The organism is Herbiconiux gentiana, assembly GCF_024978135.1.
In the GTDB taxonomy this organism is placed as follows: domain Bacteria; phylum Actinomycetota; class Actinomycetes; order Actinomycetales; family Microbacteriaceae; genus Herbiconiux; species Herbiconiux gentiana.
Genome location: NZ_JANTEZ010000004.1, coordinates 396,585 through 509,329, shown reverse-complemented (window position 1 = coordinate 509,329; position 112,745 = coordinate 396,585). Strand labels below are relative to the sequence as shown.

The 112,745-nt window shown below is 71.5% G+C and carries 107 protein-coding genes and 1 tRNA gene (2 of these 108 cut by a window edge); 71 read left to right on the top strand and 37 right to left on the bottom strand.

Translation table 11 applies throughout. The features are described from left to right. The 6 genes in view from leuC to NVV95_RS12765 are tightly spaced (at most 23 nt apart) and all read left to right on the top strand, a layout consistent with a single transcriptional unit that may run on beyond the window. A protein-coding gene (leuC, locus tag NVV95_RS12790; protein ID WP_259486914.1) for a 3-isopropylmalate dehydratase large subunit crosses the window boundary here: on the top strand, positions 1 to 294 show its 3' end. Its footprint begins 1,161 nt before the window's first position; only the last 294 of its 1,455 coding nucleotides appear in the window; its start codon lies beyond the left edge, outside the window; its stop codon occupies positions 292 to 294. A gap of 2 nt (positions 295 to 296) precedes the next feature. Then, positions 297 to 893 (top strand): 3-isopropylmalate dehydratase small subunit, encoded by a 597-nt coding sequence (leuD, locus tag NVV95_RS12785; protein ID WP_259486913.1) that lies wholly within the window; start codon positions 297 to 299, stop codon positions 891 to 893. A 23-nt stretch (positions 894 to 916) separates the two neighbouring features. Continuing rightward, positions 917 to 2,287, top strand: a complete 1,371-nt coding sequence (gene murA, locus NVV95_RS12780; protein ID WP_259486912.1) for a UDP-N-acetylglucosamine 1-carboxyvinyltransferase — start codon at positions 917 to 919, stop codon at positions 2,285 to 2,287. Positions 2,288 to 2,298: 11 nt separating this feature from the next. After that, entirely contained in the window at positions 2,299 to 3,150 is an 852-nt protein-coding gene (locus NVV95_RS12775; RefSeq protein ID WP_259486911.1) for a lysophospholipid acyltransferase family protein, read from the top strand. Next, entirely contained in the window at positions 3,147 to 4,280 is a 1,134-nt protein-coding gene (locus NVV95_RS12770; RefSeq protein WP_259486910.1) for an NAD(P)H-dependent glycerol-3-phosphate dehydrogenase, read from the top strand. The genes NVV95_RS12775 and NVV95_RS12770 overlap by 4 nt, the downstream gene beginning before the upstream one ends. Beyond that, the gene (locus NVV95_RS12765; RefSeq protein WP_259486909.1) at positions 4,192 to 5,283 is read left to right on the top strand and encodes a D-alanine--D-alanine ligase family protein; all 1,092 of its coding nucleotides are present in this window, start codon (positions 4,192 to 4,194) and stop codon (positions 5,281 to 5,283) included. The genes NVV95_RS12770 and NVV95_RS12765 overlap by 89 nt, the downstream gene beginning before the upstream one ends. A gap of 75 nt (positions 5,284 to 5,358) precedes the next feature. Here NVV95_RS12765 and NVV95_RS12760 read toward each other — a convergent pair whose 3' ends face one another. Further along, positions 5,359 to 5,937 carry a DUF3515 family protein gene (locus NVV95_RS12760; protein ID WP_259486908.1) on the bottom strand — a complete coding sequence of 193 codons (579 nt, stop codon included), beginning with the start codon at positions 5,935 to 5,937 and terminating at the stop codon, positions 5,359 to 5,361. An 84-nt stretch (positions 5,938 to 6,021) separates the two neighbouring features. Between NVV95_RS12760 and NVV95_RS12755 the strand changes: the two genes are divergently transcribed. Continuing rightward, positions 6,022 to 7,050: a thiamine-phosphate kinase gene (locus NVV95_RS12755; RefSeq protein WP_259486959.1), complete on the top strand. Its 1,029-nt coding sequence runs from the start codon at positions 6,022 to 6,024 to the stop codon at positions 7,048 to 7,050. 10 nt (positions 7,051 to 7,060) lie between these two features. On the opposite strand, the gene rsmD is transcribed toward NVV95_RS12755, so the two are convergent. Continuing rightward, positions 7,061 to 7,639 carry a 16S rRNA (guanine(966)-N(2))-methyltransferase RsmD gene (rsmD, locus tag NVV95_RS12750; protein ID WP_259486907.1) on the bottom strand — a complete coding sequence of 193 codons (579 nt, stop codon included), beginning with the start codon at positions 7,637 to 7,639 and terminating at the stop codon, positions 7,061 to 7,063. A gap of 50 nt (positions 7,640 to 7,689) precedes the next feature. Here rsmD and NVV95_RS12745 point away from each other — a divergent pair, with 50 nt between their 5' ends. From NVV95_RS12745 to NVV95_RS12720, 6 genes are all read left to right on the top strand, one after another. Further along, positions 7,690 to 10,272: an ATP-dependent DNA helicase RecG gene (locus NVV95_RS12745; RefSeq protein WP_259486906.1), complete on the top strand. Its 2,583-nt coding sequence runs from the start codon at positions 7,690 to 7,692 to the stop codon at positions 10,270 to 10,272. 73 nt (positions 10,273 to 10,345) lie between these two features. Next, the gene (locus NVV95_RS12740) at positions 10,346 to 11,116 is read left to right on the top strand and encodes a hypothetical protein (protein WP_259486905.1); all 771 of its coding nucleotides are present in this window, start codon (positions 10,346 to 10,348) and stop codon (positions 11,114 to 11,116) included. Between the two features lie 147 nt (positions 11,117 to 11,263). Beyond that, positions 11,264 to 11,755: a pantetheine-phosphate adenylyltransferase gene (coaD, locus tag NVV95_RS12735; protein WP_259486904.1), complete on the top strand. Its 492-nt coding sequence runs from the start codon at positions 11,264 to 11,266 to the stop codon at positions 11,753 to 11,755. A 121-nt stretch (positions 11,756 to 11,876) separates the two neighbouring features. Next, on the top strand, positions 11,877 to 12,881 hold the full coding sequence (locus tag NVV95_RS12730; RefSeq protein ID WP_259486958.1) for a TIGR03557 family F420-dependent LLM class oxidoreductase: 1,005 nt from the start codon (positions 11,877 to 11,879) through the stop codon (positions 12,879 to 12,881). Next, the gene (cofE, locus tag NVV95_RS12725) at positions 12,878 to 13,774 is read left to right on the top strand and encodes a coenzyme F420-0:L-glutamate ligase (protein WP_375163823.1); all 897 of its coding nucleotides are present in this window, start codon (positions 12,878 to 12,880) and stop codon (positions 13,772 to 13,774) included. The genes NVV95_RS12730 and cofE overlap by 4 nt, the downstream gene beginning before the upstream one ends. Positions 13,775 to 13,835: 61 nt before the next feature. Then, a complete protein-coding gene (locus tag NVV95_RS12720; protein ID WP_259486903.1) occupies positions 13,836 to 14,939 on the top strand; it encodes a DNA alkylation repair protein in 1,104 nt (367 codons plus the stop codon). A gap of 56 nt (positions 14,940 to 14,995) precedes the next feature. Here the strand turns inward: NVV95_RS12720 and NVV95_RS12715 are convergent, their stop codons facing one another. Further along, complete coding sequence (locus NVV95_RS12715; protein WP_259486902.1) at positions 14,996 to 15,415, bottom strand: transferase; 420 nt, start codon at positions 15,413 to 15,415, stop codon at positions 14,996 to 14,998. 86 nt (positions 15,416 to 15,501) lie between these two features. Between NVV95_RS12715 and cofC the strand changes: the two genes are divergently transcribed. After that, positions 15,502 to 16,158: a 2-phospho-L-lactate guanylyltransferase gene (cofC, locus tag NVV95_RS12710; RefSeq protein WP_259486901.1), complete on the top strand. Its 657-nt coding sequence runs from the start codon at positions 15,502 to 15,504 to the stop codon at positions 16,156 to 16,158. On the opposite strand, the gene NVV95_RS12705 is transcribed toward cofC, so the two are convergent. After that, the gene (locus tag NVV95_RS12705; RefSeq protein WP_259486900.1) at positions 16,118 to 17,080 is read right to left on the bottom strand and encodes a sugar-binding transcriptional regulator; all 963 of its coding nucleotides are present in this window, start codon (positions 17,078 to 17,080) and stop codon (positions 16,118 to 16,120) included. The two genes, cofC and NVV95_RS12705, sit on opposite strands and share 41 nt — an antisense overlap. Positions 17,081 to 17,184: 104 nt before the next feature. On the opposite strand from NVV95_RS12705, the gene NVV95_RS12700 reads away from it, so the two are divergent. The 3 genes from NVV95_RS12700 to glpK are packed head-to-tail and all read left to right on the top strand — an operon-like array spanning position 17,185 to position 21,313. Then, on the top strand, positions 17,185 to 18,927 hold the full coding sequence (locus NVV95_RS12700; protein WP_259486899.1) for a glycerol-3-phosphate dehydrogenase/oxidase: 1,743 nt from the start codon (positions 17,185 to 17,187) through the stop codon (positions 18,925 to 18,927). 41 nt (positions 18,928 to 18,968) lie between these two features. Next, complete coding sequence (locus NVV95_RS12695) at positions 18,969 to 19,739, top strand: MIP/aquaporin family protein (RefSeq protein WP_259486898.1); 771 nt, start codon at positions 18,969 to 18,971, stop codon at positions 19,737 to 19,739. 50 nt (positions 19,740 to 19,789) lie between these two features. Further along, positions 19,790 to 21,313 carry a glycerol kinase GlpK gene (gene glpK / locus NVV95_RS12690; RefSeq protein ID WP_259486897.1) on the top strand — a complete coding sequence of 508 codons (1,524 nt, stop codon included), beginning with the start codon at positions 19,790 to 19,792 and terminating at the stop codon, positions 21,311 to 21,313. A gap of 84 nt (positions 21,314 to 21,397) precedes the next feature. On the opposite strand, the gene NVV95_RS12685 is transcribed toward glpK, so the two are convergent. Further along, entirely contained in the window at positions 21,398 to 24,067 is a 2,670-nt protein-coding gene (locus NVV95_RS12685) for a bifunctional FO biosynthesis protein CofGH (protein ID WP_259486896.1), read from the bottom strand. 206 nt (positions 24,068 to 24,273) lie between these two features. Between NVV95_RS12685 and guaD the strand changes: the two genes are divergently transcribed. Continuing rightward, positions 24,274 to 25,668 (top strand): guanine deaminase, encoded by a 1,395-nt coding sequence (gene guaD, locus NVV95_RS12680; RefSeq protein WP_259486895.1) that lies wholly within the window; start codon positions 24,274 to 24,276, stop codon positions 25,666 to 25,668. A 2-nt stretch (positions 25,669 to 25,670) separates the two neighbouring features. Further along, the gene (locus tag NVV95_RS12675) at positions 25,671 to 26,663 is read left to right on the top strand and encodes an antibiotic biosynthesis monooxygenase (RefSeq protein ID WP_259486894.1); all 993 of its coding nucleotides are present in this window, start codon (positions 25,671 to 25,673) and stop codon (positions 26,661 to 26,663) included. A 32-nt stretch (positions 26,664 to 26,695) separates the two neighbouring features. Here NVV95_RS12675 and cofD read toward each other — a convergent pair whose 3' ends face one another. The 4 genes from cofD to NVV95_RS12655 all read right to left on the bottom strand — a co-directional run bounded on the left by cofD (position 26,696) and on the right by NVV95_RS12655 (position 29,823). Then, positions 26,696 to 27,703 (bottom strand): 2-phospho-L-lactate transferase, encoded by a 1,008-nt coding sequence (gene cofD / locus NVV95_RS12670; protein WP_259486893.1) that lies wholly within the window; start codon positions 27,701 to 27,703, stop codon positions 26,696 to 26,698. Positions 27,704 to 27,738: 35 nt separating this feature from the next. Beyond that, positions 27,739 to 28,158 (bottom strand): type II toxin-antitoxin system VapC family toxin, encoded by a 420-nt coding sequence (locus NVV95_RS12665; protein ID WP_259486892.1) that lies wholly within the window; start codon positions 28,156 to 28,158, stop codon positions 27,739 to 27,741. Continuing rightward, positions 28,155 to 28,412, bottom strand: a complete 258-nt coding sequence (locus NVV95_RS12660; protein ID WP_259486891.1) for a FitA-like ribbon-helix-helix domain-containing protein — start codon at positions 28,410 to 28,412, stop codon at positions 28,155 to 28,157. The genes NVV95_RS12665 and NVV95_RS12660 overlap by 4 nt, the downstream gene beginning before the upstream one ends. A gap of 61 nt (positions 28,413 to 28,473) precedes the next feature. Next, entirely contained in the window at positions 28,474 to 29,823 is a 1,350-nt protein-coding gene (locus NVV95_RS12655; protein WP_259486890.1) for an aminotransferase class I/II-fold pyridoxal phosphate-dependent enzyme, read from the bottom strand. A 152-nt stretch (positions 29,824 to 29,975) separates the two neighbouring features. On the opposite strand from NVV95_RS12655, the gene NVV95_RS12650 reads away from it, so the two are divergent. The 13 genes from NVV95_RS12650 (at position 29,976) to mutM (ending at position 42,185) form a co-directional block, all read left to right on the top strand. Further along, positions 29,976 to 30,824, top strand: a complete 849-nt coding sequence (locus NVV95_RS12650) for a nitrilase-related carbon-nitrogen hydrolase (protein ID WP_259486889.1) — start codon at positions 29,976 to 29,978, stop codon at positions 30,822 to 30,824. A 19-nt stretch (positions 30,825 to 30,843) separates the two neighbouring features. After that, positions 30,844 to 32,277 (top strand): dihydropyrimidinase, encoded by a 1,434-nt coding sequence (hydA, locus tag NVV95_RS12645; RefSeq protein WP_259486888.1) that lies wholly within the window; start codon positions 30,844 to 30,846, stop codon positions 32,275 to 32,277. Between the two features lie 18 nt (positions 32,278 to 32,295). Next, positions 32,296 to 33,312 carry a TIGR03842 family LLM class F420-dependent oxidoreductase gene (locus NVV95_RS12640; protein WP_259486887.1) on the top strand — a complete coding sequence of 339 codons (1,017 nt, stop codon included), beginning with the start codon at positions 32,296 to 32,298 and terminating at the stop codon, positions 33,310 to 33,312. Then, positions 33,309 to 34,235 (top strand): ABC transporter permease, encoded by a 927-nt coding sequence (locus NVV95_RS12635; RefSeq protein ID WP_259486886.1) that lies wholly within the window; start codon positions 33,309 to 33,311, stop codon positions 34,233 to 34,235. The genes NVV95_RS12640 and NVV95_RS12635 overlap by 4 nt, the downstream gene beginning before the upstream one ends. Next, positions 34,232 to 35,068 (top strand): ABC transporter ATP-binding protein, encoded by an 837-nt coding sequence (locus NVV95_RS12630; protein ID WP_259486885.1) that lies wholly within the window; start codon positions 34,232 to 34,234, stop codon positions 35,066 to 35,068. Before NVV95_RS12635 ends, NVV95_RS12630 begins: the two co-directional genes overlap by 4 nt. Beyond that, positions 35,065 to 35,838, top strand: coding sequence for an ABC transporter permease (locus tag NVV95_RS12625; RefSeq protein ID WP_259486884.1), 774 nt, complete (start codon positions 35,065 to 35,067; stop codon positions 35,836 to 35,838). Before NVV95_RS12630 ends, NVV95_RS12625 begins: the two co-directional genes overlap by 4 nt. 85 nt (positions 35,839 to 35,923) lie before the next feature. Continuing rightward, on the top strand, positions 35,924 to 37,087 hold the full coding sequence (locus NVV95_RS12620) for an ABC transporter substrate-binding protein (RefSeq protein WP_259486883.1): 1,164 nt from the start codon (positions 35,924 to 35,926) through the stop codon (positions 37,085 to 37,087). Between the two features lie 75 nt (positions 37,088 to 37,162). Further along, positions 37,163 to 38,500: an aspartate aminotransferase family protein gene (locus NVV95_RS12615; protein ID WP_259486882.1), complete on the top strand. Its 1,338-nt coding sequence runs from the start codon at positions 37,163 to 37,165 to the stop codon at positions 38,498 to 38,500. Positions 38,501 to 38,570: 70 nt separating this feature from the next. Further along, complete coding sequence (locus tag NVV95_RS12610; RefSeq protein ID WP_259486881.1) at positions 38,571 to 39,515, top strand: LysR family transcriptional regulator; 945 nt, start codon at positions 38,571 to 38,573, stop codon at positions 39,513 to 39,515. Between the two features lie 143 nt (positions 39,516 to 39,658). Beyond that, complete coding sequence (locus NVV95_RS12605; protein WP_259486956.1) at positions 39,659 to 40,153, top strand: YceD family protein; 495 nt, start codon at positions 39,659 to 39,661, stop codon at positions 40,151 to 40,153. A 68-nt stretch (positions 40,154 to 40,221) separates the two neighbouring features. Next, positions 40,222 to 40,425: a 50S ribosomal protein L32 gene (gene rpmF / locus NVV95_RS12600; RefSeq protein WP_259486880.1), complete on the top strand. Its 204-nt coding sequence runs from the start codon at positions 40,222 to 40,224 to the stop codon at positions 40,423 to 40,425. Positions 40,426 to 40,448: 23 nt separating this feature from the next. Further along, on the top strand, positions 40,449 to 41,165 hold the full coding sequence (gene rnc, locus NVV95_RS12595) for a ribonuclease III (RefSeq protein ID WP_259486879.1): 717 nt from the start codon (positions 40,449 to 40,451) through the stop codon (positions 41,163 to 41,165). 3 nt (positions 41,166 to 41,168) lie between these two features. Continuing rightward, positions 41,169 to 42,185, top strand: coding sequence for a bifunctional DNA-formamidopyrimidine glycosylase/DNA-(apurinic or apyrimidinic site) lyase (gene mutM, locus NVV95_RS12590; RefSeq protein WP_259486878.1), 1,017 nt, complete (start codon positions 41,169 to 41,171; stop codon positions 42,183 to 42,185). Here mutM and NVV95_RS12585 read toward each other — a convergent pair. After that, the gene (locus NVV95_RS12585; RefSeq protein ID WP_259486877.1) at positions 42,182 to 42,922 is read right to left on the bottom strand and encodes a YoaK family protein; all 741 of its coding nucleotides are present in this window, start codon (positions 42,920 to 42,922) and stop codon (positions 42,182 to 42,184) included. The genes mutM and NVV95_RS12585 overlap by 4 nt on opposite strands. A 235-nt stretch (positions 42,923 to 43,157) precedes the next feature. Between NVV95_RS12585 and NVV95_RS12580 the strand changes: the two genes are divergently transcribed. The 5 genes from NVV95_RS12580 (at position 43,158) to NVV95_RS12560 (ending at position 49,520) form a co-directional block, all read left to right on the top strand. Beyond that, complete coding sequence (locus NVV95_RS12580) at positions 43,158 to 44,255, top strand: acetamidase/formamidase family protein (protein ID WP_259486876.1); 1,098 nt, start codon at positions 43,158 to 43,160, stop codon at positions 44,253 to 44,255. Then, complete coding sequence (locus NVV95_RS12575; RefSeq protein WP_259486875.1) at positions 44,248 to 45,978, top strand: AtzH-like domain-containing protein; 1,731 nt, start codon at positions 44,248 to 44,250, stop codon at positions 45,976 to 45,978. The genes NVV95_RS12580 and NVV95_RS12575 overlap by 8 nt, the downstream gene beginning before the upstream one ends. 88 nt (positions 45,979 to 46,066) lie before the next feature. Continuing rightward, complete coding sequence (pucG, locus tag NVV95_RS12570) at positions 46,067 to 47,305, top strand: (S)-ureidoglycine--glyoxylate transaminase (RefSeq protein WP_259486874.1); 1,239 nt, start codon at positions 46,067 to 46,069, stop codon at positions 47,303 to 47,305. Next, entirely contained in the window at positions 47,302 to 48,663 is a 1,362-nt protein-coding gene (locus NVV95_RS12565) for an allantoate amidohydrolase (protein ID WP_259486873.1), read from the top strand. The genes pucG and NVV95_RS12565 overlap by 4 nt, the downstream gene beginning before the upstream one ends. A gap of 11 nt (positions 48,664 to 48,674) precedes the next feature. Next, positions 48,675 to 49,520: a MurR/RpiR family transcriptional regulator gene (locus NVV95_RS12560; protein WP_259486872.1), complete on the top strand. Its 846-nt coding sequence runs from the start codon at positions 48,675 to 48,677 to the stop codon at positions 49,518 to 49,520. 25 nt (positions 49,521 to 49,545) lie between these two features. Here NVV95_RS12560 and NVV95_RS12555 read toward each other — a convergent pair whose 3' ends face one another. The 4 genes from NVV95_RS12555 to NVV95_RS12540 form a co-directional block, all read right to left on the bottom strand. Further along, positions 49,546 to 49,794, bottom strand: a complete 249-nt coding sequence (locus NVV95_RS12555) for a hypothetical protein (protein ID WP_259486871.1) — start codon at positions 49,792 to 49,794, stop codon at positions 49,546 to 49,548. Between the two features lie 149 nt (positions 49,795 to 49,943). Beyond that, positions 49,944 to 50,294, bottom strand: coding sequence for a hypothetical protein (locus NVV95_RS12550; RefSeq protein ID WP_259486870.1), 351 nt, complete (start codon positions 50,292 to 50,294; stop codon positions 49,944 to 49,946). A 289-nt stretch (positions 50,295 to 50,583) separates the two neighbouring features. Beyond that, the gene (locus NVV95_RS12545) at positions 50,584 to 51,240 is read right to left on the bottom strand and encodes an NADPH-dependent F420 reductase (RefSeq protein WP_259486869.1); all 657 of its coding nucleotides are present in this window, start codon (positions 51,238 to 51,240) and stop codon (positions 50,584 to 50,586) included. Positions 51,241 to 51,268: 28 nt separating this feature from the next. Next, positions 51,269 to 51,889 carry a nucleotidyltransferase family protein gene (locus NVV95_RS12540; RefSeq protein ID WP_259486868.1) on the bottom strand — a complete coding sequence of 207 codons (621 nt, stop codon included), beginning with the start codon at positions 51,887 to 51,889 and terminating at the stop codon, positions 51,269 to 51,271. Positions 51,890 to 51,912: 23 nt separating this feature from the next. Here NVV95_RS12540 and NVV95_RS12535 point away from each other — a divergent pair, with 23 nt between their 5' ends. Together NVV95_RS12535 and uraH are read left to right on the top strand one after the other, a co-directional pair. Next, positions 51,913 to 52,422: a 2-oxo-4-hydroxy-4-carboxy-5-ureidoimidazoline decarboxylase gene (locus NVV95_RS12535; protein WP_259486867.1), complete on the top strand. Its 510-nt coding sequence runs from the start codon at positions 51,913 to 51,915 to the stop codon at positions 52,420 to 52,422. A 46-nt stretch (positions 52,423 to 52,468) separates the two neighbouring features. Continuing rightward, entirely contained in the window at positions 52,469 to 52,813 is a 345-nt protein-coding gene (uraH, locus tag NVV95_RS12530) for a hydroxyisourate hydrolase (protein WP_259486866.1), read from the top strand. A 73-nt stretch (positions 52,814 to 52,886) separates the two neighbouring features. Here uraH and pucL read toward each other — a convergent pair whose 3' ends face one another. Further along, on the bottom strand, positions 52,887 to 53,810 hold the full coding sequence (pucL, locus tag NVV95_RS12525) for a factor-independent urate hydroxylase (protein ID WP_259486865.1): 924 nt from the start codon (positions 53,808 to 53,810) through the stop codon (positions 52,887 to 52,889). A 125-nt stretch (positions 53,811 to 53,935) separates the two neighbouring features. Next, positions 53,936 to 55,414: an amidohydrolase family protein gene (locus NVV95_RS12520; RefSeq protein WP_259486864.1), complete on the bottom strand. Its 1,479-nt coding sequence runs from the start codon at positions 55,412 to 55,414 to the stop codon at positions 53,936 to 53,938. 62 nt (positions 55,415 to 55,476) lie between these two features. Here NVV95_RS12520 and NVV95_RS12515 point away from each other — a divergent pair, with 62 nt between their 5' ends. Both NVV95_RS12515 and NVV95_RS12510 read left to right on the top strand, forming a co-directional pair. Further along, complete coding sequence (locus tag NVV95_RS12515) at positions 55,477 to 56,526, top strand: methylenetetrahydrofolate reductase C-terminal domain-containing protein (RefSeq protein ID WP_259486863.1); 1,050 nt, start codon at positions 55,477 to 55,479, stop codon at positions 56,524 to 56,526. A gap of 3 nt (positions 56,527 to 56,529) precedes the next feature. Then, positions 56,530 to 58,284, top strand: coding sequence for an alpha-keto acid decarboxylase family protein (locus tag NVV95_RS12510; RefSeq protein ID WP_259486862.1), 1,755 nt, complete (start codon positions 56,530 to 56,532; stop codon positions 58,282 to 58,284). An 18-nt stretch (positions 58,285 to 58,302) separates the two neighbouring features. Here NVV95_RS12510 and NVV95_RS12505 read toward each other — a convergent pair whose 3' ends face one another. The 8 genes from NVV95_RS12505 to NVV95_RS12470 form a co-directional block, all read right to left on the bottom strand. Further along, positions 58,303 to 58,893, bottom strand: coding sequence for a pyridoxine/pyridoxamine 5'-phosphate oxidase (locus tag NVV95_RS12505; protein WP_259486861.1), 591 nt, complete (start codon positions 58,891 to 58,893; stop codon positions 58,303 to 58,305). After that, complete coding sequence (locus NVV95_RS12500) at positions 58,890 to 59,729, bottom strand: creatininase family protein (protein WP_259486860.1); 840 nt, start codon at positions 59,727 to 59,729, stop codon at positions 58,890 to 58,892. Before NVV95_RS12500 ends, NVV95_RS12505 begins: the two co-directional genes overlap by 4 nt. Then, positions 59,726 to 61,075, bottom strand: a complete 1,350-nt coding sequence (locus NVV95_RS12495) for an FAD-binding oxidoreductase (protein WP_259486859.1) — start codon at positions 61,073 to 61,075, stop codon at positions 59,726 to 59,728. The genes NVV95_RS12500 and NVV95_RS12495 overlap by 4 nt, the downstream gene beginning before the upstream one ends. A gap of 127 nt (positions 61,076 to 61,202) precedes the next feature. Further along, entirely contained in the window at positions 61,203 to 62,006 is an 804-nt protein-coding gene (locus tag NVV95_RS12490; RefSeq protein ID WP_259486858.1) for an SDR family NAD(P)-dependent oxidoreductase, read from the bottom strand. A gap of 2 nt (positions 62,007 to 62,008) precedes the next feature. Continuing rightward, complete coding sequence (locus NVV95_RS12485) at positions 62,009 to 63,184, bottom strand: ABC transporter substrate-binding protein (RefSeq protein WP_259486857.1); 1,176 nt, start codon at positions 63,182 to 63,184, stop codon at positions 62,009 to 62,011. Positions 63,185 to 63,273: 89 nt separating this feature from the next. After that, positions 63,274 to 64,119: an ABC transporter permease gene (locus NVV95_RS12480; protein WP_259486856.1), complete on the bottom strand. Its 846-nt coding sequence runs from the start codon at positions 64,117 to 64,119 to the stop codon at positions 63,274 to 63,276. Beyond that, entirely contained in the window at positions 64,119 to 64,892 is a 774-nt protein-coding gene (locus NVV95_RS12475; RefSeq protein ID WP_259486855.1) for an ABC transporter ATP-binding protein, read from the bottom strand. The genes NVV95_RS12480 and NVV95_RS12475 overlap by 1 nt, the downstream gene beginning before the upstream one ends. 8 nt (positions 64,893 to 64,900) lie before the next feature. Continuing rightward, entirely contained in the window at positions 64,901 to 66,193 is a 1,293-nt protein-coding gene (locus NVV95_RS12470; protein WP_259486854.1) for an amidohydrolase family protein, read from the bottom strand. A gap of 92 nt (positions 66,194 to 66,285) precedes the next feature. Between NVV95_RS12470 and NVV95_RS12465 the strand changes: the two genes are divergently transcribed. Together NVV95_RS12465 and NVV95_RS12460 are read left to right on the top strand one after the other, a co-directional pair. After that, a complete protein-coding gene (locus tag NVV95_RS12465) occupies positions 66,286 to 66,960 on the top strand; it encodes a helix-turn-helix domain-containing protein (protein ID WP_259486853.1) in 675 nt (224 codons plus the stop codon). Further along, a complete protein-coding gene (locus tag NVV95_RS12460) occupies positions 66,957 to 67,934 on the top strand; it encodes a PDR/VanB family oxidoreductase (RefSeq protein ID WP_259486852.1) in 978 nt (325 codons plus the stop codon). The genes NVV95_RS12465 and NVV95_RS12460 overlap by 4 nt, the downstream gene beginning before the upstream one ends. Positions 67,935 to 67,974: 40 nt before the next feature. Here NVV95_RS12460 and NVV95_RS12455 read toward each other — a convergent pair whose 3' ends face one another. After that, positions 67,975 to 69,363, bottom strand: a complete 1,389-nt coding sequence (locus NVV95_RS12455) for an amidohydrolase family protein (protein WP_259486851.1) — start codon at positions 69,361 to 69,363, stop codon at positions 67,975 to 67,977. A gap of 20 nt (positions 69,364 to 69,383) precedes the next feature. On the opposite strand from NVV95_RS12455, the gene NVV95_RS12450 reads away from it, so the two are divergent. Then, the gene (locus NVV95_RS12450; RefSeq protein ID WP_259486850.1) at positions 69,384 to 70,532 is read left to right on the top strand and encodes an XdhC family protein; all 1,149 of its coding nucleotides are present in this window, start codon (positions 69,384 to 69,386) and stop codon (positions 70,530 to 70,532) included. Then, positions 70,529 to 71,920, top strand: a complete 1,392-nt coding sequence (locus tag NVV95_RS12445) for an 8-oxoguanine deaminase (RefSeq protein ID WP_259486849.1) — start codon at positions 70,529 to 70,531, stop codon at positions 71,918 to 71,920. The genes NVV95_RS12450 and NVV95_RS12445 overlap by 4 nt, the downstream gene beginning before the upstream one ends. A gap of 42 nt (positions 71,921 to 71,962) precedes the next feature. Here the strand turns inward: NVV95_RS12445 and NVV95_RS12440 are convergent, their stop codons facing one another. Further along, a complete protein-coding gene (locus tag NVV95_RS12440) occupies positions 71,963 to 72,574 on the bottom strand; it encodes a LysE/ArgO family amino acid transporter (protein ID WP_259486848.1) in 612 nt (203 codons plus the stop codon). A gap of 71 nt (positions 72,575 to 72,645) precedes the next feature. Here NVV95_RS12440 and NVV95_RS12435 point away from each other — a divergent pair, with 71 nt between their 5' ends. After that, positions 72,646 to 73,596, top strand: coding sequence for a LysR family transcriptional regulator ArgP (locus tag NVV95_RS12435; protein ID WP_259486847.1), 951 nt, complete (start codon positions 72,646 to 72,648; stop codon positions 73,594 to 73,596). A 105-nt stretch (positions 73,597 to 73,701) separates the two neighbouring features. Here NVV95_RS12435 and NVV95_RS12430 read toward each other — a convergent pair whose 3' ends face one another. Next, entirely contained in the window at positions 73,702 to 74,115 is a 414-nt protein-coding gene (locus NVV95_RS12430) for a winged helix-turn-helix transcriptional regulator (protein ID WP_259486846.1), read from the bottom strand. 80 nt (positions 74,116 to 74,195) lie between these two features. Here NVV95_RS12430 and NVV95_RS12425 point away from each other — a divergent pair, with 80 nt between their 5' ends. Continuing rightward, a complete protein-coding gene (locus NVV95_RS12425; RefSeq protein WP_259486845.1) occupies positions 74,196 to 75,047 on the top strand; it encodes a Rossmann-fold NAD(P)-binding domain-containing protein in 852 nt (283 codons plus the stop codon). A gap of 236 nt (positions 75,048 to 75,283) precedes the next feature. Here NVV95_RS12425 and NVV95_RS12420 read toward each other — a convergent pair whose 3' ends face one another. Both NVV95_RS12420 and NVV95_RS12415 read right to left on the bottom strand, forming a co-directional pair. Beyond that, positions 75,284 to 75,595: a transcriptional regulator gene (locus NVV95_RS12420; RefSeq protein ID WP_259486844.1), complete on the bottom strand. Its 312-nt coding sequence runs from the start codon at positions 75,593 to 75,595 to the stop codon at positions 75,284 to 75,286. Beyond that, positions 75,585 to 76,070: a hypothetical protein gene (locus NVV95_RS12415; RefSeq protein ID WP_259486843.1), complete on the bottom strand. Its 486-nt coding sequence runs from the start codon at positions 76,068 to 76,070 to the stop codon at positions 75,585 to 75,587. Before NVV95_RS12415 ends, NVV95_RS12420 begins: the two co-directional genes overlap by 11 nt. 65 nt (positions 76,071 to 76,135) lie before the next feature. Between NVV95_RS12415 and NVV95_RS12410 the strand changes: the two genes are divergently transcribed. After that, positions 76,136 to 76,573, top strand: coding sequence for a MerR family transcriptional regulator (locus tag NVV95_RS12410; RefSeq protein ID WP_259486842.1), 438 nt, complete (start codon positions 76,136 to 76,138; stop codon positions 76,571 to 76,573). Next, positions 76,545 to 76,997 (top strand): VOC family protein, encoded by a 453-nt coding sequence (locus NVV95_RS12405; protein WP_259486841.1) that lies wholly within the window; start codon positions 76,545 to 76,547, stop codon positions 76,995 to 76,997. The genes NVV95_RS12410 and NVV95_RS12405 overlap by 29 nt, the downstream gene beginning before the upstream one ends. A 150-nt stretch (positions 76,998 to 77,147) precedes the next feature. On the opposite strand, the gene NVV95_RS12400 is transcribed toward NVV95_RS12405, so the two are convergent. The 6 genes from NVV95_RS12400 to NVV95_RS12375 form a co-directional block, all read right to left on the bottom strand. Beyond that, complete coding sequence (locus NVV95_RS12400) at positions 77,148 to 80,213, bottom strand: molybdopterin-dependent oxidoreductase (protein ID WP_259486840.1); 3,066 nt, start codon at positions 80,211 to 80,213, stop codon at positions 77,148 to 77,150. Next, the gene (locus NVV95_RS12395) at positions 80,210 to 81,181 is read right to left on the bottom strand and encodes an FAD binding domain-containing protein (RefSeq protein ID WP_259486839.1); all 972 of its coding nucleotides are present in this window, start codon (positions 81,179 to 81,181) and stop codon (positions 80,210 to 80,212) included. Before NVV95_RS12395 ends, NVV95_RS12400 begins: the two co-directional genes overlap by 4 nt. Before the next feature lie 134 nt (positions 81,182 to 81,315). Then, positions 81,316 to 81,786, bottom strand: coding sequence for a molybdenum cofactor biosynthesis protein MoaE (locus NVV95_RS12390; protein WP_259486838.1), 471 nt, complete (start codon positions 81,784 to 81,786; stop codon positions 81,316 to 81,318). Continuing rightward, positions 81,770 to 82,324 carry a MogA/MoaB family molybdenum cofactor biosynthesis protein gene (locus NVV95_RS12385; RefSeq protein ID WP_259486837.1) on the bottom strand — a complete coding sequence of 185 codons (555 nt, stop codon included), beginning with the start codon at positions 82,322 to 82,324 and terminating at the stop codon, positions 81,770 to 81,772. Before NVV95_RS12385 ends, NVV95_RS12390 begins: the two co-directional genes overlap by 17 nt. Then, the gene (moaC, locus tag NVV95_RS12380) at positions 82,321 to 82,800 is read right to left on the bottom strand and encodes a cyclic pyranopterin monophosphate synthase MoaC (protein WP_259486836.1); all 480 of its coding nucleotides are present in this window, start codon (positions 82,798 to 82,800) and stop codon (positions 82,321 to 82,323) included. The genes NVV95_RS12385 and moaC overlap by 4 nt, the downstream gene beginning before the upstream one ends. Next, on the bottom strand, positions 82,793 to 84,196 hold the full coding sequence (locus NVV95_RS12375; protein WP_259486835.1) for a molybdopterin molybdotransferase MoeA: 1,404 nt from the start codon (positions 84,194 to 84,196) through the stop codon (positions 82,793 to 82,795). Before NVV95_RS12375 ends, moaC begins: the two co-directional genes overlap by 8 nt. Positions 84,197 to 84,456: 260 nt before the next feature. Between NVV95_RS12375 and moaA the strand changes: the two genes are divergently transcribed. Continuing rightward, a complete protein-coding gene (gene moaA, locus NVV95_RS12370; RefSeq protein WP_375163822.1) occupies positions 84,457 to 85,659 on the top strand; it encodes a GTP 3',8-cyclase MoaA in 1,203 nt (400 codons plus the stop codon). 1 nt (position 85,660) lies between these two features. After that, a complete protein-coding gene (locus NVV95_RS12365; protein ID WP_259486834.1) occupies positions 85,661 to 85,915 on the top strand; it encodes a MoaD/ThiS family protein in 255 nt (84 codons plus the stop codon). A 376-nt stretch (positions 85,916 to 86,291) separates the two neighbouring features. On the opposite strand, the gene moeB is transcribed toward NVV95_RS12365, so the two are convergent. Then, complete coding sequence (gene moeB / locus NVV95_RS12360) at positions 86,292 to 87,533, bottom strand: molybdopterin-synthase adenylyltransferase MoeB (RefSeq protein WP_259486833.1); 1,242 nt, start codon at positions 87,531 to 87,533, stop codon at positions 86,292 to 86,294. A gap of 70 nt (positions 87,534 to 87,603) precedes the next feature. Here moeB and NVV95_RS12355 point away from each other — a divergent pair, with 70 nt between their 5' ends. The 3 genes from NVV95_RS12355 to smc are packed head-to-tail and all read left to right on the top strand — an operon-like array spanning position 87,604 to position 92,340. Beyond that, positions 87,604 to 88,152: a GNAT family N-acetyltransferase gene (locus NVV95_RS12355; protein WP_259486832.1), complete on the top strand. Its 549-nt coding sequence runs from the start codon at positions 87,604 to 87,606 to the stop codon at positions 88,150 to 88,152. 10 nt (positions 88,153 to 88,162) lie between these two features. After that, positions 88,163 to 88,576, top strand: coding sequence for a VOC family protein (locus NVV95_RS12350; protein ID WP_259486831.1), 414 nt, complete (start codon positions 88,163 to 88,165; stop codon positions 88,574 to 88,576). A gap of 50 nt (positions 88,577 to 88,626) precedes the next feature. Then, on the top strand, positions 88,627 to 92,340 hold the full coding sequence (gene smc, locus NVV95_RS12345) for a chromosome segregation protein SMC (protein ID WP_259486830.1): 3,714 nt from the start codon (positions 88,627 to 88,629) through the stop codon (positions 92,338 to 92,340). A 6-nt stretch (positions 92,341 to 92,346) separates the two neighbouring features. Here the strand turns inward: smc and gnd are convergent, their stop codons facing one another. Then, positions 92,347 to 93,801: an NADP-dependent phosphogluconate dehydrogenase gene (gnd, locus tag NVV95_RS12340; RefSeq protein WP_259486829.1), complete on the bottom strand. Its 1,455-nt coding sequence runs from the start codon at positions 93,799 to 93,801 to the stop codon at positions 92,347 to 92,349. Positions 93,802 to 94,018: 217 nt separating this feature from the next. Between gnd and NVV95_RS12335 the strand changes: the two genes are divergently transcribed. The 17 genes from NVV95_RS12335 to NVV95_RS12255 form a co-directional block, all read left to right on the top strand. Further along, entirely contained in the window at positions 94,019 to 94,633 is a 615-nt protein-coding gene (locus NVV95_RS12335; protein ID WP_259486828.1) for a 50S ribosomal protein L25/general stress protein Ctc, read from the top strand. 25 nt (positions 94,634 to 94,658) lie between these two features. Continuing rightward, positions 94,659 to 95,243 carry an aminoacyl-tRNA hydrolase gene (gene pth / locus NVV95_RS12330; RefSeq protein WP_259486827.1) on the top strand — a complete coding sequence of 195 codons (585 nt, stop codon included), beginning with the start codon at positions 94,659 to 94,661 and terminating at the stop codon, positions 95,241 to 95,243. A gap of 51 nt (positions 95,244 to 95,294) precedes the next feature. After that, positions 95,295 to 98,894: a transcription-repair coupling factor gene (mfd, locus tag NVV95_RS12325; RefSeq protein ID WP_259486826.1), complete on the top strand. Its 3,600-nt coding sequence runs from the start codon at positions 95,295 to 95,297 to the stop codon at positions 98,892 to 98,894. A 23-nt stretch (positions 98,895 to 98,917) separates the two neighbouring features. Next, complete coding sequence (locus NVV95_RS12320; protein WP_259486825.1) at positions 98,918 to 99,613, top strand: nucleoside triphosphate pyrophosphohydrolase; 696 nt, start codon at positions 98,918 to 98,920, stop codon at positions 99,611 to 99,613. Positions 99,614 to 99,639: 26 nt separating this feature from the next. Beyond that, on the top strand, positions 99,640 to 100,890 hold the full coding sequence (gene hisS / locus NVV95_RS12315; RefSeq protein WP_259486824.1) for a histidine--tRNA ligase: 1,251 nt from the start codon (positions 99,640 to 99,642) through the stop codon (positions 100,888 to 100,890). A gap of 53 nt (positions 100,891 to 100,943) precedes the next feature. Then, complete coding sequence (locus tag NVV95_RS12310; protein ID WP_259486823.1) at positions 100,944 to 101,408, top strand: MarR family winged helix-turn-helix transcriptional regulator; 465 nt, start codon at positions 100,944 to 100,946, stop codon at positions 101,406 to 101,408. An 83-nt stretch (positions 101,409 to 101,491) separates the two neighbouring features. Then, positions 101,492 to 102,688 carry an MFS transporter gene (locus NVV95_RS12305; RefSeq protein WP_259486954.1) on the top strand — a complete coding sequence of 399 codons (1,197 nt, stop codon included), beginning with the start codon at positions 101,492 to 101,494 and terminating at the stop codon, positions 102,686 to 102,688. Positions 102,689 to 102,792: 104 nt separating this feature from the next. Further along, entirely contained in the window at positions 102,793 to 104,496 is a 1,704-nt protein-coding gene (locus tag NVV95_RS12300; RefSeq protein WP_259486822.1) for an MDR family MFS transporter, read from the top strand. Positions 104,497 to 104,519: 23 nt separating this feature from the next. Next, complete coding sequence (locus NVV95_RS12295) at positions 104,520 to 104,981, top strand: MarR family winged helix-turn-helix transcriptional regulator (RefSeq protein WP_259486821.1); 462 nt, start codon at positions 104,520 to 104,522, stop codon at positions 104,979 to 104,981. Further along, positions 104,978 to 105,586: a TetR/AcrR family transcriptional regulator gene (locus NVV95_RS12290; protein ID WP_259486820.1), complete on the top strand. Its 609-nt coding sequence runs from the start codon at positions 104,978 to 104,980 to the stop codon at positions 105,584 to 105,586. The genes NVV95_RS12295 and NVV95_RS12290 overlap by 4 nt, the downstream gene beginning before the upstream one ends. Positions 105,587 to 105,636: 50 nt before the next feature. Then, complete coding sequence (gene eno, locus NVV95_RS12285) at positions 105,637 to 106,917, top strand: phosphopyruvate hydratase (RefSeq protein WP_259486819.1); 1,281 nt, start codon at positions 105,637 to 105,639, stop codon at positions 106,915 to 106,917. Between the two features lie 78 nt (positions 106,918 to 106,995). Then, positions 106,996 to 107,469 (top strand): FtsB family cell division protein, encoded by a 474-nt coding sequence (locus NVV95_RS12280; protein WP_259486818.1) that lies wholly within the window; start codon positions 106,996 to 106,998, stop codon positions 107,467 to 107,469. Continuing rightward, entirely contained in the window at positions 107,466 to 107,981 is a 516-nt protein-coding gene (locus tag NVV95_RS12275) for a DUF501 domain-containing protein (protein ID WP_259486817.1), read from the top strand. Before NVV95_RS12280 ends, NVV95_RS12275 begins: the two co-directional genes overlap by 4 nt. Before the next feature lie 23 nt (positions 107,982 to 108,004). Beyond that, on the top strand, positions 108,005 to 109,234 hold the full coding sequence (locus tag NVV95_RS12270) for a S8 family serine peptidase (protein ID WP_259486816.1): 1,230 nt from the start codon (positions 108,005 to 108,007) through the stop codon (positions 109,232 to 109,234). A 42-nt stretch (positions 109,235 to 109,276) separates the two neighbouring features. Beyond that, positions 109,277 to 110,809: an NAD(P)/FAD-dependent oxidoreductase gene (locus NVV95_RS12265; protein ID WP_259486815.1), complete on the top strand. Its 1,533-nt coding sequence runs from the start codon at positions 109,277 to 109,279 to the stop codon at positions 110,807 to 110,809. Positions 110,810 to 110,933: 124 nt separating this feature from the next. Then, positions 110,934 to 111,007, top strand: a tRNA-Leu gene (locus NVV95_RS12260). 208 nt (positions 111,008 to 111,215) lie between these two features. Next, positions 111,216 to 112,745, top strand: partial view of a DUF7933 domain-containing protein gene (locus NVV95_RS12255; RefSeq protein ID WP_259486814.1) — the start only. It continues 2,973 nt past the right edge of the window; only the first 1,530 of its 4,503 coding nucleotides appear in the window; the start codon lies at positions 111,216 to 111,218; its stop codon lies beyond the right edge, outside the window.

Sequence of the window (112,745 nt, the reverse complement as noted above, 5' to 3'; positions counted from 1 at the left end):
GCCCGCGTGCGCATCGAGGCCGAGGCCGAGGGCATCGACAAGATCGTCGAGGAGTTCGGCGCCGAGTGGCGCTTCGCCGGCTGCTCGATGTGCCTCGGCATGAACCCCGACCAGCTCGCTCCGGGGGAGCGCTGCGCCAGCACCTCCAACCGCAACTTCGAGGGCCGGCAGGGCAAGGGCGGGCGCACCCACCTAGTCTCGCCGCTGGTGGCCGCCGCCACCGCCATCCGGGGCACGCTCTCCAGCGTCTCCGACCTGTCCGAATTCGCCGCCCGCGAGACCGTGGAGGTCTGACCATGGACAAGATCGACATCCTGACGGGGGTAGCCGTGCCCCTGAAGCGCGGCAACGTCGACACCGACCAGATCATCCCGGCGGTCTACCTCAAGCGCGTCACCAAGACCGGTTTCGAAGACGCTCTGTTCGCCGGCTGGCGGAACGATCCCGAGTTCGTGCTGAACCAGCCCGCGTACCAGAACCCCCGGGTGCTGGTGGCCGGGCCCGACTTCGGCACCGGCTCCAGCCGCGAGCACGCCGTCTGGGCGCTCCGCGACTTCGGCTTCACCGCCGTGCTGTCCTCGCGCTTCGGCGACATCTTCCGGGGCAACTCGGGCAAGCAGGGCCTGCTCACCGGGCAGGTCGACGAGGCCGACATCGAGCGGCTCTGGGCCGCCATCGAGGCGCAGCCCGGCGTCGAGATCACCGTCGACCTGATCGAGCGAACCGCCGCCATCGGCGACCTCACAGTCAGCTTCGCGATCGACGATTACACTCGGTGGAGGCTGCTCGAAGGTCTGGACGACATCGGACTGACGCTTCGCGACGAAGAGGCGATCACGGAATTCGAGAGCCGCCGAGAGGGTTGGAGACCTCGAACACTCCCGGTCAAATAGCTTCAAGCAGTCAGGTGATTCACGTGAACTCTCTCGTACAGGATGGTCGCAAGGCGGCCGAGCGCGTCGGACTGATGTCCGACACGATCGTCATCAACGGCGGTCGTCCGCTCCGCGGCACCATCGACGTGCGGGGGGCGAAGAACCTCGTCACCAAGGCGATGGTGGCGTCGCTGCTCGGCGACACGACCTCCACGCTCCGCGACGTGCCCGACATCAGCGACGTGCACGTGGTCTCGAGCCTGCTCGAGATCCACGGTGTCAAGATCACCGGTTCGGCCGCCACCGGCGTGCTGCAGCTCGACCCCACGAACGTGGCCACGGCCACGAGCGCCGAGATCGACGCGCTCTCGGGGTCCAGCCGCATCCCGATCCTGTTCTGCGGCCCGCTGCTGCACCGTCTGGGCCACGCGTTCATCCCCGACCTCGGCGGCTGCCGCATCGGCGACCGACCGATCGACTTCCACCTCGACGCGCTGCGCGCCTTCGGGGCCGTCGTCGACAAGCTGCCGAGCGGCATCAACATCACGGCACCCAACGGCCTGCGCGGCGCCAACATCGAGCTGCCCTACCCGAGCGTCGGCGCGACCGAGCAGGTGCTGCTCACCGGCGTGCGCGCCAAGGGCACCACCGAGCTGAAGAACGCGGCCATCGAGCCCGAGATCATGGATCTCATCGCCGTGCTGCAGAAGATGGGCGCGATCATCTCGGTCGAGCCCAACCGCACCATCTTCATCGAGGGTGTCGACTCGCTCGACGGCTACAACCACCGCGCCCTGTTCGACCGCAACGAGGCCGCCTCGTGGGCGTCGGCGGCGCTGGCCACCGGCGGCTCCATCTTCACCACGGGCGCCAAGCAGTCCGAGATGATGACCTTCCTCAACGTCTTCCGCAAGATCGGCGGCGCGTTCGACATCGAGGAGGAGGGCATCCGCTTCTACCACCCCGGTGGCGAGCTGAAGCCCGTGGTCATCGAGACCGACGTGCACCCCGGCTTCATGACCGACTGGCAGCAGCCGCTCATCGTGGCGCTCACCCAGGCCCAGGGCACTTCGATCGTGCACGAGACGGTGTACGAGAACCGTTTCGGCTTCGTCGACGCCCTGGTCAAGATGGGCGCCAACATCGAGGTGCACAAAGACGGCCTGGCCGACCCGAACCGCCGCGTGCCGCGCCGCGCGCTCGAGCAGGCGGCGGTCATCACGGGCCCCACGAAGCTGCACGGCGCCGAGCTCGAGGTTCCCGACCTGCGCGGTGGCTTCAGTCACCTGATCGCCGCTCTCGTGGCCCAGGGTCAGTCGTCGGTGAGCAACGTGGGTCTGATCGCCCGCGGCTACGGCGACTTCGTGGGCAAGCTCGAGAAGCTCGGGGCCGACTTCTACTTCGCCGAGTAGAACTCGACCGCATGGCCGACGCCCCCGCTCGCACCGACGCCCGCACCTTCTCCGAGAAGACCCCTGCCTTCCGGGCAGTGGAGGCGCTCGTCGCACCCGCCATCGCCGCGAGCGTGAAGCTCGACCAGCGCGGCACCGAGAACCTCCCGGCGGAGGGGCCGTTCGTGCTGAGCCCCAACCACTACTCCAACTTCGACCCGGTGGTCGTGGCGTGGGCGGTGTGGAAGCTCAAGCGGGCTCCGCGGTTCCTCGCGAAGGCGTCGCTGTTCTCGGTGCCGGTCGTCGGCGCTCTGCTGCGCGCCATCGGGCAGATCCCCGTCGAACGGGCGAGGCCCGGCCGGGGCAACGCGTCGATCTCGGCCGCGACGGCGCTCATCGAAGACCGGAAGGGCGTCATCGTGTACCCCGAGGGAACCCTCACCCGCGACCCAGGGCTCTGGCCCATGCGCGGCAAGACCGGGGCCGTGCGCCTCGCGCTCGAGCACGGCATCCCGCTCATCCCCTCGGCGCACTGGGGGGTGCAGGCGATCATGCCGCGCTACTCGAAGAAGCTGCGGCTGTTCGGGCGCAAGCCGGTGAAGGTGGCCTACGGGCCGCCGGTCGATCTCGACGACCTGCGCGGGCATCCGCTCGACCAGAAGACCCTTGCCGAGGCGACCGACCGCCTGATGGCGGCGATCACCGGGCTGCTCGAGGAGCTGCGGGGCGAGACGGCGCCGGCCGAGCGGTGGAACCCGAAGGCGCACAACCAGAGCGAGTTCGGGCGGCTCGGCGACGGCCGTGCGCGCTCGGCGGGCCCGGCGGGCGACTCCTCGGCCGGTTCCGCCGCCGACTCCTCGGCCGATTCGGGGGCCCGCGAGTGAGCCGCGCCTCGAAGGTCGTGGTGCCGCCGCGCCCGCGCGTCACCGTGCTGGGCGCCGGCAGCTGGGGCACGACGTTCTCGAAGGTGCTGGCCGACGGCGGGGCCGACGTCACCGTCTGGGCCCGTCGCCCCGAGCTCGCCAAGGAGATCCGCGAGGCCAAGCGCAACAGCGACTACCTCCCCGGCGTCAACCTGCCTCCCACCGTCACGGCCACCTCCGACGTCGGCCGCGCCCTCGCCGACGCGCAGTTCGTCTTCGTGTCGATCCCGAGCCAGTCCCTGCGGGGCAACCTCGTCGAGCTGAAGACGCTCATCCCCGAGGGGGTGCCGATCACGAGCCTGATGAAGGGTGTCGAGAAGGGCACCGGGCTCCGGATGAGCGAGGTGCTCGAATCCGTGCTCGAGATCGATCCCGACCGCATCGCCGTCGCCTCCGGGCCGAACCTCGCCCTCGAGATCGCGAAGGAGCAGCCGACCGCTGCCGTCGTCTCCTCCGCCAGCCTCGAGACCGCCGAGCGGGTGGCGATGGTGGCGACCAACCGGTACTTCCGCTCGTTCGTCAACACCGACGTCATCGGCACCGAGTTCGGCGGCGTGCTGAAGAACTTGATCGCCGTGGCGATCGGCATCGTCGACGGCGTGGGCTACGGCGAGAACACGAAGGCCTCGATCATCACCCGCGGGCTGGTCGAGATGACCGACTTCGCCGTGGCGTACGGCGGGCATCCGGAGACCCTGTCGGGGCTCGCGGGCCTCGGCGACCTGATCGCCACGAGCGGCTCGTCGCTCTCGCGCAACAACACCGCCGGGCGCCTGCTCGGCCAGGGCTACAGCTTCGCCGACGTGGTGAAGTCGATGCAGCAGACCGCGGAGGGGCTCGCCTCGGTGGCCCCCGTGCTCACCCTGGCCGAGGCCAAGGGTGTGGACATGCCGATCTGCCGTCAGGTGAGCCAGGTGCTCGCCGGTACGCTCGATCCTCGGGACATCGCGCCGCATCTGACGACGGACGACGACAGCGGCCCCCAGGGCGAAAGGACACTCGATGCCAAGCAAGACCACGGTGGCGGTGCTGTTCGGCGGGCGCTCCAGCGAGCACTCGATCAGCTGCGCCACGGCCGGCGGGGTGCTTGAGGCGATCGACCGCACGCGCTTCGACGTGATCCCGGTGGGGATCACCGCCGAGGGCGCCTTCGTGCTCGAGGACGACGACCCCGCGAAGTTCCGGCTCGACCCCTCGGCGCTGCCCGTCGTGTCCGACAACGGCACGCGCATCCTGTGGCCCGCGTCGACCGCCTCGCGGTCGCTCTCGGTGCAGCGGGCCGACGGCACGGTCTCGGTGCTCGGCGACGTCGACGTGGTGTTCCCCATCCTGCACGGGCCGTTCGGCGAGGACGGCACGGTGCAGGGCCTGCTCGAGCTCGTCGGGCTGCCGTACGTCGGCTCGGGTGTGCTCGCCTCGGCGCTCGGCATGGACAAGCACTTCACCAAGACGGTGCTGCAGGCCGCGGGCATCGCGGTGGCGCCGTGGCAGACCGTCACCGCGCACCAGTGGGCGGCGTCGCCGTCGTCGGTGCTGTCGGCGGCCGAGTCGCTCGGGCTGCCGCTGTTCGTGAAGCCGGCTCGTGCCGGGTCGTCGGTGGGGGTGTCGAAGGTCAGCTCGTCGTCGGCCTCCGAGCTGTCGGATGCCATCGAGACCGCGCTGCGGGAGGACTCCCGGGTGCTGATCGAGTCGGCCGTCGTGGGCCGCGAGGTCGAGTGCGGGGTGCTCGGCGGGCGGGCCGGCGCTGCCCCGCGGGTGTCGGTCGCGGGGGAGATCGTGATGACGGGCCGCGAGTTCTACGACTTCGACGCGAAGTACCTCGACGCGCCCGGGGTCGACCTGGTCTGCCCGGCCGAGCTGTCGCCGGTGGAGCTGGCGACGATGCAGGAGCTGGCCGCGCGCGCCTTCACCGCGATCGACGGGGCGGGGCTCGCGCGGGTCGACTTCTTCCTCACGCCCGAGGGGTTCGTGGTGAACGAGGTGAATACGATGCCGGGGTTCACGCCCATCTCGATGTTCCCGAAGTGCTGGATCGCGTCAGGTGTGAGCTACCCGGAGATCATCGACGAGCTGATCGCGCTGGCGCTGGAGTAGGCGGCGCGGCGGCTGGCTGGTGCCTGGGCCTGGGCCTGAGGCCTCGAGCCTGAGGCCGGTGTCGGTCGACGTCGACTAGGGCGCAGGGGTCGGCGTGGGGGTGCCGAGCACGTCGTCGGCGTCGAGGCACTGCGCCTCCTGCGGGATGGACTGCACCGCGGTGCGCAGGTCGTCGAGCGCGCTCGTGCCGCCGACCACGTCGTAGTCGAGCACGACCTCCACGGCGGGGGTGCGGCCGTAGGTGGTGAACACGTAGGTGGGGGCGTTCGAGTCGTCGACGATCCAGTCGACGCCGTTGACGTTGCCGCACGGCAGTGTGGTGGGGCCGTAGGGCGGCACCCCGCAGTGCAGCAGAACGGATGCCGGGTCGCCCCACGCGCCGGTCGCCTGCGCGTCGGTGGTGCGCTTGGACTCGCCCGCGACGGTGTCGGGCAGCCGCACGATCACGTCGGCGCACGCCGGGTCGGTCGCGTCGGGGGCCGCCTCGAGGCTCACCGTGGGGGCGCAGCCGGTGAGCAGGGTCGCGGTGGCGAGCGTCGCGGTCGCGAGGGCCAGCGCGCGGCGGCGGCGGCCGGCCGGGAGCGGGGCGGCCGCGCCCGGGACGGTGGCGGCGTGGCGGCGGGGGCTGACGAGGGTTCGGGCGGCGTGGGGCATCGAGGTTCAGGCTACCGTTGGCACGTGATCCCCGACTCCGGTTTCCCTGCGAACGAGCATCCTGAGGCCGGCTTCGGCGCCGTCATGGGCCCCACCCTCGCCGAGGTGGGGGAGGGCGAGACGCTGAAGCGCATCTTCCCGCGGCTGCCGCACGCCGACGCCGAGCTGCTCGGACCGGGCGACGACAGCGCGGTCGTGGCCGCCCCCGACGGGCGCTTCGCGGTGACCACCGATCTCATGGTGCACGGGCCCGACTTCCGCTCGGCGTGGTCGAGCGCGCACGACCTCGGCGTCAAGGCCGCCATGACGAACCTCGCCGACGTCGCCGCGATGGGCGCCCGGCCGACCGCCCTCGTGGTCGCCCTCGCCGCCCCGCTCGACACCCCCGTCGACGTGCTGCTCGGCATCGCCGACGGGCTGCGCGACGGCTGCGGGCTCGCGGCACCGGGCTGTGGCGTGGTGGGCGGAGACCTCTCGGCCTCGCCCGCGCTGATGATCGCCGTCACGGCCTTCGGCGACCTCGAGGGTCGCGCCCCCGTCACGCGCTCCGGCGCGCGGCCGGGCGATCAGCTCGCCGTCGCGGGAGACCTCGGGCGGGCCGGTGCCGGCCTGTGGCTGCTGTTCCGGGACGGCGTCGCGGCCGACGGCACGCCAGACGCGGCCCGGGCGGGCGAGGTGCGGGCCGCGCATCCGGAGCTCGTCGCGGCGCAGCTGGCGCCGGTCGTGCCGATCGCGCTCGGGGTGCCGGCGGCCCTGGGCGGGGCGACCGCCATGCTCGACGTCTCCGACGGGCTGGTGCTCGACGCCCGACGTCTCGCGGTGGCGAGCGGATGCTCGGTCGAGCTCGACCCCGCCGCCGTCGACCTCGAGGCGCGGGCGCTCGTCGCGCTCGACCCGGCGGTGGGCGACCGAGCGGCGTCCTTCGTGCTGGCGGGCGGCGAGGACCATGCCCTCCTGGCGACGTTCCCACCCGGCCCGCTGCCGGAGGGCTTCCGCCGCATCGGCGCCGTGCTCGATCGCAGCGCGGCCCCCGAGGTGCTCGTCGGCGCCACCCCCTACGCCGAGCTCGGCGGCTGGGACCCGTACGCGGGCTGGACGGGCGCGGCCGGCTGACGCCAGCGGGTCAGGCGGGGGTGGCCCACCAGAGGGCGGTCTCGCCGTAGGCGCGGGTGCGGTCGAGTGTCAGGCCCGCGGGCCACATGGGCTCGGCCGAGCGGGTGCTGCGCTCCACCAGCACCGTCGCGTCGGGGGCGAGCAGCGGCACGAGGGCCGCGAGGGTCTCGGTGAGCTCCGCGTCGCCGAGGTCGTACGGCGGGTCGAGGAACACCACGTCGTAGCCCGCACCCGCCACGGCGGCGGACGCCCTCAGCCGGGGGAGCACCGCCTGCGTGACGACCTCGACGCGGGGACGGGCATCCGTCGGCGCCGCAGCGACCACCCGGGCGGCGTTCTTCTTCGCGATGCCGGCGGCCCCGGCGTTCTTCTCGACCAGCAGAGCGGATGCGGCACCGCGGCTGATCGCCTCGAGCGCCAGCGCACCCGAACCGGCGTAGAGGTCGAGCACCGTCAGCCCGTCGAGGCCGCCCCGGGACTCGAGCGCCGAGAAGATCGCCTCGCGCACCCGGTCGCTCGTGGGTCGGGTGCCCGAGCGGGGCACGGCCAGGGTGAGCGAGCCGGCGAATCCGGCGATGATGCGAGTCACGCCCTGCACCCTATCGCGGCGGTGTCGGGCGTGCCGCCTAGACTTCTCGCATGAGCGGCGGCACCACGGGAACCGGCGCGCCCGGGGCCCCGGTCGCGCCGATCGCCGTGCCGCCGGGGGCCGATGCGCTCGACGCGAAGCTGTCGGGCGTGCTCGGCGGGCGCACGGCGAGTGCGTTCGAGAAGGCGTTCGGCATCCGAACCGTGGGCGACCTGCTCAGCCACTACCCGCGCCGCTACGCCAAGCGCGGCGAGCTCACCGCCATCGACAAGCTCCCGCTCGACGAGAACGTCACCATCGTCGCCGAGGTGCGCGACGTGCGCGAGCGGCCCATGCGGGCCCGGCGCGGCAGTCTGCTCGAGGTGTCGATCTCCGACGGCCAGGGCTTCATCTCGCTGACCTTCTTCAACCAGTCCTGGCGCGCGCGCGAGCTGCGGCCGGGGGTTCGCGGAATCTTCGCGGGCAAGGTGTCCGACTACCGGGGGGCGCTGCAGCTCGCGCATCCGAACTACGAGCTGTTCGGCGACGCCCGAGGGCTCGGGGCCGACGCGCTCGACGCCCTGGGGGAGGGGCTCGCCGACCCGAGCGCGCTCGACGACGCCGAGGCCAAGCGCTGGGCCGAGATGCCGATCCCGATCTACCCGGCCACCGCCTCGGTGGCCAGCTGGCAGATCGCCAACTCGGTGGCCATCGTGCTCGACGCCGTGAAAGGGCAGATCGCCGACCCGGTGCCCGACGCCGTGCGCGAGGAGCGGCGGCTGCTCACCGCCCAGCGCGCCTACGAGCTCATGCACCGGCCCCAGAAAGACGCCGACTACATGCGGGCGCGCGAGACCCTGCGCTTCCACGAGGCGTTCGTGCTGCAGACGGCGCTGGTCAGCCAGCGGCGGGCCGCGCACGCGCAGAAGACCGCCGCCCGCCGGCCGAAACCGGGCGGCTACCTCGAGCGCTTCGACGCGAGCCTGCCGTTCCGGCTGACGGCCGACCAGCAGCTCGTCGGTTCCGAGATCGCCCGCGACCTGGGCGGCGACATCCCGATGATGCGGCTGCTGCAGGGCGAGGTCGGCTCGGGCAAGACGCTCGTGGCCGTGCGGGCGATGCTCGCGGTGGCCGACTCGGGCGGCCAGTCGGCGATGCTCGCCCCCACCGAGGTGCTCGCGGCGCAGCACCTGCGCTCGATCGTGAAGGTGCTGGGCCCCGATCTCGCGGCCGAGCTCGTGCCCACGCTGCACACCGGGCAGCTCAGCACCGCAGAGCGCAAGAAGGCGCTGCTGCGCATGGTGTCGGGGCAGGCCAAGCTCGTCGTGGGCACGCATGCGCTGCTGAGCGACGTGGTGCAGTTCTACGACCTGGGGCTCGTGGTGGTCGACGAGCAGCACCGCTTCGGGGTCGAGCAGCGCGATCTGCTGCGGCAGAAGGGGGCGACACCCCCGCACGTGCTCGTGATGACGGCGACGCCGATCCCGCGCACGGTGGCGATGACGGTGTTCGGCGACCTCGACGTGTCGACCATCACCGAGCTGCCCGCGGGGCGCAAGGGCATCGAGAGCTTCAGCGTGCCGCTCGCCGAGAAGCCCGGCTGGGCGGGGCGCATCTGGGCCCGCGTCGCGGAGGAGCTGGCCCAGGGGCGGCAGGCGTTCGTGGTGTGCCCGGCGATCGACCCGGCCGATCCGGTGGAGCCGGCCGACGCGCCGGGCGGCGACGACGACGCCGCGAGCGCGAAACGGGCCGGCCAGCTCGACGGAGACTTCGGGGTCGACGAGCTGGCCGAGGCGCGGGCGCGCCGGGCGGCGCGGGCCGCGGCTGCCGCCGGTGCGGCGCCGACGGCGGCGACGCCGTCGTCGCCCGCCGGGGGTGCGGTGGTGTCGGCCCTGCCGGCGGGTTCGGCTCGGGCCTCGGCCTCGGCGCGAGCCTCTGCGGTGAAAGCACCCGCGGCGAAGGCCCCCGCGAAAGCCGCCACCGCCCCCGCGAAAGCCGCTACCGCCCCGGCCGGCACCGCCCCCGCCGCCCCGCGCCCCCCGAAGGCCACCGTCGTCGAGACCCTCGCCCACCTCCGCGCCCTGCCCGCGCTCGCCGGCTACCGCATCGAGTCGCTGCACGGCCGCATGCCGAGCGAGGAGAAGGACGCCATCATGCGCGCCTTCGCCGCTCGGGAGATCGACGTGCTGGTGGCGACCACCGTCATCGAGGTCGGTGTCGACGTGCCGAACGCGTCCACCATGGTCGTGCTCGACGCCGACCGCTTCGGCGTCAGCCAGCTGCACCAGCTCCGCGGTCGTGTCGGCCGAGGTGGCGTGCCCGGCCTGTGCCTGCTCGTCACCACCGCCGAGGCCGAGTCGCTCGCCCGCGAGCGCGTCGACGCGGTCGCGTCCACCCTCGACGGCTTCGAGCTCGCCGAGATCGACCTCGAGCTCCGGCGCGAGGGCGACGTGCTCGGCAGCATCCAGTCGGGGGGCCGCTCGTCGCTCCGGCTGCTGCGCGTGGTGAAAGACGCCGACGTGATCCAGGATGCGCGGGCGGTCGCCTTCGAGATCGTCGACGCCGATCCCGAGCTCGCCGCGCATCCGGCCATCAAGGGCGCGCTCGAGCGGCGGCTGCGGGAGAGCGAGCGGGAGTTCCTCGCGAAGAACTGACGAGCATCCGCCAGCCCATTGATAAATCGCGGGCGCAGGCGCATTGTGGTAGCCACTGGAGACGAGGTGGCCCATGCACATCACGAAGTCGATCCGACACACCGGCCGAGGCGCCCAGCTGCGCCCCGACATCATGCCCGTGCTCTCAGCCGGCAGACACCGTTCGCCCCGCTCGGGGGCCTGCTTCATGGAGTTCGCGTCGTTCCTCGCGGGCGAGAAGTGGAGCGACCATCCGGCCTGCACGCACGCGGGCCTCGCGCAGATGGCCCGCGCCGTCAACGACATGAGCTCGAACGAGGGGCGGGGGCGGCTGTCGTCGCTCATCCCGTCGGTGATCGGGCTCACGAGCGACGACCCGCGGCTCGAGCTGGTGCTCGCGGTCACCGCGGTCACCGCCGCCCTGCCCGACGCCCCGCTCGACCGGCAGCACTCGCTCGCCGTCGGCGGACTGGTCTGCCAGGACGCCCTGCGCCGTCTCGGCGGCGGGCCGATCGAGGTCGACGAGCCGTTCGCGACCGCCCTCGCCTCGGCGCCCGAGGCCGAGCGCTGGGCCCGCAGGTTCCTCGAGCGCAACCAGCGCTGGGGGCACGCCGAGATCACCGAGCGGCAGACCCACACCACCATCGCCATGGCCGTCGACGGGGTGCGCTCGGCGTGCGTGCCGCGGCCCGACGACCGGCTGTACGCGATGCTCGCCGACGCGATCGCACTGTGCGAGCGGTTCGTGGCGGCGACCGCCGAGGTGCCGACGGCCCCTCACACCGTGTCGGCCCCGTCCGCGCCCGTGTCGGGTGCCGCCGCCGACTCCCCTGCTGCCGAGACGCGCCGGGCCGTGCAGGTCTGACGGGCGAGCGGATGCGCGGCGGCGGCCTCGGGTTGCCGCCGCCGCGCATCCGTGGCCTGCAGGGGTCGTGGCCCCCGTGGTCTGGGGTGCGCCTGCCGGGCGGGCCGCGAAACGCCGCCGAAATGCGTGGTTGATAGCCTGGACGGCATGAGCAGTGTCGCGGTGGTCCCCGGTTCGTTCGACCCGATCACGCTGGGGCACCTCGACGTGATCGAGCGTGCCGCGTCGATCTTCGACGAGGTGCATGTCGTGGTCGTGCACAACCCCGACAAGCAGGCGCTGATCCCGATCGCGCACCGGGTGTCGCTGATCGAGAAGTCGCTCGAGGAGCGCGGGCTCGGCGGCGCGAACGTGACCGTGACCTCGTGGGCGATGGGGCTGCTCGTCGACTACTGCACCGACGTGGGGGCGACGGCGATCGTGAAGGGCATCCGTTCGCAGGTCGACGTGGCGTACGAGACGCCGATGGCGATCGTGAACCGCGATCTCGCGGGGGTCGAGACGATCTTCCTGCTGCCCGACCCGGCGCACGCGCACGTGTCGAGCTCGCTCGTGCGGCAGGTGTCGGCGCTCGGGGGAGACGTGGCGCCGTACGTGCCGGGTGTGGTGGCGCGGTTCCTCGAGCGCACCGCCGACTGATGGGGCCGCGTTCCAAGCGCCTCGACCGCGGGGTGCGGCCGTGACCGCCGTGCCGGGCGAGCCCGGCGTGCCGGTGGTGCCGGGCGTGCCCGCGGCGCCGAGCGTGACGGTGCCGCCGGCCGTGCCGCCGACCGTGCCCGTCGGCTACGCCGCCGAGCTCGAGCAGTTCCACCCCCGCGACGCGATCGACCACGCGGTGCACGCCGAGGCCCGCGGCTTCCAGGGCGTGATGGCGGCCGACCACTTCCAGCCCTACGTGCCCCGCCAGGGCCAGTCGTCGTTCGTCTGGAACGTGCTCGCCGCGCTCGGCGAACGCACCCGCGGCGACCTCGGCCCCGGCGTCACCGCGCCGAGCTACCGCTATCACCCCGCCGTGGTCGCCCAGGCGTCCGCGACCCTCGAAGCGATGTACCCGGGACGCCACTGGCTCGGCATCGGCGCCGGAGAGGCCCTCGACGAGCACATCGTGGGCGGCTACTGGCCCGAGGCCCCCGAGCGCATCAACCGCATGTTCGAGGCCATCGACGTCATCTCGAAGCTGTTCACCGCGTCGGCCGCGGGCCGCGACGTCAAGCACTCCGGCACCTTCTTCAAGCTCGAGTCGACCCGCCTCTGGACGATGCCCCCGACCCCTCCGCCCATCTACGTCGCGACCGCCGGCCCGGTCACGGCCAGACGCGCCGGCCGCACCGCCGACGGCCTGATCACGGTCGGCGCCCCGCTCGAGAAGATCGCCGGCCTGTTCGCCCGGTTCGACGAGGGCGCCAGAGAGGCCGGCAAAGACCCGTCGCGGATGCCGCGCATCCTGCAGCTGCACCTGTCGTGGGCCGCGACCGACGAGGAGGCCATGACGAACGCGCTCACTGAGTGGCCGAACGGGGGCATGCGCTTCCCGAAGGCCGACATCCGCTCGCCGTTCGAGTTCGAGCAGATCGCGAAGATGGTGCGCCCCGGCGATTTCGAGGGCCGGATGATCGTCTCGTCCGACCCGGACGCCCACCTCGCCCACCTGCAGCGCTACGCCGACCTCGGCTTCGACCGCATCTACCTGCACAACGTGGGCCGCAATCAGCGCGAGTGGATCGACGTCTTCGCCCGCGACGTGCTGCCGAAGCTGAGGCGGTGAGCGTGGAGACGAGGGAGCTGCGGGTGGTCGCGTTCGGCGGCCTGCCCGAGATCGAGGAGGGCGCCGACCTGGTCGCCCTGATCGGTGACGCGCTCGAGGGGGCGGGGCTGGTGCCTCTCGACGGGGACGTCCTCGTCGTGACGTCGAAGATCGTGTCGAAGGCCGAGGGGCGGCGCATCGCCGCGGCCGACCGCGAGGACGCGATCACCGCCGAGACCGTGCGTGTCGTGGCGAGCCGGGCGCATCCGGGCGGGGTGACGCGCATCGTCGAGAACCGGCAGGGCATCGTGCAGGCCGCGGCCGGGGTCGACGCGAGCAACACCCCGTCGGGCACCGTGCTGCTGCTGCCGGTCGACCCCGACGCCTCGGCACGCGGGCTCGCCGCCGGGCTGCGGGCGCGGTTCGGCGTCGAGCTCGGCGTCGTGCTCTCCGACACGCTCGGCCGCGCCTGGCGCGAGGGCCAGATCGACCAGGCGATCGGCGCGGCCGGTGTGCGCGTGCTCGACGACCTGCGCGGCTCGCGCGACAGCTTCGGGCACGAGCTCGCCGTCACGCAGGCCGCGCTGGCCGACGAGCTGGCGTCGGCCGGCGACCTGGTGAAGGGCAAGGCGAGCGGGATGCCCGTGGCCCTCGTGCGCGGAGCCGGGCACGCGGTCACAGCCTCCCTCGACACCCCCGCGCGGGCGCTGTCGCGCACGGGGCCGGGGGACATGTTCCGGCTCGGCACCGACGAGGCGCTCGCGGAGGGCCGCGCCGCCGGTCTCGCGGAGGGCCGCGCGGAGGGCCGCGCGGAGGGCCGCGCCGCCGGCCTCGCGGAGGGCCGCGCCGAGGCCGCCGCCACGATCGCCCGGCTCGAGGAGGAGCTCGCCGCCCTGCGTGCCCGCTTCAACTAAGGGGACTCTGTCCGTGGGGGCAGTATCCGACAGCAGAAAGGTCGGTCCGATCATGGGAGCCATGGACGAGCTCATCAGCCCGCACGTCGTCGTGCGTCTGCGCGACTCGCTCGAGGCGGTCGCCCCGGGCCTCGAGCTCACCGGCCTGCACGAGGCCGAGCGCACGGTCGCGGGGCGACGGCTGCGCGACCGCGTCGACCTCGTCCGCGAGGCGCTGCTCGGCGATGTCCCGCCCGGCTTCCCGGCCGCGGAGAGGACGGTGCAGGACGTCATCGCGACGCCGGGGTTCTCCGGCTGGATGGTCTGGCCGGTGACCGAGTTCGTGGCCGCGCGAGCCATCGACGACGGCTCGCCGTCGGCGTTCGACGCCGGGATGGACCTGCTGGCGGTGCTCACGTCGATGCTGAGCAGCGAGTTCGCGGTGCGCGACATGCTGAACGCGCATCCGGAACGCGCCGTCTACACGATGCGCGGCTGGACCGGCCACCCCGACGAACACGTGCGACGCCTCGCGAGCGAGGGATCACGGTCGTACCTCCCGTGGGCGAAGCGCGTCCCGTGGCTGATCGCGCATCCGGACGCCACCCGGGGGATCATCGACCGGCTCTACCGCGACCCCGAGGAGTACGTGCGCCGCTCGGTCGCGAACCACCTCAACGACCTCAGCCGGGTCGACCCGCGGCTGGTCACCGAGGTCGCGGGCGGCTGGCAGGGTGAACCCGACGAGAACACGCCGTGGGTCGTCCGGCACGGGCTCCGCACCCTGATCAAGAAGGCCGACCCGCAGGCGCTGGCCCTGCTCGGCTACGCCGGCGACGGCCTCCGCGTCGACCGGCCAGAGCTGTCGACCTCCACCGTCCCGCAGGGTGGCGAGCTCGGCTTCACGGCGATGGTGACGAACGACGGCGACACCGACGCGACCGTCGCGATCGACTACTCGATCGGGTTCGTGCGGGCGAACGGCGCGGTAAGCCCGAAGACGTTCAAGCTCACGTCGCGCCGCCTGGCCCCGGGGGAGAGCATTCGCGTCGCCAAGACGCACTCGTTCCGCCCCATCACCACGCGCACGTACTACCCGGGCCTGCATTTCCTCACGGTCCAGGCGAACGGCACGCTCTCGCCGCGGGCCGACTTCGAGCTGGAGGGCCGAGCTGGGTCGCGCTGAAGCACCGTCGGCGCGGGCTGGAGGTGCGTTTGCGCGACCCGGCGGCGCGAGACGGGCTACGCCGCGCGCACGTAGTCCGCGGTGCCCGCGGACGCGTCGCGCCGCAGCACCGCGCCCGGCGCGATCGTCGTGTCGTTGTCGATCAGCGTCGCATCCGCGATCGCGGCCTTCTCGCCGATGCGCGAGTGACTGCCGATCTTCGACGAGCGGCCGATCACGGCCGAAGGCCCGACGTGCACGTTCGCGCCGATGAATACCCCGGCTCCGAGGACCGCGTCGTGCTCGATCCAGCTGCCGGATCCGATCCAGGCCTTCGCGCCGACACGGGCGCCGGCCTCGACGTAGCTCGTCGGGTCGACATAGGCCGACGGGTCGACCTCCGATCCGACCGCGACGTATCCCTTTCCATTGGGGTGGCGGCGATACCGCGTCACGACTCCGCGCTCGCCCTCGATCTCTAGAAACGTTCTGCTCACGTTGTATACAACCTGCGACCCCCCGACATCATTCCCGGAACAGTACCGATCGTTCTGTCTTCGCCGAGTGCGGGATAATCGGAGCAATGAGCACCCAGTGGACAGTCGTCGTGCCCGTCAAGGGGACCGCCGACGGCAAGAGCCGCCTGATGCCCGAGCGCTCCGCCGAGGAGCGGCTGCGGCTCGCCGAGGCCTTCACCCTCGACGCGGTGGCGGCCCTCCGCGAGGCCCGCAGCGTCGGCCGCGTGATCGTGGTGACGGATGCCGGATCGCCGGTCGCCGCCCGCCTCCGGGAGGCGGAGCCCGGCATCGAGGTGCTCGCCGACCCGGGTCGCGGGCTGAACGCCGCGGTGGCGCTGGGGATCGCGGCCGCCGGCGACGGCCCGACCGCGGCGATGCTCGGCGACCTGCCGACCCTCCGGCCGGGCGACGTCGACGAGGCGCTCGACGCCGCGGCCGAGCATCCACTCGCCTTCGTGCCCGACGCCGAGGGCTCGGGCACGACCCTGATCACCGCGACCGGCGCTGTGCTCGTGCCGCGCTTCGGGGCGGAATCGGCCGAGCGGCACGAGACGGCGGGCCACACCCGGCTGACCCTGGGGAACGGGTCGACGATGCGCCACGACGTCGACACCGAGGCCGAGCTGCAGCGGGCCCGGCACCGCGGCGTCGGGCCGGCGACCGCCCGCGTGCTGGAGAGCCTCAGTCCTCCAGCAGCGAGTGCGCCGTCGTCTCGTCGATGATCAGGTCGGTCATCACCCCGGCGGCCAGCGCCCCGCGCAGGGCCGGCAGCTTCGAACGGCCCGACACCACGCAGACCCGGCGCGACACCTTGCGCAGCCACTCCAGCGACGGCCCCGAGGAGCGGGCGTTCATCGGGATGTCCTCGCTCGAGCCGTCGGCGCGGTAGAACACCGTCGCCACGTCGCCGACCACCTGCGAGCGGCCGAGCTGCTGGAAGTCGTCGTCGTCGAGATAGCCGCCGACGTACACGTGGGAGGGCACGTCGGCGTAGGCCGAGCCGAGGCCGAACAGCGCGATGTCCATGTGCTTCTGGATCTCGAGCACGCGGCGGATGCTCCGCTCGCGCCAGAGCACCTCCTTGGTGCGCGGGTCGTCGAAGAAGGCCGGCACCGGGAACTGCTGCACGTAGGCCCCGAACGCCGTGCCGAAGCGGCTCATGATCTCGCTGGCGTAGCCGATGCCCGTCGTGCGCGCGTTCGAGGCGCCGTTCAGCTGCACGATCTGCGAGTTGTGGGTGACCTTCTCCTGCAGGTGCCGGGAGACGGCCGACAGGGTCGAGCCCCAGGCGATGCCCATGGTCATGTTCGAGTCGAAGAAGGGCCCGAGAATCCGTGCAGCGCTCATGGCGACGCGTTCCAGCCGGTCGACCTCGGCGGTCGAATCGGGCACGGGTACGACGTGGGCGGTGACCCCGTGCTTCACGCGGATGCGCTCCTGCAGGCTCGACAGCCGATCCAGCGGCGACTTCACCTGGATCTCGACGAGCCCCGTGTCGCGCGCGTAGCCGAGCAGCCGGGAGACGGATGATCGTGAGGTGTGCAGCTCGGTCGCGATGGCCTCCATCGTCAGATCCTGGAGGTAGTAGAGGTGGGCGGCGCGGAGCGCGTCGCGCTCCTTCTCGGCGCCAGCGGTGTCGGCCATGCGTCCTCGCATCCTTTCGTCTGCACATATGTGCAACGAGCTTGATCATATGTGAAAACGGTCGTAGAACTGGACAGTCAACCCAGCACGAAGGCGAGTGAACAGTGACCAGCACCAACGATGTCCGCAGCAGCGTCGAAGCCATCCGCAGCAACCCGAAGACCCAGGTGCTGATCGTCGGTGGAGGCATCAACGGCATCGGCACGTTCCGTGACCTCGCGCTCCAGGGTGTCGACGTCGTGCTCGTCGAGCGGGGCGACTACGCCTCCGGCGCCTCGGCCGCGTCGAGCCACATGATCCACGGTGGCGTGCGCTACCTCGAGAACGGCGAGTTCCGGCTCGTGCGCGAGAGCGTGCAGGAGCGCAACCGCCTCCTCCGCCTGGCGCCCCACTACGTCAAGCCGCTGCCCACGACCATCCCGATCTTCTCGACCTTCTCGGGCATCCTGAGCGCGCCGCTGCGCTTCCTCACCCACAAGCAGGGCAAGGCCAAGGAGCGCGGCGCGCTGCTGATCAAGGTCGGCCTGCTCGGCTACGACTCGTTCTCGCGCGACGGCGGCAACGTGCCCCGCCACAAGTTCGTCGGCCGCAAGAAGTCGCTCGCCAAGCTGCCCAAGCTCCGCGGCGACGTGAAGTACACCGCCACCTACTACGACGCCGCGGTCGAGAACCCCGAGCGGCTCGCGCTCGACCTGGTGCAGGATGCCCTGGCCACCGGTTCCCACGCCCGCACCGCCAACTACCTGGAGGCCGTCGGCTCGAACGGCGACGCAGTGGTGCTGCGCGACCTCGTCAGCGGGGAGACCTTCGAGGTCGCGGCCGACGTGGTCGTCAACACCTCGGGCCCCTGGACCGACCTGACCAACGCCGCCCTCGGCGAGGCCACCCAGTGGATGGGCGGCACCAAGGGCTCGCACATCGTGCTCGACAACAAGGAGCTCTACGACGCCTGCGCCGGCGGCGAGGTCTTCTTCGAGAACAACGACGGCCGCATCGTGCTGATCTACCCGCTGAACGGTCGCGTGCTCGTCGGCACCACCGACCTCGAGGCCGACATCACCGAGCCGAGCGTCTGCACCGAGGAGGAGGTCGACTACTTCTTCAAGCTGGTCAAGCACGTCTTCCCGACCATCACGGTCGACCGGCCGCAGATCGTCTACCGCTACTCGGGCATCCGCCCGCTGCCCGGCCACGGCGACACCGCCCCCGGCTTCGTCTCGCGCGACTACCGCATCGAGCAGACCGCGTTCGGGTCGAGCACCACGACCAAGCAGCTGAGCCTCGTCGGCGGCAAGTGGACCACCTTCCGCGCCCTCGCCGAGCACCTGACGAACGACACGCTGGCCCTGCTCGGCCGCACCCGCACGGTCAGCACCACCGACCTCGCGATCGGCGGCGGCGCGGGCTTCCCGACCACCCCGGCGGCCACCGCATCCTGGATCAAGGCGCACGGCGCCGACCTCGGCCAGGAGCGCACCCGCGCCCTGCTCGCCCGCTACGGCAGCAACGCCGCGAAGGTCATCGACCACATCGCCGCGCTGAACGCGAGCGAGGCGACGGATGCGCCGCTAGCGACCCTGCCCGGCTACAGCACCGGCGAGATCGACTTCCTGATGGGCGAGCACACCGTGCACCTGAGCGACCTGGTGCTGCGCCGCAGCATCATCGCCTTCGTGGGCGGGCTGACCCAGGAGGTGTTCGATGAGCTGAGCACCCTGGCTCAGCGCTCGAAGGGCTGGTCGGACGAGACCCTCGCCGACGAGCGCCGCCTGGCGGTAGACAACCTCCGCTTCTTCCACGGCATCGTGCTGGAAGCGGCGAACACGGCGGCAGCAGCCGCCAACTGAGTCGGACGGCGTGAGAGCCGTCCGAGAGAAGAAAGGTCAACGTGGACAATCTCGGTATCGACTTCGTGTCGGAGCTGGTGGGCACCGCCCTCCTGGTGCTCCTCGGCTGCGGTGTGGTCGCCAACGTGGCGCTCGTGCGCACCAAGGGCTTCAACGGCGGCACGCTCATGGTCAACATCGGCTGGGGCCTCGCGGTCTTCGCCGGTGTGATCGTGTCGTACGCCTCCGGAGCGCACCTCAACCCGGCGGTCACCCTGGGACTTCTCGCCAACGGCGCGAAGACCTTCGGCTCGGCGGCCACTCCGGTCGACGTCAACGCCCTCTCCGTCATCGCGTACATCGGTGCGCAGCTGATCGGTGCGATCATCGGTGCGGTGTTCGTGTGGCTGGCGTACAAGCAGCACTTCGACGAGGAGCCCGAGGCGGCGAACAAGCTCGGCGTGTTCTCGACCGGCCCGGCGATCCGCTCGTACGGCTGGAACCTGGTGACCGAGATCGTCGGCACCTTCGTGCTGGTGTTCGTCGTGATCGGCTTCGGCGGCGGTCGTCAGGGCGAGGGCGGCCTGGCCGCGCTCGGTGCCCTTCCGGTGGCGCTGCTCGTGATCGGCATCGGCGCCTCGCTCGGTGGCCCGACCGGCTACGCGATCAACCCGGCTCGTGACCTCGGCCCGCGCATCGCTCACGCGATCCTCCCGATCAAGGGCAAGGGCACCTCCGACTGGTCCTACTCCTGGGTGCCGGTCGTCGGCCCGATCATCGGCGGCGTGCTCGCCGGACTCCTCGCCATCCCGCTGCTCCCGATCCTCACCTGAGCGCATCGGCGCATCCGCTTCACCATTCAGTACCGACAAAGGAGTTAGACATGTCTGAACAGAAGTACGTCCTGGCCATCGACCAGGGCACGACCAGCTCGCGCGCGATCATCTTCGACCACAAGGGCACCATCGTGTCGACCGGTCAGAAGGAGCACGAGCAGATCTTCCCCAAGGCCGGCTGGGTCGAGCACGACCCGATGGAGATCTGGGCGAACGTGCGCGAGGTCATCGGTCAGGCGCTCTCGAAGGCCGACCTGACGCGCCACGACATCGCCGCCGTGGGCATCACCAACCAGCGCGAGACCGCCGTGGTGTGGGACAAGAACACCGGCAAGCCCGTCTACAACGCCATCGTCTGGCAGGACACCCGCACCCAGCCGATCGTCGATCGCCTGGCGGGAGACGAGGGCACCGAGCGCTTCAAGTCGATCGTGGGCCTGCCGCTCGCGACCTACTTCTCGGGCACGAAGATCGTCTGGATCCTCGAGAACGTCGAGGGCGCCCGCGAGAAGGCCGAGGCCGGCGAGCTGATGTTCGGCACCACCGACACCTGGGTGCTCTGGAACCTCACCGGCGGCACCGAGGGCGGCGTGCACTCCACCGACGTCACGAACGCCTCGCGCACCCTCTTCATGGACCTCGAGACGCTCCAGTGGCGCGACGACATCCTCGAGGCGTTCGGCGTGCCGAAGTCGATGCTGCCCGAGATCAAGTCGTCCTCCGAGGTCTACGGCACCGTCGAGTCGTCGAACCTGCTGCGCGAGGTCCCCGTCGCGGGCATCCTGGGCGACCAGCAGGCCGCGACCTTCGGCCAGGCGGCGTTCGACGCCGGTGAGTCGAAGAACACCTACGGCACCGGAAACTTCCTGATCTTCAACACCGACACCGAGATCGTGCACTCCAAGAACGGGCTGCTCACCACCCTCGGCTACAAGCTGGGCGACCAGCCGGCGCACTACGCGCTCGAGGGGTCGATCGCGGTGACCGGGTCGCTGATCCAGTGGCTTCGCGACAACCTCGGCCTGATCTCGTCGGCCCCCGAGGTCGAGGAGCTCGCCAATACGGTCGAGGACAACGGCGGCGCGTACTTCGTGCCCGCGTTCTCGGGCCTGTTCGCGCCGTACTGGCGGTCGGATGCGCGTGGTGCCCTCGTGGGCCTCACCCGCTACGTCAACAAGGGTCACATCGCCCGCGCGGCGCTGGAGGCCACGGCCTTCCAGACCCGCGAGGTGCTCGACGCGGTCAACGCCGACTCCGGTGTCGACCTCACCGAGCTGAAGGTCGACGGCGGCATGATCGCGAACAACACGCTCATGCAGTTCCAGGCCGACATCCTCGGCGTGCCGGTCATCCGCCCGGTGGTCGCCGAGACCACCGCGCTCGGTGCCGCGTACGCCGCCGGCCTCGCGGTCGGCTTCTGGGCGAACCTCGACGAGCTGCGCGCCAACTGGCAGGAGGACTCCCGCTGGGAGCCCAAGATGGACGACGCCGAGCGCGAGCGCCAGCTGCGCAACTGGAAGAAGGCCGTCACGAAGACCCTCGACTGGGTCGACGGCGACACCGAGGCGTAAGCCTCCGTACCAGACGCCGAGGCGTAGCCTCGGCTCGACACGACGGCCCGTCCCTCCACGTGAGGGGCGGGCCGTTCCCGTCCGTCAGGCCAGGAGGTTCGTGCGGAGGGTGCGGCCCGTCGCCGCGAAGCCCTGGGAGGCGAACTCGCGGGCGACCGCGACGCGCTCGGCCGAGGGGCGGCCGTAGGTCGTGGTGCGCTGCACCGGCACGCGACCGATCTCGCCGATCATCCGCTCGAGCTCGTCGACCGTCTTCTCGGAGCCGTTGTCGGCTCCCGCCATGCGGCTGATCGTCTCCTCCATCAGGGTGCCGCCGAGGTCGTCGGCGCCGCCCTCGAGCATCTGCTGCGTGCCCGCGTTGCCGAGCTTCACCCACGAGGTCTGCACGTGGTCGATGCGCCCGTGCAGCATCAGCCGCGACACGGCGTGGATGGCCCGGTTCTCCTGCCTCGTCGGCCCCGGCCGGGCGACGCCGGCGAGGTACACGGGCGCGTTCATGTGGATGAACGGCAGCAGCACGAACTCGGTGAACCCGCCGGTCTCGTCCTGCACCCGTGCGAGGGTGCGCAGGTGCCCCACCCAGTGCGAGGGGTTGTCGACGTGGCCGTACATCATGGTCGACGACGAACGCAGCCCCACGTCGTGCGCGGTCGAGACGATCTCGATCCACGCGGCGGCCGGCAGCTTGCCCTTGGTGAGCACCCAGCGCACGTCGTCGTCGAGGATCTCGGCGGCGGTGCCCGGGATCGAGTCGAGCCCCGCGGCCTTCGCCTCCTGCAGGAACTCGCGGTACGACAGCCCGGTGCGCGACGCTCCGTTCACGATCTCCATCGGGCTGAACGCGTGCAGGTGGATGTCGGGCTGCCGCGCCTTGACCGTGCGCGCGAGGTCGAAATAGGCCGTGCCGGGCAGGTCGGGGTGGATGCCGCCCTGCATGCAGATCTCGGTGGCCCCGATCATCCACGCCTCGTCGACGCGGTCGCCGACCTGCTCCATCGACAGCGTGTAGGCGTCGGCGTCGGTGCGCCGCTGGGCGAAGGCGCAGAAGCGGCAGCCGGTGTAGCAGACGTTCGTGAAGTTGATGTTGCGGTTCACCACGTAGCCGACCTCGTCGCCCACGGTCGCGCGGCGCACGTCGTCGGCGAGGGCGGCCAGAGCCTCGAGGTCGGGGCCGTCGGCGCCGAGCAGGGTGAGGTAGTCGGCGTCGCTCAGCCCGGCCGGGTCCTCCGCGGCGCGGGCCAGGGCGCTGCGCACGGCGGGGTCTCCGGATGCGCGCGGCGCCGTTCCGGCGTTCGCCCCGACGTGCTCGCGCAGCTCGGCCCAGTCGCCGTACACGTCCTCGAAGTCGCTGCGGCGGTCGCCCGTGCGGCCGACGGTGTCGATCTCGGTGTGCAGCTCGGTGCGTCCGCTCGAGCTCGAGCCCCAGTCGGGCTCCTGCCAGGGCAGCCCGGCGGGGATCCGGCCCTCGATGGCGAGGCCGTCCGGCCCGGCCAGCGCGCGCACGTGGGGGAGCACCCGGGGGTCGATCCACGGCTCCTCGGCCCGCACGAAGTGCGGATGCGCGGTGAGGCGCTCCCGCAGCTCGAAGCCCGCCTCGGCGGTGAGCCGGGCGAGGTCGTCGATGTGCGGCCAAGGGCGCTCGGGGTTGACGTGGTCGGGGGTGAGGGGCGACACGCCGCCCCAGTCGTCGATGCCGGCGCGCACGAGGAGCGACAGCTCCCGCGCATCCGTCAGATTCGGCGGAGCCTGCACCCGCGCCTTCGGGCCGAGCACGAGCCGCGCCACGGCGACCGCGGCGACGTACTCCTGGGTCTCCAGGTCGTCGGCCGCCATCATGGCGGTGGCGGGCTTCGCGCGGAAGTTCTGGATGATCACCTCCTGCACGTGACCGTGCCGGCGTGCGGCCGAGCGGATGGAGAACATCCCGTCGACCCGCTCGGCGTAGTTCTCGCCGATGCCGAGCAGGAGGCCGGTGGTGAAGGGAACGTTCGAGCGGCCCGCGTCCTCGAGCACGCGCAGGCGCAGCACCGGGTCCTTGTCGGGGGAGCCGTAGTGCGGCCCGCCCTTCTGTGACCAGAGCCGGTCGGCGGTGGTCTCGAGCATCATGCCCATCGACGGGGCGACCGGCTTCAGGCGCTGGATCTCCTCCCACGTCATGACGCCGGGGTTCAGGTGGGGGAGGAGGCCGGTCTCCTCGAGCACGAGGATCGCGACGGAGCGGAGGTAGGCGATGGTGGAGTCGTAGCCCCGGGCCTCGAGCCACTCGCGGGCCACGGGCCAGCGATCCTCGGGGCGGTCGCCGAGGGTGAACAGCGCCTCCTTGCAGCCGAGGGCCGCGCCCTCGCGGGCGATCGCGAGCACCTCGTCGGGCGAGAGGAACGGCGCCTTGCCCTGCTTCGCCAGCCCGCCGGGGGTCTCGACGAAGGTGCAGTAGTGGCAGCGGTCGCGGCAGAGGTGGGTGAGGGGGATGAACACCTTGCGCGAGTACGTGATGACGCCGGGGCGCCCCGCGATCTCGAGCCCGGCGTCGCGCACCCGGGACGCGGCGGTGAGCAGGCGCTCGAGGTCGTCGCCGCGGGCGTGCAGGAGGGTCTCGGCCTCGGTCGCGTCGAGGGCGACACCGGTCTCGGCGCGCTTCAGGGCCCGGCGGATGGCGGAGGCGTTCGGGACGAAGCCCTGCTCGACCGCGGCCGGGGTGCTGCGACCGGTCGGGCGCACACCGGTGCTCGTGGGGAACGGAAGATCTTCGGGCATGGGGGAACCTCTGGAGTCTCGAAGTGAAGATGAGAGAAGAAGGGGCCCAAAGCCAGACCCATAACCTGATTGCCGCCAGCCTACCCCCTGGCCCGGCCTCCCCCTGGCCCGGCCTCCCCCCTGGCCCGGCCTCCCCCTGATGGGGAGGGGCATCGCGCGCACCCCGTGTGCCACGATGGCGTCACCACTACGAATCGGGGAACATCTTGGCCAAGACAGCTGTGCGCGGAACCTTCCTGGACTTCGTCGACGACCCCTACAAGCACGTCGGCAACGAGGAAGCGGCCGCCCGGTTCCAGGCCGACGGCCTGCTGGTCGTCGAGGACGGCGTGATCGTCGACTTCGGCGCCTACGACGACATCGCGTCGACGCACTCGGGGGTCGAGATCACCGAGATCCGCGACCGGATCATCCTCCCCGGCTTCATCGACGGGCACATCCACCTGCCGCAGACCCGCGTTCTCGGCGCCTACGGCGAGCAGCTGCTGCCGTGGCTGCAGAAGTGGGTCTTCCCGGAGGAGCACAAGTACTCCGAGCGCGAGTACGCCGAGGAGGGCACGAAGCACTTCTTCGACAACCTGCTCGCCTCGGGCACCACCACGGCGCAGACGTTCACCACCGGCAACCTCACCTGCAACGAGGTCTTCTTCGAGGAGGCCAGCCGCCGCAACATGCGCATGATCGCCGGCCTCACCGGCATCGACCGGCACGTGCCCGACTACTTCGCGAACACCCCCGAGCAGTTCTACGACGACAGCCGCACGCTGATCGAGAAGTGGCACGGCAAGGGCCGCAACCTCTACGCGATCACCCCGCGCTTCGGCTTCGGCGCCTCCAACGAGCTACTGGCGGCCTGCCAGAAGCTCAAAGAGGAGTTCCCCGACCTGTGGATCAACACCCACATCTCCGAGAACCCCGCCGAGGTGCACGGCGTGCTGGCGCTGCACGACGACTGCCACGACTACCTCGGCGTCTACGAGAAGTTCGGACTGGTCGGCCCGAAGTTCACGGGCGGCCACGGAGTCTGGCTGTCCAACAGCGAGTTCCGCCGCTTCTCGGAGGCGGGCGCCTCGGTGGCCTTCTGCCCGTCGTCGAACCTCTATCTCGGATCGGGCCTGTTCCGCCTCGGCCGGGCGCTCGACCCCGAGCACCGTGTGCTCGTCTCGTACGGCACCGACATGGGCGGCGGAAACCGCTTCAGCCTGCTGAACAGCCTCGAGGACGGCTACAAGGTCGGCATGCTGAACAACACCATCCTCGACGGCAGCATCCTGCCGAGCGAGCAGGACCTCGCCGAATCCGAGCGCAACAAGCTCTCGCCGCTGCGCGCGTTCTACTCCATCACCAAGGGCGGAGCCGAGGCGCTCTACATCGACGACCTCGTCGGCTCGTTCGACATCGGCAAGGAGGCCGACTTCGTCGCCCTCGACTGGACCGCCGGTCCGCCCGCGACCGCCTGGCACCAGAGCCTGTCCTACAGCGACGGCCCGCTGACGCTCGAGACCGTCTCCGACCTGCTCTTCGGCGTGATGATGGTCGGCGACGAGCGCGCTGTCGACCAGACCTGGATCGCGGGCGAGCTCGCCTACCAGAAGGCCTGAGCATGACCGACACGGCGCTGCCCGACGGTGCCACGACCTCCACTGGTGGAACAGTCACGCTGGTCGTGCACCGTCGGCTCGCCGAGAAGGACTACGCCGACTACGAGGCCTGGCAGAAGAAGGTCGCCGAGCGCGTCTCGCGCTGGCCGGGCTTCATCGAGCGGGAGCTGATCCGGCCGAACCCGCCGCACTCGGTCGACTGGGTCACCGTGCAGCACTTCCGCGACGCCTCCTCGGCCCGCGGCTGGCTGCAGAGCGCCGAGCGCAAGAACCTCGTCGACGAGATCGGCGACCGCTTCATCGGCAACGACGAGGTGCACCTGTTCACCGAGGAGGTCAAGCACCCCTCCGAGGCGTCGTCCGTGCTCATCTCGAGCAAGGTCGCACCGCAGGACGAGGCCCGCTTCCTCGAGTGGCAGCGCGAGATCTCGGCCGTCGAGTCGCGCTTCGAGGGCTTCGTCGGCCACAAGGTCGAGCGGCCCATCCCCGGGGTGCAGGACGACTGGGTGGTCGTGCTCAGCTTCGACAGCGAGAAGCACCTGAACGCCTGGCTCGACTCGCCCGAGCGCTCGGCGCTGCTGGCCGAGGGCGCCGACTACAACGAGCAGCTGAAGCTCACGCGCTCGAGCTACGGCTTCGGCTTCTGGTCGGGTCGCAAGGCTCCGGATGCTCTGCCCGACCCGGTGTTCAAGAGCAACCTCCTGGTGCTGCTCATGCTGTACCCCATCGTGTTCCTCTGGGGCTACTTCATCGCCGACCCTCTGTTCGACAGCCACGGAGTGCCGTTCTGGCTGTCGCTGTTCATCGGGAACGTGGTGTCGACTCAGCTTCTCGGCTGGTTCTTCGTGCCGTGGGCGTTCAAGCTGTTCGGCTGGTGGGTGAAGCGGGGCATCCCCGTGAAGACACACGTGCTGGGGTACGCGCTCGTCGTGCTGGTGTACATCCTGTCGATGGCGCTGTACGCCTGGCTGATCAGCCTGCGCCCGGCGGGCTAGCGGGCTGCCGCGGCCATCGTGCCCGCTGCGGTCTAGCGGGCGGCGGCGGCCAGGGCGTCGGCGGCGAGCTGGGTGCTCGTGGCGGGGTCGCGCATCCAGAGCGGCACCACCGAGATGCGGATGCCCGCCGACTCGATGACCGGGGCGCTCGCCGCGTCGCTCTCGTCGATCAGCCACGCGTCGAGCAGGCCGCCGCGCGAGCGGGAGCCGTAGTGCTTCGCCACCGCGGCGGCCGTCGTCTCGACGCCGATCGCGGTGAGGCAGGCGTCGGCCATGCCGCGAACGGCGGCACCCGAGATGATGGGGGAGACCCCGACGATCGGCGCGCGGGCCTCGCGGAGGGCCGAACGGAGGCCCGGCACTCCGAGGATGGTGCCGATCGACACCACCGGGTTCGAGGGAGCGACCAGGATCACGTCGGCCTGCTCGATCGCCCGCCGCACGGACGGGGTCGGCTTCGCCGCATCCGCCCCCACCTGGATGAAGCGCTGCGCCGGCACGCCCGCCCGGTGCTTCACCCACCACTCCTCGAAGTGCACGATGCGGCGCTTGCCGTCGAGGATGATCTCGACGTGCGTCTCGACCGGCTCGTCGCTCATCGGCAGGAGCTTCACACCGAGGTTCCAGCGCTCGGCGAGCCGGGCGGTGGCCTCGGTGAGTGTGAGGCCGTCGCGCAGGAAGCTCGAGCGGGCGATGTGGGTGCCGAGGTCGAGGTCGCCGAGGGTGAACCACGGCCAGCCCACGCCGTAGGCCGTGAGCTCGGCGCTGACGCGCTCGCTCTCGCCCTTGCGGCCCCAGCCACGCTCGTCGTCGTTGGCGCCGCCGAGCGTGTACATGATCGAGTCGAGGTCGGGGCAGACCCGCAGGCCCGTGAGCCACATGTCGTCACCCGTGTTCACGACCGCGGTGACCTCGGCGGTCGAGCCGCCGTCGCCGTTCGGGTACGCCTTCCTCAGCTGGGTGCGCAGCCCCCTCAGGAACCGTGCACCTCCGACACCGCCTGCGAGCACCGTGACCTTCACGCCCCCATTCAATCCCATGCCCGCCCTCCCCGCCGACCGTACCCTCGCCGACCTCAGCCGAGCCAGGGGTTCACGATCGGGAGGCCGGTGTGATCGAAGTCGCGCTCGTTGCGCGTGGCGAGGAGGGCGCCGTGCACGCGGGCAGTCGCCGCGATCTGGGCGTCGAACGGGGTGATGGGGCGGCCGAGGCGGCGGCGTGAGGAGACGACGTCGGCGAACTCGACCGCGCACTCGGCGTCGAGAGGCAGGATGCGCCGGTCGAACTCGTGGGCAACCAGGTGGGCGACCCGTCGTCCGAGCTCGCGCCGCCGCGTTCCGGCGCGCAGCAGCGCGACACCCTGGAGCAGTTCGGCGAGGGTGACGGCCGAGAGGCAGAGATCGTCGGCGGGCTGCTGATCGACCCAGTCGACGACCGCGGGGGATGCCCGGGCTCTCAGGAGCTCCGAGACCACGTTCGTGTCGAGCAGGATCATCGATCGAAGTCGGCCCGGTCGACCGGGGCCGAGCGCTCTGGCAGCAGGTCGGCGAGGTCGTCGGCGTACCCGACGTCGGCGAACATCGAGCGGATGCGACTTCCGATGCCGGCGGTGTCGGCCGGCTCGCTGGCGACCGCTGCCATGAGGATGTGCCGCGCCTCGGCCTCCATCGACCGCCCGTTGCGCGCGGCCCGCACCCGCAGCCGATAGCGGGTGCCGTCTTCGAGGTCTCGAACCGTGATGGTCGCCATGCCGCCCACCTCCCTGCTGTCAATGCTAGCAGCGTGATGAGGATCTGTCGATATCGGGCGGCTACTCGGCGCGGGCGGCGACCGCCAGGAGGGCGGCGACCTCGTCGAAGTCGGCGGCGACACGGCCCGCGGTCACGCGGAGGAACTGGGGCGGCCGCGCATCCGGAACCGGCGGCGCAGCCACGAACGACGCACCCGCCGCCACCCGGATGCCGCTCGCGGCCAGGGTGAGGATGGCCGCCTTCTCGTCGGCCACCGGCAGCCAGGTGTTGATGCCGTCGGAGGGCGCGTGCGGCAGCCCCTGCTCGACCAGCGCCTCGGAGAGCAGCCGCTGCCGCGCCTGATAGATGCGCCGCGCGTCGTGCACGGTGTCGACCGAGGCGGGAGCGGTGAGCAGTTCGTAGAGGATCGTCTGCAGCATGCGCGACGTCCAGCCGGGCCCGAGCAGCCGCCGCGCCACGATGCGGTCGATCAGCGCCTCGGGCCCGCCGAGCGCCGCGATGCGGAGGTCGGGGCCGTGCGACTTCGCGAAGCTGCGCACGTGCAGGGTGCGGTTCGGCAGCCAGCTGCCGAGGCTGTGCGCCGGGCTCGACGAGATCTCGCCCGAGTGGTCGTCCTCGATCACCACGGGGTCGCAGACGTGGTCGTGCGCGCGCAGCACCCGCGACAGCTCCCGCGCCCGCCCCGCGCTCATCGACATGCCCGTGGGGTTGTGCGCCCGGGGCTGCAGGATGATCGCGACCGGCCCCAGGGCGAGGGCGTCCGCGAGGCGTGCCGGGAGCATCCCCTCGTCGTCGACGTCGACCGGCAGCCGCTCGGCCCCGAGCGTCTCGAGCAGGTCGAGGAACGGCGGGAACGTCGGGTTCTCGACCACCACCCGGTCGCCGAAGCGCACGAGCGACTCGAGCGAGCGCGAGATGGCGTCGAGGGCGCCGTCGACGATCGTCAGCGCCGCGACGGGGTAGGGCCAGGATGCGCGCAGGTGCTTCTCGAGCCCGGGAAGCACCGGGGAGCTGAGGTAGCTGGCGGTGTCGGCCCGGGTGGGCACCTTGGTGAGCGCGAGCGAGAGGTCGGGCAGCAGGGACGGGTCGGGTGTGCCGGTCGAGAGGTCGAGCCGCGCGGTGACGTGCGAGCCGGCCAGCTCGCCGAAGTGCGGCGGCATCCACGGGGTGGCGGCCTGGAGCACGTAGCTGCCGGCGCGGCCGCGCGAGGTGATCAGGCCGACCCCCGAGAGCGCCTGCCAGGCCGTGCTGACCGTGGCCGGGCTGACGCCGAGCGTCGAGGCGACGTCGCGCACCGTGGGAAGGCGCTCGCCGGCGCTGAGCGAGCCCGAGCGGATCAGCCGGGAGATGGCGGCGGCGATGCCGTCGGGGGTGCGGTGCTCCACCGCGTCGACGATCCGTTCGAGCATGCTGCCCCGGCTTCTTGGTGCGTCGGCCCGGACGGGGGTGCCCGGGAGTCTTGACATATTTACTCTCGCGTCACACTCTGAAACACACGAGAAATGTTCACGCCGAATAATAACAAAACCGGCTGCACAGCACGCTTCGAAAGGAACCACCGATGACGACGATCCGCGCGGCGATATCCCAGACCACCTGGACGGGCGACAAGGAGTCGATGCTCGACAAGCACGAGCAGTTCATGCGCGACGCGGCCGCCCAGGGCGCGCAGGTGATCTGCTTCCAGGAGCTGTTCTACGGGCCCTACTTCGGCATCACCCAGGACAAGAAGTACTACCGCTACGCCGAGCCGGCCGACGGCCCGATCGTGCAGCGCTTCGCCGCCCTGGCCAAGGAGCTCAACATGGTCACGATCCTCCCGATCTACGAGGAGGAGCAGACCGGCGTCTACTACAACACCGCCGTGGTCGTCGACGCCGACGGCACGGTCGTGGGCAAGTACCGCAAGCATCACATCCCGCACCTCGAGAGCTTCTACGAGAAGTTCTACTTCCGCCCCGGCAACCTCGGCTACCCCGTCTTCGACACCGCCGTCGGCAAGGTGGGTGTGCACATCTGCTACGACCGCCACTTCCCCGAGGGCTGGCGCGAGCTCGGCCTGAACGGCGCCCAGATCGTCTTCAACCCCAACGCCTCCAAGCCCGGTCTGTCGAACCGCCTCTGGGAGCTCGAGGGCCCCGCGGCGGCCGGTGCGAACCAGTACTTCGTGCTCGTGCCGAACCGCGTCGGCAAGGAGGACAACGAATACGGCGACCTCGCCGTCGACTTCTACGGCACCAGCTACGTGGTCGACCCGCGCGGCAACTACGTCGGCGAGCTCGGATCGAGCGAGCACGAGGAGCTGCTCGTGCGCGACCTCGACCTCGACGCCATCCGCGACACCCGCGACGACTGGCAGTTCTACCGCGACCGTCGCCCCGACGCCTACGGCGAGATCGTCGCACCGTAGGCCCGGGGGAGAGGCAGTCATGAAGACCCTCATCAAGGGCGGCACGGTCGTCAACGCCACCGGCACTGCCACGGCCGACGTGCTGATCGACGGCGAGACCATCGCCGCGGTGCTCGCCCCGGGCAGCACCCTGCTCGGCTTCGACATCGAGCGGAACGTCGACCAGGTCGTCGACGCGACCGGCAAGTACGTCATACCGGGCGGCATCGACGCGCACACGCACATGCAGATGCCGTTCGGCGGCACCGAGGCGAGCGACACCTTCGAGACCGGCACCCGCGCGGCCGCCCATGGCGGCACCACGTCGATCATCGACTTCGTCGTGCAGTACGCCGGAGAGAACATCCTCGACCAGTACAACCTCTGGCAGGGAAAGGCGGCCGGGCAGTGCGCGGTCGACTACGGCTTCCACCAGATCCTGTCCGACGTGCAGGACTCCTCGCTCACCGCGATGGACGAGCTGATCAACGAGGGTGTCACGTCGTTCAAGCTGTTCATGGCCTACAAGGGCGTGTTCCTCAGCGACGACGGCCAGATCGTCAAGGCGATGCAGCGGGCCTCCGACAACGGCTCGCTGATCATGATGCACGCCGAGAACGGCTCGGTCATCGACCTGCTGGTGAAGCAGCACCTCGAGCGCGGCGAGACCACCCCCTACTACCACGGCGTCTCGCGCCCGTGGCAGGCCGAGGAGGAGGCGACGCATCGCGCGATCATGCTCGCGAACCTGACGGGGGCGCCGCTCTACATCGTCCACGTCAGCGCCAAGCAGGCGGTCGAGCAGATCGCCGCGGCCCGCGACAACGGCCAGAACGTGTTCGCGGAGACCTGCCCGCAGTACCTCTACCTCTCGCTCGAGGACCAGCTCGGAGCATCCAGCCCCGAATGGGGCGACTTCGAGGGCGCGAAGTGGGTCTGCTCGACCCCGCTGCGCTCGAAGCACGAGGGTCACCAGCACCACATGTGGCAGGGCCTTCGCACCAACGACCTGCAGGTCATCTCGACCGACCACTGCCCCTTCTGCATGAAGGGCCAGAAGGACATGGGGCTGGCGGACTTCTCGAAGATCCCGAACGGCATCGGCTCGGTCGAGCACCGGATGGACCTGATCTACCAGGGTGTCGTGATGGGCGAGATCAGCCTGCCCCGCTGGGTCGAGCTGACGAGCACCACGCCGGCGCGGATGTTCGGCATCTACGGCAAGAAGGGCGTCATCCAGCCCGGGGCCGACGGCGACGTGGTGATCTACGACCCGAACGGGCACACCTCGATCGGCGTGGGCAAGACGCACCACATGAACATGGACTACTCGGCGTGGGAGGGCTACGAGATCGACGGCCACGTCGACACCGTGTTCTCCCGCGGGCGGATGATCGTCGACGACGACAGCTACCTCGGCCGCAAGGGCGACGGCGCGTACTTCAAGCGCGGCCTCAGCCAGTACTTGATCTGACGAACGACAGGACACCACATGGATTTCGGCGCGGTCGTTCAGACCAACCCCCCGGCAGCCCGCACCGTCGGGCTCGCCAAGCTCAGCGAGCAGTACGGCTTCGACTACTTCTGGACCTTCGACTCGCACCTGCTCTGGCAGGAGCCGTACGTCATCTACAGCCAGATCCTGGCCGAGACGAACAAGATCAAGGTCGGCCCCATGGTCACCAACCCGGCCACCCGGGACTGGACGGTCACGGCCTCGGTCTACGCGACCCTCAACGAGATGTACGGCAACCGCACCATCTGCGGCATCGGCCGCGGCGACTCGGCGGTGCGGGTCACCAACGGCGCCCCCACGACGCTGAAGACCCTCCGCGAGTCGATCCACGTCATCCGGGAGCTCGCGAACTCGCGCTCGGTCGAGTACAACGGCGCCACGCTGCAGTTCCCCTGGAGCAAGGGCTCGTCGCTCGACCTGTGGGTGGCGGCGTACGGCCCGCTCGCCCTCAAGCTCACGGGAGAGGTCGGCGACGGCTTCATCCTGCAGTGCGGCGACATCGACATCGCCAAGTGGATGATCGCCACGGTGCGGAAGGCGGCCGAGAACGTCGGGCGCGACCCCGACGAGATCGCGTTCTGCGTGGCCGCCCCGATGTACATCGGCGACGACTGGGAGCACATGCGCGACCAGTGCCGCTGGTTCGGCGGCATGGTGGGCAACCATGTGGCCGACATCGTGGCGAAGTACGGCGAGAGCAGCGACGTGCCCGAGGCGCTCACCTCCTACATCAAGGATCGTGAAGGCTACGACTACAACGAGCACGGCCGCGCGGGCAACAGCCACACGAGCTTCGTGCCCGACGACATCGTCGACCGCTTCTGCGTGCTCGGCACCGCCGAGCAGCACATCGAGAAGCTGAAGCAGTACGCCGAGATCGGCGTGACGCAGTTCGCGGGCTACCTGCAGCACGACAACAAGGAGGAGACCCTCCGCGTGTACGGCGAGACCGTGATGCCGGCCCTTCGCGACCACATCACGGCCAAGGCATGACCGGAACCTCCCCGACGGGCACCCCCGAGCGCCGGCGCGGCGCGCGGCGTTCGGGCACGACCGCGACGCGGGTCGCGTTCGGCGCGGGCGGGGTGCTGCTCGTCGTGGTCGCCTGGGAGCTCTACAAGGCGATCGGTCCGGCCACCGGTGTGATGATCGGCGACCTCACCGTGCTGCCGCGAACGACCGACCTGGCGATGCCCCACGTCTGGGACATGATCGGGCGACTGTTCGAGCAGTCGGGCAACGGGCGGAACGCCCAGCCCGTCTGGCTCGCCGTCGCCCAGGCGGCCGTCTTCACACTCGGCGTGGCCGCGGTCGGCTGGGTCGTCGGCGTCGTGGTGGGCATGCTGCTAGCGATCCTGATGCAGCGCTTCCGCACCGCCGAGTCGGCCGTGCTGCCCTGGATCGTGCTGAGCCAGACCGTGCCGCTGATCGCGATCGCCCCGCTCGTGCGGCGCTGGGGCGCCCAGCTCGAGTTCGGCGACTTCACCTGGGAGAGCTGGATGTCGGTCGCGATCATCGCGTCGTACCTCGCCTTCTTCCCGGTGTCGATCGGCGCGCTCCGCGGCCTCAACTCGCCCGATGCCATCCACGTGGAGCTGTTCCGCAGCTACGGCGTCGGCTGGTGGAAGACGCTGTTCACGCTGCGCCTGCCGGCGAGCGTGCCGTACCTGCTGCCGGCCCTCCGGCTAGCGGCCGCTAACGCCGTGATCGGCACCGTGGTCGCCGAGGTCTCGATCGGCCTCCGCGGCGGCATCGGCCGGATGATCATCGAGTTCGCCCAGCAGGCTTCGGGCGACCCGGCCAAGACCTGGGCGCCGATCTTCGGCGCCATCGCCGTCGGCCTCGTGGCCGCCGGCTTCATCGCCCTGCTCGGAGTCCTGCTCCGGCGCTTCCGCAGAGGGGAGGTGCCCGCATGAGCGAGGCATCCACAACCGCCGCCGTCCAGGTGACCGGCGTCGACAAGGTCTTCACCGCCAAGCGGAAGCCCTCCGTGACGGCGCTCGACTCCATCGACCTCACGGTCGCCCCGGGGGAGTTCGTCTCGCTGATCGGCCCCTCCGGCTGCGGCAAGTCGACGCTGCTGCGGCTGATCGCCGACCTCGACACGCCCTCGGCGGGCACGCTCACCGTGTTCGGCAAGACGGCCAGGCAGGCGCGCATCGACCAGGAGTACGGCATCGCCTTCCAGCAGTCGGGCCTGCTGCCCTGGCGAACCGTGGCGGCGAACATCGAGCTGCCGCTCGAGCTGCACGGGGTGAACTCGGCCGGCCGCAAGAAGCGCTCGGCCGAGCTGCTGGCGCTCGTCGGCCTCGGCGACTTCGCCGAGAGCTACCCCGACCAGCTCTCCGGCGGCATGCAGCAGCGGGTCGCGATCGCCCGGGCGCTCGCCGAGAGCCCGCGCCTGCTGCTCATGGACGAGCCCTTCGGCGCGCTCGACGAGATGACCCGCGAGCGCATGCAGACCGAGCTCGTGCGCATCACCGGCGAGACCGGGGCGGCGGTCGTGTTCGTCACCCACTCCATCCCCGAGGCCGTGTTCCTGTCGAACCGGGTCGTCGTGATGTCCCCGCGGCCCGGCCGCATCCGCGACATCCTGAGCATCACCCTGCCGGGCACCGCCGACCGCGACGAGCACCTGCGCGAGGACGAGGCGTTCTTCGAGAACGTCAGCCGCGTGCGCGAGCTGCTGCACGGCGAGGCCCCCGTCGGCATCAAGCCCACCGCCGCCCGAGGCGTGGAGAACCGATGAGGGCCTCCGCCGGCTCCCTGCGCACCGTGCTCGCGCCGGTGATCCTCGGCGTCGTGGCGCTCGCCCTCTGGCAGCTGCTCGTGGTCGCGTTCGACATCAAGCCGTTCATCGTACCCGGGCCCTTGGCGATCGGCACCGAGTTCGGCGACAACATCTCCTCCGTGGTGGCGGGCGCACTGGTCACCGGAGGCAACGCCCTCGTGGGGCTCGTCATCGGCGGGGTCGTGGGCATCCTGTTCGCCGTGCTCGCCGCCCTGGCGCGGGTGGTCGACGAGCTCACCGCCGGCCTGGTCGCGGCCCTCGCCGTCGTGCCGATCGTGGCGCTGGCGCCCGTGCTGTACACGATGTTCGGGGCCGGTGCGGAGACCGCGCGGCAGCTGGTGGCGGCGCTCGCGGTGTTCATCCCGGTCTACATCAACACGCTGCGGGGTCTGCGGCAGGTGCGCCCGGTGCATCGCGACCTGATGCACGTCTACGCGGCATCCGCCTGGCAGACGACCCGCACGGTGACCGTGCCCGGAGCGCTGCCGTTCATCTTCACCGGGCTGCGGATCGCCTCGAGCCTCGCCGTGATCTCGGCCCTGATCGCGGAGTACTTCGGCGGGCCGGTCGGCGGGCTCGGCAAGTCGATCACCTCGGCGGCGTCGTCGTCGAACTACAACCTCGCCTGGGCCTACGTGCTCGGCGCCATCATCGTCGGTCTCGTGTTCTACTGCGTCACCCTCGCGATCGAGACCTTCGCGACGCGGCACTACAAGCCGCGCACCTGAGCCGCGCCGTCGACGCCGGCCCCCGAGCTGCACCACCCGCACCACCCACCCGCACCACCCCGCGCACCACCAGAGGAGGAACGACATGAAACACAGCACACGTCTCACCCGCTCCCGTGTCATCGGCGGCATCGGCGCCCTGGCCGCCACCGCGATCGTGCTCACCGGATGCTCGAGCGGCGGTTCGTCCGACTCCACCGACTCGGCGGCCTCAGGCGACCTCACCCCCGTCTCGCTGCAGCTGCAGTGGTTCTCGCAGGCCCAGTTCGCCGGCTACTACGCGGCCCTCGACCAGGGCTTCTACGAGGACGAGGGACTCGACGTCACCATCCTCGAGGGCGCGACCGACATCGTGCCGATCGACGTGCTCACGGGCGGCGACGCCGACTACGCGATCTCGTGGGTGCCGAAGGTGCTCGGCTCGATCGAGCAGGGCGCGGCCGTGACCGACGTCGCGCAGATCTTCGAGCGCTCCGGCACCACGCAGATCTCGATGAAGGACAAGAACATCACCTCGGCCGCCGACCTCAAGGGCAAGACGGTCGGCAGCTGGGGCTACGGCAACGAGTGGGAGCTGTTCGCCGGGATGAACAAGGCCGGCGTGAAGCTCGACGACATCTCACTGGTCGCACAGGCGTTCGACATGAACGGCTTCCTCGCCGGCGACATCGACGCGGCCCAGGCCATGACGTACAACGAGTACGCGCAGGTGCTGGAGACGAAGAACCCGTCCACCGGCAAGCTCTTCACCCCCGACGAGCTGAACGTCATCGACTGGAACACCGAGGGCACCGCGATGCTCCAGGACGCCATCTGGGCCGACTCCGACCGCCTCGCCGACGACTCGGCCTATGCCGACACCACGGTGAAGTTCATCAAGGCGTCGATCAAGGGCTGGGCCTACGCCCGCGACAACGCCGAGGACGCCGCGAAGATCGTCACCGCCTCGGGCTCGCAGCTCGGTGAGAGCCACCAGCTCTGGATGACCAACGAGGTCAACAAGCTGATCTGGCCCTCCACCTCGGGTGTCGGCACGATCAACCAGGACCAGTGGGACCAGACGGTGAAGATCGCCATGGACACCCCCAACGAGACCGGCGCGACCGTCATCTCGGAGGAGCCGCCGGCCACCGCGTTCTCGAACGAGTACGTGGAGAAGGCGCTCTCCGAGCTCAAGGACGAGGGCGTCGACGTGATGGGCGAGGGCTTCACGCCCATCGACGTCACCCTCAAGGAGGGCGGCGAGTAGCCACTCGTCACAAGGGAGGGTGGCGGCAGCGTCACCCTCCCTCACCACCCGCACCACACACAGAAAGAACGCACCATGGATCTCGACCCCGCCGACCAGCAGCTCGCCCTCGAGCTCGACCGCGCCCACGTGTTCCACTCCTGGTCGGCCCAGGCCTCGCTCAAGCCGATGGTCATCGCCGGCGGGCTCGGCTCCACGGTCTGGGACTACGAGGGCACCGAGTACCTCGACTTCTCCTCGCAGCTGGTGAACACGAACATCGGCCACCAGCACCCCGCCGTCGTCGCCGCCATCAAGGAGCAGGCCGACGTGCTCACCACGGTCGCCCCGGCCGCCGCCAACCTCACGCGAGGCAAGGCCGCCCAGCGCATCCTCGACAAGGCGGGCAGCAGCTACAGCAAGGTCTTCTTCACCAACGGCGGTGCGGATGCGAACGAGAACGCCATCCGGATGGCCCGCCTGTTCACCGGCCGGGACAAGGTGCTCTCGACCTACCGCAGCTACCACGGCAACACCGGAGCCGCGGTGGTCGCCACCGGCGACTGGCGCCGCGTGCCGAACGAGTACTCCCGCGGGCACGCCCACTTCTTCGGCCCCTTCGCCTACCGCTCCGACTTCTGGTCGACGAGCCCGGAAGAGGAGTCGGCCCGCGCGCTGCAGCACCTCGAGCGCGTGATCGTGTCGGAGGGCGCCGCCTCGATCGCCGCCATCCTGCTGGAGACGGTGCCCGGCACCGCCGGCGTGCTGGTGCCGCCGCCCGGCTACCTCGAAGGCGTGCGGGCGCTGGCCGACAAGCACGGCATCGTGCTGATCTTCGACGAGGTGATGGCCGGCTTCGGTCGCACCGGGTCGTGGTTCGCCTTCCAGAGCCTCACCGCCGAGGACGGCTCGTTCGTCGAGCCCGACCTGATCACCTTCGCCAAGGGCGTGAACTCCGGCTACGTGCCCGCCGGCGGTGTGATCATCAGCCCCGCCATCGCCGAGATCTTCGACGACGCCGTGTTCCCGGGCGGGCTGACGTACTCCGGGCATCCGCTCGCCATGGCCGCCATCGTGGGGGCCATCGACGCGATGGAGTCGGAGGGCATCGTCGACAACGCCGCGCACATCGGGCGCGACATCCTCGGCCCGGGCCTCGAGGCGCTGGCCGAGAAGCACGCCGTGATCGGCGAGGTGCGCGGGCTCGGCGTGTTCTGGGCGCTCGACCTGGTCAGCGACGCGGATGCGCGGACACCGCTCTCCGCGGCCGGCGTCGCGGCGCTGAAGGGGAAGCTGCTCTCGCTCGGCCTGCTGCCGTTCACGGCAGACAACCGCCTGCACGTGGTGCCGCCGTGCGTCGTCACCGACGCCGAGGCGGAGCGGGCCCTGGCGATCTACGACCAGGCCTTCAGCGAGCTGCCCGACCTCGCCTGATCGTCGCGGGGCACCCGTCGATCGTTTAGCTTCGGCGGGGTGCCCCGCGCCGGCGCTGTAGAGTCGCTTCATGGACGTCCGGCGCCTCGAACTGCTCCGCGAGCTCGCCGAGCGCGGCAGCATCACCGAGGTCGCGCGCGCCACGCACCGCACGCCATCTGCCGTCTCGCAGCAGCTGCGGGTGCTCGAGCGCGAGGCCGGGCTTCCGCTGACCGAGAAGGCCGGCCGCGGCATCGTGCTGACGGATGCGGGGCGGGCGCTCGCCCGCAGCGCCACCGACGTGGCCGTGGCCATCGAGCACGCCAACGCGCTCTGGGACGAGTTCCGCAACGACCCGACGGGGGAGGTGTCGCTCGCGACCTTCCCGACCGGAGGGCAGATGCTGCTGCCGGGTGTCGTGCGCCGCCTCGACGAGGTGGGCGGGCTGACGCTGCACTGCAGCGACCGCGACCCCGAGAGCGACGACTTCCCGGCGCTGACCGCCGACTTCGACATCGTGCTGGCGCACACGGCCTCCTCGGCGGCCACCAACTGGCCCTCCACCGAGCTCGCGGCCGTGAAGCTGATGACCGAGCCGCTCGACATCGCGCTGCCGCCCGGGCATCCGCTCGCCGAGAAGGAGCTGCTCGACCCCGAGGACCTGATCGGCGAACGCTGGATCGGGGTGCCGTGGGGCTACCCGTTCGAGCGCACCATCCTCGACATCTCCTCGGCGGCGGGCACTCCCATGAACGTGGTGCAGCGCTTCGGCGACACGCGCGTGACCGAGGCGTTCGTCGCGGCCGGGCTCGGGGTCGCCATCCTGCCCTGCTACACCGCGGGCGGGGCGTACCGCAGCGAGATCGTGCTGAAGAACCTGCGCGGGGTCGTCGCCGAGCGGCACATCTTCGCGCTGATGCGGCCCGACCGGGCGGAACGGCTCGCGGTTCGCACCGTGGTCGACGCCCTGCGGGCGGAGGCCGACGCGGTGGTGGCGGCGAACGCGCACCGCAACCCGCCGCGGCCCGCGGCCTGACCGTGCGGGCGGGCCGCCTGCCCGGCCGCGCCCGCCGGCCTGACCGCACCCACCCGTGGAGCCGGTAGAATCTCTCGGTGAGCACATTCAAGAAGACCCCTTACACGGTCAACGTGCGCGACATCCTCCACAAGCCCGGCGAGATGCGCGAGCACCGCTTCGACATCCCCACCGGCGAGAAGCTCGGTGAGGGCCTGCTGGCCGTTCCGGCCGGCGAAGAACTGCACGTCGACCTCCGTCTGGAGTCCGTGCACGAGGGCATCCTGGTCTCCGCCGACGTCTCGGCCGAGGCCGTCGGGGAGTGCAGCCGATGCCTCCGCGACATCGCCCAGACCGTCGAAGTCGAATTCCAGGAGCTTTTCGCGTATTCTTCTGACGAAGCTTTCGATTACGAGGTTCATGACGACCATGTCGATCTCGAACCTCTGATCAGGGATGCGGTTGTGCTGGCACTTCCGTTCCAGCCGGTGTGCACGCCGGACTGCCCAGGACTCGACCCGGTGACGGGCGAGCGTCTGGCCGACCATCCGGCACAACCCGCACCCGACGTGATCGACCCGAGATGGTCGGCACTGGCCGGTCTGAGCAGCCCTCAGGGCTCGACGGCTTCCGAAGACACAGACACCGACGCCACCTAGGCACGGGGTTCTAAACCGCCGGCGCGCGCCCCACGAACGCACGCCGACCGAGAAGAAGAGAGACAACCATGGCTGTTCCGAAGCGGAAGAAGTCACGTTCCAACACCCACGCGCGTCGTTCGCAGTGGAAGGCCGAGATCCCCACGCTGGTCAAGACCATCGAGAACGGCAAGACCACGTACAGCCTGCCGCACCGCGCCAAGGTCGTCGAGGACTCCGCAGGCACCGCCCTGTTCCTGGAGTACAAGGGCCGCAAGGTCGCCGACGTTTAATCGTTCTTCGAGAGGTGCGACCGGTGTCTGACGAAAAAGATGCCCGGTCGCACCTTTTGGCGCGCCTCGGGATCGAACTCGACCCCGCGCTGCTCGACCTGGCGCTGACCCACCGCTCATACTCCTACGAGCACGGCGGCATCCCCACGAACGAGCGGCTCGAGTTCCTCGGCGACTCCATCCTCGGCCAGGCCGTGACGGTGATGCTCTACACCACCTTCACCGAGCTCACCGAGGGCGAGCTCGCCAAGCGGCGGGCCTCGCTGGTCAGCACGGTCGCGCTCGCCGAGATCGCCCGCACGATCGGGCTCGGCGAGGTGATCAAGCTCGGCCGGGGCGAGGAGCTCACGGGCGGGCGCGACAAGGCGTCCATCCTCGCCGACACCGTCGAGGCGGTGATCGGGGCGACCTACCTCGACCAGGGGCCCGATGTGGCGACGGCACTCGTGCTGCGCCTCGTCATGCCCCTCGCGAACGACCCCGGGCGCTTCGGCATCTCGATGGATCCGAAGACGAGTCTCCAGGAGCGTGCAGCGCAGCACGGCTACGAGGCCCCCGTCTACGCCATCGAGGAGTCGGGCCCCGACCACCGCAAGGAGTTCACCGCCACGGTGACGCTCCCGGCGTCGGGCAAGCGGCGGGCGATCAGCGCATCGGGCACCGGGTCGAGCAAGAAGCAAGCCGAGTCGGTGGCGGCCGCGGCCGCGTTCGCCGAGCTCGGGCCGGCCCCGAAGGCCTAGCCCGTGCCGGAGCTCCCCGAGGTCGAGGTCGTGCGCGCGGGCCTCGAGCCCGCCGTCTCGGGTGCGCTGATCACCGGGGTCGAGGTGTTCGACACCCGGTCGCTGAAGCGGCACAGCCCGCTCGAGGGGCGGTTCGAGTCGCTGCTCGAGGGGCGACGGATGCTCGCCGCCGTCCGGCGGGGGAAGTTCCTGTGGTTCCCGCTGTCGGCGGGGGCGGCGGCGGCGCCGACGGGGGAGGGCGGCGCGGGTGGTGCCGCGCCCGCGACAGCCGCGGCCTCAGGGCCGCAGGCGCTGGTCGCGCACCTCGGCATGAGCGGGCAGGTGCTGCTGCGCACGCCGGGTACCGGCGAGGAGGGGCTGCTGCGCATCCGGCTGCAGATCGAGCATCCGGAGCACGGCGAGTTCTGGGTGAACTTCGTCGACCAGCGCATCTTCGGCTCGATGGCGGTCGACCGCCTCGTGCCCACGGCCGACGGTGCCGCCGGCGGGTACTCGGGCTTCGACAGCGGGCGGATGCTCGGCGACACGCTCGCGCTCGTGCCCGGCCAGGTGGCGCACATCGCCCGCGACCCGCTCGACCCCGCGTTCGACGAGGCGACGTTCCTCGCGGCGCTCGGGCGCAAGCGCACCGGGATCAAGCGGGCCCTGCTCGATCAGACACTCGTCTCGGGCATCGGCAACATCTACGCCGACGAGTCGCTGTGGGCCGCGCGGGTGCACTACGAGCATCCGGCCGACCGCCTGCCGCGGGCCCGGGCGCGTGAGCTGCTCGCCGAGGTGCGGGTGGTGCTCGAGAAGGCCCTCGCCGAGGGCGGCACGAGCTTCGACGCGCAGTACGTGAACGTGAACGGGGCGTCGGGGTACTTCTCGCACAGCCTGAACGCCTACGGGCAGCAGGGGAAGCCGTGCCCGCGGTGCGGCACGCCGATCGTGCGGGAGGCGTTCATGAACCGGTCGTCGCACCTGTGCCCGCGGTGCCAGCGGCCGTTCCGGGCGCGGGTGGCGCGGGTCGCCGCCTAGCTCTTCGCAGGGGTGGCCGGGGCGGCTTCCGCTGAGGCCGCCTCGGCCCGCTCGGCGTGCTTCACGTGGGCCGTGACGTGGCCGATCACCGCCACGACCACCGTCACCAGCGCGGCCGCCGCCAGCCCCCAGCCGATGTGCAGCAGGAGCAGCAGCGCGCCCACGCCGGCCCCGGCCGCGATCAGCACGATCGCCGCCGCGCGACGGAACCACGGCTGGCCCTTGCCGCCGGCGAGGCGCGAGTCGGCCGCGAAACCGGTGATGGTCGAGGTGACCACGACGGTCGTCACGTCCTTGACACCGATGTGCCGGGCGGTCGCGGCCTGAAGCCCCATCGCCATGGCGAGGAACGTGGTGATCAGGTACTCCCACGGCTGCGGCGGAGCCCCGTCGAGCACGAAGAGCGTGATCGCCAGCGCCGTCAGCATCAGCCCCACGACGGTGATCAGCCAGGTGGTGCGGGTCGTCCATCCGGCCTTGATCGGGCGGAGCACCCGGCCGCCGACGACCGCGCCCGCCATGAAGGCGAACAGGGCGATCAGCGGGCCGAGCCAGGGCAGCCCCGGGGCGCCCGCGAGCGCCATGCCGAGGATGACCACGTTGCCCGTCATGTTGCCCGCGAACACCTTGTCGAGGCCGAGATAGCCGATGGCGTCGACGACGCCGGTCGAGAACGTCAGCGCGAGCATCAGCGCGAGGTGCAGGGTGCCGCTGTTGGCGCGGAGTCTCGTGAGCACGGTTGGTCCCGTCGGTCGGTGGGGCGGTCGGGTGGTGGGGTCGGCGCGGCGCTGTTTCACGCCGAGGGGGTGCATGTTTCGCGGGTGTAAAAGCCGGTTTCGGCCGTGCAAACAGTGCTCCTGAACGCTATCCGCTCGGGGAAGCGGGCCGCAAACGGCGATAGCCTCGGGGGGTCGGCGGCCGCCCCGGGGCCCGCCGCCAGCTCCACCCGACCGGGCACGAGAACGGATGCGCATGTCGATGACGGCGGCCCTGCAGCCCGGCGCGGGCGAGATCCGCGCCACCGAGTACCTGGCCGCGAGCCTCTCGCACGTGCTCTGGGGGCGGTTGCCCTGCGCGACCGACCAGCCCGTGCTGACGATCGACTCGGGCACCGACGTGACGATCGACACGCTGAGCCACGAGGGCATCCTGGAGGACCAGGGTCGCGACCCGGTCGCCTTCTTCGCCGCGAACGGGGTCGACCGCTCGTTCGTGCTCGACGACGCTGTGGCGCTGGCGGCCTCCGCGTACCCGCGCTCGACGGCCGACGGCCCCCACGTCGTCACCGGGCCCGTCGCGGTGCGCGGGGCGCAGCCGGGCGACCTGCTGAAGATGACCGTGCTCGAGACGACCCCGCGCGTGCCCTACGGCGTGATCTCGAACCGGCACGGCAAGGGTGCCCTGGTCGGGGAGATGCCGGAGTCGCAGGGCTCGGTGAGCGTGTTCGCCGAGGTCGCGGACGGGCTCGACGGCGCAGAGTGGGGCACGCTGCCGCTCGTGCCGGGCGGGGAGCGCTCGGTGCGGTTCCCGCTTCGGCCGTTCCTCGGCATCATGGGGGTCGCGGTGGCGGGCTCGTCGAGGCCGCACTCGGTGCCGCCCGGGGCCCACGGCGGCAACATCGACATCAACCTGCTCACCGTCGGCTCGTCGCTGTACCTGCCGGTGCAGGTGCCGGGGGCGCTGGCGTACGTGGGCGATCCGCACTTCGCGCAGGGTGACGGCGAGGTGGCGCTGACCGCGATGGAGGCGTCGCTGCGGGTGACGGTGCGGTTCGAGGTGGTTCCGCAGGCGGTCGCCGTGGAGTCGTTCGGGGCGCTGGCCGGGCCGCTGGCCGAGACCTCGGAGTTCCTGGTGCCGACGGGCCTCGACGAGGACCTCGACGTCGCTGTGCAGAACTGCGTGCGCGCTGCGCTCGGGCTGCTGGAGGCGCGGTACGGCATGGACCGCGCGCTCGCCTACGCCTACCTCAGCGCCGCCACCGACTTCGACATCTCGCAGGTGGTCGACATCGTGAAGGGTGTGCACGCGCGCATCCGCGTCGCGGACTTCGCGGGGGTGCGCCGTGGCTGAGCCGGTGGGTGCGGGGCTTCCCGCTGACGTCACGTCGATGGTGGGGGTGCTGCCCGCGGGCGAGCTCGAGGCGCTGGTGGGGGCGTTCCGGGCATACGAGGCGGCGTTGATGACGAATGACCTCGAGGCGCTCGACGGGTCGTTCGCGCCGGGCGGCGCCACGCTGCGGGGCGATGCGAACGGGCTGCTCGTGGGGCACGAGCGCATCGCGGCGTTCCGCGGGCTGCGGGGCGGGGTGGCGCCGCGGCGCATCGTCGAGCTGCACGTGCGGGTGGTGGCTCCGGATGCGGCACTGATCGTGTCCGTCAGCGCCTTCGACGCCGGCGGGACGGGGCTGCAGACGCAGCTCTGGCAGCGCTCGCCCGACGGCACCTGGACGATCGGAGCCGCCCACGTCACCGGCGCCCCGCCCGCGCTCAACCGCTCGGTCTGGCGGGTGGCGGGGGCGCCGCTCGTGCCGCCGGCGCCGGTTCCGGCCGCCACCGGCAGCTCGGCCGCCGTGTCCGACTCGGGGCCGCTGGCCGGTGCGTCGGGCGCGGGTTCGTTGGCCGCTGCATCGGGCGCGGGTTCGCTGGTCGGTGCGTCGGGCGCGGGGCCGCTGGTCGGCTCGTTCGGCGCGCGGCCGCTCGACGGGATGACGGTGGCGGTGAAGGACCTGTTCGACGTCGCGGGGTACGCGGTGGGGGCGGGCAACCCGGTGTTCCTCGCGGAGGCGGGGCGGGCATCCGTCGACGCCGACGCGGTGGCCGCGCTGCGGGCCGCCGGCGCGGCCGTGCAGGGCATCGCGCAGACCGACGAGTTCGCGTACAGCATCGCGGGGCGGAACACGCACTACGGGACGCCGCCGAACCCGGCGGTGCCCGGGGCGATCCCCGGGGGGTCGTCGAGCGGGCCGGCCGCCGCGGTGGCGCTCGGCCAGGCGAGCATCGGCCTGGCGACGGACACGGCCGGGTCGATCCGCGTGCCCGCTTCGTACCAGGGGCTGTGGGGGCTGCGCACCACGCACGGCGCCGTGAGCACGCGGGGCCTGCTGCCGCTCGCACCCTCGTTCGACACGGTCGGCTGGCTGACGCGCGACGCGCCCACGCTCCGCGCGGCCGCCGCGGCGACGCTCCCCGCAACCGAGGGCGCGGCTACCGCGCTGCGGGCGGGGCTCGTCGCGGCGCCCGAGCTGCTCGAGGGGTGCGCGCCCGAGGTTGCGGACGCGTTCCGGGCGTTCGTGGCAGGGCTCGGGGGAGCGGTCGTCGAGGTGGAGCTCGGGGGGCTCGACGAGGTGTTCGCCGCGTTCCGCACGGTGCAGGGCGCCGAGGCGTGGCGGGCGGACGGGGCGTGGGTGGCCGCGCATCCGGGAGCCGTGGGCGCCGACGTCGCCGAGCGCTTCGAGGTCGCCGCCGCGATCACCCCCGGCCAGGAGCTCGACGCCCGCGAGGTGCTGCGGCAGGCGCGGCAGCGGTTCGACGCGGCGCTCGACGGGCGGGTGCTGCTGCTGCCGTCGGCCTCGTCGGCGGCGCCCCCGCTCGACGCCTCGGCCGAGACCATCGCGGCCGTGCGCGCCGCCACCCTGCGGATGACCGCCGTCGCCGGCACCGGCGGCTACCCCGCGCTCTCGGCGCCGCTGCTGCACGTGCCCGCCCCCGGCGGCACCGCCCCGCTCGGCCTCTGCCTCGTCGGCCCGCGCGGCTCCGACCTCGCCCTGATCGACCTGGCGTCCGACCTCGCGTAGAACGGCGCTGGGCACGTCCCCCGAAACACGGGTGAAACACGCGTTTCGTAGGATGGGAGGTGACGAAACAGACTTTTCGAGGAGACCGATGAGCACGCCGCCCGCCCTGCTGCCGATCAACCCGCCCCCGCGCCTGCTCATGGGCCCCGGCCCGATCAACGCCGACCCGCGCGTGCTGCGCGCCATGTCGGCGCAGCTCGTCGGCCAGTACGATCCCGCGATGACGGCGTACATGACCGAGACCATGGGGCTGTACCGGCAGGTCTTCCGCACGGCCAACGAGCAGACGCTGCTGATCGACGGCACCTCGCGCGCGGGCATCGAGGCGGCCATCCTGTCGCTCGTCGCCCCCGGCGACCGCGTGCTCGTGCCGGTGTTCGGCCGCTTCGGGCATCTGCTGCGCGAGATCGCCGAGCGCGCCGGCGCCGAGGTGCACGTGATCGAGCGCGAGTGGGGTACGGTCTTCACCGAGAGCGAGATCGAGAGCGCGATCGTGCGCGTCAAGCCCGCCCTCCTCGCCGTCGTGCACGGCGACACCAGCACCACGCTCGCCCAGCCGCTCGAGGGTCTCGGCGAGCTCTGCGCCAAGCACGGCGTGCTCTTCTACACCGACGTCACCGCGTCGCTCGCGGGCAACCCCTTCGACGCGGACGCCCTCGGCCTCGACGCCGTGACGGCGGGGCTGCAGAAGTGCCTCGGGGGGCCGTCCGGGTCGGCGCCGGCGACGTTCTCGGCGAAGGCCGTCGAGCGCATCGAGTCGCGCAAGAGCATCGAGGCCGGCATCGCGGGGTCGAGCGACGAGATCCGTGAGTCGCGCATCCGCTCGAACTATTTCGACCTCGCCATGATCTTCGACTACTGGGGAGAGAAGCGCCTGAACCACCACACCGAGGCCACCACGATGCTCTACGGGGCGCGCGAGTGCGCCCGCATCATCGTCGAAGAGGGGCTCGACGCCACGATCGAGAGGCACCGGATGCACGGGGCCGCCATGCTCGCCGGCGTGCAGGGTCTCGGGCTGACGGTGTTCGGTGACCCCGCGGCGAAGATGAACAACGTGGTCGCGGTGCGGATCCCCGACGGGGTCGTCGGAGACGCGGTGCGCGGCGAGATGCTCGAGGACTTCGGGATCGAGATCGGCACCTCGTTCGGGCCGCTGCACGGCAAGGTCTGGCGCATCGGGACGATGGGGTACAACGCGCGGAAGGATGCGGTGCTGACGACGCTCGCCGCGCTGGAGCAGGTGCTGCGGCGGCACGGGGCGGCGGGCACGCCGGGGGCGGCCGTCGAGGCGGCGTACGGCGTGTACGAGGGGGCAGGGGCGTGACGGGGGTCGGTGCACCGGGTGACGGTGCCGGCCGCTCGCCGGGTGCTGCCGGACCCGGCGCCGGCGCAGCGCGCGAGGTGCCGGCCGACACCACGGCCTCCGTCGTGCTCGAGCGCTGCGACCTGCTCGCGACGCACTCGTCGCTGCCGGGCGGCCTGATCCAGCGCGTCAACCTCTCGCCCGGGCACGCCGCCGTCAACGCCCTCGCCGCCACCTGGATGCAGGACGCCGGCATGACCACCTGGCAGGACGCCGCCGGCAACCAATGCGGCCGCCTCGAGGGTGCCGAGCCGGGGCTCCCGGCGCTGCTGCTCGGTTCGCACCTCGACACGGTGCCGCGGGCGGGGAAGTACGACGGCATCCTCGGGGTGCTGACGGCCATCGCGGTGGTGCAGCGCATCCGCTCGTCTGGTCGGCGGCTGCCGTTCGCCCTCGAGGTGGTGGCGTTCGCCGACGAGGAGGGCACCCGGTTCGGGCGGGCTCTGATCGGCTCGCGCGCCTACGCCGGCACCTTCGACCCCGCGTGGTGGGAGCTGCTCGACGAGCACGGGGTGAGCCTGCACCAGGCGTTCCTCGACTTCGGGCTCGACCCGGCGCGGGTTCAGGATGCCGCACGGCGCCCCGAGGACTTCGTGGGGTACCTCGAAGCTCACATCGAGCAGGGGCCCTACCTCGAAGACGAGGGCAAGGCGCTCGGGATCGTGTCGTCGATCGCCGGGGCGCGGCGGTTCCTGATCACCATCACCGGGCGGGCCGGGCACTCGGGCACCCCCTACGAGCGGCGGCGCGACGCGCTCGCGGGGGCGGCGGACGCGATCCTCGCGATCGAGCGGATCGCCCGCTCGGCGCAGCTCATCGCCACCGTCGGGCACCTGCAGGTGTCGCCGGGGGCGGTCAACGTCATCCCGGGCGAGGTGGAGTTCAGCCTCGACCTGCGGGGCGAATACGACAGCGAGCGGGACCGGATCTGGACGGTCATCCAGGACATGCTGACCGACATCTGCCGGCAGCGGCGGCTGTCGTGGGAAAGCATCGAGACGCACTCGGCGCCGGCCGCGGAGTGCAGTGCGCGGTTGCGGGCGGCGGTGGGGGAGGGCATCCGCTCGACCGGCGACCGGCGGCCGATGTCGCTGTTCTCGAAGGCGGGGCACGACGCGATGGCGATCGCGGCGATCACCGAGATCGGGATGCTCTTCGTGCGCTGCGAGGGCGGGGTGAGCCACAATCCGGCCGAGCACGTGACCGAGGCCGACGTGGCGGCGACGATCGATGCGTTCGAGGCGGCGGTGCTGGCGGTGGCTGCGTCGTTCTCGGGTGAGTCGTCGGGGTCGTCGGGCTCCTCGGGCTCGGGCGTCTGAGCGGGCGAGCGATGAGCGTGCAGACGATGAACATCGGCCAGCGGATCGACCGCAGCTACGGCGAGCTCTCGCCGCAGGAGCAGCGGGCGGCCGACTTCATCCTCGACCACCTCAGCGACCTGGCCGTGTACTCGGGCACCGAGCTGGCGCAGCGCAGCGGGGTCTCGAAGGCGACGGTGTCGCGGCTGTTCCGGCGTCTCGGCTTCGAGAACGCGCAGGAGGTGCGGGAGCAAGCGCGCTCGCTCCGCTCCTCGGGGGTTCCCGTCGGCGGTGCGACGCCCGGTGCGACGGCTGACCTGTCCGCTCATCTCGTGCGCGAGGTCGAGAACCTGCGGCGCTGCCTCGACTCGCTCGGGCCCGAGCGGCTCGAGCAGGCGACCTCGCTGCTGGTGCGCGGCCGCACGGTCACCGTGGTCGGCCTCCGCAACAGCTATCCCGTCGCCGTGCACCTGCGCGAGCAGCTCGCCCAGGCACGCGACTCGGTGCTGCTCGCCCCGCTGCCGGGCCAGACGCTCGCCGAGGAGTTCGCCGAGAAGGATGCGCGTGACACCGCCGTGGTGCTGGGCTTCCGTCGGCGGCCGGCGGGGTTCGGGCGGATGATCGCGGGCATCGCCGCGCGGGGTGTGCCGGTCATCCTGATCGGTGACCCGTCGGCCCGCCGCTACGCCGAGTTCGCGAGCGTGTGGATCGAATGCCCGATCGACAGCGTCTCGCCGCTGGACAGCTACGCCAGCGCGATGAGCTTGGCGAACGTGCTGGCGTCGAACACGCTCGCGGCGCACGCCCGCGACAGCCGCACGCGCATCGCGGCGATCAACACCCTCTACGACGCCTTCGGCGAACTCGAGCAGCCCTAGCCCGGGCTGGCCCGCGCGGCCGGAATCAGTTCTGACAGCGGATCACGAAGCCCGAGGCGTAGCACCCGCCGCCCTTGTAGTCGTTGAACCTCTCGACCGGGCCCGGCGTGACCCATCCACTCGGGCTGACCGGCGCGTAGGAGAACCCGGAGTCGTCGATGCGGTCGAGCTGCCAGCTGCCCTGAAGGGAGCTCGGGACGCCGCCGATGATGTTGAAGCTCAGCTGCGGTTCGGGAATCCAGTCGACATTCGCCTGGACGGGCGGGTCGACCATCTCGGCCTGCGCTGCCTGGGGCAGACCGAGTACACCGCAGACGCCGACGAACGCCGCGCTCGCCAGAATCGACCAGCGGCGGAGGCCCGACGCCGTTCGGCGGACCGGAACCCTTCCTCGGGAGCCCGCACCGCGACGGCCTCCGCTACTCACCGATCGCAGGTGATCACGCGGGACGAGGTGATCGCGCATCCGCCGTCTTTGTACTCGCTGAGCCGGTTGAGTGCTCCACCGGTCGCCACCGACGTGGGGTTCACCGGAGAGTAGTGGAAGGTGCTGTCCCACATCCCGACCATTTGCCAGAGGCCGACCATGTCGTTCGGCACGCCACCGATCGTGTTGAACCCGACGGGGCCTTCCGGGATCCAGTCGACGTTGGCCTGGGCCGGCGGGTCGGTCATCTCCGCGTGAGCGGCGAGGCCGACGCCGCCGACCAGCAGTGCGGTCAGACCGATCGTCCCGACCGACATGGACACGATTCGTTTCGAGATGGAGTTCATGGGCTCGAAACTACGTCCGCATGCCCGGCCCGTGACCTGAGCAATCGTTACTCAGTGCGACGAGCTTCTCCGAGTCAGCCGCCTCTCCTCCAGGCGAGTGGTCACTTTCCGCCCTAAAAGGGCGTGTTTTGGGCGGAAAGTGGCCACTCGGTGGGGAGGACGGGGCTCGCGAGGGGTGCGGAGCGGGTGGCGCTCGCGAACGGGTAGCGCGGGGGCGCAGAGGGGCCGCTCGCGAACGGGTAGCGCGGGGGTGCGGAGGGGCCGCTCGCCAGGGTGGCGAGCGGGCGGGTCAGGGGCGGGTGCCCGCTGCAGCGAGTTTGGCCGGGATGTCGGCGGCGGTCATGCGGACGACGTAGGCCGGGCGGTCGCGCTCGAAGCGCCAGGAGTCGGCGAGCGGGCCCGCGTCGACGGCGTCGAAGCCGAACTCGTCGAGCAGGGTGGTGACGAGCGCCTTCGCGGCCGCGTCGTCGCCCGCGATGGGGAGCGCGCGACGGTCGGCGGTGCCGGCCGGGGCTCCGTCGGTGGTGAGGTCGGCCGCCATGATGTTGTTGAACGCCTTGACGACGGTCGAGGTCGGCAGGTGCTCCTGCAGCATCTGCGACACGGTCGTGCGACCCTCGTCGAGCGCCGGGATGCGCCCGTCGCGCTCGAAGTAGTAGTTGTTCGTGTCGATCACCGTCTTGCCCGCGAGCGGCTCGACCGGAACCGCCTCGTACGCCTTCAGCGGCACGGTGACGACCACGAGCTCGCCCGCCTTCGCGGCCTCGGCCGGGGTGGCCGCCCGGGCCTGCGGTCCGAGCTCGGCGACGAGCGCCTCGAGCGTCTCGGGCCCCCGAGAATTGCTGATCACGACGCTGTAGCCGTGGGCGACGGCGAGTCGCGCGAGCTGCCCGCCGATGTTGCCGGCGCCGATGAAACCGATGGTGGTGAGTCCTGTTGCAGTCATACCGAGAGTCAACCCGCTCGGTGCGCGTTCATTCCCCGCTCCCAGCAGGTGCCCCGGATGCTCGCACCGCATTGTCGACGTCGTCACCCCCGCCGAGGTCGCTGCAGTCGACCTCCGCGGCCCCGTTCACCGCCAGGAACGCCCGGGCGCCGCGATCGGCGTGCGAGGCCCCGAGGGCGTCGATCAGCGCCGGGGCGTGGTCGGCTCCGATGATCACCGGATGCCCGGGACGGGCGTCGTAGAACGCCTGCGCGAGGGTGCCGCGGTGGGCGCCGGCGAGCAGGCGCTGCACGGCCTCCGGGCGGAGGTGGGGCAGGTCGACGAGCGTCACCACGATGACGTCGGCGTCGGCCTCGAGCGCCGCCGCGAGGCCGTGCGCCAGGGAGGCGGAGAGGCCCTCGGCCCAGTCACGGGCATCCGTCGCCCTCACCCGGGGATCGGAGAGCGGGCCGGCCAGGAGGGTGCGGGCCTCGGCGGCCCGGGCGCCGAGCACGAGGAGCACCTCGTCGCAGCCGCCGTCGAGCAGCACGCGGAGGCCTCGCGCCGCCCACGGTTCGCCGTCGGCGGCCTCGACCAGGGCCTTCGGGCGGCCCATCCGACGGCCCGCGCCGGCGGCGAGGAGCACACCGACCGAGCGCATGGGAGACATGCCCCTCATCGTAAGCTGGGGGGATGGAGAACGCGTTGGCGGTCGTCGACGGCATCGAGCTGCGGGAGGCGCTGCGCTCGTGTCTCGGGGTGGAGCGGTTCGTCGAGGAGGTCGCGGGGGCGGCGCCGTTCGGGTCGCACGATCAGCTGCTCGCGGTGGCCGACCGGGTCGCGTCGTCGTTGACGGCCGGGGAGGTGGAGGCGGCGCTCGCGCATCATCCGCGGATCGGGGAGCGGGCGACCGGCGACGGGCAGGCGCAGCGGTTCAGCCTCACGGAGCAGTCGGCGGCCGAGGCGTCGGACGCGGCGCTCGCCGAGGAGATCGCCCGGGGGAACCGGGAGTACGAGGCGCGGTTCGATCGGGTGTTCCTCATCCGGGCAGCGGGGCGGGGGCGGGCTGAGATCCTGCAGGAGCTTCGGCGGAGGCTGCTGCTCGACGACGCGGCCGAGGCCGCCACGGTCGCGGGGGAGCTGCTCGACATCACCATGCTGCGGCTCGCGAGCCTGTACCCGCCCGACCCGGCCGCCGACTGAGCGCCACCGTGCCCGTCGATCCCACCATCACCACCCGAGGAGCAGCATGACCGACCGCAGCCACGTCACCACCCATGTGCTCGACTCCGTGATCGGGCGACCCGCCGCGGGGGTGCCCGTCGTGCTCGAGCACCACGACGGCGCGGCGTGGGTGACGATCGGGTCGGCGAGCACGGACGAGGACGGGCGGGTGAACAGCCTGGGGCCGGTGGCGCTCGAGCCCGGTCGGTACCGCGTGGGGTTCGACACGGCGACGTACTTCGCCGAGCAGGAGGTGAAGGCGTTCTACCCCGAGGTGCAGATCACCTTCGAGCTCGCCGACGCCGCGGCGCACTACCACGTGCCCCTGCTGCTCAGCCCCTTCGCCTTCTCCACCTACCGCGGCAGCTGAGCCCCGGCGCCGACACGATGGCGGCGCCGGTCACGCCGGCGCACGCCGGGCGGGGACCGGCGCGCAGAACAACTCAGGCGAAGCCGCCCGCGATCGTCCAGGCCGAGCCGGCCGCGGAGGCGTCGTCGCGCACGACGGAGGCCTGGATGAGGCCGTAGGGACGGTCATCCGCGTTGAAGACCTCGTTCTCGTTCGTGAGGCCGAACGGCGAGAGGTCGTAGAGGAAGTGGTGCTTGTTCGGTGCCGACATGCGGATCTCGGCCAGGAACGGGTACTGCTCGAGCACCGCCTTGCCCATCTCGTAGAGGGTCTGCTGCAGCGCGAGCGAGTGCAGCGACGCGAAGACGCCGACCATCGTGCGCTTGATGCCGAGGTACACGCCCTCCCAGTCGAAGGCGGCGGGGTCGCCGACCTCGTCCATCACGAAGCGCCACTTGGCCACCAGCGAGGTCGCCATGATGCGGTCGCTCGTCGGCTCGAGCACCGTGTAGGAGTCCTCCAGGAAGCCGTGGAACTCCGAGCCGGTGGTCTTCAGCAGAACGAGGTCCTTGAAGCCGCCGATGACGTGCGAGGTCTGGGAGGAGCCGACCCCTTCGACCGTGATGGCGGCGGTGCGCACCTCCTGGCCCTTGCGCACGAAGGTGTGGTCGTGGTCGGCGCCGTCGACGACGGCCCGCTCCCACTCGTACTCCTCGATCTCGATGCGGGCGCCGGTGACGGGCTCGACGTCGTCGACGAAGTGGGCGGCGAGCGTGAGGCCGTAGGGCTCGATCGAGGTCAGGCCCTTCTCCTTGGCGTAGGAGTAGGCGGTCTGCTTCTGCGTGTCGGTCGGCAGCACCGCGCCCTGGTCGCCCGTGAGGTGGGCGGGGTCGAAGGCGCCGCGCAGGGCGGTGGAGACGTTGACGTCGTGGATCTCGTGCCGCGGGCTGTCGCGGTAGATGCGCACGATGCGGTTCTCGGCTTTGCCGTACTGGTGCTCTCCGAGGACGATGGCCATGGTCTCCTACTCACTGCGCGGAGGACGCTCGATTCCGCGCCTGTCCAGTCTGTCGGCAGGCCGACGGGGCAGATGACGGATGCGGTGGCCGGGACGCGGAATTTACGTCTAATTTACAAGGCGGTTCAGCGGGTGGAACCCCGTCGCGCGAGCAGCTCGCCGAGCGGCGTGCGGGTGCCCTCGTCGAGCAGCTCGCCGGCCCCGCCGTGCACGATCCGGCCGCGCAGCCACGTGGTCGCGACCACGCCCCGGAGGCTCCGCCCGTCGTAGGCCGACACCGGGTTCTTGTGCGCGAGCGCCCGCGCGTCGACCGCGAACTCCTCCTCGGGGGCGAAGGCGACGAGGTCGGCGTCGCGGCCCGCCTCGATGGCCCCCTTCTGGTCGAGGCCGACGAAGGCGGCGGTGTTTCCGCTCATCCAGCCGAGCACGCGCTCGAGCGGGATGCCGCGTTCGCGCGCCGCCGTCCAGACCGCCGGGAACGACAGCTGCAGCCCCGAGATGCCGCCCCAGGCCTCCTGGAAGTCGCCGTCGCCCGCGAACTTCAGCTCGGCCGTCGAGGGGGAGTGGTCGCTCGCGATCAGGTCGATCGTGCCGTCGAGCAGGGCCTCCCAGAGCAGGTCGCGGTTCGCTTCGTCGCGGATGGGCGGGCAGCACTTGAACTGCGTACCGCCGGCCGGGATCTCCTCGGAGGAGAAGGCGAGGTAGTGCGGGCAGGTCTCGACCGTCAGCGGCAGGCCCTCGGCCTTGGCGGCGCGGATGGCGTCGAGGGCGCGGGCGCTGGAGAGGTGCAGGATGTGGGCGCGGGCGCCGGTGGCGCGCACGCCGTCGATGACGTGGGCGATCGCGTGCTGCTCGGCGGCGTCGGGGCGGGAGGCGACGAAGGCGTCGTAGTCGCGGCCGTCGGGGGCTGAAGCGGTGGAGGCCCCGGCAGCGGCCCCGGCCCCGGCAGCGGCCCCGGACCCGGCCTCGGTGCGGGCAGGATCAGCGGATGCCGCGGGGGCGGCCGTCGCCGCGGCGGTGTCGAGCGCATCCGGGTCTTCGGCGTGCACGATCAGCAGCCCGCCGAAGCCGGCGATCTCCTCGAGGGCCTGTCGCAGCTGGGGCGTCGACAGGTGCGGGAACTCGTCGACGCCCGACGGCGCGAGGAAGGCCTTGAAGCCGAAGACGCCGGCGTTCCAGAGCGCCTCGAGCGACCCGAGGCTCGACGGGATGGCCCCGCCCCAGAACCCCACGTCGACACTCGCCTGCGGCGCGGCCGCCTCGCGCTTGACGGCCAGGCCCTCGACGGTGGTGGTCGGCGGGATGCTGTTCAGCGGCATGTCGACGATCGTCGTCACGCCTCCGGCGGCGGCGGCGCGGGTCGCGGTGGTGAAGCCCTCCCACTCGGTGCGCCCGGGCTCGTTCACGTGCACGTGGGTGTCGACGACACCGGGCACGAGCACCTGCCCCTCGGGGAGCGTGACGGTCTCCTGCGCCGGGAGCTCCTCGTCGTACTCCGCGATCGCGGCGATCACGCCGTCGCGCACGGCGACGGCGGCCTCCCGCCACTCCCCGTCGACGAGCACGGAACGGGAGCGGACGACGAGGTCGTAGGGCGCGGTCATGGGGGCTCCTCGGTGCTCGGGCGGGGGAAGTGGCACAAGCCTAGACGGCTAGCATTGGCGGCATGAGCGTCGTGACGCCGGAGCAGCGCGCGGCCTGCCCGAAGCACATGGAGTACGGGCCCTGCGGCGGTGTCGACTTCGACGGCACCTGCGAGGTGGGGGAGTTCCGCTGCGTGTTCCTCGACACTCCCACCGTGCGCTGGCACGGCACGCGTGACCGCCCCACCGAGTCCGACCCACCCGCCCCGCAGCCCGGCGCCGCCGCCATGCGGGCCCTCCTCGCCACCCGTCAGGTCGTCGTGGCCGACTTCCCCGGCCGCTCGGTCGACCGCGTCTCGCTCGCCGACTGCGCCGCCGCCCTCGCCGGCCGGGTCGACGCCACCCTCGCCGGCGACTCCGGACGCAGCCGGGTCCAGTTCCCGCCGAGCTACCGCGCCCACTTGATCCAGCAGCAGGGTGTCGCCGTCTGGACCGGCCTCAACTGCCGCGACCGCAACCGTGTCGCCCTCGAGGGCGAGCTCGCCGGCCTCCGCGCCGTCGGCGTCGCCGGGGTGCACTGCGTCACGGGCGACCACACCGCGACCGGCGGACGCCCCGACGCCCAGCCCGTGTTCGACCTCGACTCGACCGAGCTCGCCTCGCTCGCCGCCGCGGCCGGGCACCTCGTCTCGGTCGCCGAAGCCCCCACCTCCCCGCCCGTCGAGAAGCGCGCCGCGCGCCTCCGCGAGAAGGTGCTCGCGGGCGCCGACGTCTGCTTCGTCAACCACGCCGGCGGCGTCGAGCCCGTGCGTCGCTTCATCGAGGCCACCCGCGAGGCGGGGGCCGAGCCCGCGTTCATCCCGTGCATCCCGATGGTGATCGACCGGGGCAGCGCCGGCCTGCTGCGCTCGTTCACCACGCTGGTGCTGCCCGAGGGCTTCCTCGACCGCATCCTGCACGCCGCCGACCCCTACCGCGAGGGCCTCGACGCCGTCACCGAGCTGGCTGAGCGGATGCTCGCCCTCGACGGTGTGGCCGGCGTGAACCTCTCCGGCGGCGCCTCGGCCGGCGCGGAGGTCGAGTTCGCCGACGCGATGGGGATCGTCGCGGAGCGCCTCGGGCTGTCATCATGAGGCATGAGCGACTTCCCTACGGTCACTGATCCCGACGCGCCCGCCACCGCCCACGCCACGGCACAGCCCGGCTCCGCAGCGCCCACCACCGTCACGGCGGGCCAGTACCTCGCCTCCCGCCTCGTGCAGCTCGGCGCCGACCACGTCTTCGGGCTCCCGGGCGACTTCAACCTCAGCCTCCTCGACCAGATGGTCACCGTCGAGGGCTTCCACTGGGTGGGCTCGACGAACGAGCTCAACGCCGCCTACGCCGCCGACGGCTACGCCCGACTGCGCCGCGGCCTCGGTGCGCTCGTCACCACCTTCGGGGTCGGCGAGCTCTCGGCCATCAACGGCGTCGCCGGCAGCTTCTCCGAGGACGTACCGGTCGTGCAGATCACCGGGATGCCCTCCACCGTGCAGAAGGCCGCCGGCGCGCACCTGCACCACACCCTGATCGACGGCGACTACGAGCACTTCTACCGCGCCTACCGCGAGGTCACCGCCTCCGCGACGATCGTGCGGGCGGCCACCGCGACCCGCGACATCGACGCCGCCCTGATGACGGCGCTCCGCGAATCCAAGCCCGTCTACCTCGGCATCCCGGCCGACGTCGCGGTCGCGCCCGTGCACGCGGCGAACCTCCGCTCCCCGCTGCGCGCCGCGACGAGCGACGCCGGCGAGCTCGACCGGTTCATCGAGGCGCTCGCCGAGGCCGTGGCCGCGAGCACCCAGGTGACGATGCTCGTGGGCCCCCAGGTGCACCGCCGCAGCCTCGAGCCGCTGGTGCGCGAGATCGCCGACCACGACGGCGTCTACGTCGCCTCGCAGAACATGTCGAAGGCGGTGCTCGACGAATCGCACCCCGCGTCGCTCGGCACGTACATGGGCGCCTTCACCCGCGTCGACGAGGCGCGCGCCGCGGTCGACGACGCCCCGCTGCTCGTGCTCGCGGGCACGGTGATGAGCGACTTCCTGTCCGGCTTCTTCACCCAGCGCTTCGACGAGGACCGGGCGATCGAGCTCGGGCTCACCGCGGCCCGCATCGCCGACACCACGTTCTACGGGGTGCGCCTCGAGGACTCGCTGCGCGCCCTGCACGGCGTGCTCGCGCGCACGTCGCGGCCCGCGGTGACGGCGGTCGGGCATCCGCCGATCGCCGACGCCGCGGCCCCCGTGCCGGGCGCCCCGCTCGACCAGGAGCACTTCTGGGCCGCCGTGCAGGGCTGGCTGCGCCCCCGCACCACGGTGATCGCCGACGCCGGCACCTCGTTCTACGGCGCACTCGACCTCGTGCTGCCCGACGAGAGCGACCTGCTCGGGCAGCCGGTGTGGTCGTCGATCGGGTACACGATCCCCGCCACGCTCGGCGCCTCGGTGGCGCTGCCCGGGCGGCGCTCGGTGCTGTTCGTGGGCGACGGGGCGGCGCAGCTGACGATCCAGGAGCTGTCGACGGTGCTGCACCGCGGGTCGACGCCGGTGGTGTTCCTGCTGAACAACGACGGGTACACGGTCGAGCGAAAGATCCAGAGCCCGGAAGCCGTCTACCAGGACATCGCGCCCTGGGACTGGACGCTCATCCCCGCCGCCTTCGGCGCCGCCGACCGGGTGGTGACCGCGAAGGCCGCGACGCAGGACGAGCTCGCGTTCGCGCTCGAGCTGGCGCACGCGACGACCGACAAGGCGGTGCTGATCGAGGTGGTGCTGCCCGCGATGGACTCGCCGCGGCTGCTCACGGTGCTCACCGAGGCGATCGCGCACGCAGCCCGGCGAGACTGACGGTGCCGGCGCCGCGCCCTATCCGGCGAGCAGCGAGGCGGTCCAGCCCGCGGCGTCGCGCCGGTACTCGGTGCGGCGGCTCGCCGTGTCGGGGTCGCCCTCCCAGAAGGTGAGCCGCACGGGTCGCACCACGAAGCCGGTCCAGGTGGCCGGCGGGTCGAGCGACGGATGCTCGTGCCCGAACTCCGCCCACGTCGACAGCCTCGTCGCACCGTCGAGGGCCGCGAACGCCGCCGTGTTCAGCCACGACAGCTGCTGCAGATAGCGCGAGCGGTGCTCGTACGCCCACGCCTGCTCCGCGGCGGACGACACGGTCGCGGAGCCCTGCACCACGAGCTGCCGCCCCGGCCACAGCAGGGTCAGCGCGACGTGCGGGTTCGCGGCGATGTCGGCCACCTTGCGCGAGCGCGAGTCGGTGTGGAAGTACAGCCCCGTGGCGTCGTGCTCCGAGAGCAGCACCGTGCGGGCATCCGGATACCCGCTGGAGGACACGGTGGAGAGCGTCATCAGCGGGCGCACCGGGTCGTCGTTCGAGGGCAGCCAGGAGGCGAGCAGCTCGTCGGGGCCGGCCGTGCCCGGGGGAGCGGCGACCGGGTCGAGCGCGGTCACGAGGCGGAGACGGCCGAGAACGATCCCGCGCTCGAGACCGAGCCGGCGACCGAGGGCGACGGCCCCGCCGCGTCGAACCGCGCGATCTCGGCGAACGCCGCCACCGAATCGGTCACGGCCGCGTCGAACAGCGTCTTGCCGTACTCGGCGGTCGCCCCGGTCGGGTCGCCCAGGGTGCCGTTGGTCGAGAAGTCGTTCGAGAGCCAGCCGAAGGTGACCCGCTTCTTGAAGCCGATGTGCTCGTAGTCGGCGAGGTGCGCGGGCACGCTGCGCTCGGCCACCGAGAGGTCGACGAGCTCGGGCCGCAGGTGCAGCACGAGCGAGGTCTCCGAGTGCCCGGCGTGGATGCCGAGCCCCAGCTCCTCGGGCCCGTCGTGCGCCCCGGCCGGCACGGTCGCGCCCATCAGGAAGGTCTGCAGCCCGAAGCGGCGGCGGAGCTCCCGGCACGCGACCTGCAGCAGCGCCAGGTTGCCGCCGTGCCCGTTGAAGAAGACGAGCTTGCGGGCCGGTGTGGCGGCGATCGAGTTGCCGAGCTCGACGACGGTCTGCATCAGCGTGTCCCAGCTGATCCACATCGTGCCGGGCGCCCAGTGGTGCTCGTCGCTCTTGGTGTAGGCGAGGGTCGGCAGGATCCAGACGTCCTGACCCTCGGCGGCGGCGCGCTCGACGGAGGCGTTCGCGACGGCGTCGGCGATCAGGTAGTCGGTCATCAGGGGCAGGTGCGGGCCGTGGAACTCGATCGCGCCGGTCGGCAGCACGATCACCGAGTCCTCCGACAGGGCGGCCTCGGCCGCGGTGCCCGAGAGCTCGACGAGGCGGCGGGTGCGGATGCTCATGAGCGCTTCTCCGGACCGGTGACGACACCCTCCGGCGGCAGCTTGCCGGGGTTCAGCAGCCCGGCCGGGTCGGTTTTGGCGGCCAGGGCGCGCACCCGGTCGACCTTGTGGTCGACGTACCACTGGTGCGGGGAGTGGTAACCGACGTCGATCGCCAGCAGGCGGTCGAAGCCCGCGTAGACGGCCTCGGGGCTGATGTAGGGGGCGGCGAGCATCCCGATCGGGTGATCGCGCTGCGCCTCGATGTGCAGCATGCCGCCGGGGTAGACCTGGTGCACCTCGTCGAGCCGTTCGACGAGCGCCGCGCCCGAGACCTCGACGTGGAACCACGGCTCGTCGCGGGACTTCTGCAGCCACTCGATCGGGTGGTTGTACGAGAGCATCGAGATCTTGACGGTGGCCTGCGGGCCCTCGCGCACGTCCTCGACCGTGCCGCCGGCGCCCTCGACGAGCACCCGGGCGGCGTCGAGCGAGACGACGTCGAGGATGGCGCGGAGCGAGGCGCGCCCCGGCGGGATGGCCGGGTCGGCCGGCAGCGCCTCGGAGACCTCAGGCAGGTCGGCGGAGACGAGGCGCGGCGTCGGCTCGAGCCAGCCGATCTGGCGGATGACCGAGGTGGCCTGCTCGAAGGTCGGGAAGCTGGCGTAGAAGCCCACCCACTCCTGCATGGGCTCGAGCGCGATGGTGGCGCGAGCGATGATGCCGGCGGTTCCGTAGGTGTGCACGTAGGGCTGAGCATCCGCCCCTTCGACGTGCACGAGGCTGGCCTCGGGCGAGGCGTGCACCACGTCGAGCGCGAGCACGTAGTCGCCGCTCATGTTGGAGCCGTGCTTGATCGAGCCGGTGCCGCCGGAGCCGCCGGAGAGGAAGCCGCCGATGGTCGACTGCGCCGTGGACGGGTACATCAGGATCTGCTGGCCGGTCTCGCGCGCCGCCTGCTCGATGGCGACCATCGTGGCGCCGGCCTCGGCAGTCAGCCGGCCCTCCTCGACCGAGACGACCGCGCGGGCCTTCGACACGTCGAGCACGAGCCCGCCCTCGAGCGGGATGGCCTGGCCGTAGTTGCCCGTGCCCTTGCCACGCGGGGTGACGCCGACGCCGTGGCGCACGGCGGCCGCGACGACCTCGGCGATCTGCTCGGCGGTGGTCGGGAAGGCGACGAGGTCGGCCAGCCCGAGGGGCAGCTGAGCGGCGAGGATGGGCGACATCTTCGCGCCGTCGACCGAGGCCTTCTCCCGGCCGCGCAGCTCGGTGGTGACCCCGCGTTCGCCGAGCAGGGCGGTCAGCTCGCTGGCCAGCCCGGCGATGTCGCCGGCGGTCGGGGTGGGGGCGGGGGAGATGGTCATGGTGGTCCTTCGGTGCGGTGCGAGGTGGAGCGGGCGTGCGGTGCGGGCATGCGGTGCGGTGCGGTGCGGGTGTGCGGTGCGGTACGAGGCGGTGCGCGGGGGCGTGCGTTCAGGGCGGGGGCGCCGATCAGTGCATGATCATGCCGCCGGTGACGTTGAGCGCCTGACCGGTCATGTAGGCGGCGTCGTCGGAGGCGAGGAAGGTGGCGACCCCCGCGACGTCGGCGGGGTCGGCGAGCCGGCCGAGCGGCGAGTACGTCGACCAGAGGGCCACGTCCTCCTCGGTGCGGGTGGCGGCGCCCATCTCGGTGAGCACGTAGCCCGGGCAGAGGCAGTTGGCGGTGATGCCGGATGGCCCTAGCTCGAGGGCGGTCACCCGGGTGAGGGCGATCACGGCGGCCTTGGAGGCGGCGTAGTGCCCCTGGCCCGCGCCGCCCGTCTTGCCGGCCATGCTGGCGAGGTTGATGATCGTGCCCCGGCGGTGCCCCGCGGGGTCGGGCCCGGCGATCATCGCCTTGGCCGCGACCTGGGTGGTGACGAGCATCGCGGTGGTGTTGATGGCGAAGGTCGTCTCCCACTCCGCGACCGAGATGTCGAGCAGCGGTGAGAAGCGCAGGATGCCGGCGTTGTTGACCAGCACGTCGATGCCGCCGAGATCGGCGATCACCGCATCCATCACCTCGACGGTGCCGGCGTGGTCGGTGAGGTCGACGGGGGAGAAGCGGCACCCGGTCTCGTCGGCGAAGGCGGTGCCCTCGTCGACGAGACGGTCGAGCACGGCGACCTCGGCGCCCTCGGCGGCGGCGCGCCGCGCGATGGAGGCGCCGATGCCGCGCGCACCCCCCGTGACCACGATCCGCTTGCCGACGAGGCGGTTCGGGATGCCCACGGCGGCGGGGGACGGATCGGTGGTCACGGGGGAGTGCGTCATGGTTACTTCAGGCCGATCGAGGTGTCGATGTACTCGTTCGTGTACAGGTCGTCGACCGTGAGGCCGTCGGCCGGCTTGGAGCCGATCTTCTCGAGGATCGGCACGGCCTTGTCGAAGAACGAGGTCATGCGGGCCTCGTCGAGGTCGCCGATCGCGTCGTTCGAGCCGTTGGACACGAGGCCCAGGTCGATCATCTGCTTCACCGAGAAGTCGGCGACGCCCTGCGAGTAGACCCAGCCGGTGTCGAACTGCTTCACCAGGTCGAGGATCAGCGTGTTCACCGGCGCGGGGTCGGCGAAGTAGTCGACCTCGGCCTGCTGCAGCACGGGCACGAGGGCCTTGAGGCAGTCGGAGTTCGCCTCGAGGTCACCCGTGCGGGTGGCCATGACCGACTGGTAGTAGTCCCAGCCGGTGTCGTTGATGAGCTGGAAGTCGACGGGCTTCATCCAGTCCTCGACCTCGTTCTCGTAGATGTACGGCTCGGCCGAGGCGAAGCCCTGCTGGGCCGCCTTGCCCTGGTCGGCGACGAAGTTCGCCGGCGTGCCGTCGTAGCTGCCGTCGGCCTGGGCCTCGGGAACCTGGCCCGACTCCTTCAGGTACTCCATGTAGGTGGAGTCGGCGAAGTAGCGCACGACGGCACCCTTGCTGGTGACGTCCTTGATGGTCTTGGCGTCGGGGTAGGTCGCCGGGTCCCACATGATCATCAGCGGGCTCTTCTCGAGCGGCGCGAAGACGGACGTGGTGGGGAAGTCGGCCGAGTTGGCGATCTGCTCGTCGGTGGAGACGTAGCCGAGCATGATGTCCGGGTCCTGGTACATGATGCTGGTCACGCTCTGGAAGCCGATGGCCGGGCCGCCGGAGCGGATCTCGACGTTCACGCCGGTGTACTCGCCACCGCTGTAGAGCGGGCCGCTGACGCTCTTGTTGCTCGCGTCGATCTCGGGGTCGGGGCCGAGCAGTTCGTACAGGTGGCCGTGCTCGGCCTCGGGGTTCCAGTCGGTCTGCAGCACGACGTTCGCCGGGCAGCCGGCGGCGGCCAGGTCGACCGAGCCGATCTCGGCGTCGGCGGCGGGGGTGGACTCGCTGCTGGAGGCTCCGCTCGAGCAGGCGGTGAGGGCGACGGCCGTGGCGGCCACGAGGCCGGCCGTGAGCACGAGCCGGGATCGGGTTCTGCGCATTACATCTCCTTAGGGGTGGTGCGGAATGTGACGGTGCTGTGGTGCAGGGTGGGTCGGATGGGTCGAGGGGGCGGTACGGGCATCCGGAACTAGGCCGAGAAGTCGTACCAGCGGCCGACCGCTCGCTTGCCGATCCAGCCGAAGAGGGCGAAGATCGCCACGCCGAGCAGGGCCGCGACGAAGATCGTCGCGAACAGCTCGGCCGAGCGCAGGCGGGCGGTGTAGGTGCTGAGCAGCGACCCGAGACCGGGCTCGCCGCGACGGAAGAAGAAGTCGCCGACGATGGCGCCGACCACCGCGAGGCCGGCCGAGATACGCATGCCGGCGAAGATGGCGGGCAGGGCGGCCGGGAACTCGAGCTTGGTCAGCACGGTCCAGCGGTTGGCGCGCTGCAGCTGGAACAGCTCGCGCTGGCCCGGGTCGACCGACTGCAGGCCGAACAGGGTGTTCGAGACCATCGGGAACAACGCGATCATCACGCAGACGATGATGCGGGCGGGGTACTCGAAGCCGAACCAGAAGCCGATCAGCGGCACCAGGGCGAGGATCGGGATGCACTGCAGCACGACGGCGTAGGGGTAGAGCGAGCGCTCCACCCACTTCGCCTGGCTCATCGCGACGGCCCAGACGACGCCGATCACGATGGCGATGGCGAGACCCACCAGGGCGACCGCGGTGGTGCGGCCGAGGGCGACCAGGATCTCGCTCAGGGTGTCGGGGTCGAAGAACGCCGCGACGACCTCGTGCGGCGGAGGCATCAGGAAGCGGCGCTTCTCGTCGAGCACGAGGTAGGTGATCGCGTACCAGACGCCGATCAGCGCGAGGAAGACGAGGATCGGCGGCAGCCAGGTCATCGTCTTCGAGCGGGACTTCTTCACCGTGGCGGGCCGCATCAGCGTGCGGTTCTTCAGCGGGGCGGGAGGCGTGGTGGTCATCAGTGGTGGCCTTCTCGGAGGGCGTGGGAGACCTTGCCGCAGAGTTCGGCGAACTCGGCGGTGAACCGGATCTCGGGGTCACGGGGAAGGGGGAACTCGACCGGGAAGGTGTCGACGATCTTGCCGGGGCGCCCCGACATCACGACGACCTTGGTCGAGAGGTAGACCGCCTCGGAGACCGAGTGGGTGATGAACAGTCCGGCGAACTGCTGCTCGGTGAAGAGCTTGATCAGCTCGTCGTTCAGGCGCTCGCGGGTGATTTCGTCGAGCGCGCCGAACGGCTCGTCGAACAGGAACAGCTCGGGGTCGAGCGTGAGGCTGCGCGCGAGGCTCGTGCGCATCTTCATGCCGCCCGAGAGGGTGCGCGGCAGGTGCTTCTCGAAGCCGGAGAGCCCGACGAGGTCGATGGCCTGCTTGGCGGTCGCCCGGCGCTTCGCCTTCGGCACCCCGTTCAGCTCGGCGAGCAGCTCGACGTTCGACTGCACGTCGCGCCAGGGCAGCAGGGTCGCGTCCTGGAACACGTAGCCGATGCGGCTCGTGTCGACCTGGGTCACGCCCTCGGTCGCCGGGGTGAGGCCCGAGGCGATGCGCAGCAGCGTCGACTTGCCGCAGCCGGAGGGGCCGACGACCGTGACGAACTCGCCGCGGTTGACGGTCAGGTCGACGCCGGACAGGGCGGTCGTGCCGTTCGGGAACGTCATGGCGACGTCCTCGAAATGCAGCAGCTGACCGGTCGTGGTCGCGGGGGCGACCTCGGGGGGTGCGATGGTCATGGCGCTTCTCACCTCGTTTCGTACTGGAGTTCGGGGAGTGGTTCGGGGGATCCGGCGAGCGGAGCGATGCTGCGGCTCACCGAGCTCTGGGCGACCAGGCGGCCGGCGTGCATGACGTAGCGGTCGGCCGAGGCGTTGGCGACCGCATCCGAGAGGTTCACGGCGCGCACGGCCAGCAGCTCGGCTTTCGCGCCCACCTCGACGCCGGCGCGCGGCAGGCGCATCACGTCGCGGGCCCCGGTGCTGACGGCGGCGTAGGCCTCGTCGAGAGTGAGGTGGCCGGCGGTCACGAGCAGGGAGGCGGTCTCGAGCGCGTCGCTCCGGCCCACCGGGTTGAAGGGGTCGCGCACGTTGTCGGCTCCGGCGCCGAGGCGCACGCCCGCGTCGAGCAGGGCTCGCACGGCGGTGAGCCCGCGGGGCGTCGAGACCGGATGCTGCCAGCCCTGCAGATAGAGGTTGGTGATCGGCAGGGTCACGATGCCGAGGTCGGCGGCGAGGATGCCCTCGATCAGCCGATCGAGCTCGACGGGTTCGAGGGTGCCGAGACGCACGCAGTGGCCCGCGGTCGCCGGGCGGCTCGCCGGCCAGTCGCGCACGACCTCCGTCAGGGTGCCCATCGTGACGGGCCCCCCGAGGCTCTCGTCGGTGTGCATGTCGACGCCGACGCCGCGTTCCGTGGCGATGGCGAGCAGGCGGCGCAGGTCGGCGTCGGGCTCGTCGGCGAGGTGCGGGGCTCCGCCCACGAGGTCGACGCCGAGGTCGAGCGCCTCGCGCACCTGGGCGTCACTGGCATTCGGGCCCGCCAGGGCGACGAGTTCGAGGTCGACCAGTCCGGCGAGCTCCTCCCGCACCTGCACCAGGGCGCGCACGCCGCGCATCGAGTCGGCGGCCGGTCCGTCGTCGTGCAGCAGGTCGACATGGCAGCGGATGGCGGTCGTGCCGTTCTGCAGCATCGCGAGGGCCTGGCGCCGGGCGCGGTCGGCGATGGACGCGGTGGTCATGGTGGCGGCGTAGCGCTTCCACGACTCGATCGCGAGGCCGAGGTCGCCCATCGGCGGGTCGATCAAGTCCCAGGAGAGCGCCTTGTCGAGGTGCGCGTGCGGCTCGGCGGGGGCGGGGAGCAGCAGGAAGCCGTCGAGGTCGAGGGTGCTCTCGGCGTCGGTCGAGTCGTCGAAGCGCGCGCTGCTGCCGGCCGGGCGCACGGCCGAGACCGTGTCGCCGTCGAGCTCGACGTCGACCAGACGGCCGTCGGGGAGGGTCGCCGATCGCAGCAACCGGAGGGTTCGGGGCAGCACGGACATAGGGTGCTCCTCTCCGGTTCGAATGTTGATGGCTTCAACAGGGGCCACGCTACGGATGGCTCGTTTCCGGCACGTAACGCAAGCATTTCCGAATGTTAATTGGGCCCACGCACGATTTCGCTACGGCGACGGTCAGTGGTTACTGTCTCTGTGACCACCCGACGAAAGGACCAGCCATCTCCACCGGAAGCGTCGCCCTCGACGAGCAGACCGAGCGCCTGGGCGCCCGCATCCGCTCGTTCCGCCAGGCGCGCGGGCTGACCCTGGTGGAGCTGGCACGGCTGGCCGAGCTCTCGCACCCCTTCCTGTCGCAGCTCGAGCGCGGGCACGCGCGGCCGTCGATGCTGTCGCTGGAGCGCATCGCCCGGGCCCTCGGCTCGAGCCAGATCGAGCTGATCGCGGCGGCGACCGACGACCTCGTGCCGGGCGGCGTCACCCAGCGCGTCTCGCTGGTGCGGTCGATGGAGGGCCCCCAGGGGCCGTTCGGCGGGGGCGAGGCGCGCATCCTGGTGCACGGCGACGTGCCGTTCGTCCCGATGGAGTTCCGCGGTTCCAACGTCTCGGTGGGGGAGTTCTACACCCACGAGGAGGACGAGTTCCTGCACGTGGTGAGCGGCCGCGTGCTCGTCGACCTCGCCGACGAGGGCAGCTTCGAGCTCGGCCCCGGTGACTCGATCCACTACGCCGGCGGCACCCTGCACCGCTGGTGCTCGGCGGTCTCGGCCGAGTACCACCTGTTCATCGTGAAAGAGCGGAGGGCCGGATGAGCGCCCTGACCCTGCCCGAGATCGACGCCGTGGTGGCCTCCGCCCGGCCCGTCGCCACCGACGTCGTGCTGCTGACTCTGCGCGCCGCCGACGGAGCCCCACTGCCCCCGTGGCAGCCGGGCGCCCACCTCGACGTCGAGGTGCAGCCCGGGGTCGAGCGCCAGTACTCGCTCTGCGGAGACCCCGCCGACCGCAGCGTCTACCAGGTGGCCGTGCTGCGCGAGCCCGACGGCCGCGGCGGATCGGAGCACCTGCACGCCCACGTGCACGAGGGCGACACGCTGCGGGTGCGCGGCCCGCTGAACCACTTCGGGCTGCACGCGGTGCCGCCCGGCGGCTCGTACGCGTTCGTCGCGGGCGGCATCGGCATCACCCCGCTGCTGCCCATGATGCGGGCGGCCGACGCCGCGGGCATCCCGTTCACGCTGGCCTACGCCGGGCGCTCGCTCGAGCGGATGCCCTTCGTCGACGAGCTCGTCGACGCCTACGGTGACCGGGTGACCGTCTACACCTCCGAGCTCGGGCACCGCTTCGCCCTGTCGAGCCTCAGCGGCGGCACCCCCTCGGCGCCGGTCGCCGTGTACTGCTGCGGCCCGTCGCGGATGCTCACCGAGCTCGAGCAGGTGGCCCTCGACGCCGGCTGGCCCGCCGACGCGCTGCACCTCGAGCGGTTCGAGGCCCGCGAGGTGACCGAGCCGGTGCGCCGGGAGTCGTTCGAGGTCGAGCTGGAGCTGTCGGGGATGACCCTCGAGGTGCCGCCCGACCGCTCCATCCTCGACGTCGTGGAGGAGGCGGGCGTGCTCGTGCTCTCGTCGTGCCGGGAGGGCACCTGCGGCACCTGTGAGACCCCTGTCGTCTCGGGCGAGGTCGATCACCGCGACTCGGTGCTCACCCCGGCCGAGCAGGAGGACAACGAGGTCATGATGATCTGTGTGTCCCGGGCCGCCTGCCCCCGCCTGGTGCTGGAGCTGTGACGCGCTACCGCGAGGTCCGCTCCGTCAGCGCCTTCCGCTCCTACCGCGCCCTTCGCTCCGTCAGCAGGCGGGCGACGTCGGCCGCCAGCTCCCGCTCGTCATGGCCGACCAGCTCGTAGTCCCGCACGACCACGCGCCCTCCCACCACCACGTGGCGCGGGCGGCGGCCGGGGTTCGTCCACAGCAGGCCCGCGATCGGGTCGGCCACACCCGCGTCGGCGACCCCCGAGACGTCCCAGACGCAGAGATCCGCCGCGGCGCCGGGGCGCAGGTGGCCCAGTTCGGGGCGCCCGAGGCCGGTGGCCGAGCCCTCGGTGGCCATCCCCAGCACGGTGCGCGCGTCGAGCGGGGGGCCGACGAGGGGTGCGACCTGCATCGCGAGCCGCGCATCCGCCAGCAGGTGACCCGCGTCGTTGCTGCCGCCGCCGCTCGTGCCGAGACCGACCGTGATGCCCGCGTCGCGGAGCGCCGCGACCGGCGCGATGCCCCAGCCCATCGGCAGGTCGCAGCCCGGCGCGTGCGTCGCGGTGACGCCGCGCTCGGCGAGCAGGGCGATCTCGTCGTCGGTGACCGCGCAGAGGTGGGCGACGGTGACGTCGTCGGCGAGCCAGCCCCACTCCTCCAGCAGGGTGATCGGCCGGCGGCCGTACTTCTCGAGCGCGATGGCGACGTCGACCTGCTCGTTCGCCTGGGTGCGGCGGCGAAGGCCGTGGGCGGCGGCGACCTCGCCGAGCAGGCGGAAGGTGGCCTCGGAGTCGCTGTGCACACCGGCGGGGCCGACCGCGAGCTGCAGCAGGCCGTCGGCGGTGACACCGCGGCTGCCGGGTTCGATCAGCGCCGTCGCGATGGCGTCGGCCGAGGCGGCGGCCTGCTCGGGGTCGTCGCGGGCCGAGCCGCGGACGAAGGCGAGGCGGCCGCCGAGCGCGCGGGCGGCGTCGGCGACGCTCCGGGCGATGGCCACGGTGTCGTCGGTGCTCGCGCCCGCCGGCCAGTTCAGGTGGTGGTCGGCGATGGTCGTGACGCCGCTGAGGAGGCCCTCGGCGATGCCGGCGCGGGCCGCGACATCGGCCGACTCGGGGTCTATGCCGACGGCGGCATACGCGGCGGCCATGGTGGGGAGCCAGACGTGCATGGGCACCCCGCGGGTGCCGGGGAGGGTGCGGAACGCGGTCTGCAGCAGGTGATGGTGGGCGTTGACGAGGCCGGGGGTGATGACGCAGCCGGTGGCGTCGAGGTGCTCGGGCTCCGGGCCCGTGGTGGGGGCGTGCATCCCGTTCACCGACTCAGTCGGCGACCCCGGCGTCTCGCGTGCCGGCTCGCTCACGGGCTCGCCCGCGGTCTCGCCCACCACGAAGCGCCGGGCCGCCTCGCCCTCGAGCTCGGTCGTGGCGTCGACCAGGATGCGGGTGGCGTCGGTGATGATCAGCATGCGGATTGTCTAACAGAGTCATGTGTCAGGCTGATGACGCGCTCTGGTTCGAGTGCCGCGGTTCCGGAGGGGGTGGGCTGATGCTCGAACTGGCATCCGCGCTGCTCGACGCACTGGCCGCGGGCCGCCGCCTCGCCGTCGCCACCGTGATCGAGGTCGACGGCAGCGCCCCGCGCGCGCTCGGCACCTCGATGGCCGTCGACGATCTCGGCCGCGTGATGGGCAGCATCTCGGGCGGCTGCGTGGAGGGCGCGGTCTACGACGCCTGCGGCGACGTGCTCGCCACGGGCTCGACCGCCGTGCACACCTTCGGCTTCACCGACGACGACGCCTTCGCCGTCGGGCTGTCGTGCGGGGGGCGGCTCACCGTGGTGGTGCGTCCGCTCTCGACGGCCGACGACGACGTGCTCGCCGAGCTCCGGCTGGCCCGCGATGGCCGGGCGGCCGGGTTGGCGCTGGTGCTGCCGGGCGGGGGCGCCGTCGAGGTGCTGACCGCCTCGGGTGCTGCTCCGGATGCGCGGCGGCAGCGCATCCGCTCAGAACTTGTCGCGGCCGTGCACCGGGGCCGCTCCGTGCGGCGCCCCGTCGACTGCGACGGCGACCTCGTGCAGACGGTGCTGCTCGTCAGCGCACCCCCCGCGCGGATGATCGTCTTCGGCGCCGTCGACTTCTCGATCGCGCTCTCGAACGCCGCCGCCCTGCTCGGCTACCGCGTGACCGTCTGCGACGCCCGGCCGGTGTTCGCGACGGCCGAGCGGTTCCCCGCTGCCGAGGTGGTCAACCGCTGGCCCACCGACTACCTCGCCGAGACCGAGCTCGACGAGCGGGCGGTGCTGTGCATCCTGACCCATGACGACAAATTCGACGTGCCGCTGATCGAGGCCGCGCTGGCGCTCGACGTGGCCTACGTCGGGGCGATGGGGTCGCGGGCGACGCACGAGCGGCGGCTCGCGGCGCTGCGGTCGCACGGGGTCTCCGACGAAGCGCTGACGCGGCTGCACTCGCCGATCGGCCTCGACCTCGGGGCGTCGTCGCCCGAGGAGACCGCCGTGTCGATCCTCGCGGAGGTGATCGCCGCGCGCAGCCGTGCGTCGGGCGTGCCGCTGCGCGAGACGCGGGGCGCCATCCACGCCGCGTCGACGACCGAACCGATCGGGAGACCTTCATGAGCCAGCCTGACCGCACCATCCTGCCCGCTCGCACGATCATCGAGAACGCCTATGTCGCGACCGTCGACGCCGCCGGCACCGAGCACGTCTCGGGCCACGTGGTGGTCGAGGGCACCGATATCGTGGCGGTGGGGGCGGGCTCGGCGCCGGCCTCGTGGTCGGCGGGAGCATCCGTCACCCGCATCGACGCGAGCGGGCACCTGCTGACACCCGGGCTCGTGAACACCCACCACCATCTCTACCAGTGGCTGACCCGGGGGATCGCGCAGGACGCCATCCTGTTCGACTGGCTGACTGCGCTCTACCCGACCTGGGCGCGGATCACCGCCGACACGGTGGGGCCCGGGGCGCTCGGCGGGCTCGCCGTGGGGGCGCTCTCGGGCTGCAGCACGATGGCCGATCACCACTACGTGTTCCCGCGCGGGGGCGGCGACATCCTCGGCTCGATCGTCGACGCCGCCGCCACCCTCGGCGTGCGGCTGCACGGGACGCGCGGGTCGATGGACCTCGGCGCGTCGCAGGGCGGGCTGCCACCCGACTTCGCGGTCGAGACCACCGCCGCGGCGCTGCAGGCGTGTGCGGATGCGGTGGCCGACTTCCACGACCCGTCGCGCTCGTCGATGGTGCGCATCGCGATCGCCCCGTGCTCGCCGTTCTCGGTGACCTCGGACCTGCTGCGCGAGGCGGCGGTGCTCGCGCGCAGCCTGCCGGGGTCGGTGCGGCTGCACACGCACGGCAGCGAGACGGTCGAGGAGGACGCGTTCTGCCTCGAACGCTTCGGGCGCACGCCCACCCAGTACCTCGAGGACCTCGGCTGGCTCGGCGACGACGTGTGGATGGCGCACTGCGTGCATCTCGACGAGCCCGCCATCGCCCGGTTCGCGGCCACGGGCACCGGGGTGGCGCACTGCCCCTCGTCGAACGCGCGGCTGGCGGCCGGGATCGCGCCGATCCCGCAGCTGCTCGCGGCGGGAGTGCCCGTGGGCCTGGGGGTCGACGGGTCGGCTTCGAACGAGTCGGGGGAGCTCGGCACCGAGATCCGGATGTCGGTGCTCGTCAACCGGCTGCGCGGCGGAGCTCAGGCGATGAGCGGGCGCGACGGGTTGCGGATCGCGACTATGGGCGGCGCGCGGGTGCTCGGGCGCTCGGGGGAGATCGGGTCGATCGAGGTCGGAAAGCTCGCGGATCTCGCGCTGTGGAAGGTGGACGGGGTGGCTCACGCGGGGATCGTGGACCCGGTGGCGGCGCTGACGTTGGGGTCGCAGCCGCCCCTGGCGCTGCTGCTCGTGAACGGGCGGGAGGTCGTGCGGGAGGGGGAGCTGGTGCGGGTGTCGTCGGGGGAGGTCGCGCGGGGGGTGTCTCGGGCCGTTTCGGCGCTACTGGGTTAGCTGTCGGGTCGCCGTTCGTGTGATGGTGCCGTTTCGGGCCGATCACAGCCCCAGCAGCAGCGACGCCGCGATCGTGAGCATGACGAGAGCGATGATGCCGTCGAGCACCCGCCACGCGCCCGGCCGGGCGAAGATCGGTTGCAGCAGTCGCGCGCCGAAGCCGAGCGCCGTGAACCAGATGACGCTGCCCGCCATCGCGCCCAGCCCGAACAGCCAGCGGGCGTCGCCGCGCGAGTTGGCGACCGAGCCGAGCAGCACCACGGTGTCGAGATAGACGTGCGGGTTCAGCCAGGTCAGAGCCAGCGCGGTGGTGATCGTGGCGGCGAGCCCCGCGGACGATCTCGGCCCCTCCTCGCCGAGCGCGGCCGGCCGAAGCGCCCGGCGGGCTGCGAGGAACCCGTAGACGATCAGGAACGCTGCCCCCGCGATCCGGGCGATCACCATCAGCACCGGCAGCCGCTCGAACACGAGGCCCAGGCCGCTGATGCCGAGCGCGATCAGCACCGCGTCGGAGAGCGCGCAGACCACCACGACCGCCAGGACGTGCCGGCGCAGCAGCCCCTGACGCAGCACGAAGGCGTTCTGGGCGCCGATGGCGACGATGAGCGAGAGGCCGAAGCCGAGGCCGGCGAGCACGGGGAGGAGGTCGGTCACCCTGTCGACGGTAGGGCTGTTCTTGGTCTGCGCCTAGCTAATGTTTCTGGTTCTGCATTAGCGTTGCTTATGTGGACTTCGACTCGGCCCAGCTGGCGGCACTGCGAGCCGCCGTCGACGAGGGCTCGTTCGACGGTGCCGCGCGCATCCTGTCGGTGACACCGTCGGCGGTCAGCCAGCGGATCAAGGCGCTCGAGAACGAGACCGGGCGTGTGCTGCTGCGGCGCAGTCGCCCGATCACGGCGACCGAGTCGGGGCGGGCGGTGCTGCGCTTGGCGCGGCAGGTGTCGGCGCTCTCGGCGGACGTCGCCGGCGAGCTCGGTGAGGGCGGTACTGCGTCGTCACCGTCATCGGCTGCTCCTCTTGGGGCTTCGGGTGACATCCGTCCGGCACTCGCGCGCCTGCCGCTCGCCGTCAACGCCGACTCGCTCTCGACCTGGCTGCTGCCGGCTCTCGCGCCCCTGGCCGACTCGATCGCCTTCGAGCTGGTGCGGGAGGACGAGTCGCACACGGCCGCGCTGTTGCGCGACGGCGCCGTGATGGCCGCGGTGAGCGCGACGGCGACCCCGGTGCAGGGATGCTCGTCCGAGCTCCTCGGCGTCATGCGCTACCTGCCCCTCGCCACACCCGACTTCGTGTCGCGCTGGTCGCTCGACGCACCGCGAGGGTTCTCGAGCGCCCCGGTGGTGGTCTTCGACCGCCGGGACGAGCTGCAGCACCGGTTCCTGCGCTCGCTGCCCGTCGGCGCCGGCCTCGACCCGCCGCGACACTACGTGCCGGGGTCGGCCGACTTCGTCGAGGCCGTGCGGCTCGGGCTCGGCTGGGGGATGATCCCCGAGCTGCAGCGGCCGGCGCAGGGGCTCGTCGAGCTGGCGCCGGGGGCGTACATCGACGTGCCGCTGTACTGGCAGCAGTGGCAGCTGCGCACCCGGGCACTCGACCTCGCGGCCACCGCCGTGCGCGCCGCGGCTGGGCGCGCGCTGCGGCCGGCCGGGTCATCCCGCGCCGCCGGCTCGTCATGACACCGGCGACATCACATGCCGGGCCCTCGACGAGGCGTCGGAACGCGGCCGATGCCGTCGAGTCCGGTGCCCGGCAGGCGTCAGTGCGACCAGACGTCGTATCGGTCAGCTGATGGTGTGACCCGGATTGGCCTCGTCGTAGCTCCGCCGAGCCTCGGCGATGGCGGGGCGTTGCTCGATCGCCCAGTCCGCAAGGGCACGGACGAGATGAGTGAGACTGCTGCCCGAACCCGTGAGGGTGTAGGTGACCTGCGGCGGGATCGTCGGATAGACCGTTCGCTCGACCAGACCGTCACGCTCGAGTCGTCGGAGGGTGAGCGTCAGCATGCGCTGGGAGATCCCGTCGATCGCGCGCTGCAACTCCCGAAATCGTCGCGTTCCCGTCGAGAGCTCCACGACGACGAGCACCGACCACTTGTCGCCCACCCGATCCAGGACATCGCGGATGCCGCAATCCGGGTGCTCGTTCTTTCCGCAGGGCTCGAGCTCGGCGGTTACTTCTGTGTGCGTCAGTGACACGAGACTGCCTCCTTGTGACGGGCCGAGAGCCCGGAACAGAATCAGCCTAGTTACTGAACAGAACCACGAAAGGCGATCTGTTGATCCTCGTCACCGGCTCCTCGGGCCATCTCGGAAGCGCAATCCTCTCGGCTCTCTCGCATCGCGGTGTCCTGGCCACCGGCAGCAGCCGCGGTGGTGAGGGAAGCACACGACGACTCGACTTCGACGATCCCGAGACCATCTCGCTCGTCGACGTCGACACGCTCGTCCTGGTCTCCGCAGGCGAGGCCGAGGACGATGTCGTCATCGCTCGGCACGATGCCGTTCTCACCGCCGCTGAACGCGACGGCGTCGAGCACGTGGTGTATACGAGTCTGACCTCTGCGGGAGACCACCTAGGCTTCGCCCTCGCGCACAGGTGGACAGAGCGTCGGCTGCGCCGGAGCGCGCTGTCCTGGACGATCCTGCGGAACGGTCTGTACGCCGAGCTGTTCGGTTCACTTCTCGACTGGTCCGGCCCGCGGCTGACGTCTGCATTCGGCGGTGGTGGGCTGGCCGCGGTGAGCCGAGGTGATCTGGCAGAAGCCGCTGCCATCGTCGCCGAAGCGCCACGCGCGCATCGAGGGCGCACCTATGACCTGGTCGGCCCGCCGATCACGGCGAAGCAGGTGGCCGAACTCCTGAACGTTCCGCTGGACGAGGTCACGCTCGACGAACGCCGGTCGACGCTCGAGCGCGCTGGGTTGAAACCGTTCCAGCCGGCGATGCTGATGTCCATCTACTCCGGCGTCCGCCACGGTTTCCTCGACACCACCGGGCCAGACCTCACGCGTGTGTTGGGCCGCGAGCCCAGCGACACCCTCGCGATCGCCGCGGCGGCTGCCCGGGCTCTGGGCGACGCCGTGCCGCCCCCCTCCACGACAGACATCCGCGAGCCGCTCGCGACCTGACCCGGACGGGTGGTGTCCTCGTCGGCGGCTGCCACGACCGTCCTGAGGCAGACCGACTCGGGGGAGTTCTCGACGGAGGCCTGGCCGACTGTACCGGCAGCAGTGGCAGCTGCGCACCCGGGCACTCGACCTCGCGGCCGCTGCCGTGCGCGCGGCGGCGGGTGCGCGCTGCGGCCCGCCGGGTCATCCCGCGCCGCCGGCTCGTTGTGACGTCGGCGCTCTGTGAGGCCGGGATCTCAGTCGACGAGGCCGTCGGCGATCCGTCGGAGGGCGGTGACGTGCCCGTCGAAGGCCCGGCGCCCCGCGGGGGTGAGCGCCACCGCGGTCGTGCGGCGCAGGTCGCCGCGACTCGCCGACGAGGCTTTGCTGACCGTCACGTACCCGATCTCGGTCAGACTGCGCAGAGTCTTGGAGAGGTTGGCTTCCGAGAGTCCGAGTGCCGAGCGCAGCGTCGAGAACTCCGCCGAGTCGACCGGCCTCAGGAGACCGCAGATGCGCAGCCGGGTGGGGGCGTGGATCTGCTCGTCGAATCCGTCGTCAGTGACCACGGCGGAGCTCGCGATCGAAGGCGCGATCGTAGACCCGGCCGCCGATCCACATCGTGGCGAACGCGGCGGCCGCCGACGCCCAGACCCACGCGGCGTGCCCCGTGGCGGTCAGGGCGAACGAGACGCCGAGCAGCAGCACGATCGTGATGCCGAGCACGATGGCGGTCGTGAGGCTCGTCGGGCCGGCCGACCGGGTGATCGTGATGCCCGTGATGCGCTGATATGCGAGGGAGAGGAAGACGATGCCGAGGCAGCCGAACACCACCAGCACCGACTGGCCGGGCATCCCGGCGCCCGGCGACCCGATGATGAGCGCAGTGGCGAGCGCGAGCAGCGGGTAGTACCAGGCGGGGGTCCGGATGCGGTCGGCCAGCACCTCCCGATCGGCGTTCAGTGCCGACAGTGCCTCGCGCGCAGCGTCTCCGTCGTTCCGGCCACCGAGGCCGGCATCGAGGTCGTTCGTGTCACTTTCCATGCGGCTAAGTGTTTCACTTGCCGATCGGTTAAGCAACATCCGTCGCCATGGGTGAGAATCGGGGGATGAGGATCGGTGAGCTCTCCGAGCGGAGCGGCGTCAGCCCGCGGTCGCTCCGGTACTACGAGGAGCAGCGGTTGCTCGAACCCGAGCGCACGGCGAGCGGCCAGCGGCGGTACGGCGAGGGGCACCTGGCCGTCGTGGCGCGGATCCTGCACCTCTTCGGGGCGGGATTCTGCAGCACGGTCATCCGTGAGCTGCTGCCGGCCCTGAGCTCACCGGAGCCGGACCGCGGAGAGCTGCAGGCCGCCTTCGACGCCGCGACCGCCCGTCTGACGAGCGAGATGAGCTCGATCGGGGCCGAACTGGCCGCCCTGGATGCGATGAGGTCGCGGCTCGGGCTTGCCCCTCACACCCGTGTCAGCGTGCATCGTGGTGAGCATGACGACTTTCCTGCCCCCGCGCCAGCTCCGATTGATCATCGAGACCGACGACTTCGATGAGGCGGTGCGGTTCTACCGCGACGTCCTCGGGATGCCCGAACAGCCCGCGTTCGCCACGGTAGGCGACGATCGCGTGTCGATCCTGCAGGCCGGTGTCGCGACGATCGAGCTGGCGACGCACGCGCACGTGCAGGCTATCGACGCGATCGAGAACGCGGCACCGTCCGCGGCCGGTGGCCCGACCTCCGCCGGGCCCACCCTCCGTCTGGCGCTCGAGGTGGACGACACCGAGCAGGCCGTCGCGGTCTCTGCAGCGGCCGGCGCCGGCGTGTTGGCACCGCTGACCCGCACGCCGTTCCAGACGATCAACGCTCGCGTGCAGGGCCCGGCCGGATGGCAGGTCACCTTTTTCCAGGAGCTCGAGAGTCTGGACGAACGACAGAAGCGCGACGGTTTCGCGACCGACGACCGCCGTGCCCGCTGAGGGTGGTCCGGCCGTCGGAGGCGCCGGGTGGTGAGCAGCCGCTCGACGCGAGCCCGCCACGCCGATCAGCCGGTGAGCGACTCGCCCACCGGCTGATCGGCCGGCGGCGACGGACGCCTACTGCGCCGAGCCGCCTCGCCCGGTGACCCGCTAGCCGACCAGCTCGCGGGCCGCGGTGGCGAGGCGCCAGACGCGATCGCGCGAGAGGGGCAGCTCGTGCGGGCGCACGCCGAGCGCGTCGCGCACGGCGTTCGCGAGCGCCGGGGCGACCGGGTTGTAGGGCGCCTCGCTCATCGACTTGGCTCCGAACGGCCCGACCGAGTCGTCGGTCTCGGCGAAGTAGACCTCCGTGACCGGCACGTCCGCCAGCTGCGGCAGGTGGTAGGCGCGGAACACCTGCGTGGTCACGAACCCCTCCTTCAGCAGCATCTCCTCGTAGAGCGCCGAGCCGGTGGCCTGCGCCACACCGCCCTCGATCTGCCCGCGCAGCTGAGCGGGGTTGAGCACGAACCCGGCGTCGGCGGCGTGCACCGACTGCAGGATGCGCACCTCGCCGGTCAGCTCGTGCACCGCCACGCGGAACCCGTGCACGTTGAAGGCGATCGACCGCTTCGCGCCGTCTTCCTGCCCGGTCGCGGTGACGCTACCGCCTGCGCGCTCGGCGATGGCGGTCAGCGGCACGAAGGTCTCGCCGATGCGCACGCCGTCGGCCTCCAGGTGGCCTTCGCTCCAGGCGCCGGCGATCTCGGACGCGATGCGCAGCACCTCTGCCTTCAGCGACGTCGCCGCCGAGTGCAGCGCCTTGCCCGCGACGACCGTGCCGGCCGAGCCGAACGCCCCCGTGTCGAAGCCCACGCCGTCGGTGTCGGACTGCCGAATGCGAATGCGGTCGACTGACGTGCCGAGCACGCTCGACGCGATCTGCGTGTGCACGGTGGTCGTGCCGTTCCCGAACTCGGCCGTGCCGACGGCGGCGAGGTAGCTCCCGTCGGACTCCAGGGTCATCGTCACGGTCGAGAAGTGCCCGCGGGGCGGCATGGTCGCGATCATGGCCGCGGCCATCCCCGTGCCGAGTCGCCAGGCCGAGCCGGTCGGCACCTCGGTCGCATTCCCGCGGAGCAGTGCCTCCTCGGTCAGGTCGAGGCACTGGTCGAGACCGTAGCTGCCGAACACGAGATCGTCGCCCTCGACGTGCGAGGCGACGAGCGCCTGCCCGGGCCGCACCACGTTGCGACGACGCAGCTCGAACGGATCGATACCGAGCTCCTTCGCGAGCTCATCCATCGCCGACTCGATCGCGAACGACACCTGCCCGAGACCGTAGCCGCGGAAGGCACCCGAGGGGATGTTGTTCGTGTAGACGACCTCGGCGTCGATCTTCTTGTTCGGCGCGGTGTAGATGCTGACCGTCTCGCCAACGCTGTGGAACATGACGCCGGGGCCGTGGTTGCCGTAGGCGCCGGTGTCGCTCAGTACGTCGACCCCGATCGCGGTGAGGGTGCCGTCGGCGTCGGCCGCCAGCTCGACCGAGACCCGCATCGGGTGCCGGCAGGGCGCGATGGTGAACTCGTCGTTGCGGGTGAACTCGAACTGCACGGGCAGCCCGGTCTTCAGCACGGCCGCCGACACGACGTCTTCGGTCAGGATCTCCTGCTTGCCGCCGAAGCCGCCGCCGACCCGGGCGGTGAAGACCCGCACTCGGTCCTGCTCGAGGCCGAAGATGTAGGCGAGTTCGTCGCGCACGAGGAACGGCACCTGCGAGCTCGTGCGCACGACGAGCCGGCTGTCCTCATCGAGCCAGCCGACGGAGCCGTGGGTCTCGAGCGCCGCGTGCGACACCCGGTGGGTCTGCCAGGTGCCGGTGACGTGCACGGGTGAGGCGGCCACGGCCTCGGCGACCGAACCGATCTCGGTGTGCACCGAGGCGATGACGTTGCGCTCGGGCTCGGCCACGCGGGACACCGCCGGGTCGAGGTCGCCGTGGACGAGCGGCGCACCGGGCTGCCGTGCCTCCTCCGGGTCGAAGACGGCCGGGAGGACCTCGTACTCGACCTCGATCAGCCGGCAGGCGGCCTCGGCGATCGCGATGCTGTCGGCGACGACCGCCGCGACGCGCTGACCGCGGTAGCGCACCACGGTGTCGAAGAGCGTCGTGTCGTCGGGGTCGTCGTTGCGGTACTGGTGCCGCGCGGTCGAGTACAGCTGCTCGGGGGAGTCGGCCGCGGTGAGCACGGTGTGCACACCGGGCAGGGCCTCGGCCGCGGTGGTGTCCATCGAGAGGATGCGCGCGTGGGCGTGCGGCGACTGCAGCAGTTTGAGGTGGGTGACCCCGGGGACCGCGACGTCGAGGGTGTAGGGCTCCCGGCCCGACACGATCCTCTGGCCGGCCGGGGCGCCGACGGAGGTTCCGACGGTGCGGGGCGTGGGCACGCTGGCCGGCGGCTCGATCGCGTCCGACACCGTCGCGGTGGCCTTTTCCGCGACGACCGGTGCAGCCGCTGACGCGGTGGCCGGCTGCCCGGCGACCGGTGCAGCCGCTGGCGCGGTGGCCGGCTCCCCGGCCACAGGCGCGTCGGTAACCACTGCCCCGTTGGTGCTCGGCTCGCCACCCGCGGCCGCTGCACCGGTGGTGCTCGGCTCGCCGTCCACGGTCGCTGCACCGGTGGTGCTCGGCTCGCCATCCACGGCCGCCTCGTCGGCCGCACGCGCGTGCCGCCCCGACTTCGTGGTGATCAGCCGACCCTCCACGGGCTCGGGCGTCGCGCCGTCGGCGAGCCCGGCACCGGCGCAGACGCCCGCACGGATCGACTCCTCCACGGCCCGGTACCCCGTGCACCGGCACAGGTTGCCCTTCATCAGCCGCGGCAGGTCGTCGAGCTGCTCGGGCTTCAGCGTGGTCGCGGTGACGACCATGCCCGCCGTGCAGTACCCGCACTGGAAGCCGGCGTGGTCCACGAAGCTCTTCTGCATCGCGCTCAGGTCGTCGGGATCGCCGAGGCCCGCCACCGTCGTCACCACCCGGTCTTCGACCCGGTACGCCGGGTAGACGCAGGAGTGCACGGGAGTGCCGTCGACGATCACCGAGCAGGCGCCGCAGTCGCCCGAGTCACAGCCCTTCTTGACCTCGAAGTGCCCCTGGTCGCGGATGAAGGTGCGCAGGCACTGCCCCGCAATCGGCTCGGCCTCGTGCTGCTCGCCGTTCATGATGAATCTCATCGCGCGTCTCCGTCGCTCTGCTCGTGGTTCGTCGTGTTCGCGTCGGTGGGCGTCGTGGTCGCGTCGGTCACGTCAGAGGCCCCCGCGGTGGCCCCCGCGGTCGCCATCGCGGCGCTCGCCGGACGCACCGTCGTGTAGTCACTCGGCGGAGCCTCACCCGGCGGCAACCCGAGCTCCACCCGGATCTCCTCGGCCAACAGCATCGACACCCCCCGGCGCCAGTCCGCCGCGCCGTGCGGGTCGGTGAACCACGACCCGATCGCACCGACCGCGGCTGCGAGCTCCTCCGGCTCGGGGATCGCCGGGAACCGCACCTGCTCGGGATGCACCGTCGCCCCCGAGACGGTGAGCACGAACGACCCGTCGGCGTCGAGGCGCCCCACGATCACGGCACCCGATCGTCCGATCGGCGACAGCGCGATCTTGCGATAGGCGGTTCGCCCTTCGAGAGCGTGCCGGGGGACGAGCAGAGAGCGGAGCACGTCGCCCGAACGGAGGGCGTTCCGCCCGTTGCCCGTGACGAACTCGGCCACGGGCATCCGCTCGTCTGACCCGTCGGCCCGCCAGATGAGGGCCTCGGCGTCGAGCGAGGCGAAGAGCGAGGTCATCGGCCCGGCCGGCAGCGAGGCGCAGATGTTGCCGCCCACGGTGGCCACGTTCCAGACCTTGAACGAGCCGAGCAGCGCCGTGCAGCACTGGAAGAACACCGGATGCGCGCCCCACCCCCAGGCGTCGGGCAGCTCGGCGAGCTCCACCAGTCGGCAGGTCGCGGCGACCTCGAGCCCGTCGTCGGTGACGGTCAGCGACGGCCAGTCGAGCGTCATCAGGTCGACGAGCGCCGTCAGATCATCCTGCCGCTCGGAGAAGAGCCACGAGCCGCCGGCCAGCGGCGCGACGTGCTCGCCGAGCTGCGCGAGATCGTCGCGGGAACGTGCCGGGGTGATGGCGGCGACGGTGTTCAGGTCCACGTGGTGCTCCGTTCGATGGTGCTGCAGGACCCAGTGAACCTCAGCAATGTGTCTGAGATGTAAACCGACTCGTTTTGGGGGTAACTCGAACGCGATTCGCGACCTGTGCAGAAGTGGACCAGGCGGTGCGGGGATCAGCCGAGCGACGCCACCCACTCTGTCGAACCGTCGTCGAAGGCCTGCTCCTTCCAGATGGGAACCGTCTTCTTCACGTCGTCGACCAGCTCGGCGCAGGCGGCGAAGGCGTCGCCGCGGTGGGCCGAGGCGACCGCGCAGGCGAGGGCGAGATCACCCACCACGAGGTCGCCGGTGCGGTGGACGATGGCCACGCGGGTCTCGGGATGCGCGGCGGCGATGCGCAGCGCCGACGCGCGGATCGCCTCGGCGGCCGAGGGATGAGCGGTGTAGCTCAGCGCGGTGACCCCACGGCCCTCGTCGTGATCGCGCACGACACCCGCGAAGGTCACCACCGCGCCCGAGGTCGCGTCCTCCACGGCCGCGGAGCACTCGTCGATCGTGATCGTCTTCTCCGCGATTCTGGCGATGACGACGCGGTTGTCCACAGATCCGTCCGAGGCGGGTGCGGCGTCACTCGGTGCGGGCATGATCGCCTCCATGAATCTGATCGATGAGATGCACGAGAACGCCGTCGAGCACGCCGAGGCCGTCGCGAACCCCACCGCTCGACCCCGGGAGGTTGACGATCACGGTCGTTCCCGCCACGCCGGCGATGCCCCGGGAGAGTGCGGCCTTCGGGGTGTGCGGGGCGCCGACCCGCCTGATCTCCTCGGCGATGCCGGGCACCTCGAAGTCGATCACGGCCCGCGTCTGCTCGGGTGTGCGGTCGGTGGGGGAGGCCCCGGTGCCGCCCGTGGTCACGACGAGGTCGACGCCCGACTCGACGGCGCCTCTCAACGCAGCGCCGACGGGCTCGCCGTCGGGCACGACCGAGATGTCGGCGGTCCAGCCGCGCTCGTGCAGCCACGCCTCGATCACCGGGCCGGTGGTGTCCTCGTACACGCTGGCCGCCGCGCGGTTCGACGCCACGACGACGCGGGCGCTGCGGTGCGCGGCGACGGTATCGGGCCCGGGGCCTTCGCGGTCGGGTTCGGGGTCGTGGTGCGGATGCTCGTGGTGGGTCATTCCCGGCTCCAATCGCCGCTCGCGCCGCCCGACTTCGACAGCACCTCGATGTCCGTCACCCGGGCGCCCCGGTCGACGGCCTTGATCATGTCGTACACCGTCAGCGCCGCGACCGACGCGGCGGTGAGCGCCTCCATCTCGACGCCGGTGACCCCGGTCGTCTTCACCGAGGTGATGACCCGCACGCTCGACTCGCCGATCTCGAAGTCGACGGTCACGCCCGAGATCGGCAGCGGGTGGCAGAGGGGGATGAGCGAGGAGGTCTGCTTCGCAGCCAGGATCCCGGCCACGCGGGCGACCGCGAGTGGCTCGCCCTTCGGCAGGGAGCCCGATGCGAGCAGGGCGATCACGTCCGGGCGGGTGTGCACCACGGCTTGGGCGCTCGCCACCCTCTTGGTGACCGCCTTGTCTGACACGTCGACCATGTGGGCCGAGCCGTCGGCGGTGACGTGGGTGAGCTCGGAGCCGTCAGCCATCGATCCTCCAGTAGTCCAGTTCGTCGCCGGCCGACACCGACGACACCCCAACGGGCACGTGCACGAGCACGGTGGAGCCCGCGTAGGAATGCAGCAGATGGCTCGACGGCCCGCCCACGAGTTCGAGTGTGCCGTCGTCGCGCACGAGGCCGCGGCGCAGCTGATGATGCGTCGGCGGGGAGTCGAACGCTTCGGTCACGGTGCCGCGCCTCAGCTCGCGCGCGGTCGTACGTGCACCGGCCGCGGCCAGCAGCGCGGGCCGCAGGAACGCCTCGAACGACACCAGTGCGCTGACCGGGTTGCCCGGCAGGCACACCACGGGGCGGTCGACGGATGCGCGACCGTCCGCTCCCGGCAGCGACGCGAGCCCGAAGCCCTGCGGCCCGCCGGGCTGCATCGCGACCTTCATGAACTCCACGCCGAGGGGCCCGAGGGCGTCCCGCACCACCTCGCGGGCGCCGGCGCTCACCCCGCCGACGGTCACGACGAGGTCGACGTCGGCGGCGTGCCGGGCGAGCAGAGCGAGCAGATCGTCGGCGTCGTCGGAGCGGCAGGGTGCGGGCACCACCGCGCATCCGATGGCGAGCAGCGCGGCTGTCAGGGCCGACGAGTTGGCGTCGAAGATCTGTCCCGGCTCGAGGGCGGTGCCGGGGTCGCGGATCTCGTGTCCCGTGGACACCAGCAGCACCCGCACCCGAGGTCGCACCGAGACCGAGGTGGCACCGGAGCCGGAGATGACGCCGTAGTGGGCGGGGCCGAGAACCATGCCGGCGGGAAGGAGCACCTCGCCCTCACGCACGTCGCTGCCCGCGACCCGCACGAACAGCCCGGGCGAGACCCGCTCGGTGAAGGTCACGGTCGCCCCGGTGGCGTCATCGGGGTGGAACGCGGGAGGGTCGGCCTTCTCGATCTGCACCACGGCGTCCGCGCCCGCGGGCACGGGAGCCCCGGTCATGATCGGCGTAGCCGTGCGGCGGCGGTGGGTGCCGAACGAGTCGCCGGCCGCGATCCGTCGAGCGACGGCGAGTTCGACCGGGCGACCGGCACCGGCCGACGCGAGATCGGCGGAGTCCACGGCGTACCCGTCCATCTGCGAGTTGTCGAACGCGGGCAGGCTCGACGGCGCGATGACGTCCTCGGCGAGAATCCGGTACGAGTACCGCTCCGGATGCACCGCGAGCTCGGCCGCGCCCACCACCAAATCCTCGGCGGCCGCCCGGTCGTCCGCGGTGCCCGCGCTTCCCGCGGCGCCCGTGGCATCCTCGGCACCGGACTCGGCCGCGGCCCCGGCCCTGGCTCTGTGGTCGGTCGACGCTCCGGCTCCGTCGCCGGTCGCGGCCCCGATCGTGCTCAGCAGCGCGGTGACCTCGCGGCGATGCTCATCGATGGTTCGCATACGCCCAGTGTGCCTCATGACGGTCGCCCGTCTGCCGCGCATCCGGCACCCAATCGGTACCGGCCGTTCGGCCCGGAGGCGTCGGTCGACCCGTCGGGGCGGAACACGGTCACGACCCACCGCTCGGCAGGCCCGCACCGAATAGCTCGCATGTCCTGCCCGCGTCACGTTCCGTTCACCTCGCACCCCTCGTTCCGGACGGGCCGGGTGGTAGCGAGAGGGACGGCCTGGCGGGCATCCGGAGCGCTTAGGGTGGAGGCATGAGCGTCGGTCTGGGCATCCCGGTGGTGAAGCGGGTTGCCGGTGGGGGCACTGCTGTCGCCGGCGCAGCGACGGACGGGCCCGCGATGGGGGCGGGTCATGCGACCGAAGCCGGTGGTGTGACGGAGGCCCGTGGTGCGATCAAGCGTCGTGGCGCCGTCATGCTGCCGAGCGATCGGCCCGACGAGGCCGGTCTGATCGACCGCTTCGGCCGCAGCGGTACCGACCTCCGCATCTCGCTCACCGACCGCTGCAACCTGCGCTGCACCTACTGCATGCCCGCCGAGGGCCTGCCGTTCCTCGCGCCGCCGGCGCTGATGTCGATCGACGAGATCACCCGCTTCGCCCGCATCGCGGTGACCGAGTTCGGTGTGCGCCAGGTGCGCTTCACCGGGGGAGAGCCGCTGCTGCGAAAGGACCTGGTCGAGATCATCCGCGCCGTGGCCGCCCTCGAGCCGCGCCCCGAGATCTCGATGACGACCAACGCGATCGGGCTCGCCAGCCGGGCAGAGGCGCTCGCCGAGGCGGGGCTCGACCGCATCAACGTGTCCCTCGACTCGATCGAGCCCGAGACGTTCGCGAAGATCACGCGGCGGCCGTTCCTCAGTCGGGTGCTCGCGGGCATCGACGCGGTCGGGGCGGCCGGCCTCGTCTCGACCAAGATCAATGCGGTGCTGATGCCGGGCATCAACGACGACCAGGCCGTCGAGCTGCTCGAGTGGGCGCTCGCCGGAGGCCACCAGCTGCGCTTCATCGAGCAGATGCCGCTCGATGCCGACCACGTCTGGAACCGTGACTCGATGATCACGGCCGACGGCATCCGGGAGCGGCTCAGCGTGCGCTACCTGCTGAGCCCCGACGAGGCGCCGCGCGACGGCGCTCCGGCCGAGCTGTTCCAGGTGCGCGAGCGCGCCGACGGACCGGAGGGGCCGCTGCTCGGCCTCGTCGGCATCATCGCCTCGGTCAGCGAGCCGTTCTGCGCCGACTGCCGACGCACGCGTCTCACCGCCGAGGGGGCCGTGCGCAGCTGCCTGTTCTCGCACACCGAGACCGACCTGCTCGGTCCGCTCCGCGACGGGGCCGACGACCGCGAGCTGGCCGATCTGTGGCGTGGGGCGATGTGGGCGAAGCCGTCGGGGCACAACATGAACGCGGCCGGGTTCGAGCAGCCCGACCGCCCGATGAGCGCGATCGGCGGCTGAGATGAGCATCCAGGTGAGGTACTTCGCCGCGGCCAAGGCGGCGGTCGGGCGGTCCGAGGAGCGGCTCGATCCCGCTCCCACGACCATCGGCGAGCTCGTCGACGCCGTCGCGGCCGGGGCTCAGGATGCGCGTGCCGCCGCCGCGGTCTTCGACCGCTGCTCGTACCTCCACAACGGCCGCGCCACCACCGACCGCCGCACGGCGCTCACCGACGGCGACACCGTCGACGTCCTCCCGCCCTTCGCCGGCGGCTGATCCCCGCCGGCGGCCTCGCCGCGGCCCCGGCATAACCGCCCACCGTGCGCAGGCAAGCGTCGGTCACGTGCCGATTCCGCTCGGCCGCTTTCAGCCCAGGTGCGGATGCCCAGGTGTCGATCCGGCGCCCGCCCGTCAGCACCACGGAGCCCAGGCATCGACCTCACGCCAGCCCGCGCAGCACCGAGGAGCCGTCGGGTGGGCCCAGCCGCGCCGGCCGCCTCCGCTCAGTGCCGCGGGGCCGTCGGTTCGACCGGGCCGCGTCGGCCGGCCCGCTCAGTACCGCGGGGCCCTCGGCTCGACCGGGCCGCGCCGGCCGCCCCCGCTCAGTACCGCGGAGCCGTCGGCTCTACCGGGCCGCGCCGGGCGCCCCCGCTCAGTACCGCGGAGCCGACGGGTCCACCTCGCGCGACCACGCGTCGATCCCGCCCTGCACGAACGTGACGTCCTCCCACCCGTTCGCCCGCAGCAGCGCCGCGGCCTGCTGCGACCGCGCGTCGTGGTGGCAGTGCACGATGACCTTCTCCTGCGGCGGCAGGATCTCCCGCGCCTGATCGCTCAGGATCTGCCCCAGCGGCACGAGCTCCGACCCTTCGATGGCGACGAGCTGGTTCTCGTGCATCTCCCGCACGTCGACGAGCACGAAGTCGGCCTCCCCGCGCTCGCGCGCCTCCAGCAGCGACTTGAGCTCGGGGGCGGTGACGGAGGGGGTGGGGGAGGTCACGGTGGACTGCCTTTCGAAGAGGGCGGTGGCGGGCCCCGCGGCTGCGGCGCCCTGCTTGGTGTAGCTGTACGGCTCGCCGATGTTCGCCGCGCCGCGCGTGCGCCGGGAGCCCGGGGTGTCGCGGTTCGCGGCCTTGCCGAACGGCACCTCGCGCCAGGAGGCGTCGAGGGCGTCGTGCACGAGCAGTCGGCCGAGCAGCGGTTCGCCGTAGCCGCCGAGCAGCTTCAGCGTCTCGGTCGCCATCACGGCGCCGATCGCCGCGCAGACGGGGCCGAGCACCCCGGCGACCGAGCAGGTCTCGCCGGCGTCGGCGTCGGGCTGCTCGGGGTAGAGGTCGTCGAGGGTGCGGTCGAGGCCCTCGCCGGCGGTGGCCCAGAACACCGTCACCTGTCCGTCGAAACGCAGCACCGACCCCCAGACGAGCGGCTTGCCCACCAGCGCGCACGCCGCGTCGACGACGTACTGCACCTCGAAGTTGTCGGTGCCGTCGACCACGACGTCGTACTCCGACACCAGCTCGAGCACGGTCGCGGGCGTGACCTCGGCGTCGTGCTCGATCACCTCGATCAGCGGGTTCTGGGCGCGCACCGCCGCCGCGGCTGACGCGACCTTGCGGTCGCCGACGCGGGCATCCGGGTGGATGGTCTGGCGCTGCAGGTTCGACACCTCGACCGTGTCGTGGTCGGCGATGCCGATCGTGCCGACGCCCGCGGCGGCGAGGTACTGCAGCACGGGCGAGCCGAGGCCGCCGGCGCCGAGCACGAGCACCCGGGCATCCTTCAGCCGACGCTGCCCGTCGATGCCCACGTGCGGCAGCGAGATCTGCCGCGAGTACCGCAGCAGCTCGGCGCGGGTGAGTTCGGGGCCGGGTGAGACGAGGGCGGGCAGCGGCATGGCTCCAGCCTACGGTCGATTCCGGATGCTCGGCCGTCGCCTGGGGCCCGGGACGTGTGAGGATCGGGAGGTGATCACGCTCCGTACCACGACCACCGACGACCCCGCCTTCCGCGAGCTCGAGCGGGAGCAGGTGGCCGACGTCATGCGCCGCTACTCCAGCGATGACCCGGGCCCCGCGGTGCACGGCGGCCTGCCCGCGGTCGTGGCCGAGCGGCGGGCGACGGATGCTCGCGCCGACGCCGGGGCGACGGCCCACGGTCCCGTGCCGCTCGGCTGCATCGCCCTCAGCCCCCTGGGCGAGACGGGCGCCACCGAGGCCGGCACCGACGAGTGGCGCGAGAGCGAGATCAAGCGCGTCTACGTGCGCGAGACCGCCCGCGGCCAGGGAGTGGCGCGTCGGCTGCTGGCCGCGATGGAGGAGCTCGCCCGGGAGCGCGGCACGCACATCCTGAAGCTGGAAGTCGGGCAGATGCAGCCCGAGGCGGTGGCCCTCTACACGAGCGAGGGGTGGGAGCGCACGGACTGCTACGGCTACTGGAAGGACGAGCCGCTCGTGATCTGCATGAGGAAGCGTCTCCACCCCCGCCCCGATGCGGAGGTTCCAGCGTCGGCGTAGCCTTTTCGCCATGGCACTCCGTTTCGAGCAGGTCGTCGTCGACTCCGAGAACCCGAAGGCCCTGGCCGAGTGGTGGCGGGAGGCTCTCGGCTGGCAGCTGACCTATCAGGGCGGGGAGGGTGAGGGGGCCGAGTACGAGATCGCGCCCGATGGCGACACGCATCCGAGCCTGCTGTTCCTCACGGTTCCCGAGAGGAAGACGGTGAAGAACCGGCTGCACCTCGATTTCGTGCCGACCGCCGACGGTGAGGCGGGAGAAGCCGACGGGGCCGAAGGCGCAGACGCCCCCGACCCCCAGCAGCTCGAGGTCGCGCGCCTAGAAGCCCTCGGCGCCACCCGCGTCGACATCGGCCAGAAGGACGTCGGCTGGGTCGTGCTCGCCGACCCCGAAGGCAACGAGTTCTGCGTGCTGCGCGCCAGATAGAGCGCCCCCAGCCGCTACCGTAGGGTGCACCCACCGACGGAAGGCCGCGCGTGCACCTGAAGAGCTTGACCCTGAAGGGCTTCAAGAGCTTCGCCAACCCCACCACCTTCGCCTTCGAGACCGGCGTCACCGCCGTGGTCGGGCCGAACGGCTCGGGCAAGAGCAACGTGGTCGACGCCCTGGCCTGGGTGATGGGGGAGCAGGGCGCCAAGACCCTCCGCGGCGGCAAGATGGAGGACGTCATCTTCGCCGGCACGAGCACCAAGGGCCCGCTCGGCCGCGCCGAGGTGACGCTCACGATCGACAACGCCGACGGGGCGCTGCCGATCGACTACTCCGAGGTGACGATCCGGCGCACGCTCTTCCGCAACGGCGGCAGCGAGTACGCGATCAACGGCGAGAACTGCCGGCTGCTCGACGTGCAGGAGCTGCTGAGCGACTCCGGGCTCGGGCGCGAGATGCACGTCATCGTGGGCCAGGGGCAGCTCGACGCGGTGCTGCACGCCACCCCCGAGGGGCGTCGCGGGTTCATCGAGGAGGCCGCGGGCATCCTGAAGCATCGCCGTCGCAAGGAGAAGACGCAGCGCAAGCTCGAGGCGATGCAGGCGAACCTCACGCGGCTGTCCGACCTGGCGGGCGAGATCCGGCGGCAGCTCAGGCCGCTCGGGCGTCAGGCCGAGATCGCCAAGGAGGCGCAGTCGATCGCGGCGATCGTGCGCGACGCCAAGGCCCGGCTGCTGGCCGACGAGGTGGTGACGCTCCGCACCGCCCTCGACGCCGCGGCCCGCAGCGAGAGCGAGCGGCACACCGAGCGCATCGTGCTGCAGGAGCGCCTCGAGCAGAACCAGCTGCGGGTGGCCCGCATCGAGCAGGCCCAGGTGGGCGACGCCGTCGACCTCGCGCGGCGCACCGCGTTCGGTCTCGAATCGGTGCAGGAGCGGCTGCGCAACCTGCACAACCTCGCCAGCCAGCGGCTCGCCCTGCTCGGTGGCGAAGACGCGGTTCCGGATGCGGGGCCGAGCGTCACCCCGTCGATGGTCGCCGACTCGCGCGACGAGGTGGTGCGCCTGCACGGCGAGGTCGCCGGCGCGCAGGACGCGTGGGACGCCGCCAAGCGCGCCACCCTCGCCGCCCGCGGCTCGCTCGACGCCCTCGACGAGCAGATCGCGTACCAGAGCTCGCTCGTCTCGAAGCACGACCTCGAGCTGTCGAAGCTCACGGGGCAGCTCGAGTCGGCCAACTCCCGGCTCGCCGCCGTGCGCGGTGAGGTGCTCCGGCAGCAGAACGCGCTCGACGCCGCGGCCGCCCGGCGCGACGCCGCCGAGGCCGAGTTCGCGCGCGCCGAGGCCGAGGCCGTCGAGGTGCAGGTCGACGAGACCGACCTCGACGAGGGCTACGAGTTCGCCCAGTCGGCCGTGTTCGAGGCCGAGGCCGAGATCGAGCGGCTGCGCGACGAGCTGCACACCCACGAGCGCGAGCGCGACGCCCTGGCCGCGCGTACCAGCGCCCTCACCATGGCCCTCGACCAGAAGGACGGCTCGGCCGAGCTCGTGGCCGCGCGGCTCGACGGCATCCGGGGGCTCGTGGCCGAGCACGTGAAGGTCACCCCGGGCTTCGAGGCGGCCGTCGCCGCGGCGCTCGGCTCGCTCGCCGACGCGGTGCTGGCCGCCGACGTCGACTCCGCCGTCGCTGCGGCGCAGGCCGCAGCCGCGGGCGACATGGGGCGGGTCGAGCTCGTCGTGGCCGATGCGCCCTCCGGGGCTCAGGATGCTCTGCCCTCCGCTCTCACGTCGGCCGACGGCATCACACCCGCCGCCCGCGTCGTGACCGGCCCGGCCGGCGTGCTCGGCGTGCTCGGCGCGACCGCGATCGCCGACGACCTCGACGCCGCGCGCCGGGCGTGGGCGGCGGTCGAGGCGGACGGTGCCGCATCCGCCGGTCTCACCCTCGTGACCAGGCAGGGGGAGGTGCTGACCCGGTACGTGCTGCGCGGCGGGTCGGGGGCCACCCGCTCACGCATCGAGCTGGTGGCCGAGCGCGATTCGGCGGCGGTGCTGCTCGAGGAGGAGGCGTCGGTGATCGAGCGGGCCCGCTTCGCGCTCGCCGAGCAGCGCGGCATCGTGCAGGTCGCCAAGGAGCAGTCGCAGGCGGCCCTCGCGGCGCTGCGTGAGCACGACTCGAAGCTGGCGTCGCGCACCGAGCGGCTCGGGCGGCTGCGCGCGCAGCTCGAGGCGAGCGGGGCGGAGCTGGAGCGGCTGCGGAAGAGTCTCGCGATCGCCCAGGACTCCGTCGGCCAGGCCGAGCAGGGGGCCGAGCGCGCCCGCCGGGAGCTCGAGGTGGCGCGGGAGCGTCCGCGGCCGGTGCTCGACGTCAGTTCGCGGGACGGGCTGCTCGTGGAGCTCGAGGCCGCGCGCGACCGCGAGGTCGAGACGCGGCTCGGCGTCGAGACGGCGCGGGAGCGGGTGCGGGCCGAGCAGGCGCGCACGGCGGCGCTCGAGCGCCAGCTCGAGGCCGACCGGGCGGCGGCCGAGGCGGCGGCGCGGCGGGCGGTGATCCGGCGGCGGCAGATCGCGGCGGCCTCGGCGGTGGCCGAGGCGCTGCCCGCGGTGCTGTCGTCGGTCGACCGCTCGGTGACCGAGGCGGCGGTGCTGCTGGCCCGCCGCGAGGCCGAGCGAGCCGAGCAGAACGAGGAGCTGTCGGCACTGCGTCGCGACGAGGCGGCGCTGCGCGAGCGGCTGCAGGCGATCACCGAGAATATGCACGGGCTCGAGCTGCAGATCTACGAGAAGAAGCTGCACCTGTCGAGCCTGCTGGAGCGGGCGGGGTCGGAGCTCGGGCTCGTCGAGGACGTGCTGGTGGCGGAGTACGGGCCGACGCAGCTGGTGCCGGACGAGGTCGCGGTCGCGGTCGCGACGGCCGGTGCGGACGAGGCTGCCGACGCGGACGAGGCTGCCGACGCGGACGAGGACGCCGACGCGGACGAGGACGCCGACGCGGGCGAGGATCGCGACGCGGAGGCCGGCGCCGACGCGCGCTCCGACGCCGATGCGGGCGCCCGAGCATCCGCCACCCCCACCGACGAGGAGCCGCAGGGCCGCCCCTTCGTGCGCGCCGAGCAGCAGCAGCGGCTCGCGAAGGCCGAGCGCAAGCTCGCCGAGCTCGGCCGCGTGAACCCGCTGGCCCTCGAGGAGTTCGCCGCTCTGGAGCAGCGCCACAAGTTCCTCACCGAGCAGCTGACCGACCTGACCAACACGCGCAAGGACCTGCTGACGATCATCGAAGAGATCGACGACCGCATGCAGATCATCTTCGAGAGCGCCTTCGAGGACACCCGGGAGGCCTTCACGAAGGTCTTCCCCGTGCTCTTCCCGGGTGGCACCGGGTCGATCTCGCTGACCGACCCGGCGAACCTGCTGACCACCGGCATCGAGGTGAGCGTGAAGCCGGCGGGCAAGAAGATCGAGCGGCTGTCGCTGCTCTCGGGCGGGGAGCGGTCGCTCGCGGCCGTGGCACTGCTGATCGCGATCTTCAAGGCCCGGCCGAGCCCTTTCTACATCATGGACGAGGTGGAGGCGGCGCTCGACGACGCCAACCTCGGTCGGCTGTTGACCATCTTCGAGGACCTCCGCGAGACCAGCCAGCTCATCGTCATCACGCACCAGAAGCGCACGATGGAGATCGCCGACGCCCTCTACGGCGTCTCCATGCGCCAGGACGGCGTCTCGGCGGTGGTGGGCCAGCGAGTCGGCCGGTCCACCACCTGACCGGGACTAGTGGGTCGAGGGCTCCGTCTCGATCTCGGTGCGGTTGCCAGACCAGAGGGTGTGGAAGACGCCCGGCTTGTCGACACGCTTGTAGGTGTGCGCACCGAAGAAGTCGCGCTGGCCCTGCACGAGGGCGGCGGGCAGGCGCTTCGAGGCGAGCGAGTCGAAGTACGACAGCGCCGAGCCGAAGCCCGGAACCGGCACACCCGAGAGCGCGGCGGTCGACACCACGCGGCGCCAGGCGGCCTCGCCGTCGGCGACGGCCTTGGCGAAGTACGGGTCCTCCAGCAACGACGCGATGTCGGGGTTGTTCTCGTAGGCCTCGACGATGCGGTTGAGGAACTGCGCGCGGATGATGCAGCCCGCGCGCCAGATCTTCGCGACCGCACCCTTGTCGATCTGCCAGCCGTACTGCGCCGCGCCCGCGATGATCTCGTCGAAGCCCTGCGCGTACGCCACGACCTTCGAGGCGTAGAGGGCGGCGCGGATGTCGTCGGCGAAGGAGTCGACGTCCACGTCGACGACCGAGGGTCGCGAGGTGATCGTCGCCTGCACGGCCGCACGCTGCGACGGCTTCGACGACACCGAGCGAGCGAACACGGCCTCGGCGATGCCGCCGACGGGCACGCCCAGGTCGAGGGCGTTCTGCACGGTCCACGAGCCGGTGCCCTTGGCGCCGGCCTGGTCGAGCACGACGTCGACGAACGGCTTTCCGGTGTCGGCGTCGACCTGACGCAGCACCTCGGCCGTGATCTCGATCAGGTACGACTCGAGGTCGCCCGAGTTCCAGGTCTCGAAGACCTCGGCGATCTCGGCCGGCTCGCGCCCGGTGACGGTGCGCAGCAGGTCGTAGGCCTCGGCGATCAGCTGCATGTCGGCGTACTCGATGCCGTTGTGCACCATCTTCACGAAGTGGCCGGCACCGTCGGTGCCGATGTGGGTGACGCAGGGCTCGCCCTCGGCGACCGCGGCGATCGACGCGAGGATCGGCCCGAGCGTCTCGTAGGCCTCGGCGGTGCCGCCGGGCATGATCGACGGGCCGTTCAGCGCGCCCTCCTCGCCACCCGAGATGCCGGTGCCGACGAAGTGGATGCCGGTGGCCGAGATGTCCTTCTCGCGGCGGATGGTGTCGTGGAAGTTCGCGTTGCCGCCGTCGACGATGATGTCGCCGGGCTCGAAGCGCTGGGCCAGCTCGGAGATGACGGCGTCGGTGCCGGCTCCGGCCTGCACCATGATGATCGCGGTGCGCGGCTTCTGCAGGCTGGCGACGAAGTCGTCGATCGACTCCGAGGCGACGAAGCCGGCTTCCGGATGCTCGGCCACGAGCTTGCGCGTGCGCTCGGGGGAGCGGTTGTAGACGGCCACCGTGTTGCCCTCGCGGCTGGCGAGGTTGCGGGCGAGGTTCGAGCCCATCACCGCCATCCCGACGACTCCGATGTTGGCGGTTGCAGCTGATGACATGCCGGTTACTCCTCGTAGAAAGCGAACGTCTCCAGAGTAGTGGAGCCGATGCGCTAGACTCGGGCACTGAACTTCGGCGAGGGATGCGGGCACAGGCCGCGCATCCGTTATCGACGCGGTGGATCAGGCCTCAGCAGTCTTTCCTCTCGCTTCATGCGGTCGAGTTGAATCCCCTCACACAACTGCGAGCCCGATCGGCCCGCGAAGGAGCAGAACAATGTCAGAAGACACTCGCGTCACCGCGGAGACCCGTACCGAGTTCGGCAAGGGCTTCGCCCGCCGCACCCGCGCCGCCGGCAAGATCCCCGCCGTCATCTACGGTCACGGCACCCAGCCGCAGCACATCTCGCTGCCCGGCCACCAGACCGCGCTCATCCTGCGCAAGGCGAACCAGGTGCTCGAGCTCACCATCGACGGCGTCGAGTCGCTCGCCCTGGTGAAGGACGTGCAGAAGGACCCGGTGCTCCAGGTCATCGAGCACATCGACCTCATCGTCATCCGCAAGGGCGAGAAGGTGCAGGTCGAGGTCAACGTGCACGTCGAGGGCGAGCCGGCTCCCGGCACCATGGCCACGCAGGACTCGCAGACCGTGCTGCTCGAGGTGCTCGCGACGAGCATCCCCGAGGCCGTCACCGTCTCGGTCGAGGGCCTCGAGGAGGGCTCGGTCGTCCGCGCCTCCGACATCGTGCTGCCCCAGGGCGCGACCCTCATCACCGACGAGGAGGCCGTGATCGTCGTCGTGGCCGTTCCGGAGGAGGAGCCCGAGGACGAGCCCGCCGAGGGCGAGGGCGAGGCCGAGTCGACCAGCCCGGCCTCGGCCGACGCCGAGTAGCACCGGCCATCCGACGGTCGGTCGCGTGAACGACGATCTGCACCTCGTGGTCGGGCTCGGTAACCCCGGGCCCGGCTACGCGGGGAACCGTCACAACGTGGGTCAGATGGTCACCGCCGAACTGGCGAGCCGTCTGCGCGCGACGTTCAAGAGCCACAAGGCGAACGCGCGGGTGGCCGAGGGGCGAATCGTCCCCGGCGGCCCGCGCTTCGTCGTGGCAAACCCCAACACCTACATGAACGTGTCGGGCGGGCCGGTGAACGGCCTGCTGAAGTTCTACGGGCTCACGCCCCAGCAGCTCATCGTCGTGCACGACGAGCTCGACATCCCCTTCGACACCCTGAAGCTCAAGCAGGGCGGCGGCCACGGCGGCCACAACGGCCTGCGCGACATCATCGCGGCCACCGGAAGCAACGACTTCCTGCGCGTGCGGGTCGGCATCGGCCGCCCGCCGGGCCGCATGGAGGCGGCCGACTTCGTGCTGAAGGACTTCACCTCCACCGAGAAGCAGACGCTCCCCAACCTCATCGACGAGGCGGCGGATGCGGTCGAGCTGATCGCCGGCTCGGGTCTCACGGCCGCCCAGCTGAAGGTGCACACCGTTTCCTAGCCGCGGGGCCGGCAAGGGCGGGTGTCGGTGCGCGCGGGTAGAATCGTCCGAGTGATACTTCAGGGTCTTGTCGAAGCTCTTTCTCGCGCGTCCACCGTCGAGAAGGCCCTGGTGAACGCCGGCCGCGACAGCGACTTCTCGCTCACCGAGGGCCTCCGGGCGCCCTTCCTCGCCGCCATGATGGAGCGCCGCATCGAGCGCGGGCTGCCCGCGGCGATGCTCGTCGTCACCGCCACCGGGCGCGAGTCCGAGAAGCTCCGCGAGAGCCTCGCGAGCTTCCTGCCCGAGGCCGACATCATCGAGTTCCCCGCGTGGGAGACCCTGCCCCACGAGCGCCTCAGCCCCAGCGCCGAGATCGTCGGCAAGCGCATCGACGCGCTGCGCCGCCTCACCACCTGGCAGCAGGCCGACCCTTCCACGCGTCGGCCCATCGTCGCGGTCGCCTCCGTGCGCGCCGCCCTGCAGCCCATCGCCTCGAACCTGGCCGACCTCGAGCCGGTGCACCTCGAGAAGGGCGCCCGCGGCTTCGACCTCTCGGCGTTGTCGCTGCAGCTGGTCGAGCTCGCCTACTCCCGGGTCGACATGGTCACCCGCCGCGGTGAGTACGCGGTGCGCGGCGGCATCCTCGACGTCTTCCCGCCGATCGCCGAGCACCCCTACCGGGTCGACTTCTTCGGCGACGAGGTCGACGAGATCCGCGCCTTCTCGGTGGCCGACCAGCGCTCGCTGCCCGACGCCGTCGGCGCGGTCGAGCTGCCGCCGAGCCGGGAGCTGCTGCTCAGCGACGGCGTGCGCCAGCGTGCCCGCGAGATGCAGCACGAGTTCCCGAGCCTCGCCGGCATGCTCGAGAAGATCGGGGCGGGCATCCCGGTCGAGGGCATGGAGTCGCTCGCACCCGCACTGCTCGACGAGCTCGTCACCGTCGCCCACTACCTGCCCGAGGGTGCGGCCGTCGCCGTGCTCTCGCCCGAGCGTGTCGCCACGCGGGCCGTGAACCTCAGCGAGACCAACCGCGAGTTCCTCGCCGCGGCCTGGACAGCGGCGACCGCCGGCGCCGAAGCCCCGATCGACCTCGCCTCGGGCGAGTTCATCACCCTGAACGACCTCCGCCACGCCGCCGGCACGAACCGCCCGTGGTGGACGTTGAGCGAGTTCCAGCAGGGCCCCGCCGACGACGAGGTGCTTCCCGAGCACCGCGAGCTCGAGGAGCACCTGACCCTGCGGCTCAAGGCCGACGGCGTGCCGAGCTTCCAGGGCAACGCCGACGGCGCCATCGCCCACGTCGCCTCCCGCCTCGCCGACGGCTGGACGGTGGCTGTCGCCGCCAAGGGCCAAGGCCTCGTCGAGCGCGCCGCCGACGTGCTCGCCGAGCGTGAGGTGCCCGCCCGCCTCGTCGAGGAGTTCCCGACCGACGCCGAGCCGGGGGTCGCCTACCTCGTGCGGGCCGCCGTCGAGCACGGCTTCGAGCTGCCCGAGCTGAAGCTCAGTCTGATCGGCGAGACCGAGTTCTACGGCCGCACCGCCGGCTACGAGACCCGCCAGGTGAAGAAGCTGGCGAGCCGCCGCAAGAACGTGGTCGACCCGCTGCAGCTGAAGGCCGGCGACTTCGTCGTGCACCAGACGCACGGCATCGGCAAGTTCATCGAGCTGACCCAGCGCGAGGTCTCGAGCGGGGGCCGCAACGCGGTGAAGACCACCCGCGAATACCTCGTCATCGAGTACGCCCCCTCCAAGCGCGGCTACCCGGGCGACAAGCTCTACGTGCCCACCGACCAGCTCGACCTGCTCAGCCGCTACGTCGGCGGCGAGGCGCCGAACCTCAGCAAGATGGGCGGCTCCGACTGGGCGGCCGCGAAGGGCAAGGCCCGCAAGGCGGTGCGCGACATCGCGGTCGAGCTGGTCAAGCTCTACTCGGCGCGCATGGCCTCGAAGGGTCACGCCTTCGGGCCCGACACCCCGTGGCAGCACGAGCTGGAGGAGGCGTTCCCGTTCCAGGAGACGCCCGACCAGCTGACCGTCATCGACGAGGTGAAGGCCGACATGGAGCGGCCCATCCCGATGGACCGCCTGCTCAGCGGCGACGTCGGCTTCGGCAAGACCGAGATCGCCATCCGGGCCGCCTTCAAGGCGGTGCAGGACGGCAAGCAGGTCGCGATGCTCGTGCCCACCACGCTGCTCGTGCGCCAGCACATGGAGACGTTCCAGGAGCGCTTCGCCGGCTTCCCGGTGCACCTGAAGGCGCTCAGCCGCTTCCAGAGCGAGAAGGAGAAGCGCGAGACCGTCGCGGGGCTCGCCGACGGCACGGTCGACATCGTGATCGCGACCCACCGCATCCTGAGCGACAACATCGCCTTCAAAGACCTGGGCCTGCTCATCATCGACGAGGAGCAGCGCTTCGGCGTCGAGCACAAAGACCAGCTGAAGAAGCTGAAGACCAACGTCGACATCCTGGCGATGAGCGCCACGCCCATCCCGCGCACCCTTGAGATGGCGGTCACGGGCATCCGCGAGATGTCGACGCTCGCCACCCCGCCCGAAGACCGGCACCCCATCCTCACCTTCGTCGGGCCGTACTCCGACAAGCAGGTCGCGGCCGCCATCCGCCGTGAGCTGCTGCGCGAGGGGCAGGTGTTCTTCGTGCACAACCGGGTCTCGTCGATCAACCGGGTCGCCGCGCAGATCGCCGAGCTCGTGCCCGAGGCGCGGGTCGCGGTGGCGCACGGGCAGATGAACGAGCACGTGCTCGAGCAGGTCATCGTCGACTTCTGGGAGCGCAAGTTCGACGTGCTCGTCTCGACGACCATCATCGAGACCGGCATCGACATCGCGAACGCGAACACGCTGATCGTCGATCGCGCCGACAAGTACGGCCTCTCGCAGCTGCACCAGCTGCGCGGCCGGGTCGGCCGTGGCCGTGAGCGGGCCTACGCCTACCTGCTGTTCGACGAGAACAAGCCGCTCTCCGAGACGGCGAACGACCGGCTGAGCACGCTCGCCGCCAACAACGAGCTCGGCTCGGGCATCCAGGTGGCGCTGAAAGACCTCGAGATCCGCGGCGCCGGCAACCTGCTCGGCGGCGAGCAGGCCGGCCACATCGCGGGGGTCGGCTTCGACCTCTACCTGCGCATGATCGGCGAGGCCGTGTCGACCTTCCGCGGCGACGTCGCCGAGGGCCAGACCGAGCTCCGGCTCGAGCTGCCGGTCGACGCGCACATCCCGGAGGACTACGTCGACAGCGAGCGGCTGCGCCTCGAGGCGTACCAGAAGCTCTCGACCGCCTCGTCGCCCACCGCCTCCGACGATGCCATCGACCGCGTCATCGAGGAGCTCACCGACCGCTACGGCCAGCCGCCCATCGAGCTGCAGAACCTCATCGCGGTGTCGCGGCTGCGGCGGCTCGCCCAGAAGTCGAACCTCGGCGAGGTCGTCACGATGGGCTCGAACCTCCGGGTGGCGCCCGCCGACCTGGCCGACAGCATCCAGGTGCGGCTGCAGCGCATGTACCCGGGGTCGAAGTACTTCGCGCAGACCAACGCGGTCTCCATCCCGATGCCGGTCGTCGACGGGCATCCGCTCGCCGACGCCGACCTCATCGCGTGGGTGGCCCAGCTGCTCGAGACGATCTTCGCGCCGGCCAAGGCGGCGGTCTGAGCTCGTCGCCTTAGGCTCGGGGCATGGCTGAGATTCCGGATGCACGGACCGAGCTCGACCGCCTCGTCGCGGTGACGGCGCTGCTGAGGGCTCCCGGGGGCTGCCCGTGGGACGCGGAGCAGACCCACGCCTCGCTGGTGCAGTACCTCACCGAGGAGACCCACGAGCTGATCGACGCCATCGAGGCCGGATCGCGTGAGGAGCTGATCGAGGAGCTCGGCGACGTGCTCTACCAGGTGGTGTTCCACGCCGACATCGCCGCTCACACGCCGGGGGAGTCGTTCACCATCCAGGACGTCGCGGCGCACATGACCGCGAAGATGGTGGGGCGTCACCCGCACGTGTTCGGTGACCTCGACCTGTTGACCGCCGGCGACGTCGAGAACGCCTGGGACTCCTTCAAGGCCGTCGAGAAGCCCGGCCGCACCAGCGTGCTCGACGGGGTGCCGCTCGGGATGCCCGCGCTCGCGCTCGCGGACAAGCTGCTCGGCAAGGCGGCGAAGCTCGGCGTCGCCCCGGCCGCGGCGCCGGTGCCGGCGAGCGAGGAGGAGCTCGGTGCCGAGCTGCTCGCGCTCGTCGCGGGCGCGAAGGCGCAGGGCCTGGACGCCGAGCGGGCGCTCCGGACCGCGCTCCGCGCCCTCCGCGCCGACATCACCGCCGCCGAGGTCCCGGTACCCGAGGCCCAGGCATCCGAGGCCCCCGCCCCCCGCACGGAGTGACCCCGGCCGTTCAATAGAATCGGAGGATGGCTTCTCCGGTGACCCCGCCGCGCGGCATGCGCGACTTCCTGCCCGCCGACAAGGCGAAGCGCGAGCGCGTGCTCGGCGTCATCCGTCAGAGCTACTCCGCGCACGGCTTCGACGAGATCGAGACGCCCGTGATGGAGGACTTCGGTCGCCTGCACGCCGGCCTCGGCGGCGACAACGAGAAGCTCGCCTTCAACGTCATGCGCCGCGGCCTCGACGCCGAGGCCGTCCGCGCGGCCGCCGACGCCGACGACCCGGATGCGCTCGCCGACCTCGGCCTCCGCTTCGACCTCACCGTGCCGCTCGCCCGCTTCTACGCCAGCCACCGGGCGAGCCTGCCTCAGGTCTTCCGCTCCGTGCAGATCGCCCCGGTCTGGCGCGCCGAGCGCCCCCAGAAGGGCCGCTACCGCCAGTTCGTGCAGTGCGACATCGACATCATCGGCGAGGCGGGCATCCTCGCCGAGATCGAGCTGCTCACCGCGACGCTCGCGACCCTCGACGCGCTGGGGCTCGAGAACTGCCGCATCCGCATCAACGACCGCCGCATCCTTCTGGGACTCCTCGACAGCTTCGGCTTCGACCCGGCCGAGCACGACTCCGTGCTGATCACCATCGACAAGCTCGACAAGGTGGGCCCGGAGGGCGTCGTCGCCGAGCTGCGCGAGAAGGGCTCCCGCCCCGAGGCCGTCGAGGCGATCGAGCGCTTCCTGGCGGTGTCGCCTCCCGTGCTGCCCGAGGCGGTGGCTCCGGATGCGGTCGCCGACCTCGCTCGCATCGGGGCCGCCCTGTCGGCCGCCGGCGTCGACGGCGCCCTCGTCTTCGACCCCTTCCTCGTGCGCGGCATGGGCTACTACACCGGCACCATCTTCGAGATCGAGCACCCCGACTTCAGCTTCTCGCTCGGCGGCGGAGGCCGCTACGACGGCATGATCGGCCGTTTCCTCACCGAGTCGGTGCCGGCCTGCGGCTTCTCGATCGGCTTCGAGCGCATCATCGATCTCGTGGCCGACCCGGCGGCCGGGGCGGGCGACGCCGTGGCCCTGGTGCACGACAAGAACGCCGAGCCCGAGCGGCTGCTCGCCCTGAAGCGTCAGCTCATCGCGGGCGGCCGGCGGGTGCGGCTGGAGCGCCGCACCAAGAACCTCGGCCCGCTGCTCGAGCGGCTCGCTGAGGCGGGCTTCGACTCCTTCGCCCTGGTCGGGCGCGAGACCACCGAGGCGGCCGAGCTGGAGTTCAAGACGCTCGACTGACGGATCCGGCGCGAGCAACAGATGCATAGCAGAGCTATGTATAATAGTTGATCGTGACTAACGAAAACCCCACCCCAGAACTCCAGACGCTGCTCTCCGACCTCGTCTCGGTCACGCACCGCCTCACCCGCATCGCCGCCCAGGCCACCGGCGAACAGACCTCACCCGCCACCTGGCGAACGCTCAGCGTGCTCAGCAGCTTCGGCCCCATGCGCCTCGGCGAGCTCGCGAAGCAGAGCCGGGTCAGCCAGCCCACGATGACCAAGATCGTCGCCAACCTCAACGAGGTGGAGTGGATCCGCCGCATCGCCGACGTCGACGACGCCCGCGCGTGGCAGATCGCCCTCGCCCCGAAGGGCATCCGAGCCCTCTCCGACTGGCGCGACAAGCTCGGCGCCGCCCTCGCTCCGCTGTTCGACGACCTCGACCGCGAGGAGATCGAGGTCATCTCCCGGGCCGTCGACCTGCTGCACGAGTGCACCGACGTGCGCGCCGCCGACGTCGTGAAAGCCGCGTGATCCAGACGAGCACCGACACGGCGTCGACCGCCACGAACCCGACGAGCACGACCACCGCGAAGAAGACCGCCCCGAAGAACTCGATCCTGCACCAGCCCAAGGCCGTCTGGGCCGTGGCGTTCGCGTGCGTCATCGCCTTCATGGGCATCGGCCTGGTCGACCCCATCCTCCCCGCCATCGCCGAGAGCCTCGACGCCACCCAGACGCAGACCTCGCTGCTGTTCACCAGCTACCTGCTGATCACCGGCGTCGCCATGCTCTTCACCAGCTGGCTATCGACCCGCATCGGCGCCCGCAAGACGCTCCTGATCGGCCTCGCGCTGATCGTCGTCTTCGCCCTCGCCGCCGGTCTCTCCCAGAACGTGGAGTCGGTCATCGGCTTCCGCGCCGGCTGGGGCCTCGGCAACGCCCTCTTCATCTCGACCGCCCTCGCCACCATCGTGGGCGCGGCGAGCGGGGGAGCGAGCTCGGCGATCATCCTCTACGAGGCCGCCCTCGGTCTCGGCATCGCGATCGGTCCGCTGCTCGGCGGGCTGCTCGGCTCGATCAGCTGGCGGGGGCCGTTCTTCGGCACCAGCGTGCTGATGGCCATCGGCTTCATCGCCATCGCGACGCTGATGAAGAAGGAGGCGGTCAGGCCGACCCCCACGCCGCTGTCGGCGCCGTTCAAGGCGCTGGCGAAGCCGGCGCTGGCGATCCTCGCGGTCGCGGCCCTGTTCTACAACATCGGCTTCTTCATCCTGCTGGCCTACACGCCGTTCCCCCTGGGGCTCGATGAGATCGGGCTCGGGCTCACCTTCTTCGGCTGGGGGCTCGCGGTCGCGATCACCTCCGTCTGGGTGGCGCCGTGGCTGACCCGGCGCATCCCGCGCAGCCGCGTGCTCTGGACGGTGCTGCTGCTGCTCGGGCTCGACCTCGTGCTCGCCGGCGTCTTCGTCGACAGCGTGGCGGGCCTGATCACCTGCGTGGTCGTGGGCGGCGCCCTGCTCGGCGTGATGAACACCGTGCTCACCGAGTCGGTGATGGCGGCCACCGATCTGCCGCGCCCGGTGGCGTCGTCGGCCTATTCGGCGGTGCGCTTCCTCGGCGGTGCCGTGGCCCCGCCCGCCGCCTCGCTGATCGCCGGGGTGTTCACGGCCGCCACCCCGTTCTACGTCGCCGCGGGTTCCGTGGTGATCGCCTCGGTCATCCTCGTCGCCGGTCACCGCGCCATCGCGCACATCGACCACGAGGAGGAGGACGAGCTCACCGAGGCGGAGGCCATCTCCGCGGGGGAGTAGTCCTGCACCGGCTGAAAGTTTGCACTTTCTGCAGTAATTAGTTGATCTGTGTCAACAACGGGTATATCGTTGATCCAGATCAACTTTTTGCGTACAGGAGAACCGTGTCCTCACAGACCATCGAAGCCCCGGCGCCCGCGGAGGGCGCCAAGACCCGCCGGCAGGTGCTCGTCCCGTTGTCGGGCCTCCTGCTCGGCATGTTCGTGGCCATGCTGGCCAGCACCGTCGTGTCGAGCTCGCTGCCCAAGATCATCTCCGACCTCGGCGGAACGCAGTCGGGCTACACCTGGGTCGTCACCGCGACCCTGCTCGCCACCACCGTCTCGACGCCCATCTGGGGCAAGCTCGCCGACCTCACGAACCGCAAGCGACTGATCCAGCTCTCGCTGATCATCTTCGTCGTCGGCTCAGGCCTCGCCGGCCTCGCCCAGTCCACCGAGATGCTCATCTTCTTCCGCGTGCTGCAGGGCCTCGGCGCGGGCGGTCTGACCGCCCTCGTGCAGGTCGCGATGGCCGACATCATCCCGCCGCGTGAGCGCGGCCGCTACATGGGCCTGCTCGGCGCCGTGATGGCCGTGGCCACCGTGGGCGGCCCGCTGCTCGGCGGTGTCATCACCGACTCGGCCGGCTGGCGCTGGAACTTCTACATCGCCGTTCCCTTCGCGGTCGCCGCGCTGATCGTGCTGCAGCGCACGCTGCACATCCCCACGAAGAAGCGCAAGGTCACCATCGACTACCTGGGCGCGGCGCTGATCGCGGCCGGTGTCTCGCTGCTGCTGATCTGGGTCACGCTCGCCGGCAACGACTTCGAGTGGGGCTCCGTGCAGTCCATCGCGATGGTCGTCGGCGCCGTGCTGCTGCTGGCCGCCGCGGTCGTCACCGAGCTGAAGGTGAAGGAGCCCATCATCCCGATGACGCTCTTCACGAACCGCACCTTCTGGCTCGCCGTGATCGCGAGCATCTCGGTGGGTGTCGCCATGTTCGGCACCAGCATCTTCCTCAGCCAGTACATGCAGCTGGCCCGCGGCAAGACCCCGACCGAGTCCGGCCTCCTCACCATCCCGATGATCGCCGGCGTGCTCGTGTCGAGCATCGTCATCGGCCAGGTGATCAGCCGCACCGGTGTCTGGAAGCGCTACATGGTGATCGGCTCGGTGCTGCTCACGATCGGCCTGGCGCTGATGGGCACCATCCGCTACGACACGAGCTTCTGGCTGGTGTTCCTCTACATGTTCGTGATGGGCTCGGGCGTCGGCATGGTGATGCAGAACCTGGTGCTGATCGTGCAGAACGCGGTCGACCCGCGCCAGATCGGCACGGCCAGCGCCTCCGTCGCCTTCTTCCGCTCGCTCGGCGGCACGATCGGTGTCGCCGTGATGGGCGCCGTGCTCGGCAACCGCATCACCTCGCTGATCGCGGACGGGCTCGTGAAGCTCGGCGTCGACCCGTCGCAGACCGGCGGCCTGAAGACCGGCGGCATCCCCGACCTCAGCACGCTGCCCGGCCCGATCCGCACCCTCGTGGAGTCGGCCTACGGCGAGGCGGTGGCCGACATCTTCCTGCTGGCCGTGCCGCTCGCGCTGCTGTCGATCATCGCGATCGCCCTGCTGCCGAACCGCGCCCTCGGCACGAAGACCTCGCAGGAGCAGATCGCCGACATCGAGCAGACCGTGGTGAACGTCTCGGCCGCCGAGATCGCCGGCGAGAGCACCGAGAACGGCGACCGCGCCGACCACCGCACGCGCGACGACGAGGATGCCCGACCGCACGCCCCGCGTCACGCCGAGGAGGCGCCCGAACGACGGTGACCAGCCACGCTACCCTGGGGGTCGTGACCGACGACCCCCAGGCCGACCCCCGCAGCCGAGCCGTCTCGGCCATCGAGGGCGAGATGTCCCGCCTCGTGCGCACGGTGCGCCAGGCGGTCCTTCGCAACGCCGAGCGGTTCTCCGTCGAGCTCCAGCCCTCCGGATACTCGGTGCTGCAGTACATCGTGAAGCACCACCCCACGTCGCCCGGGTCGATCATCCAGGCCACCCGCATGGACAAGAGCGCCCTCAGCCGACAGCTGCGCACCCTGAAAGACCTCGGCTTCGTCTCGAGCGTGCCCGACCCGGGCGACGGGCGCGCCCAGCTCTACGCCCCCACCGACCTCACCCTGGCGAGGCTCGAGGAGATGCGCGCAGAGACCAAAGAGCTCTACGCCGACGCCCTCGACGACTGGCCCACCCCCGACGTGCAGGAGTTCGTGCGCCTGCTCGGCGAGTTCAACGACAGAACGGAGCGACGATGACGACGCTGAAGTCCGATCACGAGCTGCCCCTCCGGGAGCGCAAGAAGGTCGAGACGAGGGCCGCCATCCACGACGCCGCCCTGCGCCTCGTCGCCGAGAACGGGGTCGGCCACGCCTCGGTCGACGCCATCTGCTCCGAGGCGGGCGTGTCCAGCCGCACCTTCTTCAACTACTTCCCCTCCAAGGTCTCGGCGATCGTCGGCCTGTCGTCGTTCGTGGTGACGGATGCGCAGCGGGACGAGTTCCTGACCGGCGACGGTGAGCGCTATCTCGTCCGCGACCTCTGCACCCTCGTCGGCGCGGTGATGGACGCGACCGCCCGGGACGGGGTCGACCGCGAGGCCATCCGCGACCTGCTCGGCCGGCGCCCGGAGCTGGCGCCCGACGTCATCCGCTTCGCCTCCGAGCTGAGGCACGACATCGTCGTGCTCGCCGAGCAGCGAACCACCCCGGCCCGGGCCCGCCTCGCGGTGACCCTCGTGATGTCGGCGGTCGACTCGGCACTGCACCGCCCGCTCGACGCCGTCTACGACGAGCAGTTCTCGACCTGGCTGTTCGAGGCCGTGATGACCATGCAGGCCATCGCGCGCGAATCGTTAGACTAGCCATCGCCTGATACAGCAGGCCTTTGCCTGAAACAGAGGAGAAACCACCCGTGGCACTCATCGAAGCCGTTGGCGCTCGCGAAATCCTGGATTCCCGAGGGAACCCGACCGTCGAGGTCGAGGTGCTCCTCGACGACGGGATCGTCTCGCGCGCCGCCGTCCCCTCCGGAGCCTCCACCGGCGCCTTCGAGGCCTACGAGCTCCGCGACGGCGACAAGGGCCGCTACCTCGGCAAGGGCGTGCAGAAGGCCGTCGACGCCGTCATCGACGAGATCGGCCCGGCCATCGAGGGCTTCGACGCCACCGACCAGCGCCTCGTCGACGCCGCGATGATCTCGCTCGACGGCACCGACAACAAGAAGCGCCTCGGCGCCAACTCCATCCTCGGCGTCTCGCTCGCCGTGGCCCGCGCGGCGGCCGACTCCTCCGACCTGCCCCTGTTCCGCTACGTCGGCGGCCCGAACGCGCACACCCTGCCCGTGCCGCTGATGAACATCGTCAACGGCGGCGCGCACGCCGACACCGGCGTCGACATCCAGGAGTTCATGGCGGTGCCGCTCGGCGCCGAGAGCTTCTCGGAGGCCCTGCGCTGGGGTGTCGAGACCTACCACTCGCTGAAGTCGCTGCTGAAGTCGAAGGGCCTCTCGACCGGCCTCGGCGACGAGGGCGGCTTCGCCCCCGAGCTGCCGAACAACCGCGAGGCGCTCGACTTCATCCTCGAGGCGATCACGCAGGCCGGTTTCACCCCCGGAAAGGACATCGCGCTCGCGCTCGACGTCGCCGCGTCGGAGTTCTTCGACAACGGTGCCTACACCTTCGAGGGCCAGCAGCGCTCGAGCGTCGAGATGTCGGCCTACTTCGCCGACCTGGTCGCGAACTACCCGCTGGTCTCGATCGAAGACCCGCTGAACGAGGACGACTGGGAGGGCTGGGCCCACCTCACCTCCGAGATCGGCTCGAAGGTGCAGCTCGTCGGCGACGACCTGTTCGTCACCAACCCCACCCGCCTGGCCGAGGGCATCGCCAAGGGCACGGGCAACTCGATCCTGGTCAAGGTCAACCAGATCGGCACGCTCACCGAGACGCTCGACGCCGTCTCGCTGGCGCAGCGCTCCGGCATGACCGCGATCCTCTCGCACCGCTCCGGCGAAACCGAAGACACCACGATCGCCGACCTCGCCGTCGCCACCGACGCGGGCCAGATCAAGACCGGTGCGCCTGCCCGGAGCGAGCGCGTCGCGAAGTACAATCAGCTCCTGAGGATCGAAGAGGAGCTCGCCGAGGCGGCCGTCTACGCCGGCCGCGGCGCGTTCCCCCGCTTCTCCGCCTAAGAGCCGGAGCAAGCCCGAGCACCACCCGAGGGATTCATGCGGCAGCGCACACCAGCTCCACGCCCGGCGCGACGGCCGGTGGCGCTGCCGCAGCCCTCGGGGGCGGGTGCCGCCGGGGCCGGCTGGCTCCGGAGCATCCGCTTCTCCGGCTTCACGGTGCTGATGTTCGTCGTCATCGTGATGTTCGTCGTCATCATCGCGCCGGGCCTGCGCGTCTACATCGAGCAGCGCCAGCAGCTCGCGGCGCTGCACGCGGCCGTCGACGCGCGGGGCGCCGAGAACGACGCGCTCACCTCCGAGATCGCACGCTGGAGCGACCCGGCCTACATCAAGGCCGAGGCCCGCGACCGGCTCTACTACGTGATGCCCGGGGAGACGAGCTTCCTCGTGGTCGACGACGTGCCGGCGCCGGTGGAGCCCGGCGCCGGTGTCAGCGACACCATCAGCACGACGCAGGTCGACTGGCTCTCGTCGCTGTTCGCCTCGGGCGTGACGGCCGGCCTGTCGACCTCGACCCCCCAAGAACTCGAGCAGAACGGAGTGGTGCCGTGAGCACGCCGCCCTTCGAGCCCGCCTCCGACCACGACCTGAAGGTCGCGGCGGCGCAGCTCGGCCGACCGGTGCGCAACGTGCTCGGCATCGCCGCCCGCTGCGTCTGCGGCAACCCCACGGTGCTCGCCACCGCTCCGCGCCTCGCCGACGGCTCGCCATTCCCCACCCTGTACTACCTGTCGCACCCGGCCGCGACGGCCGCGATGAGCGACCTCGAGGCCGAGCACGTGATGGTCGAGTTCCAGGATGCCCTCGCCGACCCCGAGCTGAACGCCTCCTACCTCGCCGCCCACGAGGCGTACCTCGCCGACCGTGCCGTCTACGGCGAGGTCGAGGAGATCGCGGGCATCTCGGCCGGCGGCATGCCGGTGCGGGTGAAGTGCCTGCACGCCCTCGCCGCGCACTCCCTCGCGGCGGGCCCCGGGGTCAACCCGGTGGGCGACCTCGCGCTCGAGCGCGGCGACTGGTCGCCCCTCGTCTGCGAGTGCGTCGACTACGAACTCGCCGAGTGATGCACGCCCGGCGGAGGGGCTGGGTGCTCGTCGTCGTCGGTGCGCTCGCGGTGGCCCCGCTGGCGGCGACCGCCCCGGCGGCACCGGCGCACGCCGACTCCATCCGCGACGCCGAGTACTGGCTGAGCGACTACGGCTTCCGCGCCGCCTGGGACGTGACCGAGGGTGAGGGCGCCACGGTCGCCGTCATCGACACCGGGATCGACGGCAGCGTGCCCGAGCTCCGCGACGCCGTGGTCGACGGCACCGACGTCTCGGGCATCGGCTCGCCCGACGGCCAGAAGCCGGTGGGCGCGAGCCCCGAGCACGGCACCATGGTGGCGTCGCTGATCGCCGGACGCGGCACGGGCTCGGGCGACGGGGTGCTCGGCGTGGCTCCGAAGGCCTCGCTGCTGTCGATCTCGGTGGCGCTCGGCGAGGGCTCGGTCGACTCCGACGAGCAGATCGCCGAGGCCGTGCGCTGGGCGGTCGACCACGGAGCCGACGTCATCAACATGTCGCTCACCCGCAACAGCCTCGACTGGCCCGAGAGCTGGGACGAGGCCTTCTCCTACGCCTTCGACAACGACGTGGTCGTGGTCGCGGCCGCCGGCAACCGGGGGAGCGGCACGACCGAGGTCGGAGCCCCCGCCACCATCCCCGGGGTCGTCGCCGTCGCGGGGGTCGACAAGCAGGGCGAGGCGAGTTTCGACGCCTCCTCCCAGGGCATCACGATCGCGGTGGCGGCGCCGAGCGAGCAGCTGGTCGGGGTGATCCCCGGAGGGACCCACGTGATCTGGGACGGCACGTCGGCGGCGGCGCCGCTGGTGAGCGGCCTCGCCGCGCTGGTGAAGTCCGCGCATCCGGAGCTCTCGGCCGACGACGTGATCAACCGCATCGTGGCCACGGCCGTGCCGAAGGGCGAGCCGGTGCCCGGGCCGATCTACGGCTACGGGCTGGTCGACGCCGAGGCGGCGGTCAGCGCATCCGTCGCCCCCGTGTCGGCCAACCCGGTGGGCGACCTCGACGCCTGGATCGCCACCTACCGGCCCTCGTCGGCGCCGACCTCGCTCGACACCCTCACCATCCCCGCCCCCGGCGGGCGCGACACCGAGGGCGGCAGCCCGGGAGCGGGCGCGATCGAGGCATCGGGCGGGGTGTATGCTCTCAGCCACTGGGCGGTGCCGCTGGGGCTCCTGCTCGGGTTCCTCATGCTGATGGCGGTTTTCGCTCTGGGGGCCGTCTCGCATTTCAGAGGCGTGCTTCGCAAGTAGTACCCTGTTCGCAGGCCCCTGTACTGAGGAGATCGTTTCACTGTGCCCAAGATCCTGATTGTCGGCGGCGGCTACGCCGGTTTCTACACCGCTTGGAAGCTGGAGAAGTGGCTTCGCGCCGGTGAGGCCGAGGTCACGGTGGTCGACCCGCTGCCGTACATGACCTACCAGCCGTTCCTCCCCGAGGTGGCCGCCGGCTCGATCGAGCCGCGTCACGCCGTGGTCGGCATCCGTCGTCACCTGAAGAAGACCCGCGTCATCGCGGGCAAGGTGACCGGCATCAGCCACGCCTCCAAGACCGCCACCATCGCCTCGAACGCGGGCGACACCTGGGAGGAGGAGTACGACCAGATCGTCGTCACCGCCGGTTCCGTGTCGCGCACCTTCCCCATCCCCGGTGTGGCCGACGAGGCCATCGGCCTCAAGACCATCGAAGAGGCGACCGCGATCCGCGACCGCATCCTCGTGAACTTCGACAAGGCCGCGCAGATGGCCCCCGGCCCCGAGCGCGACCGCCTGCTCACCGTCGTCGTCGTCGGCGGCGGCTTCGCGGGCATCGAGGTGTTCGCCGAGCTGCGCTCCTTCGTCAGCGCCCTCATCTCGAGCTACCCCGAGATCGACTTCGACGACACGCACTTCCACCTGATCGAGGCCATGGGCCGCATCATGCCCGAGGTGAGCCTGAAGACGAGCCTCTGGGTCATCGACAACCTCGCCAAGCGCGGGGCGCAGATCCACCTCGACACGCAGCTCAAGTCCGCCGTCGGCGGCGTCGTCGAGCTGTCGACCGGTGAGAGCTTCGAGAGCGACCTGATCATCTGGACCGCGGGCGTCATGGCCTCGCCGATGCTGAAGGGCACCGACCTCCCGATCGAGGAGCGCGGCCGCCTCCGCGTGCGCGCCGACCTGCGGGTCGAGGGCGACGACGGCATCGTCGAGGGCGCCTGGGGCGCCGGCGACGTGTCGGCCGTGCCCGACCTCACGGGTGGCGGCGTCGGCGGCTTCTGCGTGCCGAACGCCCAGCACGCCGTGCGTCAGGGCAAGCTGCTCGCGAAGAACATCGTCGCGTCGCTGCGCGGCGAGGGCGTCAAGGAGTACTTCCACAAGAACATGGGCGCGGTCGCCGGCCTCGGCCTCGGCGTCGGCGTGTTCCAGTCGGGCAAGCTCGCGATCAAGGGCCTCCCGGCCTGGTTCGCACACCGCGGCTACCACGGCCTGGCCATGCCGTCGTGGGAGCGCAAGCTGCGCGTGATCTGGGGCTGGGTGAACAACTTCTTCCTCGGCCGCGACAACGTCTCGCTCGAGGCCCGCGTGCACCCGCGCGCGGTGTTCGAGGAGTTCGCCTCGCGCCCGCGTCCGGCTGCCCCCGCCGCCGCTCCGGTGCCGCCGACGGCTGCCCCGGCGGCCGCGGAGAAGCCGGCCAACCCCCAGCTCCCCGGATCGCACTCGTCGGAGCCGGCCGCGACCGCCGAGGTCAACGGCGTCGCCGCCACCGACTCCGCGCCCGAGGCGCCCAAGGCGAAGGCCACCAAGCCGCGCACCAAGGCCCCCGTGAAGGCCCCGGCCGGCGAGTAGCCGCACCGGCCTCCCACGACGCGCGCCGCGCATCCACCGCCTCACCCGGGCACCGGATGCGCGGCGCCGTCGTTGCGCCCGATGCCGCCCCCCGGATGCTGCCCCCGGTACGCTGAGGCGGTGCGCCCCCATAGCCCAATCGGCAGAGGCAGACGACTTAAAATCGTTTCAGTGAGGGTTCGAATCCCTCTGGGGGTACCGAGGCGGCGGCTCGGTGGTGACGTTCAGTAGTAACTCGGTAGTGCACTGATCGACTGGCGTCGGGGCGTTACGTAGTGTTGGTTCGTCGGCGATCTTTGGGGGAGCCGGCGACGGGGGAATGGGTTCCGCCGACGCTGACGGACGATGTCTTTCTCCCTGCCCCGGGGCTGCCGGCGATTTCGTTCGCCCCAGCACTGAGAGCTCGATGATCCTCCACCCCACCCGGTTCCGCGCCATCGCAGGCGTGGTGGCGATCTCGCTCGTGGGCGGTCTGCTCGCCTTCGGCGCCGTGCCGGTCGCGGGCGCTTCGGTGCTGCCGGGGGCGGACGCCGCGGCCTCCGCGACGCCCGCGCCGGAGGGCTCGCCCGCCCCCGACGAGTCACCCGAACCCGCGGTGTCGCCGGAGCCCGAGGCCACGACGACGCCGGAGCCGGGCACCTCGCCCGACCCCGGCACCGCGCCGGAGCCCGAGGTCTTGCCGGCGCCCGAGGCATCGCCCGCGCCGACGCCTACGACCGGCCCGGCCGCGCCGCCCGCCGACGAGCCGGAGCCGACGCTCGACCAGCCCGACGCCGTGCTCCCCGACGACGCGGACGCACCCACCCTCTCGCCGTCGCCCACGCCCACCCCACCGAGCGAGACCGCGGCTCCGGTCGCGCCCGTCGAGCCCTCGGCGAACAGCCCACCCGAGTCCCCGTTCCGGGCCCGGGCCGACGTGTCGGCCTTCGCCGCCGGCGTCACCGAGCCGGCCACCCAGACGTGGATCGAGACCTTCGAGCAGGGTGTCGGAACGACCCCGATCCGCGTCGACCAGTACGCGACCAGCCGCTACACCGGCTCGGCGTTCTGGCTGAACGTGAACAACTGCAACGGCGTCGTCGTCAACTACAACGCGACGTTCCCCGCCACCCCGTTCTGCACCCTCGGCGACGCGACGGGCTCGCGCTTCAAGGTCGCCCGCATGGCCGATGTGCTCGGGCAGGTGCAGGCCAACGTCGCCGCCGGCACCGTGAACCCCGGCGGGGCCACCGACACCACACCGGTGAACGGCTCGACCGCGACGACCCGCGCCAACCACGGCGTGACGGCCATGACCAGCGCGGCCCAGGGCACGCAGGCGGCCAACCAGGTCGTGCTCGAGTCGGTCGGCGCCGTCGGCCCCACCCCGGCCACGGCCGATCGTTACTACTCGATGTCGATCGACGTCTCCGAGGACTCCTGCGCCGCGCGTCCCGGCGGTCAGAACAACAACTCCCGCCTCGACCTGGCGCTGGTCACCGGCACCACCGTGCGCCCGCTCACGACGGCCCCTATCGTCGCGTGCACCGTCACCAACGGGCGCTACACCTCCAACGTCTTCCCGGCCGACAACCAGACCGACCCCTGGGGCACCGGCAGCCCGTCGACCCGCGCCGGCCGCTTCTTCACCGACACCGCCGTGCTGCTCACCCCCGCTCAGGCCGCGGCGGCCCGCGTGCGACTGACGAACCAGGAGTCCGACGTCGCCGGCAACGACTTCTCGTTCGACAACCTGCGGCTGCTCGACTCGACGCCGAGCCTCGACAAGGAGTTCAGCCCGCTCACCGTGCCCGCCGGCGTGGCATCGACCCTCACCTTCACGGTGACGAACACCACCGAGCTGGCGGCGAAGCCCGACTGGGGCTTCACGGATGCGCTTCCCGCGGGCCTCGTCGTCGCCCCGAGCACCTCGGGCTCCCCGGCGATCGGCGGCACC

What these genes read in the sequence shown, in the direction of transcription:
- leuD (WP_259486913.1), top strand. Translation starts at nt 297, where the DNA reads ATGGACAAGATCGACATCCTGACGGGGGTAGCCGTGCCCCTGAAGCGC.
- NVV95_RS12775 (WP_259486911.1), top strand. Translation starts at nt 2,299, where the DNA reads ATGGCCGACGCCCCCGCTCGCACCGACGCCCGCACCTTCTCCGAGAAG.
- NVV95_RS12765 (WP_259486909.1), top strand. Translation starts at nt 4,192, where the DNA reads ATGCCAAGCAAGACCACGGTGGCGGTGCTGTTCGGCGGGCGCTCCAGC.
- NVV95_RS12760 (WP_259486908.1), bottom strand. Translation starts at nt 5,937, where the DNA reads ATGCCCCACGCCGCCCGAACCCTCGTCAGCCCCCGCCGCCACGCCGCC.
- NVV95_RS12755 (WP_259486959.1), top strand. Translation starts at nt 6,022, where the DNA reads ATGGGCCCCACCCTCGCCGAGGTGGGGGAGGGCGAGACGCTGAAGCGC.
- NVV95_RS12745 (WP_259486906.1), top strand. Translation starts at nt 7,690, where the DNA reads ATGAGCGGCGGCACCACGGGAACCGGCGCGCCCGGGGCCCCGGTCGCG.
- NVV95_RS12740 (WP_259486905.1), top strand. Translation starts at nt 10,346, where the DNA reads ATGCACATCACGAAGTCGATCCGACACACCGGCCGAGGCGCCCAGCTG.
- coaD (WP_259486904.1), top strand. Translation starts at nt 11,264, where the DNA reads ATGAGCAGTGTCGCGGTGGTCCCCGGTTCGTTCGACCCGATCACGCTG.
- NVV95_RS12720 (WP_259486903.1), top strand. Translation starts at nt 13,836, where the DNA reads ATGGACGAGCTCATCAGCCCGCACGTCGTCGTGCGTCTGCGCGACTCG.
- cofC (WP_259486901.1), top strand. Translation starts at nt 15,502, where the DNA reads ATGAGCACCCAGTGGACAGTCGTCGTGCCCGTCAAGGGGACCGCCGAC.
- NVV95_RS12705 (WP_259486900.1), bottom strand. Translation starts at nt 17,080, where the DNA reads ATGGCCGACACCGCTGGCGCCGAGAAGGAGCGCGACGCGCTCCGCGCC.
- glpK (WP_259486897.1), top strand. Translation starts at nt 19,790, where the DNA reads ATGTCTGAACAGAAGTACGTCCTGGCCATCGACCAGGGCACGACCAGC.
- NVV95_RS12685 (WP_259486896.1), bottom strand. Translation starts at nt 24,067, where the DNA reads ATGCCCGAAGATCTTCCGTTCCCCACGAGCACCGGTGTGCGCCCGACC.
- NVV95_RS12675 (WP_259486894.1), top strand. Translation starts at nt 25,671, where the DNA reads ATGACCGACACGGCGCTGCCCGACGGTGCCACGACCTCCACTGGTGGA.
- cofD (WP_259486893.1), bottom strand. Translation starts at nt 27,703, where the DNA reads ATGGGATTGAATGGGGGCGTGAAGGTCACGGTGCTCGCAGGCGGTGTC.
- NVV95_RS12665 (WP_259486892.1), bottom strand. Translation starts at nt 28,158, where the DNA reads ATGATCCTGCTCGACACGAACGTGGTCTCGGAGCTCCTGAGAGCCCGG.
- NVV95_RS12660 (WP_259486891.1), bottom strand. Translation starts at nt 28,412, where the DNA reads ATGGCGACCATCACGGTTCGAGACCTCGAAGACGGCACCCGCTATCGG.
- NVV95_RS12655 (WP_259486890.1), bottom strand. Translation starts at nt 29,823, where the DNA reads ATGCTCGAACGGATCGTCGACGCGGTGGAGCACCGCACCCCCGACGGC.
- NVV95_RS12650 (WP_259486889.1), top strand. Translation starts at nt 29,976, where the DNA reads ATGACGACGATCCGCGCGGCGATATCCCAGACCACCTGGACGGGCGAC.
- hydA (WP_259486888.1), top strand. Translation starts at nt 30,844, where the DNA reads ATGAAGACCCTCATCAAGGGCGGCACGGTCGTCAACGCCACCGGCACT.
- NVV95_RS12640 (WP_259486887.1), top strand. Translation starts at nt 32,296, where the DNA reads ATGGATTTCGGCGCGGTCGTTCAGACCAACCCCCCGGCAGCCCGCACC.
- NVV95_RS12635 (WP_259486886.1), top strand. Translation starts at nt 33,309, where the DNA reads ATGACCGGAACCTCCCCGACGGGCACCCCCGAGCGCCGGCGCGGCGCG.
- NVV95_RS12630 (WP_259486885.1), top strand. Translation starts at nt 34,232, where the DNA reads ATGAGCGAGGCATCCACAACCGCCGCCGTCCAGGTGACCGGCGTCGAC.
- NVV95_RS12625 (WP_259486884.1), top strand. Translation starts at nt 35,065, where the DNA reads ATGAGGGCCTCCGCCGGCTCCCTGCGCACCGTGCTCGCGCCGGTGATC.
- NVV95_RS12620 (WP_259486883.1), top strand. Translation starts at nt 35,924, where the DNA reads ATGAAACACAGCACACGTCTCACCCGCTCCCGTGTCATCGGCGGCATC.
- NVV95_RS12615 (WP_259486882.1), top strand. Translation starts at nt 37,163, where the DNA reads ATGGATCTCGACCCCGCCGACCAGCAGCTCGCCCTCGAGCTCGACCGC.
- NVV95_RS12610 (WP_259486881.1), top strand. Translation starts at nt 38,571, where the DNA reads ATGGACGTCCGGCGCCTCGAACTGCTCCGCGAGCTCGCCGAGCGCGGC.
- NVV95_RS12605 (WP_259486956.1), top strand. Translation starts at nt 39,659, where the DNA reads ATGCGCGAGCACCGCTTCGACATCCCCACCGGCGAGAAGCTCGGTGAG.
- rpmF (WP_259486880.1), top strand. Translation starts at nt 40,222, where the DNA reads ATGGCTGTTCCGAAGCGGAAGAAGTCACGTTCCAACACCCACGCGCGT.
- NVV95_RS12580 (WP_259486876.1), top strand. Translation starts at nt 43,158, where the DNA reads ATGTCGATGACGGCGGCCCTGCAGCCCGGCGCGGGCGAGATCCGCGCC.
- pucG (WP_259486874.1), top strand. Translation starts at nt 46,067, where the DNA reads ATGAGCACGCCGCCCGCCCTGCTGCCGATCAACCCGCCCCCGCGCCTG.
- NVV95_RS12560 (WP_259486872.1), top strand. Translation starts at nt 48,675, where the DNA reads ATGAGCGTGCAGACGATGAACATCGGCCAGCGGATCGACCGCAGCTAC.
- NVV95_RS12555 (WP_259486871.1), bottom strand. Translation starts at nt 49,794, where the DNA reads ATGGTCGACCCGCCCGTCCAGGCGAATGTCGACTGGATTCCCGAACCG.
- NVV95_RS12550 (WP_259486870.1), bottom strand. Translation starts at nt 50,294, where the DNA reads ATGAACTCCATCTCGAAACGAATCGTGTCCATGTCGGTCGGGACGATC.
- NVV95_RS12545 (WP_259486869.1), bottom strand. Translation starts at nt 51,240, where the DNA reads ATGACTGCAACAGGACTCACCACCATCGGTTTCATCGGCGCCGGCAAC.
- NVV95_RS12540 (WP_259486868.1), bottom strand. Translation starts at nt 51,889, where the DNA reads ATGTCTCCCATGCGCTCGGTCGGTGTGCTCCTCGCCGCCGGCGCGGGC.
- NVV95_RS12535 (WP_259486867.1), top strand. Translation starts at nt 51,913, where the DNA reads ATGGAGAACGCGTTGGCGGTCGTCGACGGCATCGAGCTGCGGGAGGCG.
- uraH (WP_259486866.1), top strand. Translation starts at nt 52,469, where the DNA reads ATGACCGACCGCAGCCACGTCACCACCCATGTGCTCGACTCCGTGATC.
- pucL (WP_259486865.1), bottom strand. Translation starts at nt 53,810, where the DNA reads ATGGCCATCGTCCTCGGAGAGCACCAGTACGGCAAAGCCGAGAACCGC.
- NVV95_RS12520 (WP_259486864.1), bottom strand. Translation starts at nt 55,414, where the DNA reads ATGACCGCGCCCTACGACCTCGTCGTCCGCTCCCGTTCCGTGCTCGTC.
- NVV95_RS12515 (WP_259486863.1), top strand. Translation starts at nt 55,477, where the DNA reads ATGAGCGTCGTGACGCCGGAGCAGCGCGCGGCCTGCCCGAAGCACATG.
- NVV95_RS12510 (WP_259486862.1), top strand. Translation starts at nt 56,530, where the DNA reads ATGAGCGACTTCCCTACGGTCACTGATCCCGACGCGCCCGCCACCGCC.
- NVV95_RS12500 (WP_259486860.1), bottom strand. Translation starts at nt 59,729, where the DNA reads ATGAGCATCCGCACCCGCCGCCTCGTCGAGCTCTCGGGCACCGCGGCC.
- NVV95_RS12495 (WP_259486859.1), bottom strand. Translation starts at nt 61,075, where the DNA reads ATGACCATCTCCCCCGCCCCCACCCCGACCGCCGGCGACATCGCCGGG.
- NVV95_RS12490 (WP_259486858.1), bottom strand. Translation starts at nt 62,006, where the DNA reads ATGACGCACTCCCCCGTGACCACCGATCCGTCCCCCGCCGCCGTGGGC.
- NVV95_RS12485 (WP_259486857.1), bottom strand. Translation starts at nt 63,184, where the DNA reads ATGCGCAGAACCCGATCCCGGCTCGTGCTCACGGCCGGCCTCGTGGCC.
- NVV95_RS12480 (WP_259486856.1), bottom strand. Translation starts at nt 64,119, where the DNA reads ATGACCACCACGCCTCCCGCCCCGCTGAAGAACCGCACGCTGATGCGG.
- NVV95_RS12475 (WP_259486855.1), bottom strand. Translation starts at nt 64,892, where the DNA reads ATGACCATCGCACCCCCCGAGGTCGCCCCCGCGACCACGACCGGTCAG.
- NVV95_RS12470 (WP_259486854.1), bottom strand. Translation starts at nt 66,193, where the DNA reads ATGTCCGTGCTGCCCCGAACCCTCCGGTTGCTGCGATCGGCGACCCTC.
- NVV95_RS12465 (WP_259486853.1), top strand. Translation starts at nt 66,286, where the DNA reads ATGTTAATTGGGCCCACGCACGATTTCGCTACGGCGACGGTCAGTGGT.
- NVV95_RS12460 (WP_259486852.1), top strand. Translation starts at nt 66,957, where the DNA reads ATGAGCGCCCTGACCCTGCCCGAGATCGACGCCGTGGTGGCCTCCGCC.
- NVV95_RS12455 (WP_259486851.1), bottom strand. Translation starts at nt 69,363, where the DNA reads ATGCTGATCATCACCGACGCCACCCGCATCCTGGTCGACGCCACGACC.
- NVV95_RS12450 (WP_259486850.1), top strand. Translation starts at nt 69,384, where the DNA reads ATGTGTCAGGCTGATGACGCGCTCTGGTTCGAGTGCCGCGGTTCCGGA.
- NVV95_RS12445 (WP_259486849.1), top strand. Translation starts at nt 70,529, where the DNA reads ATGAGCCAGCCTGACCGCACCATCCTGCCCGCTCGCACGATCATCGAG.
- NVV95_RS12415 (WP_259486843.1), bottom strand. Translation starts at nt 76,070, where the DNA reads ATGGAAAGTGACACGAACGACCTCGATGCCGGCCTCGGTGGCCGGAAC.
- NVV95_RS12410 (WP_259486842.1), top strand. Translation starts at nt 76,136, where the DNA reads ATGAGGATCGGTGAGCTCTCCGAGCGGAGCGGCGTCAGCCCGCGGTCG.
- NVV95_RS12400 (WP_259486840.1), bottom strand. Translation starts at nt 80,213, where the DNA reads ATGAGATTCATCATGAACGGCGAGCAGCACGAGGCCGAGCCGATTGCG.
- NVV95_RS12390 (WP_259486838.1), bottom strand. Translation starts at nt 81,786, where the DNA reads ATGCCCGCACCGAGTGACGCCGCACCCGCCTCGGACGGATCTGTGGAC.
- NVV95_RS12385 (WP_259486837.1), bottom strand. Translation starts at nt 82,324, where the DNA reads ATGACCCACCACGAGCATCCGCACCACGACCCCGAACCCGACCGCGAA.
- moaC (WP_259486836.1), bottom strand. Translation starts at nt 82,800, where the DNA reads ATGGCTGACGGCTCCGAGCTCACCCACGTCACCGCCGACGGCTCGGCC.
- NVV95_RS12375 (WP_259486835.1), bottom strand. Translation starts at nt 84,196, where the DNA reads ATGCGAACCATCGATGAGCATCGCCGCGAGGTCACCGCGCTGCTGAGC.
- moaA (WP_375163822.1), top strand. Translation starts at nt 84,457, where the DNA reads ATGAGCGTCGGTCTGGGCATCCCGGTGGTGAAGCGGGTTGCCGGTGGG.
- NVV95_RS12365 (WP_259486834.1), top strand. Translation starts at nt 85,661, where the DNA reads ATGAGCATCCAGGTGAGGTACTTCGCCGCGGCCAAGGCGGCGGTCGGG.
- moeB (WP_259486833.1), bottom strand. Translation starts at nt 87,533, where the DNA reads ATGCCGCTGCCCGCCCTCGTCTCACCCGGCCCCGAACTCACCCGCGCC.
- NVV95_RS12350 (WP_259486831.1), top strand. Translation starts at nt 88,163, where the DNA reads ATGGCACTCCGTTTCGAGCAGGTCGTCGTCGACTCCGAGAACCCGAAG.
- gnd (WP_259486829.1), bottom strand. Translation starts at nt 93,801, where the DNA reads ATGTCATCAGCTGCAACCGCCAACATCGGAGTCGTCGGGATGGCGGTG.
- NVV95_RS12335 (WP_259486828.1), top strand. Translation starts at nt 94,019, where the DNA reads ATGTCAGAAGACACTCGCGTCACCGCGGAGACCCGTACCGAGTTCGGC.
- NVV95_RS12320 (WP_259486825.1), top strand. Translation starts at nt 98,918, where the DNA reads ATGGCTGAGATTCCGGATGCACGGACCGAGCTCGACCGCCTCGTCGCG.
- hisS (WP_259486824.1), top strand. Translation starts at nt 99,640, where the DNA reads ATGGCTTCTCCGGTGACCCCGCCGCGCGGCATGCGCGACTTCCTGCCC.
- NVV95_RS12290 (WP_259486820.1), top strand. Translation starts at nt 104,978, where the DNA reads ATGACGACGCTGAAGTCCGATCACGAGCTGCCCCTCCGGGAGCGCAAG.